Below are 115343 nucleotides of genomic sequence, written 5' to 3' on the forward strand. Positions count from 1 at the left end.
CCAATTAAGAAAAGCACAAGCGCCTTGCCTGCTGCCGTACTGCTCGAGCAGGAACTCTGCGCCAGACCATTCTCAAAGTTCAATGCTTCTTGCCAAATAAAAAATGCCTGCACTCCTTTTCAAAGGAATACAGGCATATGAAATGACAGTATAAAAATAAGCATACTGAAACTCAAAAACAATTGATCATAATTGTCCCGCCTATACTTCTCCCTCCGAAAAGCAAGTGTCGTTCAAATAAGCAGGTTTCCTGACTTAAGCTTCTTCTTACTCTTACACCTTCCCGATTTCTCAGTGGCATTGTAATTTCATCAGCTCTTACAGTAGCGGGGGCTGTACCAGACTTTCACTGGTTTCCCTTTTACCTCACGAAAAGTGAGCACTTATTCAAATTGATATATTAATTTTTTACTAATATAACATATAATGACCAATTTTGACATATTATTTTTTTCTTAATTTTTTAAATGCTATGTTAATGCCTTTGACTTTTAGATATAGGAATTGGTAAAAAGAACTTATATCTGCTATTCAGGAGTTAATTTTTGCTGGGATATAATTCACAAAGTTAGACCAAATAGATGTTGTTTAATTTATTTAAAATGACCGATTGTCCCTTTGACATTATTAAAATCATGCCGTTTATACTGGACCATAGATACAATGCCAAGAATCGGTCCAATCGCTAAACAGGCAAAGACCCAATCCCATCCTACTAACCTCTGAATAATAGGGATTAGATTTATAGAAAATATAGTGATCAGGAAACCAATACACATTTGAAAAGTCAGGGCTGTTCCTACATACTCAACTTCTGCAACTTCTGAAACTGCGGCAGAAAACTGTGCAGAATCAGCGATGACAGACATTCCCCAAATGATAGAAAGGAGTAGAGTTAACCAAATATATTGACCAAAAGTAAAGCCAATCAAGATACAGCAAATGGCACTGATACACATAGAAATAATCGTTAGATTTGCTCTTCCAATTTTATCTGAGACTAGCCCGCCTGCTACACAGCCAATCCCCCCTGCAATTCCGATAATAATAAAAGAGGACAATGCAATGAACCAGGGAGGAATCCCTGGAGAATAGCTTGTAAAACTAGCAGTCATAAAGATAGGAATCCACGTCCACATCGCATACAATTCCCACATATGCCCAAAATAACCGTAGTTCGCAAGCATTACTGGTTTATTCGAAACTACCTTTTTTATTAATTTAAAAGAGAAAGGTAGTTTTTTCGTTGTTACTGGAGCATCTGTTAAAACCCAATTGACAATTACAGCTGCCAGGAGAGCCAATATTGAACTGCAAATAATCACTAATTGCCAATTTAAAGAAGAAGAGAATATAACAATAAAATGTGGCAAAGAGGACCCTAGAGTTAATGCGGCTATTAAGATACCAACAGCAAGCCCGCGTTTTTTCGGAAACCATTGAGATAATATTTTAACAGCTGTCGGGTATACACCAGCGAGTGATACACCGGTTAATATCCTAAGCATAATACCGAAAAAAGCCTGATCTGCCAATAAAAGCAAGGCATTCAATAGCGCACCCAGAAACGCTGAAACGGCAAGAACCTTTCGGGGATTAAAACGATCTGCTATCCCAAAATATGAACTAACTAATGCACCCATTACAAAGCCAATTGGGACAGAAGCAGACAGCCATGCTTCTGAGCTGGAGCTAAGATTCCATACTTGAATCAGTTCAGGGGCTATTACAGAAGCACTAAACCACAAGCTTAATGCGCATAATTCAGCTAATCCAATCCATCCTAACGCTCTCCATGAACCTGGAATCATAATATCCCTCTTTCAAATAAAGCATAGTATTGGAGCTATATTGAAAATCTGAAACATAACTTTTTATCCTCTCAACAATATTAAACTGCGTTATACCTGCTCTGTATAGGACGTCACAAAGTCAGCATCTCTTAAATAAATCCATACATTGTCAACCTATTTTATGAATGTTTTTATATTTTCTTTCCCCCAATCGTACATCATTAAAATAACCGGCATTAAGCTTTGCCCTAATTCTGTTAATGAATATTCCACTCTAGGCGGGACTTCCGGGAAAACTTTCCGATGAACAATCCCATCTTCCTCTAATTCTCTAATCTGAGTTGTCAATACCTTGTGGGTGATTTTTGGAAACAGACGCTTAATTTCACTGAATCGTAAAGTCCCGTCAGTTCCTAAATAGTATATAATCGTTATTTTCCACTTGCCGCTAATAAGGGATAATGTCAATTCTTTTTCACAATTAAATTCTCTATTTTCAATTTTCTTCCTCACTTCGCTCCGCAAGTCATCCATAAAATCCCCTCCACTTCCCTGCAGTCTAAAAGTATCCTTTTAGTAACCTTCTCACAAAAAAGTGCGTTCTTCCATAAAAAAGGATTATTTTTTAGAATATATTTAAGATAGAGAAAATTGGGATTTTGGTTTTTTATAAAATTAGGGTGGAGCATCCTAAAAAACACTCTATCTATACGATAACCAAATCACTATTTAAATAGAATGGAGGATGCAAGAATGGCAGGAAACAGAGCAGTAATCTACAGGGGTGCAGGACGGGTAGCCGTGGAAGATATTAGCTATCCGGATTTGATTCTAAGAGACGGACCCGGAGTAAATCCTTTAAATGTCGGCCGTAAGTGTGAACATGGGGTAATTCTAAAAGTCATTACGACCAATATTTGCGGAAGCGATCAGCATATGGTTCGCGGCCGGACGACTGCTCCTGAGGGACTCGTTCTCGGCCATGAGATCACGGGTGAAGTCATTGAGGTTGGACGCGATGTTGAATTTATCAAAAAAGGAGATCTTGTATCCGTTCCATTTAATATTGCTTGTGGCCGCTGCCGCAGTTGTAAAGAACGCAACACGCATATTTGTGAGAACGTTAACCCGGATCGTCCCGGATCCGCTTATGGTTATGTAGATATGGGCGGATGGGTTGGAGGCCAATCCGAGTATGTAATGGTACCATATGCAGACTTCCAATTACTGAAATTTCCAGATAAAGAACAAGCCATGGAGAAAATTCTTGATTTAACCATGCTTTCCGATATCTTTCCAACTGGTTATCATGGTGCGGTAAGCGCTGGCGTGAAGCCCGGTTCTACAGTATATGTTGCTGGAGCTGGACCAGTCGGCTTGGCTGCTGCCCATTCTGCTCAACTTCTTGGTGCCTCTGTCGTTATCGTTGGTGACTTGAATAGCGAGCGACTTGCCCAAGCAAGAAGCTTTGGCTGTGAAACGGTTAACCTAAAAGAACATCCAAATCTGGGGGAACAAATTGAACAAATTTTAGGAATTCCAGAAGTGGATTGCGCAATTGACTGTGTAGGCTTTGAAGCCCACGGACATGGTGCTGGAGCAGGTGAAGCTCCAGCAGCTGTATTAAACTCGATAATGGAAGTAACACGTGCCGGAGGACGGCTGGGTATACCAGGTCTATATGTTACTGGTGATCCGGGGGCGATCGATAATGATGCGAAAAGCGGAACATTGAAGGTCCGTTTGGGGCTCGGCTGGGCAAAAGCACATACCTTTGTGACTGGTCAAACACCCGTTATGAACTATCACCGTGACTTAATGATGGCAATTCTAAACGAAAAAGCACAAATCGCCAAAGCTGTAAATGCAACGTTGATTTCATTAGACCAGGCACCAGCAGCATATACCGAATTTGATCAGGGTGCTTCCAAGAAATTTGTTATTGACCCCCACGGGATATTTAATAAATAAAGTCTGTCAGAAGCATTCACTAAAAAATATGAGTGAGCAAATTTTGAGGCAAAAAGTATTCTGTATGTGAACAAAACGCTTGAAAAAATATGATCCCGGTAATCTAACCATAAAAGATTAGGAGGTTCATTAAGATGAGCAAAATCACATTAGATTTAGCTAAGCAAATTATTGCAGGTGCTGAAGAAGAAGCAAAAAGAATTGGGGTTTCCATGGTTATCTCCGTAGTGGATGAGGGTGGAAATCTAATTGCTGTTCACCGAATGGATGATGCCTGGTTAGCCAGCATCGAAATTGCCCAAAATAAAGCCTGGACGTCAGTTGCCTTAAAAATGCCTTCTGCAAACTTAGCCGATGCAACGGTTCCTGCAGCTGAGCTTTATGGTTTGAATACAACTAACAATGGACGCCTTGTCGTTTTTGGCGGAGGAATCCCTCTGGTCAATGATGGAAAAGTGGCAGGCGCCGTGGGAGTCAGCGGCAGTACAGTTCCCCATGATATCCAGGTTGCAGAGGCTGCTGTTCAAGTATTTAGCAACAAGTTTTCTCAATAATAATTTTCTGGTTAATTGTTATTTCTGTTATCTTTTTGACAAATTAATTTCAAGCATTTAATGGGAATAAGTTATACCACATGTTTTTTAGCCAAATGAACATGTGGTATTTACTTTTTACAGCAAATTCTCATTATCAGATGAGTGCTATGAAATCAACTCGTTTGAAAGTAAGTGTTTATTCGAATAGGTAATTATGAAAACTACAATATCCCTCTATAATTCTAATAAACCGGACAGCCATCATGGTCATCCGGTTAATTCATTTAGTTACATAGAAACTTACAAATGTCTAAGATTGCCTTCACGCACCAATCTCATTATTGGAACGAACTTTATCTGTCTTTCGATTTTTGAAGTAATAGAATATATAGCTGACAAGCAGGAATCCTATTCCGATAAGCAGTCCTGCCAGCTGAGTTGGATCAAAGGCCAGGAATACCAGGATAGAGACACAGAATATAATACAAATCAGAGGGATGATTGGGTAGAATGGGACTTTGTATTTTAGATCCTCTGCCTTTCCGCCTGCTTGTATATACTTACGCCGGAACATGAATTGAGAGAGCGCGATTCCCATCCATGAGATGGTGACAGAAATACCAGCAATGGACATTAATAATACAAACACGGTTTCAGCAGCAAACACGCTTGTGAGTAATGATAAAAGTGAAAATATCATGGTGAATACCAGAGCAGTGAACGGCACCTTCCGTTTTGAGATTTTTCCAAAAACTCTTGGTGCCATTCCATCATGAGCCATCGCCCAAAGTAAGCGGGTCGAAGCATAAATACAAGAGTTTCCTACTGATAAAATAGCTGTTAAGATAACAAAATTCATGATATCAGGGGCAAATGGAATTCCAGCCAGGTCCATTAAGGTTACAAACGGGCTTTCTAATATTCCGAGCTCTTTTGTTGGGAAAATGGCGGATAATATAATAATAGAAGCAATATAAAAAATGATGATTCTAAATAGGACATTTCGAATCGCACGAGGAATATTCTTTTGAGGCTCCTCGCTCTCTCCGGCCGCAATCCCGATTAATTCAGATCCCTGATAGGAAAAAATAACATTCATCATCGTTACAAACACGATGGCGATTCCAGCAGGGAAAAGGCCTTTAGGAGCTAAATGTTCCATATATGGCGCCGGCCTGTCCGCCAGTGGTATGATGCCCAGGATGGCACTGAAGCCTATAATAATAAAGAAGATCACAGCTACAACTTTAATGCCTGAAAACCAATATTCCGCCTCAGCAAAGCCCCTTGTTGTTAAGGCATTGAGTGCGAATAAAAGAAGGATGAATATTGCACACCATACCCATACGGAGATATCCGGAAACCAGCGTTTCATCAAAATTCCGGCAGCCGTAAATTCTACTCCAGCTGTGGTTGCTGATCCAATGAAATACATCCAGCCTAATGAGAAACCAGCCGAAGGACTAATGAATTTACTGGCATAAGTCTGGAACGATCCCGTAACAGGCATGTACACAGCAAGCTCCCCCAGACAAACCATGACAAGATACAGAATGACCCCACCGAATAAATACCCGATTAAAGCCCCTCCTGCCCCTGCTTGATTGATCGTGTAGCCGGCGTTTAAAAACAATCCAGTCCCGATTACTCCACCCAAAGAAAGCATAAACAAATGACGGCGCTTCATCGACCGGTTTAATTGATTCTTCTGACCCTCTTGCTCTACCATCTAGATCACATCCCTTAATTAGATTGGCATCAGGCACATTAAGCTTGCGCGAATTGTCCACCTGCATGGACAAAATCGCCATTTTGTCAACTAGCTGCGCCTGAAACCATTAGGTGCTTTTTTGCCAGCATTTTGACCATCCCTTCTACAAGGGCAGGTACTTCTTCGAAGGCGCTTTTGATGTGGAGGCGTTCGGTTCGTTTGTGAGCGTCTTTTCCGAATGGGCCTACGTTTAGTACCGGTGCCTGAAGCTGTGTCATTTCATCGAATGGAATGCTGTAACTGCTGCCCCAAACCGGCGTGTTTTCTTTAAATACGATCCAGCCGTCACCCGTATCCTGATAATTGACATAGCTTAAATCGCTAATCCCATTAAAATAGTGTACTTGGTTAACAGGCAGTCCAAACTTTTCAAAGCCTTGTTGTTTTACATATTCGATGCATTCTGCGACCAGCTCATCCTCAGAGGAATTGACTGCCGGATAATAAGGCGGTGCATAAAGCAGAACAATTACAGGTGTTAGCTCCTGACACTTAATGATTAACTCATCAGCAATTCGGATAGATTTCTCCCGGTCATCCCATTCCGCTTTTCTCTGTACAAAGTCTTTGATGCCCGCAACATAATCTGTACCAAATTTTCGAATAGCATGCTTTTCCAGTTCTTCATAGCGCAGCACCCGCACCTCTCCGATGGGAGATGCATTCCGTTCTTTACAAATTTCCTTATAAGCTTCGCTGCAGGCTTGAGCTGCAGTTACCGCTACCCTTTCGAATATATCCATGATTTCCCCGGCATTCCGTTTCATTAAAAATACATTGTACAAAGCCGCTGAACGGTACGGTGTTTGCGCGGAATACTCCAGACGAAGATCCTTTTGCTGCAGTGTCACCGGAAGCGGAGTTTGCTCTCCCTTATCTGATTCCTGCAGTACTGTATTCCACTCCATTCTTTGTGTTAAAAACGAGGCAATATAAGGCGCTGTTATACCGCTGAGCGGTTCCCCCACATGCGTTTCTTTTCCATAAAAGAGTGCTGCCGGCATGATTTTACCAATAGAGCCTGAATACACATAATAGTTTCTGTCACCCGGTTCTTGCGTAAATACCGGTTCCCCGTTCAAGAAAAGCTTATAGGTGAGCTGATGTTTTTCCTTCAATTCTAAAAGTTTCTGAACTGCTGCACGCATTCCGGATGAGTTCACTTCTTCGTCTGGAACCGTCAGCAAAATAAGATTAATAGGCCAGCGTTCAACAGCAGCTTTTTCTAATAATCCCATATGCATGACAAGCCCCATTTTCATATCCATCGTGCCCCTGCCAAATAAGAACTCTCCCGAGAGAAGATCCTGCCTGGCTTCTTCCGGCAGCTCATCTGCCCTGGAGTGAAGCAATTTCGTCAATTCCTCCGGGAGATGCGCGTACTCCTGAAGATCGCCATATTCTTCGGTATTTACTGTATCAAAATGGCTGATTAACACGATCGTTTCCGTGGCATCCGGATGTTTATATAAAGCGGTAACAAATCGACGGCCTAAATCGGCATCATGGAGCCCCAAGTGATCAGGATTCTCCCGAAAATAGGTTAACTCCTTGAGCTTCGCTGTCACTTTAAAAGAAAAATTACGCTCTCCCTCCGTATGTGTCATGCTTTTCCAGCTTACTACTTCGCACAATAACCTGCGCAATGCATCTGGGGTTCCCCACCTTAGCTGTGTCATAACTAAACGCTCCTTCTATGCAAAATAAAACAACCCTTTTTAACTAGTCTTAAAAACGAAGTGACAAACAGCTTAATCCCCCATCAAGTTTACGGAACTCAGATGTATCAAGTTCAATCGTCTGGAAGCCGGCTTCATTAATTTTTTGCTTTGTTTGCGGGTATCCGGACGGGACGATGATATAGTCGTTGACGCGAATACAGTTTGCTGCATATTCCTCTTCCGGAGGAACAACAATTTTTTGATAGGAATTAAAATCCGGGTGGTCTACAAATTCTCCAGCAGCGACAATCGTTTGATTGCCTATATATGCTATTCCGGTTTTCAGGTGGAAGAATTTTTGTAATGGAACGATGGTTGCATTATAGCCTTCGGATTCTAAAATTTGCTTAAGCTGTTCGGCGCCTCCCTGGTTTGTCCGGGTAGAGATCCCAATGTAAAAATGATCTTCGATTTGTAAAATATCGCCGCCATCAAGTGTGCCAGGCGCTTTAATATAGTAGATCTTATCAAAGAAGGATTTGATTGCCGGCTCTATTTCGTGAATTTCGGCATTTCTTTTTTCCGCACCAGGGTTAGAAATAATGGCGAACTCTGCAGTTAAAACAGCTGTATCTTCTACAAAGGTAGAGTCCGGAAATTGATCATTGCTTTGAAGGACAGTTACTTCTGTACCGCAAGCTTTAAGTGCTTCAATATAGGCATCATGCTGCTCTAATGCTTTTTCTAAAATAGGTATTCCAAGGTCAGATGTTGTTAATCCATTGATAAAAGTTGAGCCGGGTCTTTTTACAATTGTGTTATGAAACATTTTTGCAGCTTTTGCTGATTTTGTTGCTGATTCTCTTAACATGTGTTATTCCTCCATCATTTTTCTGATTTGTAAGCTTCGGTTAAATACGTTCTACTGGGCATGTGAGGCATGTTGGTCCTCCAGTGCCTAAATATGAAATTTCATTACCTTCGTATTCATAGACGGTCGCCCCTGCATCCAATAGTCCCTGTTTGGTTTGAGGATTTCCGGAAACCATGACACAAATGCGCGGTGCAACAGCCAGTACATTACAGCCGAGCCGCCGGTATTCATCGTCCGGTACTTCAACCAACTGGAAGCCGCGTTCCAGAAGCATCTGTCTTAGAAATACCGGCATAAGCCGTGAATATATCACTGCAAGATTTTCATCCACGATGCTTATAAATGACATAAGGTGAAGACACTCCTCTTCTCCTTGATCGTGGGGGAGCTGGACAACTATACATTCATCAACTATATCCTTTGTCATTTCTTTAATTTGGCGAATCGCCTCATCGTTTGTTCGATAACCGCGTCCAATTAATAAAGTGCGGTCATCCAGCCAAACAAGATCTCCCCCGTCAGCTATAGCATCACCAGTTAATTCTCCCAGAATGGGGATATTTTTTTCCTGTAGAAATTCTTTATAAATTTCTGCTTCAGGCTGACGTAATTTTTTCCCTGATTTTAAAATCATTGCGCCTTTTTTCGTAAATTTAACGGGATCATGAGCATAAAGCGAATCCAGCCCCGCCTTTTCTGAAACTGGCAGAAATTTAATATGGCCGACATGCTTCTTGATTATGGATAGAAACTGTTCGTATTCCTGCTGGGCTTTCATATAATCCGGCTCACTGATGTAGTTAAACTTTTTCCACTCACTTCTTAAATGCTCCTGACTGATAAAGGCTTCTTTTGGATGCTTTACAATGACAGTGTTTAGCTTTTTGTACATTGAAGTCACCAATTGGCTTAACCTCCTTTTTCCACATATCGGAATAGGTTTCCTCTGACAGGAAAACTTATAATATGATATTATAGTGATAGATTCTTCATGTCAATATATTTTGAATTTACTGACTAATTTATTTCAATACACTTATGTAAATTAAAAGGAATGGAAGGATAAAAGATGCAGACAATCGATCGCGCCATGCAGGTAATCAAGGTTTTGTCTAAAAATGACACAAGAATGTGGATTTCCATTACAGATTTATCAAAGGAATGCGACCTGCCTGTCAGTACACTTCATCGCCTCCTGCAATCCATGAAGCAGTACGGGCTTATTCAGCAGGACCCAGATCTGAAATTGTATTCCATGGGTAACACCTGGTTAGAATATGGACTTAAAATGTATGACACCTTTGATTTTGTTGGACTGATTCGCCCAGAGATGGAAAAATTAATGCATGAGGTGGAGGAGAGTGTGTATTTCAGCAAGCCTATTGGATTAGAATCACTTGTAGTTGAAAGAATTGATTGTCTCAACAATCCGATTCGAATCAATGATCAGCTGGGGATTCGTATCCCGCTGAATATTGGGGCAGCCAACAAAGTGCTGTTAGCTAATATGCCAAACTCCGAGTCTGTTAAAGTTATTAATTCCTTAGTGCCATCTGAGGAAAGAGATTCGTTTATAAAACTATTGAGCAAAGTTAGAAGGCAGGGCTATGGGGAGAGTCATGGCGAACAAACGCCTGGAACCTCATCTGTCGCTGCGCCTATTTTCGATCACGCCAATGAACTCCTGGGAGCCATAAGCATCGGATATGTCAATTTCAATATCACAGAAGAAAGACAAAACTGCTTAATTGAAAAAGTAATCGAGTACGGTATGCGAATCTGCAATAAATTAGGCAGTAAAAACTAAGGTAATTAAAAAAGAGTGCATTTTAACAACAAGGATTAGGAAGAAAATTGTCCTTAAGTCTAAATAACAATAAAAAAAACGCAAGGTTAAAAATTGCCTTGCGTTTGAAATGTAAATTAACCAACAAATTAGTTACCTGTTCAACCCAAAAACACTTAAGAAAACCATTTCATAGATTCAGACTTTAAATCGTTAGAAATGAAAAAATGCATCCTTCACACTGTACCTTTCTAGTCTCTTGCATATATACTAGTATCCGTTCTGCTATTAAATCCTTTCTCTTTAGAATTCCTTCTAACTCGTACCCTAACTTTTACCTCCCTGCAATTAGTAATATATATACCATTCCATTGTATAAATAGTTTTTGATGCTACACGAAATGCTCCTTCATATCCTTTTTCCGTTTTACTTACCCTGGTCTTATGCATTTTTTGTAAAAAAGTATGGAAAAATATTTATTGTGTCTTCATTGACCCATGTAATGACAGTTTAATCCTTTCCTGATCAGACAAATTGGCTAAAAAATTTAATATTAATAAGTAATTGAGGTGACAGTACTTGCCAATGATAAATATGAACAGTGCCAGCCTGTATTATAATGTAAAAGGAAGCGGAACTCCGATTGTTTTTATCCACCCGCCTGTATTGACTTCAGTAAACTTCAAATATCAATTAGAAGAACTCTCAAAAAATTTTCAGATAATTACTTTTGATATACGCGGACACGGAAAAAGCCCATACTCCCCAGAACCAATAACCTATCCACTAATTATTGAGGATATCATTCGACTATTGGACCACCTTAATATAAATAAAGCATTTTTATGCGGATATTCTACTGGCGGATCTATTGTTTTAGAATTCATGCTGACGTTTCCTGAAAGAGCTTTGGGGGGAATTTCAATTGGGGCAATGCCCGATGTAAATGACGATTACTTGAGAAAGAAGATTTCTTTAGGAATCAAGCTTTCAAGCAAAGGGGCTATTAACTTATTAGCCTGGTCCATCTCCTGGAATAATTCAAATAATATCAAGCTTTTTAAAAATATGTTTTCAGAAGCAAAAAAAGGGGATTACCGCAACATTGAGCAATATTACCGCTATAGTCTAAAATACAATTGTGTCAATCAGCTTAATGAGATTAAATTGCCTACCTTATTGGTTTATGGTAAGAAGGATAAGCCCTTTCATTCCTATGCAAAGCAATTGCATGAGAAATTGCCACAAAACGAATTATACTTTATCGAGAATGTTGACCACCGTATCCCGACCAAGGCTGCAAAAGAACTTAACCGGCTAATTTTTCAATTTGTAAACACAAAATGACAGGTATCTATAGATACCTGTCACCATTAACTACTTATTGATAAATCATCTCGGGCTTCTCTTTATTTGGCTATCTTTTCATGAGCACGTTCAATAATTACTTCATCTTCCCCACTTCTGAATATATAACAACCAAACCCCCAATTGCAGGACTCCCATAAAAGGCTCTATTCCAACCATCATCTGTATTTATTTTGCTATTATCTATATCATCGTTCTCCTTATTCGTTAAATCCCTTCCACCTAGATATTTTCCTTTTTTAAACTAATATTCAACCTTGCTATCAATTATCCTTTTTCAACTCCCTCAATAAAAGAAGTGAAAACGGCTGCCCCGTTTGTAGAGTATGTAACGTGAGACAGACCCCATATATAAATATCTAGTTTCAAAACCAGATTACTTTCTACCCGTTTATGCAAAAGCAACATTTTCTTTTGGATGAATATGGTAAACTGTTATTAAAGGAGGATGGCATGAAGAAGTTTGCTTCTACCTTAATAATAGTTGCTGTGCTATTTGTATTTGATTTGATTGTAAAAAAAGATGATGTTCCCATTAACGAGGAAGATAAGAGCAGCCAGATCATGTCTGTTCTAGATTTAGTGAATGATGAATTTGGTTTATTTGGCTATTCAGTAAGTCATGAAGAATCAATTATTTATATTTTTATGGATGCAGCAAAGAGTGAAAAAGAACTAATGGAATATCTAACAAAGCAAGTTGCTAAAGAAGATCTGGCGCAATATAGTTATGACATCAAAAAAAAACCTCTGGAGAAAGTAGAGGCAGAGAATAACTTAGTTAATCTAGAAACTGTTCTATTTGAATATATAGAAAGAAAAAAATATAAAGATATTCAAAAAGTAATTAGTTTTATCGACCCAGAACCAACTGTACAAATTGATATAGCAGAAACGAGTGAAAGATCTATTGAGGAATTTGAAACTGAACTAAAAAATTTTTTAGCCTCTTATGATACCAATACTCCTAAAAATTTTAAATTTAGAATACAAATTAAAAAAGCAGATAATGTGAAAATCCTTCTTTCTAGACAGAAACAATAGCCCTTTTAGCTGCCGCAAGCCAAAATCCCTTTAGGGAAAATCTCTAACAAAGCCATACTTTAAGCACCGAATGATGCCCTTCCAGTTGAACAAAGTGTGCCGCCTTGTTATACACCATTCATTGTTAAATAGTATCCATAAACTGAACTTAGACAGTGAATTTAGCCTTCAGCCAGCTACTTAAAGGTGCCTAAGAAAGGTGCCTTTTACTATTGTGAGCGCATTTTTTAGAAATGCGCCATTTTACTGAACATGTAGTGAACTAATTTTTGCTGATGTTATTGAACTATATAACTCGTATATTTCATTGATGCCCCTTTTCATCCTCTAATCATCTTGCCTATACACGTATCCTTCGATTTACATACAATAAAATAGTTTACTAAGGAGGTGACCAATTTGGAGAAATTTATCGCAAAGCTCAGAGGTAAAAACGAAGTGCCTCCTGTAAAAACAGAAGCTTTTGGAGTGGCTAAATTTATCTCTAACAAGCATTGTACAAAAATTAAATTCCATCTAGAAGTAAATGATATTGAAAATTTCGTTCAAGCACATATTCACTTTGGTGCACGTGGTGTCAATGGACCCGTTCTCGTTTTCCTATTTGGGGCTGATTTAATGACTTTAGAAGAACAAAATGGGATAAGCACTCGCCGAGGAATAATTACTGGAATTATTACAGATAAGGATATCGTCGAAAATAATGTAGGTGTTGATGATGTCAATGACTTACTAAAACTTATGCAAAAAGAACAAACGTATGTAAACGCTCATACTGAACAAAATCCTGACGGAGAAATTAGGGGTCAAATTTTCCCTGTTACTTACTAACTGTATGTTTTTTTAGGCTTTTAATATATGTATTAAAGGTAATGAATATATTAGAAAAAAAGAAGATGATCATCCTGCCTAAAAGATGGATTATTCATCTTCTTTTCACTTTCAATTTTCTTATTGAGTATAATTTAAGAAAATTGTCCAAACATAAAATAGACCGAACATCTTTAGATAATCGCGCCCTAGTATTGAATAGTTAAGGTGCTACAAGTTCCTTCATTTGGATTAGGAGTATGAAAATATACTGCATCTGAACCAGCATCTTCATCATCTAAGTGAATTCAGGTTTGGTATGGTTTTTCGAAAATTTTAATGCCATCCTTAGCCGACGGTCCATCCTCTACTACTGTTTTCCAATAAAAATCTGCTAAATCTTCTATAACCCGGCGAAATATATGCAAAGACCAAGGTGTATCCCAATATCCAAAATACTGTTGTTAAAAGTCCGGTTATAACCTTCTTGTCCTTTATTACTAATAATTGTTTTTTCAGTGGAATTGAGTTTTCTGCTTCTAATTTGGGAACTAATCTGTTTAACAAGAGCAAATTTATAAGTGTTAATCCTGCAATAATGAGATAAATATAATGCCAGTCTATATACGCAGCAGTTAGAGTCCCAATAGGCACCCCAAATGATAGGGGAATATAAAACCTGTAGTAACTTTGGCCATCGCTTTACCTTTTTTGCCAGGACTTCAGGTTGCACATTAAGCTTTTTTAATGCTAATTCACTTGAATAAAAAAGCTGCCACAACGACAGCCCTGATCTTCAACTCTTGCACATTTTACGTGAAGTAATTTACTATACATGCAGAACAAACACTCTGCACATTTTATCCAAGTAATATTGCCTCATCCCCAACACTTACCTCACCACATTGTTCCACCTTTGCCCAAACACCAAACATTGCAGCATGATTAGTTACCAAGGTTTTCAATATTCGAGCATCCTGTTTTAGTTCCTCTTGAGGATTGTTGACCATAATGCACCTTTGAAGTGGGGCAACAATTTTCAGAGTGACACTTTTTCCTATTTGAATTTGTCGATCCACCCATTCATCCTCAAGACAGCCTGTTGCTTCTGTTTCGATTAACAAGTTTGCTCGGAATCGACGAGGGTCTACTATTTCTCCTAAATCCTTACTTAACATTTTTAACGCTGAGGTTGTGATGATACTTATTGGCCCTTCATCGAAATGTGATATTGACTCTTCCTTTGCCAATGTTACTGGAAACCCTAACAACTCACTTAATGCTTTGTTTATCCCATCCTGATCACCTCGATATTCTGTTCCATCGGGCATAGTTAATAGAGGAGTGTTCCCCTCATATCTTGCTTTATAGTTAAATAAACTTTCCATCTGTTGAAAGCGTCGTGTAGTCTTACCACTGCCAAATTTTCCATTCTCATTTTTTATTGCCCATAAACGGTCTCCAAGTACGCCTCGGCTATCAACTAGGGCAGAGGATAAAGACTCCCCCAAAATTGATTTCACAGGAAACCTATTGATTTCTTTGACTCTTCCTATACGATCTTTCTTTTGATTCAAAGTTTATCCCCCTATACTTGACCAAACTGCACGTTAGTATGATTAACTCTCCTGCATTTTATTTTGTATCTCCTTAAACTATTCCTTGTCCTTCACCAACTAACCTGCCCCGTTTGTTCATTGAAAAATGCTGCATCAGCAATACCTAAAAAAATTTCTTATATAACTCACGTCTAAGATGTCCACCCAGGTACGAAAGACTCTGGTGGTTTCACTTTTTTCGAGTCCCATTAACCAAATACTACATCGAGTATTAAAATACACTTCTCTTTCTTTTTTTCCTTTTCCAAACCCGATAACGGATTGTTCTGCCATATTAATTGAGTGCTTATCTAAGTTTACAACTTCTCCTATCCATTGAAACTTCAAATAATAGCCCCTTAAATTCCTTTGTTATCACGTAATTCCACGATCGTTCCTTCTAGTGCTTTTAACTTACATAAGTGACCATTTTCTATATAATTAATGAACTCGTCATTTTTCAAAACAAAATGGGTGTTCAATTCTTTTAATCGTTCAACCTCTTGCTGAAGGTTTTCTACCCATAAACAGAAATGAACAAGTCCTTCACTATTCCTCCACAATCTGGCCCTTAACATAAAGAAAAAGCACAATTCCTGCTTTAGAATCGCGCCTTTAAGGAAGATCGTTTTCCTGCTGTACTGGCAGCCACACTCACACCTGAAGTTAAACCTGTAGTATTTCTGCAGCAAAACCATCCGTTTTTTTCTGTCATCTCTTTTTCTAATAGAATTTACACGGCTGAATCGAAAAAGAGGTTGGCATAGGAAATAGAAGCCTTGCCTATCTTTTCTATTATTCTCCCTTATTGTAAATCCATTTTTCTTTTAATCGGCCAAATTCTCCATTGAGCTCCATCTCCTCCATCCATAGATTGACCCAGTTCTGAAATACCGCATCCCCGCGATGCATAAGGTAGCCTTTCTGGCTTTTCGTGAACGTATTGTCCGTCAGAGCCGCATACAGCCTGGAATCCTGGCTTGCGTAGTAGATGGCCTCAATGCTGTCGGTAATCATCACGTCTACTTTTCCCTCAGCAACCATGTTAGGAATATCCAGATTGTTTTCGATTACGACAACCTTCGCCTGTGTAATGTTGGCATCCACGAATTTTTGGTTGGTTCCCCCCGGGTTAACTCCGATGGTGACATCTGGCTGGTCAATTGCTTCCAAGCTTGTATATTTCTCTTTATCTTCCTGTCGGATTAAAGGAGCCTTTCCGTCATTAATATAAGGATGTGTTAAGTGTGCTGTTTTTTGCCGATCGGTATTGCGGCTTATCCCGCCAACCGCTAAATCAAACTTATTTTTATGGAGGTCCTCCATTAAGGTTGGCCAGGAAGTTTTAACGAAAGTGATCTTGACCCCAAGGTCTGCTGCCATTAATTTAGCCGCTTCGATATCATAGCCTTCAAACTCTTTTGTTTTCGGATTAAAGTACGTATATGGCTTATAGTCACCAGTTGTACCTACCCGAATCACACCTTTCTTTAAAATACGGTCGAGTCTTGAGCTAATGACGAATGTATTGGCCTTTTTATCTACATACCCTCCTGCAGCCTCGGCCACCTGTTTCACTGATACATAAGGTTTTTCATTTACAGTAACCGTGCTTAACGTCTTTCCGTTTAACTCAAGCTGCTCGGTTTGGCTGTCGGCAAGCGACAGGCTTGTCCCTCCGGTAATCAATAATGCAAAAAGTGCAAACACGATAAGTACTTTTTTTTGCAAACTGTTTCCCTCCTATTCAATTGGTTATGTCTATTATCTTTAGGAAGGTACATAAAGTAAATTTATTTTCTGAATTTTCGAGAAAACAGTTCGTTTATACGAGGAAAATAGCCCCTATATTTCTTAAACACAAACACGTTGAAGCCATTGATCCTTTCTTGCCTGTATCATGCTTATGTATTGAGCTCTCGTTCTTCGTTAGGTTAATCCTATTAAGGCCTTGCCGCGAAACTCCCAAGTAATTACACTGGTCATTATTGTCTCCTGCGACATTTCTCACAGTGGCCAGACCTGGATTTTCAGCAAGCTTTCGCTTCAACGATGGGACATCACCAGCTGGGATCGCCTTGACATCTTCGACTACTAGCTCCTCATCTTCAAAAATATAGTCCATGTCTAACTCCCCTCGCAAATAATAATATTAAACAGGATTGCTGGCTCTTAACATAAAGAAAGAGCACAATTCTTTTGCTGCAGAATTGCGCTCCTTTTCTGGTATAATCACAAAACGCTAACATTCAAAAAGAAAATATACATAATCCGTAGGTACGCCTCGTTCACCTTGCTGATGCAGCATCGCTGTCACATTTCCGCGATGGTAGGTTCCATGATTCACTACATGGTGAATGAGATCGGCAAGTATGAACTCACAGCGACCATATTTCGGGTGCTCTGTAATGATGATACGTTCTGGATCCTGATTCTCTGCAAAAAAATGGTAAAATTCATTTGAAAGCGAATCATAGAACACTTTAAGTTCATCTATAGACGCTCTTGATGCTTCTGTTTTTCGACGATCAACTTCCCTAACAGTATCGTGGAAGCTGCTTCCTTTCATCGTCTCCAACCAAGTAATGTCTGTTGCATATAGGTGAATCAGCACCTCTGATATCGATGAAAAAACACTATTAACTGTCTCGTTATAAATCCTATCAGGCAGCTGTTTCAAGTGCTGGATCAATTTTTGGTTAGCCCAGACGTGGTAATCGTACATTTTCTTTGCGCGATTATTTTCCATTAGCTCACTCCACCCTCTTCTTAAAATTGAAAATAGTTTTAGAACGATCAGAAAAAATTTAATTTGTTTTCTTTTGATCCGCTTGCTTCCAAATCTACATTACACAATATTCTATATATCCTGATTGAATCCACATTATAACGCCTGAGCAGGAAGTGTCATTTTTTTCACCGCTCCTGGAATCAGTGGCGTATTCAATTGGCTGATCCAGATACCCCAGTCTTAGGTGAGGCCCAGCTCAAGAGGGCACAATTCCAAACCAAGATGATTCGCCCTATTAAAAATCTGAATCGAAGTAGCCCCTTCTGGCAAGCCTAGGTCACGTACAGATAGATCAACGGTCTTCAAAGTAAACGGCATATTTATTGCACTATGTAGGTTTTCCCGTTAGCAGATTTATTTTGATTTATATGAAATAGAACATGTTTATTTAAAGGACTGTCTTTCTTAACTTTCGGGTGATTGAATGTTTTAATAAAATTCATTCCGATTTTTATCATTACGTTTTTCGAAGGCTTATTAACATCGGCAGTAAAACTAAAAACATCTCTAAAACCCAATTCGTTAAATCCATATTGTAAACAGGCTGACGCTCCCTCAGATGCGTATCCTTTTCCCCAAGCCTCTTTTTTCAGTCGCCAGCCAATTTCTATACACGGTGTAAAATCAGCTTTAAATGTTGCTCTATGAAATCCTATAAATCCTATAAACTCTTTATTTTCCTTTACTTCCACGGCATATAATCCAAATCCGCATTCTTTAAATTCAGATACAATTGATTTATAGAACACATTTGTTTCTTCGGCTGATAAGGTTTTAGGAAAATACTTCATAACCTTTTCATCTGCATTTAGTCGACTAAATGGCTCTATGTCTTCTTCCTCCCAGTCGCGTAATTGCAATCTCCATGTTTCTAAATATATCATTATACACCTCCCGAAAGTTTAATTGGTTTAGTTTATTAAATTAGTTGAACTATGCATTAAGAAACTTTTGTTCCAGTTCACACTTCTGACGCAAGTGATGGCGAAAATGCATTCCTACAAGATCGAACCACTCTCTCGCGTTCAGCCAGCCAAAACCTTCATGTTTAATTTTATAATTGAGATTTATAGTATCTACTTTAGATTCCCATTGTCTCAGCCTCTGCATTATCAGATCTAGCCTATTCGTAAGGTCTTCTTTACTATCTGAATTGCTTGGCGGGGTATTTAGTTCGTCCGGTAATTTGATTTTAATTGGCGGGAAATCTCCAATTTTATATAAATGCTCACCAAACTCCGTTTTCCCGAGCTTTTGCTCTTCCTTTGATGCCGCACATGTTTCCACATTGTCAAGATACTCCATAGCAACAAGAATCACATGGTCGTACATTTGACCAATGGACCAAACCCCTTCAGCTGTTATATATCTTAGTTGATCAAGTGAATAGTTTTGCAAATCGTGTTTGTATGTTTCAATTAGTTTTAAATTACTCATTTAATCACTCCTTTACCGCTGTGCTGCCATTAATGTTTTGAAAAAAAGCTTCATAAGCTTTTCGGGGATTCGCAAACCATTCTGCAACTTCATCTGCAATCTTTTGATTTTCTGCGCCCGCTAACAGGATTTGAACAACATGCTGAGGCAATGCCTGAGTCATGGCATTTGTCCATTCTGTTACTTCTTTTACAACTGTTTTTGTTCGATCCCAATATGTCTCGCCAATTCGGATGTCCCAGATTGAATTTTTATATTGAATCAACGTTTCGTACAACTGTTCAGCACAAAAAGAAGAAAGATTACATCCCTGACCAGTAATTGGGTCATTAAGAAAAACACTATCTCCACAACCAATTACTATTTTATTTTTAAAGATTACGTATGGTTTTCTAATTACAGGTTTAATGGCAACATTTAGGAAGGCTTTATCATCGGAAAGAGCAAAGATATCTTGCTGGATACGTTCGTGGATGTCTTGGAAATATTTTTGTGTAATATTTTTCATTTGATTTGTAAATTCTTTTACGTCCTTTATTTCTTTAAATACATCTAACTCTCCGCCTGGAACTGCCATAATGAACAATATGGTAACTGGCCCTTGTTCTGTCATTGCAGGAATCTCAAACATTTCACCTGTCTCAGGCAGAACGGTTACGCTTATACCTGAAGGATCATTTGGCTTTATCCCCAAAAAATAACCAACGATACATTTTCGTTGAGGCACTTGGATAGGAGAAAGCTGCTTTTCAATAGGAAATGGAAAGAGAGGGCCCGATTTTCCAGAACAATCAATCGTTAAATCAAACTCATCTGCCAAACTTTCTATCTGATCTTTATTTACTCTTAAAAGTCGAAAAGAGACACCCTGGTTTTCAAGATCCTTCAAACAGTGTGAAAAGCAGAAACGCTGGTCAACGGATAATGCTGGTTCTTTCAGCTTGCCAACAAATAGTTTTTGATTACCGATCGTCATGTGAATACTTTTAAGAAGAGTTTTATCCTCCCATTTTGGCATTTTAAAGCGATTTTCTCGGGTTCTCGTTGAACCAAAATGTACTTGGGTAGACATAATTCGTCCATTTCGGATCTTTTCCGAAGAATTTGAGTGAATAACAGTCACATCAAATTCTTCTTTCAGAGAATAAGCCAGCTGTAAACCTGCTGTGCCGCTGCCTATAATACAAATTTTCTTCCTCAAGGTTCTCTCCCCTTTGTTATCTGGTAGCCGCGAAGATATTATAATAACATTGGTAATTTTCCGCCTTTTCAGTCTAAAGAATACACATGGTGATGTAAATACGACGATTTATTTATTTTCCATATTATTGATGTCTAAGCAAGTCAAACGATCCCTTTTCCATAATCAGGTCATATTCACAAGGAAAGAGCATATTTCTTGCTCCTGATTGGCCCCAGATTATGGAATAACTCATTACAATAATGCTGATCTAAAAATTAAAAAAGAGCACTTCCTGTTCAAGGTAAGTGCCTGTTTCTTTCATATCTATAATTGAGAATTCTGCACATGATTCTGGTTGAACAAAGCCATTCATTTCCACATATATCCATCTGGGTCTTTTAAAAAAACCTGGATACCGTGATCACCGTTTCACTTTGTAAAACTGATGATGAAGCTGGCGAACTTGTTCCGCGAGCTCAGGAACAGGACCGTCAATTGTAGTATCACGAATGACTTCGTGGATCCGAAGGCTGCGAACGCGCGATGCAGCAACCCCCATCTCTTCCAGCCATTGACCTAGCTGTACAGAGGAACTTGCAAAAACGATCCGACCTAATCCAACCCATCCATGGGCCGCAGCACACATAGGGCAATGTTCGCCTGAGGTATATACTGTCGCCTTGCTTCTTTCTTCAGCTGACATGTTCTCGGCTGCCCAACGCGCCAGCGCAAATTCCGGATGTTGGGTATGGTCACCATTTGCAACATGGTTGTGGTCTTCTGCAAGAACCTCACCGCTGGCTGAGACAAGGACGGAGCCAAATGGCTCGTCGCCCTTTTCCAGAGCAATCCTTGCAAGTTCAATACAGCGTCGTAAATGCTTCAAGTCTGTTTCATTTAACATGATTGAATCCTCCTTGTATGCAGCGCAACTCTCCAGTTTTTTAATGTGAATATATGCTCCTGAATGGAAAAGAAGAGCACCCGTCATATTTGTGAGGGGGGCATTAGTCCTTATTCCATTTAAAAGTACACGACACTAATCCATTTCATAATAGCTCATCTCAGCAAGCATTTTCTTTTTAGCGAGAGCCCATGCCTTTTCGTTTTGCTCTGATTTGAAATAATACCGAAAAAGCTTAACTTCAAAGTGCTGGATTAGATCCTCGTTTCCGGACTGAATGAAATATGGAAGCACCTTATTTTCAACATAGCCATAATAGGAATCTTCCTCCCCGTTCAGTAATAAAACATGCAGATGAAAAAATAAATAACTTTGGTCGTTTCGTTTTTGGGCGAGGTGCAAACCTTTTTTTGCATCGGATAATAGGTCTTCTTTCGATTTTAAGTTTCCCTTATAACAAATGTCTATGTATAAATCTAACATGGTTAGATATAAGAAATCTTCTTCTTTCAGTAAGGTCAACCCTTTATCAAAATACTCTTTCGCCTCTCGGAAATGTTTTCTTCTAAACAGCTCTTGTCCAAGATTAAAATAGAGTTTAGTTAACCTATCTGCAGATTGAATCTTTTTTGCAGATTGGATTAATTTATCATAATAGCTGCGGGTCTCTTTTAGGCTAAATTGCGATTTGGCGTTTAATTGAAGGATAATAAGCGACTCTGTATCGAGTATGCGTGTGAAATTTAATGTTTCTTGAAAATAGCGCAAAGCTTTTTGAGCATAATAGTAAGCTAAAGTGTTGTCATGAACTGCATGATAGGAAATAGCCAGGTGGTAGTAATATTCTTCGCTCGAATAACTGGAATCAATTTTCTTTAGGACTTCAATTGAATCCTTGTAGTTTCCGATACTAAAATAACAGATTCCCTGGACATGTTTATATAGATTGCTCTCATAAGGTGAAAGGCTGATGTCCAGTTTCTTGATCTTTTGCATCACTTTATGACATTTTTCATTTTCATAAAGAATGAGATAATGACGGGCTAAAAGCAGTGAGTAGTGTACTTGAAAGTCGGGAAAATCCTTTAATAGATTAGCGTCAAGTTCTGCTTTTTTTACTTTCATGTTTTCGGTATCTAACATAACAATAGCATTTTTCCATTCTTCTAATGTTTCTTTAAACCTATTGAAATCCCTTACTTCGTCTTGAAAATTTTTGTTTAATTTTTTAGAAAGAAGTGTAATAATTTCCCCAGAATATTCTGTTATGCCTCGCTCAATTTTACTTAAATGAGTGACAGAACAAACCCCTCTTGAAAGCTGTTCCTGTGTGTATCCTTGTTTTTCTCTGTAGTATTTTAGAATTTTCCCTTCGATCATTTTTTCTCCCCCCTACTGATAGTATAAATAACGAACATAAAGGATGGAATAGTTTATAAGAGGATGAAGAAAGATGGTTATTAAGATCCTTATAATTCTTATAAAAAAAGTAGAGAGACTGAAAAATCAATCAAGTATTCGTCTCGATTTGCTTTCTCAATATTGCACCTAACAAAACAATAGTTTATTGTTGTATCCAGTAATATGGTTTATCAACTTAAACCATTAAACTGATAATGGAGGTATTTTACTCTAATGAATAAACAGGACCAGCTAAATATAATCAAAGAGGATTTTATTAACTGTCAAAAGGTACTAATGGCAATTGGTGATGAAACACGTCAATCGATCTTGTTAGTTCTAATGGGGACGGATTGTCAAACAGGATTACGTGTGGGTGAAATAACAGAACAAACACATCTTTCTCGACCAGCTGTGTCCCATCATCTTAAGGTTTTACGAGACGCAGGTGTTATTTTAATGCGTAAGGAAGGGACAAAAAACTTTTATTATATTAATGTACGTACAGAATTAGGTTTGTTAAGAACGCTTGTGTTGGATATTGATAAGTTCATGAAGAACTTTTATTGAATTGATGGAATTTATTTGGAGGTATAGGCTATGAGAGCAATGGTCATTGACAGATATGGGAAGGTTCCAATGCGTTTGGCAGAAATACCCGCACCTGAAATTGGTGAATATGAGGTACTCGCAGAAATTCATGCAGCAAGCATCAATCCTGTTGATTTTAAGATACGCGATGGGAAAGTGAAAATGTTAATAAAATATAAAATGCCACTTATCTTAGGGAATGACTTTTCTGGTGTCATTGCAAAGGTTGGCGCAAAAGTGACTCGTTTTAAAGCTGGTGACGAAATTTATGCACGACCACGTAAGAGTAAAATCGGTACTTTTGCTGAATATATCGCTATTCATGAAGATGACATCGCCTTAAAGCCAAAAAATTTAAGCTTTGAAGAAGCAGCATCGATCCCGCTGGTTGGGTTAACCTCCTATCAGGCACTGACAGACATTTTGCAATTACAAAGGGGACAAAAGATTTTAATTCAAGCTGGCGCTGGTGGTGTAGGTACATTTGCTATTCAACTGGCCAAATTAATGGGCGCCACTGTTGCAACGACTGCAAGTGCTGCTGGTGCAGATTTAGTGAAATCTCTTGGTGCAGATGAAATAATAAATTACAAGACAGAAAAGTTTGAAAAGATATTGAAAAACTATGATGCCGTCTTTGATACACTTGGGGGCGAGATACTCGAAAAATCATTCGAAGTGATAAAGAGCGGAGGAAAAATTGTTTCCGTTTCAGGATTACCGAATGCCCGTTTTGGTAAAGAATATGGTTCCGGTTTTTTTAAAACGCTGTTGTTTTCAGCAGCAAGTCATAAACTTACTGCGCTTGAAAAAAAACATAATGTTGAATATACGTTTTTGTTTATGAAGCCAAGTGGAGAGCAATTACGTATAATCGCAAACCTTATCGAGAATGGTAAAATTAAACCTATAATTGATAGAGTTTTTCCTTTTGAAGATGCTCAAAAAGCGATGGAATATGCGGAGTCAGGAAGGGCGAAAGGAAAAATAATTGTAAAAATCAGATAGTTGGAAAGCGAATTTCCTTTTTTCTTTATAATGACAGTGTAAAAGCTTATTGGCACATGCTATTATTGCTTGTGTAAATAAGCTCTTACACTGGATATTTTCACTTTTAAAAAACAAAACGACTTTCCAGGATCTAGCTTAAAAGTTGTTATTGAAATAGATTGATAAACTATTTGCTGGTAATTCAAAGAAAAAAAGAGCTGCCAATAATACACTAAAAAAGCTAATCGATTAACGCGGATTAGCTTTTTTTACTGATTGGCATTTCCCTTTTTGAAATATTTACATCCTTTTATACAGGGACCTCTAAAGCAGGTAAGTCCTCTTCCAATTCCTCCCTTTTCGATTCCAGCCAGGAAGGCAGCATAAGCCTGCTGCCAAGTTCCTTTAGTGGTTCGTCAACCGTAAATCCTGGAGGGTCTGTGGCGATTTCGAACAAAATGCCGCCTTCTTCATGAAAGTAAAGTGCTTTGAAGTAATTGCGGTCGAGAATTTCAGTTGGATAATAGCCCTTCTCCTGAAGAAGGTTTCTCCACCTCATATGATCCTCTTCATCTTTCGCTCTCCAGGCAATATGATGAACTGTACCTGCCCCCATCAATCCGCGAACAGAAGGGGTAAGTTTTATATCGATCGTATTTCCGAGTTCGGCTTCTGATTTAAATCTTAAGAATCCCTCTTCCTGGCCTAGGCATTCAAGCCCTAATATATTTTCAAGCACTTCAGCCGTTTTATTTGGCTTTGCCGAAATCAGGGTTGCTCCTCCAAATCCTTTAATAGCGGCTTCTGGAGGAACGTCTTTCAAAGCCCATGTGTTCAATGGCCCCTCAGACCGCTCAACCAGCTCGATTTCAAGGCCGTCCGGATCCTGGAATTGCAGGTAGGTTTCACCGTAGCGAACCGTTTGTATAAACTTAACGCCAAATTTACTCAGCCGTTTTTTCCAAAATTCAACTGAATGTTCAGGGATCACATAACTGGTCACCCCGACCTGGCCCGTTCCAATCCGTCCTTTTAGCTGCTTCTCCCACGGGAAGAAGGTCATAACCGTCCCAGGATCACCATTTTCATTTCCGAAATACAGATGATAGACTTCCGGCCGGTCAAAATTAATCGTTTTCTTTACCAGCCTAAGTCCCAGTACCCCTGCATAAAAGTCGATATTTCGCTGGGCATCGTTAACCATTGCCGTAATATGATGGATACCTGAAGTGATTTGCAAAATCATTCCCTCCACTTCTTTAAGAGTGACTTAATTCTACTTTGGTCTCTCGATGGAAAACATCTCGCCAACCTTTGCATAATTAATGCCCGCCAAACGGCTCACTGCAGCGAGTCCTCTTGGATCAATTCTTCCTTTTTCATAGATGTTTTCATCAATATGAAATTGAACAACTTTTCCAATGATTAGATCACAGCCAGGAGTATCCGTCCCCCCTAATGAAAGCGATTGTTCCAGGATACACTCCATACGGATTTTCGCTTCCATCACTCCAGGCACTGAAATTTTCGTACTTTCAGCTGGAGTTAATTGTGCTAATTCTATTTCACTTTGATCAGGAGGAAAAGTCGCTGCTGTCTTATTTATTGTTTCTACATTCTCCTCATCGACAATATGAACAACAAATTCCTTTGTGCTGATAATATTTCTGGCCGTATCCTTCTGTGTTCCTGCATTTCTTTGAATCGCCAAGGAAATCATTGGGGGATTTGATGTTACGATATTGAAATAACTGAATGGCGCCCCATTCAACACGCCTTCATTTGATATAGTGGTTACAAAAGCAATAGGCCTTGGTATGATGCTTCCTATTAAAAATTTATAATTTTCTCTTTCTCTATTGTCCGCTGGGTCAATTGAAAGCATAGCGGGTCATCACCTCTTTTAAATTTAATCCAATTCCCTGACTGTAAACGGAAGCAGAACACTTTCTATCTTATCCCGTTGCGGCTCATATTGTTCAGGCAGCATTAATTTCCCGCCCATTGTCTCCTGGGATTCATCACGGGCAAACCCCGGAGGATCAGTAGCAATCTCAAATAATATTTCCCCATGCTCCCTAAAATAGATCGCATTAAAGTAGTTTCGATCCCGAACTGGTGTAACCCCATATCCATTATCGGCAACATATTTTTGCCAATCTAATTGGTCCTGATCGTCAATAGCCCTCCAGGCAATATGATGGACGGTTCCCACACCCATTCGCCCCCGTCCAATTGGAGTTAATTTAAGATCGATGATGTTTCCAATATCAGCAGAAGAACGATATCGGATAAAATCTCCTTCCTGACCTAAAACTTCAAGTCCCATAATGTTTTCCAGCAGCTCAGCCGTCTTCTCTGGCTGAGCTGATAAGAGAGTTGCTCCACCGAAGCCTTTTATAGCTGCTTCAGGGGTAACCTCCCCGTAAGTCCAGGAATTTAGTTCCCCTTCTTCTCTTTCAACAATCTCCAAATGAAGTCCATGAGGATCATCAAATTCCAAATATCGCTCTCCGAACCGTTCCATTTTAGTAAAAGGCACCTTGAATTTTTCAAGCCTTTCTTCCCAAAACTTCATGGCACCTGCCGGAACGACATACGAAGTGACTCCAACCTGGCCATCGCCAATAACCCCTTGACGGGCACCTGCCCAAGGAAAGAAAGTAATGATTGTTCCTGGCTTGCCGCCCTCATTTCCAAAGTAAAGGTGATAGGTGCCTGGATCATCAAAATTGACCGTTTGCTTGACTAAACGCAAACCTAACACTCCAGCATAAAAATCTACATTCTCCTGAGGATGGCCAACAATTGCAGTTATATGATGAATCCCCATTGTTTTTTTACCCATATCTTCCACACTCCTTTTAAACTTGGATTTTAATTATATTCTGTAATTAGGACATGCCCTGCTATCAATTCAGTTAATCAATTTATATACAAGCTGGAAAGGAACAAAAATTGTCGAAAGCTTTATTTGAGGTATTTCTAATTCGGAATAGTTTAGAATAAAAATATATCCAATGCATATCGTCCAGGGCCAATTAATGCGATACCAATGGCAACAGAGATTAACGTTAAGTTATATTCATATCCATTAGATGTTGCCCATAAACCATTTGGACCATGCACCTTAACGATAGCCATGATCATAGTTCCTGCAATCATTAGTGCTGCGAGAGGAGTTAAAAATCCTAATGCAAACAAGATTCCCCCTATAAGTTCTGCTAACCCTGCAAAAAGAGCCATCATTACTCCCGGCTTCATCCCAATGGAATCAAACCAGCCTCCGGTTCCCTTTAATCCATGACCCCCAAACCATCCAAACAATTTTTGAGCTCCGTGACCAATGAATAATACGCCAATTACCAGCCTAATAATTAATAAACCTAAGTCCATCATTTTTATTTCCTCCTAATTTTAATTATCTTGAATTCGAGATATTATATAAAAAAATATTTGATTTTCTTCCCTTATGCCTCAGTTCCTCTGCATTTAATATTCTAACCGTAAATTAATGTTTTTTGTGGTTCCCTTTGTAACTGCTGCGCGCTTTCTGGATAATATATGATTTACCAAATGGGCTTAACTTTATGTCTTGCCTGGGCTCTCTTTAATTTTTCAGGAGTTACATCATCTCCTATTGGATCAACGATGGTTGTGTTTAATAGCAGCTCTTCCATTGATCCGCGAAATTCTTGAATATATTGACTGCGCAAATTGATTATTTCTGCATTTTCAATTTGTGTTAAGCCTTCCTTCCTTCTTTTTGCTGCGAGTTCATTAATTCTTTTTAGAATCTCATGCATAAGACTTACTCCTTTCAATTAATAATCGAAAGATATCTTGAAATCAAATATCTTGAATTAAAGATAATATATTTTATTAAATATGTCAACACTCTTCTCTTGATTATTCAGATGGAAATTTATCATCTTTGCGATATTTTGCGTGTATTTTAATTTAATCTAACGCACTCTTCAATGAGTGCTGATTTTTATCCCCTCATTTAATGCACATTTTAGGCGAACACTATGAACTTCCATGGTTCCCCGCCTTCCTGATTTGCGCACAATTCCTTCTGCATTAAATTCATTTAAAAGTGCTGTCACTGTTTCACGGATACTGCCCATCATCGATGCTAATTCTTGATGAGTTATGTAAATATTAAGTGCAACCCATTCTTCCGCACTGCCGCTTGACAATTTATCCCCAAACTTCTCTGTAAGTTTATTTAGCAGGAATAAAAGCCGTTTCCTTGTACTGCTATATGCCATATACTCCAGTAACTCTTCGACTTCCTTCAGACGGCTGGAAATTATTTCAAGAAGCTTTAAAGAAATACTTGGATTTTCACGTATTATTTTTTCAAACTGAACTCTATCTATTCTACAAATAACAGAATCCTCCCATGCCTCAGCATATAAATTTTCAGAACCGGTTGTAAAAGTACCAATCTCTCCAAACACATTCCCCGTTTCTAAAATATCAACTGTAAGCTCTTTTCCGCTCTCAGTTAATCTATACAAACGAACTTGACCCGATTTGATTAAATACAATAACTTTTGATCCATATGAGGAGAACAAAAAACCGTACCTTTCTCCACAACTTTCATAGGTGTGGCCGGTTCATATTTCTTTAATTCCTCCAAGTCCAGATCCTCAAAAATCTGTATTCTCGATAAATACTTCATTTTATCCATATGGCCCTCCCCAAATTCTGCCGAATGTAGTCCAGACTACATACTCACTAAACTAACAAGCCTAGAATGTATATATAGCAGCTACGTCTATTATACAAAAGGAGGAAACTGTGTGGATGTTGTAACTAGGATCATTCAAATTATTTTAATTTTTATTTTCGCCATATCCGTTTCAATGAAAGCAGCACGTACCAAGTCAATGGTTAAGCACTGGGGAGAATATCGCTACCCCCTATGGTTCATGCAATTTATTGCATTCCTGGAAATATTGAGCGCAGGCGGATTGATCATAGGATTTTGGCTTCCTGAATTTATCTTGCTTTCAGGATCCCTCATTACTATGCTTATGCTAGGTGCCCTGCACGCTCACTTCTTTCGAGCCAGACATAGACCCATAATGGCATTAAATGCCTTAACCATGCTCATTTTAGCTATTGTAATTACCTTTTTTCAAATTAATAAGTAGTCAAAAATAACCCAGTTTACATTGTCCGGTATCCAGTTTGAAGACTTGAGAACTTAGCACATACCGTTACCATTCCGGGAAGCCTGCTATCCCAAAAATCCATTCTTATAAAACTCCAAACACCGCTGCCCCCTTCTAATTCTAGACGGGGGTCATAAACCTTTAATAGGAATTTGTGGGGATAATCCTAATGTTCTTTTATAACCCTATAAGCAGAGGCATAGAAACTCCGCCAAAACTGCTGATCGGTCTTAGGATACTTTTTAGTAGCGGTTACATTCTTGCGGTTCAACTCAAGCTTTTGCTGCATTTTCGGCACCATGTATTTATTTCTGCAAAGGTTATCTTCTGTAAATTCACTCCGGAAAGGATTGAGGTAAAGATAAATCACCACTTGTTCATATACAAGTTAGTTCAGTGAGATTATCTTACTAACTAATTAGTAAGTTGAAACTACCCTCAGGAACACAGACAATTTTAATTAAAATTAACTATATGGGAAAACTGTAACCATTATTACTTTAGGAGTGATTACTGTGAATGCTTTATTGGCATTGAGTCCGTTTATAGATAAATTTCTATTATGGTTTTTACCGTTACCACTAGTATTGGGAGTCCTTTATGGTATGTTAAAATTAGTCTTTCGGAAGTCACTGTGACCTATCATATAGAAGCCTTATCAAATAGTTATTAATAAGAGCAAATTTCAATATTGCATTCATCCTAGCTCCCTCAATAAAAACCCCCTAGCGCTGTCCAAATATATCCTTTTGAATTAATATTACCACCCTTTAAATTATTTCCCTGCAGGTAAATAACTATGAATTTCTAAGAATAGACAAGCAATACGGCGTATTCTCTAATGCAGCCTGTATTGGCAATTTTTTAGAAGGCTCCTCGTTAATAGAATACAAGAATAGTTCGTTGACATTTGGTATTGTTAATCTTATACTACTATATGACTTGAATAATAAAACCTATTTAGGACGTGGATTTTTCTAGAGTAAGCTCTATTTTCGCCACACAACTGTCAACTGACAATTGTGTGGCTTTTTTATGTGAAGAAAGGGGTAGAATAAATGAAAACTTGGCAATATGCACTAATGGTTTTTTTAAGTGGATGCTGCTATGGGGTGTTGTCTACATTTGTTAAGCTTGCTTATGCAGCAGGTTATTCGGTAACAGAGGTAACTGGTGGCCAATATCTATTTGGGGCATTCCTTACCTGGGTGCTGGTTCTGTTTACAAAAAAGGAAAAAACAACTTTAAATCAAATTCTCAAACTACTATTATCCGGAATTCCGTTTGGTTTGACTGGTGTGTTTTATTATCAAGCGCTGCAGACGCTAAACGCTTCACTAGCAATCATTTTTTTATTTCAATTTGTATGGATTGGTACGCTTTTCGAGTGGGTCTTTAATAAGAAAAAACCATCGAAAGGGAAGATCACCTCTATTGGTATTCTGATTATCGGCTCGATCCTAGCTGCCGGCTCAATTACAAAGAGTGAAGCTGCTCTATCTTTTCAAGGGTCTGCGTGGGGACTGCTTTCGGCTTTGACGTTTACTACTTTCATATTTCTCAGCAGTTCTGTCGGAAAAGATACTCCCCCTGTCCTGAAAAGTGCTTTCTTATCTACCGGTGGATTAATTGTCGTACTTTTAGTATATCCGCCAATTTTCCTATTTGATTTGCCTGTCTTAATGGGGGTAGCACCGTATGGCTTATTACTCGGCTTGTTTGGTGTTGCTTTACCGCCACTTTTATTTTCAATTGGAATGCCCCATATCGGACCCGGGCTTGGCACGATCTTAACTGCTTCGGAGCTTCCAGTAGCTGTAACTTTATCTGCCCTTATCTTAGCTGAATTTGTAAGCTTTTCACAATGGGTGGGAGTTGTCATCATATTAATTGGAATTGCAGCGGGCAATTTAAAACCAAAAGATAAAATTGAATCCGTGTCTATACAAACCAAATCCGCTTCGTGATGGACAGTACCAGCAAGAAGTCTTGTTGGTACTGCCTTGGTTTTATCTTTAGAAAATCCTAGGCTAGACGACCTAGGGGTCCCCTATTCCTTCAGACCTTTCTTTTTTTTATTGCCTCCATTCATAAATTTTCCAAAAACCGGCGACAATAAGCGTAATGCCGAAGATAAACAAATGTGCACTTGGGGCTTACCTTATTAGCCACTTTAATTGATAAAAATATGATCCAGATGGTATTCTCTCATATCTTCTGGAAGGACGAATTCCAAGAATCGCGGACATTAAACAGCTTGTACCTGCTGAAAATGTGCAGATTTGTGATAACCCTTCATTAATCAAACAAAAAGTTTTAAATGGTTACTTCATGCTGACGATTGAGCCAGAACTTAAGCATCTATATCCACAGATATGAAAGATGTATTTAACAGGCTTCCATTACAAATGCAATCCAAGAGGCCACACTTTTTGTAAACTAAAAATCCTATCCCCTTTAGCAAGAAAAAAACACAAGAGACAAAGGAAATGAATAACGCGGGAGCAGGAACCCAGTTTTACAGCAGCCAGTTACCAACCGTGAAACGGAGGTGAATCAGATACAGGAGCAGCCAATACCAGACAGATTGAAGATATCCCCATTTCTAGTTTTTTATTTAATTATGTCCATGCAAATTGGCATTGGGGTTCTTGGCTATCAGAGAGTCATCGCAAAGGATGCAGGCTATGATGCCTGGATTTCCATCCTGCTTGCCGGGGGATGCATACATGTCATCATTTGGATGATTTATAAAATTTCCGAAACGGTTGATGGAGATTTTGTGACAGCCCATAAGTACCTTACAGGCAATTTGATCGGCAAGGCAATCAGCTTCCTTTTCATAGGCTACTTTTTTTTGTACGTCTTAGCTATAGTACGAACATTTATCGAGGTCATTCAAGTGTGGATGTTTCCGGAGCTTAGCACATTCTGGTTCTCCTTTGGATTCATGATTCTTTGTACTTATATCATTTTTGGAGGATTCAGAACGGTAGTCGGTACGGCCTTTTTCGGCCTGGTATTGCCGGCTTATCTCCTTCTGACATTTTGCTGGGCCATTAAGTTCTCAAATTTCTATAATCTCCTCCCTATTTGGGATCATTCAGTTAAGGAACTTCTCATCGGTTCCTACAATATGTCGCTTACCTTCATCGGTTTTGAGATTATTCCGTTCTTTTATCCTTTTATAAAAGAACCAAAGAAATCCAAAAAGTGGGCTCACCTTGCTGTTTTCACCACTACCTTGATATATACGATTTTAGCAGTCATTACGTTTGCCTATTATTCAGAAGATCTGCTTGCTAAACAGGTCTGGCCCACTTTGACCATGTGGAAAATTGTTGAAATGCCTTTTGTGGAACGTTTCGAATATATCGGAATTGCAAACTGGAACTTAATTATGCTTCCGAATGTGTGTATTGCCATTTGGATTTGTTCGAGACTTATCAAAAGAATCTTTAATATTAGACAAAAAATCGGAGTTTTTTTTATAGTGGGTGCTTTATTATTATTGATTAACTTTATTAATACGCGCGAAGAGATTAGTCAGCTTAATGAATATTTTGGGAAAGCAGGGTTTGCCTTTACATTCATTTATATCCCCTTGCTCTTTGCCGCCATCATGATTGCCAAGAGGGTAAAAAAGAAGGTAAAAAAGAAATGAAAAGGCTTATCTTAATATGTATGGTTCTGCTGCTTGCCGGATGTATTTTCTTTTGGCTTTAACCGGCAAGCATAATAAATAGCTGAATATATTTGTATTCCCTTAAGCACCTTACTTCTGCAAATATATTTAGTTATTTCGAAATAACAATAGATATTCTTAACTTTATACTTGTGCGTCAGGAAATTTATCCGAAACAAGATTCAAAATGATGTTATGCTCAAGAAGTGCTTTTAAGCCACACAGAACAATCGTAAAACCGCCAGTTGAATCTATCACTTGATTAATTATTTCATCTGGATTTCCTTTAAAACCTGCGTTAATAATGGTGACAAAAGTTCCTTCCGTCCGGGGTGTAAAAATCCACTCCACCGTAGTATCATCGTCAAATTTGATGAGAATTCTATTGTTTTGTTCCAATTCTATTACGTCAAGTTCAGCAGAAACTCCATACATCTCCCAATCCCAGCGGAGTCGTTTTCCCTTTTCTAATCTTCCGCTGCTTTTGGTAAACCAGAATTTAGTAGTAATCGAAGGATCAATAAAAGCATCGAATACCTCCTTAACAGGTTTTCTGATAAGCATTTCTACTTTTGAAATGGATACTTCTTTTAGGTTCGTCATTATGTATACTCCTTTCCAATTGTTCAAATATAAAAAAGTTTACCCAATCAAACCTCAATTTACAAGAAATCTTAAATAGGGGTAATGTTGATATGTTGACATGAGATAAACGAATCATAAAAAAACGGCTTTGATATTTTCGCAAAGCCGTTTTTCTCCTATATCGTATGTACTAACCTTGATGTCCTTCAGTATAAATTTGAAAGGTTACATCGAATTTATCTTTAATGACCCCGTAAGCAGGACTAAAACTTGTTTCGGATATCGGCATTAGAACTTGTCCGCCATCCTGTAAGGCTTCAGAAACTTGTCGCGCTTTGTCTGCATGGTCAAACGTAATACAAATGGTCACCAGGTTTCCCTCTTGAGCTGGCTGACCTGGGAATGTATCTGAAAACATAATAGCTGACTCTCCAACCCTTATCGTACCGTGTGCTACAAGGTCCTTTGCATCCTCTGGTAAAGGAAAATTCGGGTCAGCAGGCATTTCACCAAAAGTGATCACTCCTAAATTTTCGGCACCAAATACCTTTTCGTAAAATCCAATCGCTTCTCTTGCATTTCCGTTCAGCTGTAAATAAGGTATAAATTGCATGACTTCAGCTCCTCTAATTTTATTGGATATGCACTCCAAATATTATTATAACCAACAAGCTCGTGAATCACACTAAAATTCTGATAATTATAATTATTTAGCAACGTATATTTACAAAGTTTTGTTTCAAATAAGGCCAATCAAAAACATTTACTAAGCGAAAACTGAATAAATCTACACGTTTTACTTTTCCTAATTCAACCAAAATCTTTATCATTTTTTGTGCTACAATGAAGATAAAAATTTTTTGTACCAAACAAAGAATTAGACTCTAAGCGTCTTAATCCTTTAATCTCAGACATTTACTGTTTATTGAGGCTCCCATAAAAAAGCGGTTTGATGACCATGATAACGATAGTAAGTATAATTGATGATCAGCTTTTTCTTCTAGTGTAATTGAAGGAGCGTGGGCGGAAAACATGTACACTGTTCTTACCTATTTTGTTTCCCTTTTTGTCATTGTGATATCAGTATTTACTACACTTTTTATCAAAAATGAACTAGAGCGAATGTTCCGGGAAAAAAATAATATGATCCCTTTTCATATATGTAATGTGCTTCTCACCTTAATGGTTTCTTTTGCAGCACATGCTGTATTGACGATTTATATCATTGGAGATAAATTCAATTGGTTACTGCAATTGGTAATTCTCATATTCATTATCTTACCAATTTATATTTTAGGGCACTTGGCATTCGAAAAATATAAATCTGTGTATAAAAAATACATACCCGCTGAAAGCGGGAAGATTTTAGTACTTAATGAAAAGTACTTAAAGAAGAAAAAGTGGCCTTCAAAGTTCAAAAATTATAATGATTTCTCTAAGGAAAAATAAGTTAAGGAATTTTAAAAATAGGAGTCTTCATTGAGTTAAGTAAACTTAAGGAATTTTTTGGTATTTAATTATGCAGGGATTGGAGCATTTAAAATGAAGAATGAGCATTATTGGGTTTCAAAACTTGGATTAACTCCTCATCCAGAAGGAGGATATTATAAAAGAACGTTTCAATCAGAGGAATGTACTTCTGATCAAGAATTGTCTGTGAATTTTGTGGGAACACGTAATCTCTATACAAGCATTTATTTTTTATTAACGTCCAACGATGTGTCCCACTTTCATCGATTGAAATCAGATGAATTATGGTATTTTCACGCTGGAAGTCCATTAACCATACATATCATCAATGAAAATGGTGAATATGAAGAAATTAAATTAGGAATAAACCTTGATAATGGAGAAGTACCTCAAGCTTTAGTGCCGAAAAATTCAATCTTTGGTTCGTCTGTTATGGAGGCAGATACATTCTCACTAGTAGGCTGCATGGTTTCTCCGGGCTTTGATTTTCAGGATTTTGAACTGTTCTCACAAGCAGACCTTATATCCAAATACCCTCAATATAAGGAAATTATTTTAAAATTAGCATATGAAAAGATTCCTGAATAGAGAAATTTGTTTTCTTCCGGTTTACTGCTGCTTGTCTTAATCGGCCATGCTTCCCATTCTTATCAAGACAAGCTAACCAATTATTCTCGAAAATCACCATATTTACATAAAAAAAGAGGGGTAACTCCCCTATTATTAGTTTTCTTAATTGAGATCTATTTCGTTGTCCTCGTACACATCATTTCTAAGGATAATCAAATCCTGCATTGCTTATAGGAATTTAAATTTGCTTCTCTTCAAACTTTAAAAGGGCAATGGCTCTTTTGACAGAGCTCTATTTCAAGAAGTTTCTAATAAAACTTTCTCACCTTACCATGCAGAATGACTGAATTTGTCCGAATTATATGAGCATATTTTCCGAACTAAGAGAACATTTACTAAAGAAAAAGGACGCTTTCTATACTCAGGAAAAGCGCCCGCTTACTGAATTAGTATAAAGGATCTTAAAAGTCTCTAATGAAATGTTAGTTGCTGAATAGGCGGATTAAAAAACCATTTTCTTCAGCATGAGGCATAAAAAAGGTGATTCCATAACTTGAGGCTACAGCCATAATTACTGTCCAAAGAAATAAACTGGTCAGCATCCAGCCGGTTACCCTCTTTCTTGTCGAACCAAAGCTCATTCCCATAAAAGCGGAAATATGAGATCCAACGAAAAAAGGGCCAATAATCGCTAAGCCAGGTAAGCCATACTTATCAAAAAGTGCCCGTGCGCGTTTGCCTTTTTTCGACTCTTCCATACCTGCAGCATCAGCTTGCGTCGCCGCAACTTCTTCCACATGCATAATATCTTGCATACGTTTTTTTTGTTTTTGCTTTCTCATCCATTTCTTCACTTGATCCACAAAAACAATTAGCAGAACCACTGTCAGAGCATTCCCTAAAAAGGCAAATATCGCTGTCAGTACTGGAGATAGACCTCCGATGATAGCCAATGGAATCACAGCAACAAGTTCAAATAACGGAATCGCTGCCAGAAGAAATACAAATAGATACGATAAAAGCATATCCTTCATCCTCCCCTTTATTCATATAGTTTTTTTACTTCCGACCAAAAAATAAAATACTGCCCAATGCCAAGTACAGTCAAAGCGATGACAGGGAGCAACTCGACTTCTCTAAACAGTGCAACCGCAACAATGGCTGCCGGAATGGCAAAGTAGTAGTAAATATATACTTTTCGACAAGCACGATACGTAATATATTGATGCCCTTCATCTTCTTCTTTGAGCTCATAAGGGATGAAGGTAAGAATACGAATCTTCCGGTCTGGGTATTTACGGTTAAAACAAACCATTGTTCCGAAATAGATGATGACAAAAATAGCATAAGCAATAAAAATAATAGTCGTCATGTCATTCCGCTGCTCCAATACGATACTCACCGAATAAATTACCGCAAGCCCAATAAGAAACACACTCATTGTAAAAGGTGAACGCAAAAACCTTTCCATGTTCACTCATCCTCTCCTTCTATCCAAAACACTTCCTCTAAATTGACACGTAATGCTTTAGCAATTTTCAATGCTAACAGCACAGACGGAGCATAGTCACCTTTTTCAATCATGCCAATGGTTTGGCGAGTGGCTCCAACCAATTTACCTAAATCAGATTGAGTAAAATTATGCCTCGCTCTTAATTCCTTCACTTTATTTCTCAGCATATTTAACATCCCCTATTACCGTTTCCTGCTTCTTCATTGTAAAGAATATTTAACATTAGGTCAAGAATATTTGTCATTTTGCCAAGAATTCATACCATTTAACTTAGTTGCTCATAATCCAAAGCCTGTGGTTATGATAGATTCTCAAAAAATTGAGGACTTAAATGTGATTTTCGATGCTATTGGCTTCGTGGATTCTCGACAACATTTTCATTAATCTCCTTTAACCAAACGAAATGATCCATGAAAAGCAAAAAAAAGAACCTCCAAATTTGTAATGGAAGCCCTCTTGCTCATGATTGTGTTTAAAGTTTCTGTGGAATATAAGGTTTTTAATTCGATGACTTCGCCAACTTGCAACTGTCGGTACATGTTTTCATCAATTATTTATTGAGGCTTATCTAAATATAGGCAGCAAACTGATTAAAGATGTTCGACATGTGATAAGGGATTATTTTTGCTTCTCACCTATTGGTAATTAAACAATAAATTAACGATCCTATTCTTATGCTATTTCTTTTACTGCCTTCGATGCTTCTATCACTTCTGTGCCGGTCCAACTATCGGTAAAGGTTCTCTTTCCTTTTGAAAGAAGGAACATGATCCCATCCATACATTGATAGATTATGTAAATAAAAATAGGTAAATAGAGGTTCTTGTAGTCCATGTCATTTGCTATATGATAAGCAAATAAGAATATAAATAGACCTGCTATTCCGTTTCTTATAAACCACCATATAAACAATTTAAATTTATTGCTATTTTTTACTATTAAACCGTTAAATCTGTAGCCCCATGGTAAGGTCATTTGGAAATTAGATCCTAGTGATGTGATCATAAACACCAAAACACCCAACAGCAGTATGCCATTCATTATTCGAGTCAGCAATGGATTCCATGTATCTCCGTCACTTGCAACGAAAGGCAAAAAGAGTAAAGCGATGATTGCTGCAATAATAAAAGTTAGGATTGAAAGAATTATAGGGATAATGATTGAAAGAAATAAATCAATTACATACCCAAGTAGCCGTTTTCTTATCTTCACTTTTTCACCTCCCTTTCATATTTTACGATAAGACTCTTTTAAATAAAAAACTTTTCTTTTGTTATTCAACAATATGGCCCGATTGTTGGACAATAGTCAAGACGATTATCCCATTCACCCTTAGATTCTTAACGTTAATTATGATATAGAAAAAAGTGCCTAACCCCTTATATACCAAGAGATTAGACACATTTAAAACAGGTTTATAAAAGCGTTAATTCGCATTATGCGAACATTCGTTCCTTCTAACTCTGAAGCAGAAATAGTCCTCGATTGATCAATCATCTTCAAATAATTTTTCTCCTCGGTGGAGGCGCATGGCAATTTGTGCTGTATGCGGCATTTCTCTAGCAGTTGGGGTATTGCCTGCCAGATAACGTGTTAATGCGAGGATCAATGTTTCCTGAGCATATCCAGCGTTGGTTCTTACCAACTCCTTTATTTTGGCTGTCAGGGGACGTATTCTTATTCAACAAAAGCACCCATTACTTTAAGTACAGGATTTCACAATCATTTTTTACACCCTCGTACATGCAAAAAGACGCCTTCTTATTTAAGAAAAGCGCCCGACTGTTGAACAATGAAATATGCGAAAGATCGCTCTGCAAATACGTTCAAATTTATTTGACTAACACACCCGTTCTGCCATCAGGAAAACACCCGCTTCACCATAGAGAATGAAAAGGGCTTCACACCGTCAATACTGCTTCTGCGGCTGGGCGTGGAAGTCACTGAATTATGGTTCTTTAGGACCAATCAACGCCACCCCAAGAGGATTGCAGCTTTCGCAAGAGAACAATTTGGCCGATATGATACGTATCGTGCATCATGATATTACTGAGTAAACGCTCAATAGAGTACCTGTTAGCTGCATACGGAGCTTTTAACTTTTCATCGTCAAGGTCCGCAATGACCGTCTTTAATTTATTCATAACTTCATTAAGACGCTCTACTGTCTGGGCCCACCCAATTTCGTCTTCTGGATCCCCCGGATTTCCAAAGGTTTCTTCATTGTCTTCTGCCTTATGCGGATTCTGTGTGCCCTTAATTCGATGGATTACGTCTTCATTCCAAAATATCAAGTGGTTGACAATCTGCCAAATCGAATTGCTGATTCCCGAACTTGTCCATGCTGCCTCAGCTGCGATGACTCCATGAAGTGCCTGATCCATGGATGCAAACCAATCATTCTCATGGCAATGCATGTCGAGCTGTTCTAAAAGCATTTTGGTTACAACCTGCATACAACCAATCTCCTCACTGTTTAGTTTTGAGAATAAATCAATACCATGACTTATTCGGCTCATCCAGCTTTTATTCCTTCATCATGACAAATATGCTACCCTATAGCGTACCTTTTATTTTTCTGGTTGACCCTGTTGACTAACCCTCTAGAATAAATTTCTGTACTCCTCGAAATCATCTGCAAAATGTACCTCATTATATAATTCGAGTGAATTTTAAGGTGGAAAGAAGCTATTTAGTTATATGTGTGCTTTACCTTACATTAAGTTATTATTAACGAACATTCCTAAAAGCCAACCAACGACTCCGCTTATTATACCTAAAATAATCATTGCTGACCCTTGCTTATCCCCCTGGTAATCTCGCCTTATTACAACTCCTATGGATATAGGAAAAAACAAGAGCATAGGCGGAATTAAATTAAAAGATAATAAAACAACAGATAACCACCCGATTGTTAGGAGTATAGCTTTACCATTTTTTTGTTCATCTTTCATCAACATACCTTATTTCACATCCTGAATTTTACATTTATACCGAATTCCATCATATAGATAGCTTAATAATTATTGTTCTTTGTTTACTTTATTACCTTCTGGAATTAAGAAGTTTTTAATATCCGTTCTTTATTTGCTTCCAAATGACTGATAATTTCTTGAATTTGAGGATCATAGCTGCGAATAGTTTCTTCATTCGATGTGAGGTTTTTCTGAACAAATTCTTTCCATTCCATTTCAAGCTGCTCTACTTTTTTCCCATAGATCTTATCTATTTCATCAGTCAAATTGGGGCGATCATATATTTTCAGAAATTCTCCAATACCATATTGATTAATAAGATAGTTTGAGAATGAAGCAGATTCTATATACCCCAGCCACCTTAAAGAATAGGAGTCTTTATTTAAATTTGAATGGGTGAAAATTTTATCCTTACTCAGCAGCGTTTCCAGAGGAATACTGATTTCTTGGGTCATTAAATATTTCATAATATCGTGAACATCTCCCTGATAATTGGGAAACACTCTTCTATCCGAATAGAAATCCTGCATAAAGATTGCAAGACCTTCCAGTGTGGCATGCCCTTCAGTAGAGCCAAAAAAAACATGGGTAAGTTCGTGAATAAGAGGATAATTTCCTTCTTTTACCCAGTAAAGTGGATGGTGTTACCGTTCGTATAGCTTACCTTCTTATCATCATACAGGTGTAAATATATTATAGAAGGAGAAGACATTGGTGCATTTTCTTTTTGAAGAGCATTGTAAAAACTAAGAGTTTCCTCTTTAATTTGCTTTATGGTAGCTTCAGAAAAACTGCCATTATTGAAAATATTTATTTCAATTTCCCCATCTTGCGTTTTAAATTTCCGAAAATCATTCTCTTGTGAAGAAAGTTCTTTATCGGATACTGGTGAATCTGTTTTATGGCCGCTGCAGCCAGCAAGAACTAACAATATCAAAAATACAAAAGAACCAAGTGTAATATACCTGCTCAACATTCTCCCACCTTCTTTAGAAAAGATAGTTATATGAAATTTCAATCCTAATAATCCCTTATGTAAAAATTTTTTTGTAACTATTTAAACGAACCCTCTTTATTACTTATATTACGGTTTAACTGTTAAATGGTTTCAATATTCCCATAATTCAATTTATTCTTTACCTGCATTCACCCTTTTTACCTGCCCCTTGAGTACATTCCTTCGTAAAGAAGAAAAAGCCGATTATCCTACTTAGTAAAAGGAAAATCGGCTTTTTCTTAATAAAATAAATCTTATTGTAAAACTTGATAATCGCCTTGGCGAGCCTGGCCGGAGGCAGCCTTTTTGATAATCTGGGCATTCTGAACAGCCTATTTCTTGGCCATGCAAATTAGTCATCTTCAAATAATTTTTCTCCTCGGTGGAGGCGCATGGCAATTTGTGCTGTATGCGGCATTTCTCTAGCAGTTGGGGCATGGCCTGCCAGATAACGTGTTAATGCGAGGATCAATGTTTCCTGCGCATATCCAGCAAACTCGGAATCCTCTTTTTCCCAATGATCATGTTCGACCATTGCTGCTTCATACATTTGAAATGAATGAAACTCTGCATCTTCTCTTAGTAAAGCATGCCCGAGCGTATTGAAGAGTTCACTTTTATCACCGCCGCGTGCCAGGTAATTTACTACCCATCTTGCTGATTCTGCAACCTGTTGTTGTTGATTCATCATCTCCAATAATTCTGAAGGATTCTGCGGTTCAGTTTCCACATCCTTTGGTTGCGGTCTTCTTGCAGACGGTGTATTGAGAAAACGATCAAGATACATACTCATTGCACCATGGAAAACAGCTCGGGTCAATTCAGGTGTAGTAGAGCGGCGTAACGATTCATGTACCGCATGTGCATGTGTAAAAGTATGAAGTACAGTAATCCAATCCCTGAAATCATTTTGTACATGGAAACGGGAAATCCGGTCAGCAGCCGCTAAAGCTACGAGCTGGGCCAAACGGGAAGGAGTGACGCCATTTTTAAGTGCATCCAACATCGTATTTATCGTTTTTATAGGGTCATCTGATAAAATTTGTTCAACCAATACTGTTTCATCGATATCAGCATCGCTTCGTGATGAGACATTAGCAAGGATATCAGGTAATTTCCGGAACGCCTCCATTAATGGTTTGACCAAGTTCACAGGTGATTGCCAGCTATGGGATTCTTCACTGCGGGATATATCACCGATACCAGGTAACAATGATGACAATACATAAGGTCGATGCTCAAAACCGATCTGATTTAAGATCTCGAATGCTTTATTATGAAAATCAAGAGTATGACCTGTATTTACATAAAAATGATCGGTGACCGCTGTCATCATCATGTCAGCAAGCTGTTCGTTCGAGAATCCCAATTCGATCGCGGTCAATAGCACCCGCTCAGCTCCCTGTGAATCCCGCACCTCCACACAATGACGATACCATTCTGATAATTGTTCGAATGATTGGGTATTCTTTTCATTTGATACAGGCAGGGATCCAATTAAAAAACGTGTTCCCATTCCGGAACTTTCCCTTGCAACGTGAACCAGGCCTTGGAACAGCGCTAAAACCTGCCCAGTTTTATCCAATTTCGGCAATACATTTGTCATGGCTGTTAAAATCGTTAATCCCGATCCCCATCCACTCCTCCGATGTGTTGTTCCGAATTCGACGCCGATTTTTGCAATCTCAGTCGCTGGAAAACCCGCTTCCATCAATCCGACAACCGATTTTGCTATGACAAGACTAATATTTTGCTCAAGGCCGTCACGTAATCGCTGCCTCAATTTTTCGATTGTCACCTTATTAAAAGGAACCGGGTGAACCCAAACCCCATCTTCCTTAATCTCGACAGGATAAGTAGGAACATCATCTGCCCATGGATCCAGGGTTCCTCCGCTTTTTATATCAAAGCGGGCATGATGCCAGTGACACGTCAATATCCCATCACATAGGCTTCCTGTATGGAGGGGAAAGCCCATATGCGGACAACGGTTATCCACCGCATAAACTTGTTTTTCGTAAACAAATACGGCAATTGCATGACTTCCACCTTTAATTACCTTTGCACCTTCATCTTCAAGCGTCTTTAATGAACCTGCATAAATCAATTCTGACAATGGTATCACTCTCCCTAATGAATTCATAGAGGATTAACAATAATTGTTATCTATTATTTTATATTATTGATGGAATACAGGAATCCTTCATAGGTGTGGACTTTTTTCATCCAAAAGTCTGAGAATCGACCCAAAGACAAAGGTCTAACTTCGATATGCTCTCGCTTCCAATAGCCATTCATGTATTGATAATCTTATGAATCTGAATCGCTTCCATGTTATTTCAGCTGTTCCCTATTTTGAGGAAGGGATAAATTTTTGATTTGCCTCCTCTCACAACGACTATGACTGGTAACCTTCAATTCTGAATTTATTACACAGATTATAAGCAATTGTGTAATCTGATATTTTCTTAAAGTAACCTGCCCCGTTAGCTAAAGAAGAGAATTACTTTACTTCTATGGCAAATGCATAATTAGCATCTCCATTAGATGTGTTCTCTTTCTTTTCATCCATCCACCATGCGCCATATGAATAGTAATAAATCCCTTTTTGTGCAGGCGCTGTGAAATGATTGTTACTTATTTTAACTTCCGATTCTTCAGCGTTGCTTATTTGCAGAACATGAATTTTATTTGGTTTTGGTTCATATTCCATAATAAAAGTTACAATATCACCAGGACTTACTTCAATTGGTTCACTGCCTTCCAAAAGCTCGATTGGTCCAGCTTTATCCACACATTCAGCTTGACCTTTCGACGACCAGCAATAAGTTCCAAGTATAGTTTCGAACCTTTCGTTATCCACCTCTATAAAGGCTTTAGGTGGCTTAGGCTCTTCTTGAGTCACACCTTTATTTGTACACCCAGTGATGATTAAACCCAAGAGAACTATAATAAGGTACCTTTTCTTCATGATTGTCTCCTCCTAAAAAAAGAATGCACCAATATCTAAGCAGGCATCTGTTTATCTATTTAGACGATGTTCGTTATGTATTGTTGCATCCAAAACGAATGAATATATAAAAACGCAAACTAAAAGGGCAATTATCCTTTTGAGGACCAATGCCCAATTATCATAATATGATTGTTTTGTTGGACAAACCTGCCCTTTCGTATTATAAGGTCAACTAGAAATGAAAATATTTCTGGTTGACCATTTTTTATATCGATATATGATCTAACGGCTCCGTTAACCAGAAAAAGTAAAGTGGGGACATAATAAAATAAAAATTATATAAAATTTTGAGCCACTCTTATTGGGAAAAATAGCCATTAATAATATAACCAATTTTCCACATCCTATTTAAATAACAAATATTTGGAGGTATTATCATGGCACAATTAAAAGATATCATGACATCAAATGTTGTTACAGTGAACGAAACACAGAGCGTACAAGAAGCTGCGGCATTAATGAGCCAATATAATATCGGAGCTATCCCTGTAGTAAATAACAGCAAGCAAATAGTTGGGATTGTAACAGATCGTGATATTACCCTTCGTACGACTGCTCAAGGAGAAAATCCTCATACACCGGTCTCTCAAGTTATGACTGCACAGCAAATCGTACAAGGGACACCTGATATGGATGTTCATCAAGCATCAAATTTAATGGCACAGCAGCAAATTCGCCGATTGCCGGTAGTTGAAAATGGACAAATAGTGGGGATGGTAGCTTTAGGGGATTTAGCCGTACAAAATCAATATGCAAACGAAGCAGAACAGGCGTTGCAAAGCATTTCAACTCCTTCTGCACCACAAGAATAGTAAGGAGTTCGTTTGATTTTACGAAATAATATAGCACAGACCTCCACTAGGTCTGTGCTATTAGGTTATATTCAAAACAAAACAAAGAAACTGAGAACTTCCGATAACAGCCGACATCTTCGTTAAGCGCAGGGCCGAGTTATCTTCCCCTTTAAAGAGGAGAAATTATTAACATCTACTTGTAAAATATTGTTTTTATCTACTTCTAGACGTGAATTTCCGTAAATAGTTACCTTTTATACGGACAACGGCATCATGAAAAATTTGGTCATTATACCTAAAATTAAAAACTAATTTAACCATAGTTTTAACAGTTTCAGTTCTATAAGTATTCTGAATCCTCAATTAACAGGAGTATAATACATCGCTTCCTCTGCCTTTCCGTCTTGGAAAAATTAAAAGCGGTGTACCTTTGAAATTTTTATCCACCATGATTAACCTTTATAACTGATATATCCAGTTTCAACTAGTTCTTTAAGTCCCATAAACATTAAGTTCCAACCATGTTCAGACTGATCATGATACTCGCCTAGAACCCTTTCAAGATCTGCTTTTGTCCAGCTTTCTTCTGGAGCAACGTGGATGAGCTGGGTAAAAGTCATTTCACAACCTGTAGGAATTTCTTTTATCTCAACAGTAATTATATCTTCTAACTCACTAAATTGAGGCATCTTAAAAGTAAATACCAATTTTTTTGGAGGATCAATTGCAAGATACTCTCCTACTGCTCGGTAGTCATTTCCCCCTCTATGGTCCACGATCTCCCAACCCCCTCCTACTTTGGGTTCATTTTGTGTGACCTTGTTCGTCCCTTCTAACGTAAATAACCACTTTTTCATCATTAAGGGATTCAACCATGCGTCAAAAACTCTTTCAGGTTTTACATTAAATTCTCTTTTCATTGTTAAAGTTTTAGTTGAGATGTTATTCATAAAATTCTCCTTACTTTGGTTTAGTGTTCTTTCTTTTTTATTAGTCAAGATCGTTCTTCAATACCAAGAGCATCTATCTAAGATTGCAGGTGAAATAGATGCCCTCGCTAAAAAAATTGAAGAATATCATATACTCCAGTCTATCCCTGGAATTGGAGAGAAAATCGCCGCCAAGATTATTTCCGAAATTGGTGAGATAGATCGGTTCAATGATGCCAAAAAACTCGTTGCATTCGCTGGAGTAGATCCAAGTGTTTTCTCTTCTGGTAAGTTTACCGCATCTGTAAATCGAATTACCAAACGAGGTTCTAGCAGGCTTCGACATGCCTTGTATATGGCAGTTCAAAGTGGTATTCGTGATGCTCGTAAAAAGAAAACGACTGATGAAATCATCGCACGCAATAAAAGATTAAGAGAGTTTTACGAAAAAAACGTGAAGAAGGAAAACCCTTCAGAGTAGCAGTTATTGCATGTGTTAATAAGCTCTTACATTGGATTTTTGCCTTACTAAAAAGCAGAACTATTTTCCAAGATACAGTTTAAAAACTATATCTAACTAAATACAACAAAACCTTCCAAATGAAAAAGGAAGGTTATTTGGCATGAACATTTTTAGTATATCATGACGTTATTATTCTTTTTATTGAAAAATGTTGACAAACTATTAGCTGGTTTAATTTAAAGTACATTCTTTCACAAAGTTGGCACAAAAAGATATTTTAAGACTGTTAAGTGTATTTTACATTTTGAATCATACTTACTCACTCTCTGTTCCTATATGATAAATATTCTAAAAACTTTTTGGACGCAATGGAAAGTGATTTATGCTCCCTCGTTGCTATACCAATATTTCTAAAAGCAGGAGTTTCAAGCTCTTTCGCTAAAATTTTGTGAGGAATACGCTTCAGTATCAATTCTGGTAATATACTGATTCCAAGTCCATTTTCCACCATAGACATAATGGCATAATCATCCCATGTTGTAAAATTAACTTGCGGTGAAATATGATGCATCTCAAAAATTTCAGAGATTTCTGCTTTTGCTCCCTTTTCCAATAGCATAAACGGACTATTTAGTAAGTCATTTATTGGAAACTTTTCGCAATCAGCAAGAGGATGATTTTGCGGAATTACTACCAGCAGACGGTCTTGTTCTAAAAAGATTGTTTCAAGTTCTGGCTTTGACGGTAACCGCACAAAGCCGAAGTCAACACGCCCATTTAGAATCCAGCTTTCAATTTCTGTATAATCACCAAGCAGAAGTTCAAAATCTATCTTTGGGTAATCCCTTTTAAAAATTCTAATAATGTTAGGGAGCCAGTGAGATGCTACGCTGGAAAATGTCCCAATACGAATCATTCCAGACTCCATATTGTGTAGGTCTTCGATTTGCATCAATAAATTTTCATACTCATTACAAATTCGCTTTAATTGGGGCATTAACTTTAAACCATCCGTGGTTAAATTGATACCAGTCCGTCCTCTTTCGAATAGGAAAACTCCCCACTCCGTTTCTAAATCGTTAATCATACGGCTAATCCCAGACTGTGTATAGTCCAATACTTCGGCAGCTTTTGTAAAGCTGCCAAATTCTGCAGCTTTGACAAATGCCTTATATTTTTGGATATTCATATCTCTTCCCCCCACCCCATCTGATTTTATCATATATACCATGAGAAACATTCGTTTTTGTAATGTATGTGAGTATGATAAATTATTACTATTAATTAATCAAGTCTGGAAAGGAAATGGTATTTAACGATGTTTTTTGTGAGTGAAATTATGGAAAAAGCACCAAACAGCTTTAAGTCTCATTTGCAAGAAATGGTCTACAAATCATTGACAAAGTTACAGATTTCATTTGAACGAGTGAATACAGATGTAGCAATTTCAATGGAGGACTGTATTGAGATCAATCAAAAATTGAATATGAAGATGGTAAAAACGCTGTTTCTCTGCAATAGTAAAAGGACAGAATTTTATTTATTTATAACTACCTCAGATAAACCATTCAAAGCAAAGGATTTCAGCAATGCACTCGGCATTTCACGCGTATCCTTTGCACCTGTGGAGATGATGGAAAAGATTCTTGGCGTAAAAATCGGAGCTGCTACTGTATTTTGTGTTTTAATGGACAAGGAAAATCTTGTGCAGGTTGTTTTTGATACGGATGTGCTTTTGGAAGAGTGGTATGGATGTAGCGATGGAACGACAACTGGATATTTGAAGATCAAAACTAAGCTAATCGTCAATAACTTCCTAACCTACGCAAAGCACATTCCGAAATTAATCGAAATGTAAAATTCGGAAAAAGAATGGTGATTAATTATTTTATTTTAAAAACAGGTAATAATCTGCGAAATATGAGCAGTTTCGCAGATTATTAGGAATAGACGATGAAAACTAAAAGGTACAAAGGAGGAAAGTTTGTGTATCAAAAGCGATTATTACTAATTTATGGTTTAGTATTTTTTGTCACAGCTATATGGGGACTTAATATGGTTATAATTAAAGTATTAGTAGAGTATTTACCCCCACAAACAATGACGTCATTTCGTATTATGATGGCTGGGATTACGGCATTAATCATAATTGTTCTTGGAAAATCCTTTCGTCGTTTATCGAAAAGGGAATGGATTTATACACTACTCGGAATGTTATTTGGTGTCATTCTACATCACTCGCTTATAGCAATAGGCTTAACAATGATTGATGCTTCGAATGCTTCTTTAATTCTCTCATTAGTACCGCTTACAACAGCAATACTTGCCGTCCTCTTTTTAGGTGAACAATTAACAAAATTGCGAATCATAGGATTTATCCTCGCATTAACTGGTGTCTTTTTTATTCAAGGTGGTTCATTCAGTAATCTACAATTGACTCAAGGAGAATTGTTTTTATTTATTGCTATGTTCGTCCAAGCAATTAGTTTTATTTTTGTAAAAAAGGCAACAGCAACACTTGATTCAAAACAGGTAACTACAATAATGTACTTATTAGGTTCAGTAGGTTTGTTGATCATTAGTTTTATAACTGAACCTAAAGGATTCAATGAAATGACTTCAGCCCCTTTATTTATTTACTTTTTATTTATTGTGTCAGGGGTAGTGGCAACAGGTGTGGGATATATAGTTTTTAATGCAGCGATTCAGCAGATAGGAGCAGGGAAAACAGCAATATTTAATAATTTTGTTCCTTTTTTTGGTCTTGTGTTCTCCGCGCTTTTCTTAAAAGAAGCCATTACATCTTCACAATTGATTGGATTTTTGTTTATTGTAGCTGGAGTTCTATTTGGAACAGGTTATATCGAAAAGCTATGGACGAAAAAGCATAATCGGATTAATAATACAAAACAGAGTGTAGGATAATATTCACTATTTTCCTAGTATTAACAATTCACCTGCCCCTTTAGCTCAATCGAGTAGAGGGAAAATAAATTAAAATTATTTCCGCCCCTCTCACAGCACCGTACGTACGGTTCTCGTATACGGCGCTTCAATTTACATTACAGTGTGTACTTTTAGATAGTGTTCTAAAGCAGAGGGGAGTCCCCTCTGCTTTAGTCTGTTGTTTGAGATGGCTCTTTGGACGACACTCGATAATCCAATGTACGGGTAACCCTTTCGGCAGAAGGTTAATCCTTTCGCTTCTTCTTCGGGTATCCCTAGTTGAATGAGCGATTTGATTTGTTTTCTTGGAACCTTCTATTGCTTACAGATAATTACCCGTATTCTTGAGCGTAATTTCCCATCTATCTGAGCCATTACTTTTCTCATGTTTGTGATTCTAAAGTAATTTACCCAACCGAAAATGACTTGTTTAAGCTTAAGAATTCTGAAATCTAGAGAGACGCTCCCATTTCGTTTTGTAAGCTGTCTTAGCTTTCTTTGAAATTTCTGTACTGATTTTGGGTGAGGTTTCACTTGGTATCTCTCAGTTTTAAAGTCATAGTAGTATCCAAATCCTAAGAACTTTAACTCTTTTGGGCGAGAAACTTTACTCTTTTCTGCATTGACTATCAACCCTAATTTTCCTTCTATAAATCTCACGATTGTCTTCATCACTCTGTTTGCTGCTTTCTCGTTCTTCACAAAGATGAGAGCGTCATCAGCGTATCTCACGAATCGTAACCCTCTTCTTTCAAGCTCCTTATCGAGCTCATTCAACATGATATTGCTCAGTAGTGGACTGAGGTTTCCTCCTTGCGGAGTCCCAACGGGAGTTTCTTCATAATTACCATTTACCATAACTCCACTGACTAAGTATTTTCTGATTAGAGAGATGACATCTCCATCATTTATTGTATTTGCTATGATTCGCATGAGTTTATCGTGGTGGACTGTATCGAAGAATCTTTCAAGGTCAATGTCCACTATCCAATCGTGCCCATCGTTCAGAAATTCCAAGCTTTTTATAATAGCCATCTCACAACTTCTTTTTGGTCTAAAGCCATAACTGAATTCACTGAACTGCTTTTCAAATATCGGACTGAGTACTTGATGAATGACTTGTTGAACTACTCTATCCACTACTGTTGGTATTCCCAACTTGCGCACCTTGCCATTTTCTTTTGGGATCTCCACTCTTAAGGCAGCTTGTGGTTGGTATTTTCTTGTTCTAATGCACTGACGAAGCTCATCCTTGTTCTCTTTTAGATATTGTTTTAGTTCATTGACTGTTACTCCATCGACCCCGCTTGCGCCTTTATTTTTATAGACACGCAAATAAGCTTCATTCATATTTTGGTTACTTAGAATCTGTTCTAAAAGTTCCACACTCGTTTCTCCTTTCCTCTCACGTAGTAAGTGACAGCTACCATTTTGGTTATCCTTCGAGGTACGCTCATACTTTCCCATTAACACATTCGGAGTACGTCACTTACGCATTCGTGGCGTTGAAACACTATAAATTGTTCAGCTCTTCATGATTTTTTTTTCACTACTATGGCTTCTGCTGACTTCTTGCGATTAACCTTTTTTGACTGTACTACTGTACATCCGCAAGACCTCCCAGGGTAAGACAACTATCTTTCCTCTTTTACTCGCCTGATTTACTCTATAAAGTTACGCACATCTTTTTGGACTTTGACTTGCTATGGAGTCTCATCCCTTTATAAAGCCTTAGTATCAGATTTCTGTTCGTCGACCCAAGATTTTATTTCACGCTTCCTCCAGCCCTTACCTCACGATAAGTACCTTTCGCTTCCTTAGTGGTTGGTCGATGTGTACCCCCCCACAGTGGACTTTCACCACCTAGATAGTTGCCATGCCTGGCACACATAAGAAAAAGCTGCCTGATTAGCAGCTGATCTTGAACATAAGAATCCGTTAGCTTAACAACAAATTATATTTTCCAACCTATTCGCATTGTTGTAAAAAAGGCACGCATAGAATTGTGTTTGCCTTTTTTAGTTAATTAAAACTCCTTCATACTGATTTATGGAATTCATAACACTTACTAAATTGGTAAATAATATCCAAGAGGTGATATTGTGGATGAAAACAAATTAAGACTCACATCTTCCGAGATAGGCACATTATGGGGAGAGTATGTGAACGGAACAATGACAGATGTGGTAAATCGATATATGATCTCTATTATTGAAGACGAGGCAATAAAATCGATTTTTAAGGATGCTATTAAGACGTTCGGAAAACAAAAACAACAGATTGTAGCATTTATGGAGAACGAGGGATTTCCAATTCCAATTGGTTTTAATGATTCTGACCTCTTTAAAGGTAAACCGAGATTGTTCACGGATATATTTTGCCTAAATTATTTACATATCATGGCATTACATGGCTTGCTAGGACACAGTACTGCATTAGGTGTTTCTGTTAGAAAAGACTTAAGGGATTTTTATGATTCATGTGATAACGATGCGAAAAAGATGTATCATAAGACAATTGAATTATTGCTTGAGAAAGGAAATTTTCAAAGAGACCCTTTATTTTATCCAGCTAAAAACCCTGAATATGTTTCTGGCAAGGATTTCACTGATGGCTTTTTCGGAAAGGGTAGAAAATTAGCAGCGACAGAAATCATTAGTATTTCTTTCAACCTTAAAAAAAGCATTATGGCTAAAACCCTTTCTATCGCATTTAGTCAAGTCGCTCAAACAAAAGAGGTTAGAAAGTTTTTAACCGATACCGAGAAAACATCTGATGGTCAAATAAAATCATTTTCAAAAATCATGCAAGCGGATAACTTACCCATTCCAAAATCTTGGGAAACAGAAGTTACAACATCAACGGACTCTCCTTTCTCCGATAAGTTAATGTTGTATCATATTGGATTCTTGTTTCAAGCTGCACAAAACTATCATGGGGCAGGTTTAGCATCAGCCATGCGAACAGACCTTGTGACCGCTTATGAGAGTACAATTCTAAAAAACCTTATGGTAACAAAGAAATGGTTTAATATTATGGTACAGAATAAATGGTTAGAACAACCACCACTCGCACCTAATAGAAAAGAAATAGCAAAAGAAGTGTAGAAAAACAATTTGGGGTTTATTGAGTGAATAAAAGCATATTTGAAAAACTAATTTGTAGCATTGCACTTCCTGGATTCGGTCAGTATTTAAACGGAAAATATTTTAAAGGCACAGTATTTTTAGTACTTGAATTTCTGATTAATATACAATCCAATTTTAATCAGGTCATACTCCTAAGTTTTCATGGAGAAATTAGTGATGCCATAAAACACGCGGAGTATCAATGGTTGATGTTTTATCCATGTTTATACTTTTTTTCTATGTGGGGTGCCGTGAAAGATGCAGGCGAAGGAAAACCCTTATTCCTTTTTCCAGTATGTATTCACTGCGTTTTTTGAGACTGTTGGTGTGATTTTTTCAACAAACTTAAAGATACTTGGAGAATTATTTGATCCTGTCTGGCTCCCGATATTGTTTGTTATTCCTGGAGTAATAATCGGAAGTATTATTAGAAAAGTCATAAATAACATTTATTGAAGCCATCCTCTATTTTTATTTAAGAGGATGGCTTTTAATGCTGAATAGACAGCAGAGTTTATTCAACTAAACTGCCTCGTTTGTTTAATTAAAGAAAACCACATAAAAAGGTAACCTTGATCACCGGAAGGACCTGACTTAAGGGTGAATTAACAGGTTATTAAAAAATTCAAATAAAGACAGCGGATTGACAGAAAAATCCATTTAACTTGTTTACAAACAAGCGTTAATTCAAAAAACAAGCGTTAATCCTTCTAGGATTAACGCCATGTTAATTCATAAATTTTCAGCAAAACTTGCCTTCTGTATGTTAAATTTCGTTATTTGATCTCGTTCAAGTGTTCTTCCAGACGATTCCAAGTATCTGTAATGCCCTGCAGCATACCCATTTCCATTACGGACTGGAGCGCCTCTGCGGATACATATTCTCCACGGTTAATTAATTTTGTTTTGCCGTCGACATCCACAAATTCCAGAGTCACTTCTGTAGATGGCATTTCCTCATTAATAGTCCCTTCAGCATCGGAAAAATAGTCGGTATAGCTGATGCTCTCCGGCTCGCTAATTTCTTTGTATATCCCCTTGCCCCAGGATTCCATGCCATAGAATTGGCCCTGATTCCGGTCAACACACTTCATGCAATAATGCCATACTCCACCAGGTCTGAAGTCAACGCTGCAAACTGGGAGCTCCCAGCCTCTCGGACCCCACCAATGTTTCAGGTGTTCCGGCTCTTTAAACATTTTAAAGACAAGCTCGCGCGGTGCATCGAATACGCGCTCCAATACCAGCACTCGTTCATCTTCAACTCTTGAAAGCATTGCATTATTTGACATTGTTACTCCTCCATTAGAAGCCGTATTTTTAAAACCATCTGTAACTTAAGAGACAGATCTTGTTGAGCTTACTCCATTTTTATGTCATCAATTCAAAGGTTTTTTGCCCTGCAATACGTTAAGGTAATCATCCAGCCTATCCATCCTGCCTTCCCATAATCGACGATAGGAATCAAGCCACCTATCCAGTTCTTGAAACGGTTCAGGCCTGATTTTATAAATCCTGCGGTTGGCGATCGGCTGAACCTCCACAAGGCCAGCGTCACAAAGGACGCGAAGATGCTTGGAAGTTTGGGGCTGGTTCAACTCAAGTTTTTTTGCGATATCCCCCACCGGAAGCGCTCCTTCCAGCAGCAGGTCAATGATATCCAGGCGGTTGGGCTCAGCCAGTGCACTGAAAATTTGCCCGTTCATGTTGAATCATCTCCCAGTGTGATTGTGTTCACTTTTTCCATTTCAATAGTAGATCCCACCCCCGCTTCCTTATTGTAACTTTCCTTAAGAATAATATACACCATCAGGAATATTCCTGTAAAGGAATATTATAAAAAATTTTAAAAATAGGCTATATTGACCCGCCTTCTTCATCAGCAAAAAAAACAATCAGAAAAGCAGGATTATAGTCTTGAATATTTCTTCCTGGAATAGTATGAATAGACATCTTAAATGGTATTCATGTGTTACCTGAATAGTTAGGAGGGATTCTTTCTGAAAGCAATCGTGTATCAAAAATACGGGTCTCCAGAAAATCTTAGATTGACAGATATAGAAACACCGGTACCCAAGGATCAAGAGGTACTCGTCAAGGTTCACGCATCATCTGTGAATTATGGAAACCTTGTCCTTTTAAAAGGAAAACCATTCCTGGCACGCTTTGCCTACGGTCTTCTAAAACCAAAGCACACGATACCAGGTGGTGACATTGCAGGACAAGTGGAAGCAGTGGGCAAAGAAGTCACACAGTTTCATCCAGGCGATAAAGTGTTCGGAGATCTCTCAGGCTGCGGGTGGGGCGGTTTTGCTGAATATGTATCTGTCCCTGAAAAGGCCCTTGCTTTAAAACCAGCTAATATTTCCTTTGAGGAAGCAGCCGCAGTACCTATGGCGGGAGTCACGGCACTACAGGCCCTAAGGGATAAAGGAAATATTCAGGCAGGCCAGAAGGTCTTGATTTATGGGGCCTCAGGCGGTGTGGGAACTTTCGCAGTACAAATTGCCAAATCATTTGGTGCAGAGGTTACCGGCTTATGCAGTACAAGAAATTTAGACATTTTACATACGCTTGGAGCGGACCATGCCATCGATTATAAAAAGGAGGATTTCACCAAAAGGACAGAGAAATATGACCTGATTCTGGCTGTTAACGGCTATCAGCCGATTTCTGTTTATAAGCGGGCTTTAAGATCTAATGGAACTTATGTGCTTGCCGGAGGTTCAGGAGCACAATTTACACAGGCAATGGTCCTGGGTCCGTGGATTTCATTAATAGGAAATAAAAAAATGAGCAGCATGCTGCAGAGGCAAAACCAGAAAGACCTGATTTATATGAAAGAACTTATTGAAGCCGGCAAAGTAAAGCCAGTCATTGATCGATCTTTTAAATTAGGTGAAGCGGATAAAGCTTTCAAATACTTTGAAGAAGGTCACGCTCAAGGAAAAGTGATCATTACGATTGCAGAAGCCTAATTGAGAATAATGGCGGGCAAGCTTTATATTTCATTTTTTGAGGCTAACTCCTCTAAAGCTTAAAAGTCAAAAATAGCTGCACCCTCTAAAAACCATTCCTGCTTTCCCCATTTTAGATAGTGTGAATAAATGAAAAAAGATGCTTTAAACCTTTCTACCCCGGACTGAAGCACTTGTTTGAGAAAATATTCCCACATATAAATTCCAAATAATAAACAAAATAAATAAATCCCAAATAAAAACAGACATTATTCAATCGAAATGGGGTCTGACATTATGGAGATGGAGCATCTGATCCTTGCAGCCATGTGGATTTTTGGCTTTTTAGGCTTCATTATGTTTATTCCGCGAAAAAACTTGCGCCATGGATTGTTGGCATATTTGATGTTTCAAGCGATCATCTGGCTTTGTGATATGCCTGCTTTTGAATTTGGTTTATTAAGTGCGCCAATTCGGGAGTTCCCAAAAGCAACAGATCTCGCTATTACAATCAATTACTTTTTTTATCCTGTACTGTTCTCCATCTACTACGTTAATAAAAGAGTAAATGGTTCCATCGGGTACCGAGTTTCATACTTTTTGATTTGGGTTTCAGCGGTTACTTTGTACGACATGATCATCGAGTCATATACAGACCTATTAGCATACGGTTCCTTGACCTGGTATGGGATGTGGATGTATATTGCTTTCCTCTTTTTTATAAGTGAAGTTTGCTGTAATTGGTTCTATAAAGACAAAGCTGTGTTTCAGGCAGAACGGCGGGAAACCTCATGAGGATTGAATGGTGGATCTTAGTAATGGTTTATATGGCAGCGACTGCCATTCTCTTCTACATTCCGAAAAACAAAATTCGGCTTGCGGTTATGGCTGCCTTATTTAAGCAGTTTATTACGTTTCTGGCAGGTCTGGCTGTCGTGGAGATGGGAATGCTTGAATATCCGATTCGGCTATTCCCTTCCATCAGCCGGACAAGCTTTACGTATGAGTATTATGCGTTTCCGGTTATTTGTGCCGCATTTAATGTATGGTATCCGAATGAACGGAGCCATGTTCTTCAATTCAGTTATTTTGCAGGTTTTGCATCTGTATTGACCTTTATTGAAGTCCTGATCGAAAAATACACCGATCTCATTAACTATATACATTGGGAATGGTATATTACCTGGTTTTCATTATGTCTTTCCTTCTATATCAGCCGCTTATTTTGTAATTGGTTTTTTCAAAAAGCGAATGCTTAATATTTTTGTCTTTCTGGCTTACAAAATGGTTATTGAGGGGCTTGTTATGTTATGCAAACATCGTTTGTTGTCTTTTTCATCATCGTTAGCTTATTGTTTGGTGCCTGGAAACGGCTGAATGAATTTTATCCCACCTTATTATTTTGGATTATAGGCGACCTGCTATATGCTTCGCTGCTTCATGACTTCAGGGTTTGGGAATTCCGTCCTGTATGGATTGATCACTATATACTTCCCACACACACCATTATTGCAACAGCCATAGCATTTCTAATCTATCCATCTGTTATTGTGGTGTACTTGGGAAGATTTCCTAAAACCATTTTCAGAAGAATAGGCTGGGTTGTTTTCTGGGCTCTGATTTTCGAGGGTATCGAATTAATTGCTTATTTTAATAAAAGCATCATTCATCAGTATGGATGGACACTTGCCTATTCCTTTCTTTTTAACCTTGTGACTTTTTCCTTGCTGCCCATCCATAAATGGAAGCCATGGGCTGCCTGGGTGTTAGCCTTTATAAGCATTCTTCTTTTATGGATAATCTTCGATCCCCCGCTTCCTCACTAAATGAATCCGGCCCGCTGCCCCGGACACATAGGTCGCGGGTCCGGATTAAAAGGATGGCGGAGTCACAGAGAAAAGGATAGCAGCTTTTCCATCAAAATTATTTTCCCACTTATGCTTCATATAAGCTGGTATTTTGACACTGTCACCCGCTTCTAATATGTATTCAGCTTCATCCAGGTACACCTTGATTTTCCCTTCCAATACATAAGCAACCTCTTCCCCTTTATGCTCCAAAAGCTTCTCCGATGAGGAGGTTCCTGGTGGGATATTCATGATCGCGGTTGCCAGTGTTCCGGTAAAATCAGGCGACAATAATTCATAGGAAATGTTTTCAACCACCATATGTTTACGTTCATTGACTCGCACGACTAAATCCTCCGTATTCGTCTCTTCGAGTAAAAAACTGAAGGTCGGAACATCAAGAGCTTTGGCTAAAACCTTCAGGGTTTGAATGGAAGGATTCGCGATCCCCCGTTCAATCTGGCTTAACATGGAAGGTGTAATGTCAGCTATTCTGGCTAATTCTCTGCTGCTATAGCCCTTCTCCTTCCTGAATTTCTCCACTTTTTTGCCAATATCTATATTTTCCATAACCCCGCTCCTCAATTTTTTAAAATATTTGAACAAAAAATCCTCATCGTGTGTTAAATTATATTTAACATTTGTTAAATTGTATTTTAACACATTAGCAGGGAGTGAAGAAAATGAATGATTTCTTTACGTTTTTGGTTCTTTCATTGTTTGTGGTAATGAGTCCAGGGATCGATACAGCCCTTATTACCAAAAGGACGATTGCAGACGGAAGGACAGATGGCTATAAAATGGGACTTGGGATTACAGCCGGCTCTTTAGTGCATACCTTTACGGCTGCTTTTGGACTATCAGCCATCTTAATGCAATCTGCTGCTGCATTTGAAATCATTAAATATGCAGGGGCTGTTTATTTGATTTATCTCGGGTTATCTTCATTCATCTCGATGAAAAGGAAGAAAGATGCTGGCATTGAAACTGAGGTTAATTCCGATATGAAAAAGTCTGCTTTTAAACAGGGACTCCTTTCAAATGTTCTCAATCCCAAGGTTGCGATGTTCTTCCTAACCTTTCTGCCGCAATTTGTGAAGACAGGCGAAAATGCATCACAGCAGCTGATCATCATGGGATTTATTTACACACTGCTGAGCATAACCTGGTTTTTCATTTATGTCTATTTTATCAATTACATGCGGGAATGGCTTATGTCCCCGAAAGTTCAAAGGTTTATGGATAAAGCAACAGGGCTTGTTCTAATTGGATTTGGATTAAAGTTAGCGCTGGATAAACAGCATTAAATTGTAAAAAACATTGGATAAGCCCAATGTTTTTTTTACTCTCACGCTGAAGCACCCCAGAAAAAAAGTGGACCACATACAGATGAACCTTCATATTAGAGAGGAAATGGTAATGGCGAAAGAGCAGCAATGCTTCGGCAATCAATGATAAATTCTCTTTCTGCCGGAACAGCTCCCGGCTGCTGGGAGAAGGTAAATATTGCGCAGCACGATTCTTCTTTAAATCGGACAAAAGAAAACTCAGTAGCCTGAGGGCTTTGACCAGGACCTAAAGCTAAAAATTCCGCAGTACCTTTCAGCATAATCAAAAACTCCTGCCCTTCTCTCGCATTCCTTAGAATACTGCAGGCACATCCCTCACAAGCCAATGGCAGCAGTTCACACCACCAGCATTTTCCTAAACCAAACATACTATCACCTCCTATATAACCATCATATTTCTGAAAATTTATTTGGACAGACCATAGTCCCGATGTTATAAAAATGAATACATTGCCCACCTGAGCCTGGATTTCAAATGGAAGTGTTTGGCCTGCACATCTGCTTATCCAAGCAGTACCAGATTTATTGACAAAAAAACTGAAAAGAAGCAGTTGATTATTGTCACGTCCATACTGTATGATACATAGTATAAACCATATAGTGTATGTCATATAGTATATCAAGCGAGGTGAGTAAATGAGTACGCTGCTGAATTCGTTAACAACAGAGCTTCGGAGAGGAACACTGACGCTAGCGGTTCTGAGCCAGCTGCGGACACCGCAATACGGGTATTCGCTGGTTCAGTTATTGGAGGACTCCGGCATAAATATTGATCAGAGCACGTTATATCCCTTGCTGCGGCGTCTGGAAAAACAGGAGCTGGTGACCAGCAGCTGGGATCATACTGAGAGCAGACCGCGTAAGTATTATGTATTGAGTGATCTGGGACTGGAGACTTTTCTGAAATTAAGAGAGGAATGGATCAACAATTCCAAACAGCTATTCGGGCTGTTGAAAGGGGATGAGGAAGATGAATTTAATTGAGGTATATATACAGGAAGTGACCAGGAGGCTGCCTGAAAAGATCCGTGCGGACATCGCACTCGAGCTGCAGTCAACGATTGGGGATATGCTTCCGGATGATTACAATGAGGAGGATGTTAAGGAGGTCCTCGGTAAATTGGGAAGCCCTGCCGCTTTAGCAGCCGGATACCGGGATCAGCCGATGCATCTCATCGGGCCGCGCTATTTTGATGTTTATGTGTCATTATTAAAAATGATCCTGCCGATTGCCGCAGCGATTTCATTGATTTCCGCTGCTGCCGAGTTTATTTTTGACTTTAACCGCGATGATACCATCATCAATGCGGTGCTCGGTTTCATGGGCTATGGAATCTGGAGACTGATTGAAGTGGCGGTTCAGGTATTCTTCTGGCTGACGATTGTGTTCGCGGTTATTGAGAGGATGGATAAAGGAAAAGAGCAGCATCCGTTGTCGCCAAGCTTAAAACCGTGGACTCCGGAAGATTTGAAAAGCATCACGTATATTCCGAAGAAGAAAGCCATTTCTAAGTTTGAGGTTTTTGGAAGCTTAATGTGGACTGCCATTTGGGCAACCCTGTACTTTTATGCAGACCGGCTAATGGGAATCTATAGAGGCGGCGGTGAAGGACTGGAGTTCCAGATTGCCGCAGTAAACCAGGATGTTCTGCTCGGATACTGGCCAATTGTTGTGGTCATCATTGCGCTCGAGGTGGGATTGGCACTCTACAAATTAATCATTGGCCAATGGACGAAAAGGATGGCGATCTTCAATACCGTCCTTGAATTGTTTGCTACCATCGTGTTCATCTTCATTTTACTGAACCCGAATTTGCTCCAGCCTGAATTCACAGCATACATGACCGATTTATTCTCAATCTCAGCCGCACAATTTAAAAACTGGCTGCTTGGCGGCATCATGATTGTATTTATCTTTTATGCTGGAATGAGTATCTTTGATGGGATACGCAAATCAAGAATTCAATAATGTGAAGTCCACAATCAAAATGCCTGTTCTCAAAAAATTGAGAACAGGCATTATTGAATAGATTATAGAATTTTAACATTACCAGAAGAATATGAGTCTGGCTCGCTGCTAATCTCGGTAAAGTGATCAGGTGCCACTCTTGCTTTGATTTTCATGGCAATGATATAAACAAGTGCTGAAGCAATGATGGACTGGACAGCTGGGAGGCCAAAAGAATGTACATATTGAGTATAATAGCCGACAAAAGTTCCTGCTATTAATGCGATGGTCGCCATCCAATTCCATCCTTTATTATCGGTCCATTGCTGTTTTCTGATAAAAAAGAAATCTGCCATCATAACACCGCCAATGGCTGGATAAATTAAAGCCGTCATATAAAGAAAATCCATAAAATAATCGAGTATGCCTGCTAAAGCAATGACAATGGAAATAATCGTACCAGCCAAAGTCAGCAAGGCTCTCCCTTTATTCGAGTTAACATTCAGCATATTAGCCAATGCCAGACCCATACTATAGTTATTGACCAATTGACTGGTCCAAGTGGCTAACCATAAGATGAGGAATCCCCATACCGGAAATCCTAAGTTCATCATGACATTTACAATATCCGCATCGCCAACCCCTATGGACATGATGGCGCCTACATAGAATAGCGGAAAACCAACGGCAATTATGCCCAAGGGAATTAGTACGTTGTCTTTTACTGCAGGCTTCGCATAGCGTGTATAATCTGAGGCAATGACCCATTGTGAAACATTTATGCCAATTACTAAACTGACGGCAGCAAGAAAAGTCATTTGTGGTTCAGGGTTCCAGGATGCTATCTTTTCCCAGCCGATATTTTTTAAAGCATAGAAAATGCCGCCTGCAATTAATAATAATCCAGCAGGGACAGCTAAATAATCTGTCCACTTCATGGAGGAGTATCCAATAATAGATGGAAGGGCAAATAGAAGGCCGGCAATGATGGTTACAATGGCCCAAAGGAACCACTCAGTCTGATAATCTATTCCAAACATCGCTGCTATGGCATTTCCTGCCACAGCTGTCTGGAGTGCCCACCACCCCATTGAAACGATAAATATAGTCAATCCTACAATAAATCGTGCCTGATTGGACCCAAAGCTTGTTCTGGCAATTACTGACGATGAGCGGCCAGTTTTTGCACCGATGTATCCTGCAAGGGCATTACCGATCCATTGAAAAATAAACAAAGCTGCTGCCAGGATCCAGAATAGCTTCCCGAGACCAAAGCTTGCTGTCAATGTTGCACCAACCATTAAAACTGGAATTGTAAATTCAAGTCCCCCAAAAATGATGGCAGGTGATATCCAGTGCTGCCTTTCATTTATAGGCACAGAAGCAAGAGCTTCATCTTTTCCTCCGCTTTTTCTTAAAGACACATCCTCCATCCCTGTCCAACTCCTTATGATTTTATATCGGAATATTCTGTAAAATTTCCTTATAATAAAGACCTTGCCCATGCAAGGTCTTTATGGGGAAAATGGTTAACCAACCAATACCCACACAATTTCACAATCTTCATCACTGTCATTATAGGCAATATGTTCTTGCCCTGCAGGAATAAAGGTTGCATCTCCGCTTGAAACCCGATAGGTTCTTCCCTTCGTTTCTGTTACAATTGAACCTTTTACTATAATCGAATATTCATTTTCTTTATGATTCGAAACTCCTGTTAAAGGGACTCTCTTTCCTGGAGGAATGACAACCGTTCCAACTTTCAAGTCTCCAGCTAATGCTTTTTGTGAGAATACTGTTTTAAGAGGAACTGCGGCATTTGAATCAATCTGGATATTCTCTATATTTAATACGTCCACTTTATTCACCTCTTGTCTGACGTTCTTCTGTTAAACCTTCGACAGCATATGTTTTCTCGTTTACTTTTACCCCAAAGTCCGCTTCTGCCTGCGATGCAGTGATATAGCCATTTTTCACATCTTTGGCTACTTTTTCTGCAGGGCGCTTGAAAGGTTCTCCATATCCGCCGCCTGTGGCAGTGACTAATTTTACGACATCACCTTTATTCAGCGGGTACCTGGGATAGATCCCAAATGGGCCATCGGTTTCACCATTTGCTTTTTCAATATAAACCTTGTTAGCTGAACCTTCTTTGCCCTCATTCATGCCCCAAGGAACAAACTTATTTCGTCCAAATGTTACAGAAACCATTTGATTGTCAGTTAAGGCTTTATATGAACGAATAACACCTGAACCGCCAATAGACTCTCCTGCTCCTGCTCCATCCGTATGCAAGCTGTACTCATCTACCATAATTCCATACCTTGTTTCAGCCACTTCAACTGGGACATTATATGTTTCACCATCACCAATGCAGAATTGCCCTCTTGCACCATCCTGACCTTCAGATGCACCCCAGCCGCCAACTGAAGGTTCAACAATTAAAAATGGTTCATCTGTATCCTGATGCAATCCTGATAATACGACCGAACAAACTGATAAAAGGTGACCGGCATTAAGCCTATGTGGAATCACAGGAGCAAGAGCCTTCCAGATCAAATCAGCTCCCGCAAGCATGCTCTCCCAATAGATTGAAACAGGAGCTGGCCGTTCTGCTGAAAGAACTGAACCTTTATCCGTAATAACCTCCAATGGGCGAAACACTCCATCGTTCGCATCTTGAGATGGGTTCGTAATGGCAAGGAAAATCGTTCTTACTGCCGAGACAAGTGCAGTATAAGAACAGTTTACAGGTCCTGGAACCTGAGGATGGCTGCCCCTAAAATCAGCAACAAATTTATCATCAGAGATGGTTACTTTAACTTTGATCTTGAATGGCCCATTTCCAAAGCCATCATCATCAATAAATCCTTCTGCATGAAAAGTGCCCTTTGGCAGTTTGGTTAATTCCTGACGCGCAAGCTGTTCGCCGTGGTCAAGGAGATAATCTACTGATGATAAAAATAATGGCTTCCCATGCTTTTCACATAATTCCTTAACCCGTTTTTCACCTGTTTTAAGGGCTGCAACCTGAGCCCACATATCTCCCAGCGACAATTCCGGGAATCGGACATTCGCTTCAATGATATCGACAATAGCCTGATTGATTTCGCCTTCATTGAAAAGCTTTACACTTGGAAATTGCAAGCCTTCCTGAAATATATCTGTAGCATCGTTGCTGAAGGAACCTGGATCTTTTCCTCCCACCTCAGTCCAATGGGCCTTATTGGCAGAGAAAGCAACAATTTCTCCTTTATAAAATATCGGCATCACCAGTCCCACATCCGAAAGATGGGAACCGCCTCCGCCATATGAATCATTAATGATGATAATATCGCCCTCTTTTAGCTTTCCATCCCCGAATTTCTTGAGTGTTTGCTTTACCATATCTGAAAGCATCCCAATAAATCCTGTAACACCATTCCCTTGTGTCAAAAGCTGGCCCTTCGCATCGGTAAGACCGCTCGCATAATCCAGGACTTCATAAATAATAGGGCTCATTGATGTTTTGGCAAGGGCAATAAACATCTCATCTCCGATGGCAACAAGTGAATCTTTCACAATCTCAAGTGTAAATGGATCTACTTTACTGCGGACAATTTGCGTCATTTATTCCACCCCTGTTTCAATGATTAGATTTCCGTACTCATCTACAGTCAAGGACTGACCTGGATAAATAACCGTAGAAGCAGACTGTTCCTCTACAATGGCTGGCCCGGAAATTTGCATGCCTTTCCCAAATAAACTCCGGTAATATACTTTTGTTTCAACCCAGCCTTCCTCTTCAAAATAGACCGGCCGTGTTTCTTTGTATGCTTCTTGTATGTCGCTGCTTATAGAACTAATTTTTTTCATCTGAGGTTTTAGTACTTTCCCAAAAGCTGTTAAATGCAGATTTACAATTTCTGCTGGTGTACCTTCAAGCTTAAAGGTATAGTGCTGTTCATGAAGATCGCCAAAGCGCTTAACTACTTCTGAGAGGGTTTCCTTAGACCATTTCCCATTCGGAACAGGAACCTTTACAGTATGCTCCTGCCCAAGATATCGAATATCTGCAAATCTCGTAAATAAGACCTTTTCTTCCGAAACGCCCTCTTCCTGATATTGGTTAAGTGCTTGAGCTTCAATTGAATTCCATTCGTTATTCAGCTCAGCAGGATCGAGTTCATTTATTCTTCTGATATATGTCTGGATGTAGTCATGCCTTAAGTCAGTCATGAGCATTCCCCATGCAGAGAACACGGAAGAGGCGACTGGAACAATCACTTTTTTCACACCCAGCTCTTTAGCCAATGCAGGTGCATGCATCGATCCGCCGCCGCCAAAAGCGACCAATGAAAATTCACGGGGATTATGACCTTTTCTTACTGAAATAAGCTTCAATGCATTCAGCATATTGGAGTTTGCAATTCGAATAATCCCTAATGCAGCTTCTTCAACCGTCATTTCAAAATGATCAGCAACCTTCTCTTTAATGGCCGCCTTTACTTTCTCCAAATCTACTTCATAATCGAAATTCTCCGGAGAAAGCCTGCCAGTGAGCAAGTTGGCATCTGTGGTTGTTGGTTCTGTTCCGCCTTGACCATACGCCACAGGACCAGGCAGCGCGCCTGCAGATTGCGGACCAACCTTTAAAGAACCAGCTCCATCGATCCATGCGATTGAACCCCCGCCGTTGCCGATTTCAACGATATCAACAACAGGTACTTTTATTGGATAACCAGCACTCCGCTCATTTTTTTCAATAAAGTAATCCGTTGAAACCTTTACCTCCCCCTGATTAATCAGAGAACATTTCGCTGTAGTCCCGCCGATATCAAAAGCAATGATATTTTTCTCATTCAATATTTCACCAAGAACTGCAGCACCATAAATCCCTGCTACAGGTCCGGACTCTACCATATTAATAGGGGTTTGTTTTGCACTATTGAAGGTTGTTGTACCTCCGTTTGACTGCATTATGTAATTTTGGCTGTCAGTCTTGTTTTCTACTAATTTATTATGCAGACGGTTTACATAGGTAGCCGCAATGGGCTTAACATATGAATTAAGAACCGTAGTACTGGTCCGTTCATACTCCCGCCATTCCTTAGTCACTTCATACGATGCTGTAACGGCTGCTTCAGGCCATAGCTTTTTTATTAATTCCACTGTCTCGATTTCATGAACAGGATTAACATAAGAGTGTAAGTAGGCGACAGCAATAGCTTCTACTTTTTGTTCCTTGAAATAGGTAATAACAGCTGTTAACTGTTCCTTGTTTAACGGAGAAAGTACCTCACCTTTATAATTCAGGCGCTCCTCTACTTCCTGGCGTAAATAGCGCTCAACAAAAGGCACCGGCTTTTCGTATCGAACATTAAACAAGTCCGGTCGGTTTCCTCTTGCAATTTCAAGAACATCCCGGAATCCCTTTGTAGTAATTAAACCAGTCTTTACGCCTTTTCGTTCTGTAAGTGCATTGATAATGACCGTGGTACCATGGATAAAAGTCTTGATGGCTGTCTGATCGATTTCACTTTTTTCAATAACGTCGATCACTCCCTTTTCAAAATTGGGAGGTGTGGTATGGCTTTTAGCAACCCCAATTTCACCTTCATCATTGACATAAACCAGGTCAGTAAATGTCCCGCCAATATCTGTAGCTACACGCATGATACTCCACCTTTCGTTAAATAAGATATTTATAATCAGCCAATTAAAAAATAACTGGCGTCAAAACGCAAAGTAATCTTGATTCTTCATTTATGGGATTTTCCATCGTGTGAGGGTAAGTGGATGGAAAGTGAATGGAATCACCTTCCCTGACAACATATTCCTTCCCATCTACATGAAAAATAACAAATCCCTTTAATACGTAATAATATTCCTCACCTGGGTGGCCAAATTGCTGTATCTGTTTTTGGTTCGGGGCTAATGTAACCAAGAGCGGTTCAAGGTTTCTGCCTGGAAATTCACCATTTACTCGAACATAAGTAAACTCCGAGCCCTTGATATTAAACGGCTTATGTTCACTGGCCTTCACCATAAAATTCTGATTTGGTTTCTCATCTTCGAAAAACTCAGAAATCTTAACATTAAGTGCATCCGCTATTTTCTTTAAAGAGGTAATAGCTAATGAAGTTGCCCCTCTCTCTACTTGAGAAAGGAAGCTGATTGACAAATCAGTTCGTTCACTTAATTCCTTTAGGGTATAACCATGCTGAAGTCTTAAATCTTTAATTTTCTTATAAATTTCTTCCATAATGAACTCCTTTGAAGCAGAACTGAAAAATTATAGTGTAGATGTAATTTATTTTAGTAATACTGTAATTAATCGTATAATATCATAAAATATTTTAAATTAAAAGAAAATTTAAAATAAATAAAAGGCTTTTAGAAATGAACACCTGCTCTTTGCATCCTGAAAGCTAAAGCTGCAAACCTGAAATGAAGAATAAAAAAATCCGGCTTTCATATATGAGAACCGGAATAGATTAACTTTAATATGAACCCTCATTGTTGAACAAGCTGCCTATTACCCTCTGATACATCTTCTCTTTGCCTGCTGGCTTTGGACCATTGCCAGCAAAAGATGAATATGAGTATAATGTCAATCGCGTCCCCGCCATAATACATGATCATCCCTCCTATTTCCGCCTGATCAGCGGATACACCAGCAGGCGGATGAGCATAAATGTACTTTGAAAGGATCCCATGCCCTGCCAAAGCAAAAACGAATACAAGTGCACGGTACAGAAAAGGAATCCGGTGAGGGATCGGATCAAAATAAATCATTGACACAGTAAATAAATATCCTGCCAGGAATACATGGAAATGAACAATGAGATGAATAAGAATGCTCTCGTGCATAAGCGAGTAAAGAGAGGTTGTATATAATAACCAAAGCCCTCCTATATTAAGGAAGGATGCCATAATGGGATGGGTAAACATCCGCGAAATCCAGCTCTTCAGAACCCTTGAAAGCCTTCTTGCTAAAGGAACACTTAGCGTTCGCAGCAAAAGCGTCATGGGCGACGCAAGTGTCATGAGCAACGGTCCAAGCATGCCTAAAAACAAATGACTGAACATATGTGCCGAAAAATCTGAATGGGCACGGTCAGCAAGGGGTCCTATTACGGCTGCGACAGCGAAAAAAACGCCAAAAATCCAGCAGACAGTCCGGTATACCGGCCATGGCTTATGATTCCTGCTGGAGACGAACACAGCAAGGATGTATATGAATAAACCCAGCACAAACGGCAATGCCGCGAGTAATTGAGGGATTAAATCAGCTGCAGGAGTTCCGTCAATATAATGAATATGATTATTGTTCATATGGGACAGCCTTTTCAGCTTGTTGTTTCTTGTTTGTACGAATAACAAGGATAAGACCGATTATGATCATGAATGCAGCAATTGCATTCCATATAAGATCGTAGATAAATACATTCTCTACATAACGAATTTGATGTATCCGCATTAATTTGTGCTGGATGGTACCATCATATAACTGGAAACCGCCCGCACCAACCAGCTTCCCACCCCACCACCTCTTCAAGCACAATGCATTTCGCCGACGAATATCAGCAAAAATAAACAAGCCTCCAATTGTCGCAAACCAACTGAAAGCATGAAAAAGCCCGTCGGAGATAAGTCCAATATCCGTAGTGGATTTGTCATAAAAATGATGCCAGTGCAGCAGCTGATGAAAAATTGTCTCATCTATAAAGGCAGCAAACCCAATGCCAAACAGCACACCAGACCACAGATTGCGGGCTGAGCTGGCAGGATGGTTTGATTTAGCTGAACGATTATGTTCAGTAGCCATAACCTTATTCCTCCATTCGTATCCTGACGATATCCCGAGTACACCCATCATTCTATCCAGAATGAGCAAACATTACTCGAATTTATCACCTTCAAAGAGCTATCTGTTTGATAATAAATACCCCCTTTTAAAGTGAAATATCAAACTGTCAGGATTTTGTTGTAAATTGAAATAATCTTTTTCCTCTTTCAGACTTATTTCCTTATTGGAATCCAAACAAAAGAATAACAGCAGAACATTTTTTCTATGGAGTGACTCATTTTAAATAAGATGACTCTTAAGATTTAAATTACCTAACCAATTCGTACACAGCTCATTTTTTAATTCTAAACTGTTTAAATTTTTAGAAAATAATGCTATAATTAAAAAACAAAACATAGTTTTATATATAAAACACAAAAGTGTTTTTTATATAAATATTTCTAGGAGGGATTACATGTTTATCAAGAAAAGTGGAGCTGTGCTCCTATTAGTTTTAGCCTTATTTTTAGCAGGATGTTCTGGTGGCGGAAACGCTCCAGCAACAAACGAAGCCGGGAAGAAATTGACCGAGATTACTTTTTCTGAACCAGCTAGAATTCTCTCTTTGGCACCTTTTTATGTAGCAGTTGAAAAAGGCTTTTTGAAAGAAGAAGGAATTAAAGCTGAAATTGCCTCTGGTGGCGGTGGTTCACAAGTTATTGCTTCTGTTTTATCAGGACAAGCTCAATTTGCCATCTCTGGACCCAGAAGTATGTTTGTACCATTGGAAAAAGGTGAAGATCTTGTAGCAATTCAATCTTTAAATTCAGCGCTCACCTTTGAAATTGCCCTATCTAATGAATACATAGAAGAAAAGAAAATAAATATGGATGCTCCCCTTAAAGACCGTGTTGCTGCATTAGAAGGTGCAAGCATCGGAACAAATGTAGTAGGCGATTCAGGGGACATTTATACGAGATATTTAATGCAATTACATGGCATTGATCCATCGTCAGTTAAAATTGTCAAATTAGCCGGCACTGGACCTAAAATTGGCGGTATGAAGGAAGGCGTTGTTTCAGGCGGGATCAGTTCACCTCCATTTGCCGCACAAGTCAAGGATGAAGGTGTAGGAGAACTAGTGATTAAAGCGAGTGAAGAGCCCACATATGCGAACATGGTTTGGGAAGTTGTATTTGCAGATCGGGAATATCTTGAAGAAAACCCTGACATAGCAGCTAAAGTAGTGCGGGCTATTGGAAAAGGAATCGAGTTTACCCGTGAAAATCCAAAGGATGCTGCAGAGTCCATAGCTTCCTATTTCGAAGGAACTGACCTTAAGGTTTTGGAAAATTCATTAATAGACTTAAAAGATACCTTCCAGGGTTATGGAGAAATGACTAAAGAATCTTGGGATAATGCTCAAGTTCCTTTGGTTGAATTTGGAGATTTAACTGGAATTACCAAGGAACAGAATACAGAACCTGGGGGTATTTGGACAAACGAATATATAGAGGAAGCATTTCCTAAATAATTCTTAATGAAAAGTGGTGAATATAGTGAGCGGAGCAGCGATTGGACAGGGTTATAAACTATCATCAAATGATCTTGACGTAACTTATGTGAACAATAAAACGGGTGCAGAAGTCATTGCGCTTCAAGATATTAATTTGAATATTAAGGAAGGCGAATTTATTTGTATCGTTGGACCCAGTGGATGTGGTAAAACAACCTTTTTAAATACAGTGGCCGGTCTAATAAAACCAAGCAGAGGTTCCATTTTACTCGATGAAAAAAAAATAAATGGACCGGGCATTGATCGATCTGTTGTCTTTCAAACTCCAAGTCTCTTTCCTTGGCGTACTGTTATTCAGAACGTGCTATATGGCGTGGAGATTCAAAAACGAGTGTCCAGGGAAACTAAGATAAAGGCAAAAGAGTATATTGAGATGGTTGGGCTGAAAGGATTCGAAAATCATTATCCTCATGAGTTATCTGGAGGTATGCAGCAGCGTGTCAATCTTGCAAGAGCATTGACAGTAGAGCCTTCTCTTTTATTACTGGATGAACCATTCTCTGCGCTTGATGCTCAAACACGGGAATTTATGCAGAAAGAGTTACTTCGAATTTGGAATGAAACTAAGAAAACAAGCTTGTTTATTACCCACCAAATAGATGAAGCCGTATATTTGGCAGATCGGGTATTCGTATTTGGAGCAAGACCAGGCAGAGTTGTCGATATAGTGGATGTTACAATTCCAAGACCACGGGATTTAAATATAAAACGCGATCCTGAATTTTTAAAGCAAATAGATTATATTTGGTCTTTGATAGAAAAAGAATCTACTAAACAAGGTTTTCATTAAAGGGAAAGGAGCGGGCCATGGCAAACACTGAAATTACTCAGGAAACAAGGAAGCTCATAAAGGAAAAGCCAAAAGTTTTAAGAAAGAAAGACTTTACTATCGTGATAAGTGTCTTCTCGGTTGCTTTATTTATATTAGGGTGGGAATTAGTTTCGAAAAAAGAATGGATTGATCCACTGTTTGTCAGTTCTCCTTCCGAGATATTTCAAGCTGCTGTTGTAATGGTGCAGGAACCTGCATTTTGGAGCAATATGGGCGTAAGCGGCTATGAGTTTGCAATAGGCTTTGTTTTCGCCGTCCTTATCGGGATACCTATTGGTGTACTTTCGGGCTGGAATAAAATTTTTAATGCCATTGTAAACCCTTTTATTTCCGGATTATACGTTACACCAAAAGTAGCTTTATTACCTGTAATCGTTATTGCATTAGGAATTGGGGTTGAATCCAAAATGCTGATTGTCTTTTTGATGGCATTCTTCCCAATTGTTTTAAATGCACAAAAAGCAATGCAAACACTGGATCAAAACTTGATAAAAGCCGCTCGCACCTTTACAGCCAGCGAGTTTCAAGTTTTTAAAACGATTGCTTTGCCTTCGACTGTTCCGTTTTTATTAGCAGGTATCCGTTTGGGTATTGGTCAAGGTTTGATCGGGGTAGTAGTCGGTGAATTATTTGCTTCATCTGCAGGTATTGGTTTTCAATTAACCATTGATGGCCAGAATTTACAAACAGCCAGAATGTTCGTTGGGATATTTGTTATTACGATAACTGGTCTTATCCTTTCTGGATTAGTTGGATTATTAGAGAAACATTTTTCTTCATGGCGGCCGCAAAATGATTAACTCTGAGTTATAAACTATGCCCCTCTCAAATTTGAGAAGGGCTTTTTAGTGACTTAATTACAATATAAATCTACTATATCCGCAGCTTGATGCTTTTACAAATCAAAAATAATCCCCATCATTGAGTAAATAATAACCGTCGAAAACAGGACTGTCATATGAACAAGCTAAAAGATAAACAGTGATTTTGCCCATTTTTCCGGGTCCATCCGTTTATAGCCGTACACACTGAGCGCCAGCCAGGCAATTCCCAAAAGCAGGGCCACCAGCATAAGGCCAATGCTTAAGGAGCCTAACAGGAAACTGATTCCGATCAAAACATTCAATCTGGATATAGGGTCTCTTATCCCCTTTTGCATATTGGTTTGTTAGGAATAATCCTGACTGACCAAATATATAAATGAAGTAAATATATTATTATTGGTGGGATAATAAAATGAGGTATGTTTTTGACCAGGGGGAAATTCTAGATGAATCTAAGGTTTCAGTTAGCATAAGAAATAAAGGTCTAAATTATGGATTAGGATGCTTCGAGGGAATTAGGGCTTACTGGAATGAATATCAAAAACAATTATTCATTTTTCGAATTTGGGATCATTATAAACGCTTAAATGAATCTGGAAATTCTCTACATATACAAGTTCCTTATACACCAATACAATTAATTAAATGGACAATCCAGTTATTAAGACAAAATAATGTCCGGGAGGATGTATATATACGGCCTATGTGCTTTAAGGGGGCAAATACACTGCGTCCTGATTTAACAGATCCTTTTAATAGGGTTACAATTTATTGCACAGCATTTGAATATAAACCTAAGCCGGCCTTAAAGGTTTGTGTTTCTTCATGGAGCCGTACAGGTAATAATATGATTCCGCCTCAGGCAAAATCAACGGGAAATTATTTGAATTCTGGATTGGCAACTACGGATGCACTTTTAAATGGTTTTGATGAAGCTATATTTTTAACGGATGAAGGAAATGTAAGTGAGGGGCCAGGAGAAAATATTTTCATCGTGAAAAATAACAGGTTAATTACCCCGCCAATATCCGATAATATACTCGCAGGGATTACGCGGGATACTGTCATTCAAATTGCTAAAAATCACTTATTTCTCTCAGTTTCTGAACACAGTCTGTCAAGAACGGAACTATACTCTGCTGATGAAGTGTTTTTCACTGGCACAGCAATAGAAATCAAACCTATAATTAATATTGATCATAGGAAAATAGGAAAAGGGATTGAAGGGGATTTGACTAAAAAAATTCGCTTTCATTATGAAAATATTGTGAGAGGAAACAATCCCCATTATTTAAGCTATTGTACACCGGTGTATTAACACTTAAAATCTTTAGTATTTCGCTTAATTTTATTAGAATATCATTTAAGTAATGGATATTTTGGAAGTTCCCTTCTCGTCAAAATAAGGGTGCAAACCTTTCTTAAGCTTGATTCATTAGATAGTCCTGTTTTATAAGTCACCCTTTCTACCCTGATAAAACCACAAGAAAAAGCGTTAATCTTAACGATTAACGCTTTTCAATAATCTAAATCCATTCAATTGACAACCTTTTCTATGGAGTCTATAGCCATTATTCCCCATAAAAATCTAAAAGTTATAAATCAAAAATAATCCCCATAATCGAGTAAATAATAACCGTTGAAAACAGGACTGTCATATGAACAAGCGAAAAGATAAACAGTGATTTTGCCCATTTTTCCGGGTCCATCCGTTTATAGCCGTACACACTGAGCGCCAGCCAGGCAATTCCCAAAAGCAGGGCAACCAGCATAAGGCCAATACTTAAGGAGCCTAACAGAAAACTGATTCCGATCAAAATGATTAAATATATATTCGTCTGGATATATGTTCTTCTGACACCCTTTACAACTGGCAGCATCGGAACGTTTGCCGCTTTATATTCATCATGCTTCCGAATGGCAATCGCATAGAAGTGCGGCATTTGCCAAATGACAGTGATGATAAATAGGCCAAGGATCGCAGGATGCGTGATATCCGGATGGATGGCAGCCCAGCCAATCAGCGGCGGCATCGCACCGGAAATGCTTCCGATCTCCGTATTGTAAATGGTTCTTCGCTTGCTCCACATCGTATATGGGACCACATAAAAAAATAGCCCCAAAAACCCGAGGAAGCCCGCTAAAGGAGTCGTGAAGGCAAGAGCGAGAATTCCAAAAACAGACATGAAGGCACCAAGCCACAAAACCTGTTTTGGCTTGATTTCCCCTGTGACAGTTGGTCTGCTTTGGGTCCGCTTCATAATCGAATCGATGTCACGGTCATATAAATTATTAAAAGCCCCGGCTGCCCCCATTACCAGGCTTGAGCCAATAAAGGCCAGTAAAATCTCAGGCAGCTTCTCCAGAAGGCCGAAGTCGTAGGTATATAAGGCCAATGTTAATCCTGCAAACATCGGGATCAGGTTAGATTTGATAATCCCTGTCTTGACTGTCAGTGCGAGGATCTTTGATAATGGCCGTCCCTGCATTTTCAGGGTTGCTTCCTCTTTCATGATCGATCTATTCCCCTTTTACTAATTATCTCTCATCTCTATCTAAAAAAATACTAATTAGATTAACAGTATACACTTATTATAACAGGAGTTGCCACATAATGATTTCTGAAAAATCACTGTGCTGAAATGCTGATGGCAAATTGAAAAGAGAACCTTGCTCAGATGCATAGTTCTCTTTGTCCATTCTACCATTATTCACATTGTAAAGGGGATTATAATCGTGACAGCTTTGTATCACTTTACTGGATACGCAGTCTAAAAAATAATTCCCCCCTCGCCTGCTGCAATTTCTTCACGTTCTGCCTTCTGCATATAACTTTCTTTTTCAAAGGTATGGATATACCTGCTTAATTTATAATAGCCAATATCATTGACAGTATAGAAAACAACTGTAGGTTTTCCATTTTGATAGAAGAAATGAGGATGCAGGATATCGGGAATTTCATTCAGTTCATCCCATGGGTGAATGAAATTCAAGTAATCTTCTATGCTGGAATCTGTATCTGCATCGTCTATTTCAGAAAGCATTTCTTCCTTGTAATCATCCGTAAACGGCAATATCCGATCCTGACCCCAGGAACAGCCATGCCACATTGCACCAAATTCATGAAGCTCATGCCATGCAATCGCCGCCTGCAGATAAGATAATGGAGACCTGTCACCATCAATCGCACCCATAAAATCATCCAGGGCTATTTCAGGCTTAGGCGGACTAAGAAACATTTCATCTAAACGGTCACAGTTGTCAGGATGAGGAAATTTCTCTGAAGCTGGGATCGCCCAGACAATGCCATTGCCATTTCCTCCGCTGAAATATTGATAGCCTCTTAGTTTGTATTCTTTCTTTATCTTTAATTGAGAGAAGCCATGAATAATATCTTCTGGATTTTCAGCCGAAATGCTCCAGCCGTCTGTTGGTTCAATTCGGTCATCTGCAGAATTCACAAGCAGATTAGGTCTAGCCGCTGAAGCTGTGAAAATGGTCAGGTTTTTCATGTATGATTATCTCCCTTTAATTTGTCTATCTTTGTTTATCATTATAAAATATAGGCCTATTAAATTTTCGGATGGGTGGAACAGGAAAACTAAAACACCTGCCCTTTTGTCCTGTACGGTACATGAAGGTCAGGTGTTTATTTTGGAAAAAATTATTTTTGATGAAGAAGCGAAGAAGAATTTATGGAGAGCTTCATTGATTGTTCAATTTATAAATCTGCCTGGAGTGTTCAGAAATCTTTTGGTCATAATATGCAAGGTCATGCTTCGTAGCCACGGATGCATTAATATCAGTAATCTGTTCAATTGCCTGGTCAGCCTTTGCATCAATAACAGACAATTTTTCATTCGCTTCGGTTATGTTCACATTTGCAGCAGCTACACTGCGAATCAATTGCTGTATTAGGTCTTCATGCCTTTTAAGGTCTGCTGTAAGCCTTTTGTCCATAGAAATAACTTTATTATCTAATGATTCAAGCTTATTCAGGATTAAATTAAGCGTTTTATCCAATTCTATCACCTCCCTTAAGACAAATTATATCAGGTTTACTGGAAATGTGTCGAAGCTTCGCATGAATACCTGAATCTAAATTAGTGTCTCCTGGATTATAAATGGGGAGGTGATATGCTGACTGGGTACAAATAATCGTATTCATTATTTAAAAATTAGTGGAAGCATATAATTCGGATGACCGCGCAGAGGTTAGCAGGAAATACTCGTAATCTTCAACCTTAAGCTCTTCCCTGTTAATCCTGGTTTCTTCCTTCACCTTTCCCTCTCCAGCAGACTCCATACCCGGCCTTATAAATCTGTCTGTCAAGAAGAGGGTGCTGAGAAGGGCAAAAATGATCAGCAAATTTTTTTTCATAATTGTTTAGACTCCTTGCAATGTTAAATTTTTACTTTTGATTAATTCGCACATCCCTTTAAAACAGCCATCCGGCAGTTAAAGAAATTGAAGGATTGCTAAAGCTCTAAAAAACCCCTCTTAATTTACTAAGAAGGGTTTTTTAACAGTTCCATTGGGTTATTCAATTCACTTTTCCAAGGGTTTTCACAGAGTATTGGTCCAAATTTTGTTTTTACCAGCATGGCGGCCGAACCATTTGCATATTCCAATAAAGAAAACGAACCTGCGGGCGTTTCAGCCTGTATATCAACTCTTGAAGGGCAGCTCTTCATTGCATCCATTATTTCTGCTGCTGTATGAATAGGGATCGGATCAGGAGCACGCAGGATAATATCAAGATCGCTCTCCGCTGTTACAGTCACATTTCCGGTGGCCAGTTCAAACCCGGCACTTCCCCCTGGCCCCCATACCAGTTTATGTTTTGCCAATATCTCACTTGCTATTGTAAGAGATACGAATACAGGTGATGGCTTCTTATCCCAAAGAGTGCTTTCAATTAAATCCTCAGGCTTGATTTGGTAAATAAACGCATCATCTGGTATAAAGGCACCGAATCTTTCATTCCTTGCCCTCCCCCTAATCCCAACAGCGATCTGCTCTTTCGGAGCATGCGCCCTCCGGACAACCACATATGGTGCCACGTTCAGTGCTTGAATCGCCCAGTCCGGTATTGGTGAGTGGCTTATGAGATGCTTTGCGTCAATCTTCAATAAGTCATGCGGCTCGATCACCATTGGTCCGCCAGCATCTTTCTGACTAAAATGGAAGCGGATCTTCCTCCTTCTTTGGCATAATCCGAGGAAAGCCTGCCGCTCAAATCACGCGGACTATTTTTTATATCCTCAATGGCTGCCTGAATCCTGTTAAAGATTACATCACGGTCAGCTTCCCCTGGTGCGTCAGCATTTAAATCGGAAATTAGTCCATGGAGCGCACCCAATTTTTCAAATGACCGGATATCATAAGCCATTGACGGCACTTTTTTTGTTGCTTCTTCAAGCTCTTCAATGGTTCTCTGCGTGATTCTTGCAGCTGATTTCTTGGACATAACATGGACATTGACGCCTTCATCACCCAAGGCGATTAATCGGTTCGCCTGCAATCCATGAGATAAAAAGGCACCTGAAATAGCCTTTCCTGGAATAAAAGCAATGACCGGATGGCCTGCCAATCTTGCTGTTGCATAGGCATCAACAGCTGCAGCACATGCCTGATGGATTCCCAAAAGCTCTTCACGGTACCCATAGGCCTGGCTTGGAACATCAACGACCGCTACTATTGCGCGTTTTTCTTCTTTATATTGATCTTCTTCGATCGCGTCACGGACATGCTTGGCGATCATCCATCCCTGCTCCAGGCCAAATTCACCAGAGCGGGCTCGAGGGAATCGGCTTGATTCATCCGGGACAACGGCCAGGAAACGAACTGATTCATTGTTGATTTTTGAATCGGAACATAAAACCGAAGGAACTGCACTGATGTTTTTGCTGCCGGCTGACAAAAGGTTAAACCATCTATGTCCCCTGCTTTTAATTTTTACAACATGATTCTTATTTTCTCTATCCATCTCCTCTGAATGATAATAGTCAGATTCTGCCCACAAATCCTGCACTTTCTGAGGAGTGAGCACGGCTGAAGTATTGATAGAGCGAAGAAAAGAAAGATATTTTTCAACCTGTGAGCTTCTTGGCTTTTCCACAGGTCCCCGCAGGATCGCAGACAATATTGCTTTTCTGAAAGAGGCGATATTATCCTCGGCCTCAATATCGGCAAATCCGGAAGCCACCCTTTGTCTGCCTCCAATCGTACTCCAAATCTGCTGGCGGTCAGTTGAATCAAACTCCTGTATCCCTGCTTCCTGCTCGATTACCTCTGGCCCATTTAATCCAAGCCGTCCTTCACGGGTAATGATTAACGTGCTGCATAATCCTGCGTTAATGGACATCCCGCCAAATGCGCCAATTTTCCCGGGAATGACTCCAATAACAGGCACGTATTCCCTTAATGCCACGATCGCCGCGCCTATTTCGGCAATGGATAAGAGTCCGTAGTTGGCTTCCTGGAGTCTGACACCCCCTGTATCAAAGATAAAAATGGGGTAGATGGTATGGCCGGACTTATTTTCATCAAGTGCCCTTTCTAAAGCACCAGCTATCTTCGCACCGGAAACTTCTCCAATACCGCCTCCCTGAAAGCTGCTTTCTATGGAAATGACGAGTGCTGGCTTTCCCTCAATCTTACCTTTGCCGATCACAACCCCATCATCACTTTGGGGAACAATTCCCTGAGGTTCCAGATGTGGGGATTCAAGACCTTCAAATGGTCCCACTAGCTCCCTGAATGTGCCTTCATCCATAAGCACTCTTGCCCGCTCTCTGCCTCCGCACTCTACAAAGCTATTTTTTAATGTATCCAGCATTTCTGCCCACCTCCAATGCCTGTGAGAGCCTCAATGAGACAACGCCCGGAGTTGCCCCAAAATCATTGATTTTAATGTTTGCTGAAATATCATGATGGCTGAAAAACCGTTCTAATACCTTTTCCCATATTTGATTGAAGCCGGTTGTACCAGTCCGGACTGTTACATCTGCATATCCCTGGTCGGATGGCTCCATTAAAATCTCCAGGTCGCCTGATCCTACAACTCCCACATGGGCATTTGATTCAAGCATTTGAGTTGCAGGAAAGCGAAAGTTCAATTTCTCCATTCGGCAGCTCTCCTTCTGCTAAATTTGTAAAGCTTCTAATCTCTCAGACTCGCTTTTCGCATTCTGATCCAGGTAATCCAGGAAAATGGCAGCGGCAAGCAAATCAGCGCTTCCGCCCGGTGATACATTCATGCTGCATAACAATTGATCCAATTGTTCTAACAGCTGCCATCCTTTGTCGGCAGAAACTCCTCCTGCCCTGACGATTTCCTTTGCATGAGCCTTTGTGATTTCGAGGGCTTCCGCGCCTCCCCTATGCAAAATACATGTGTCATTTAGCTCTGCCATCAGTGCGATCAGTACATTTAGCCTGCAATAATCCTCACTCAGACCTCTTTCTCTTGATTCATTAAGAACTGGCAGCGCTATCTGTCTTATGTGGGGAAAGCCTTGCTCGGCCTCTCCTCTTGCTCCATCCACTCCAAACCTTGCTTTAACCCGGCTGCCATTTGTTTTATCAGGTAGCAGGTTACGATCTTCATATAGAGCAATCTTTCCTGCCTGAACAGCTACCTCTTTGCCTGGGCTTTCTCCCAGGTCCATTGCAGCACTTGAAACCAGGAGGCCTAATGCCCATATTGCTCCTTTATGGGTATTTACGCCACCCGTGGCCTGGAACATCTCCTGTTCACCCCGCCTGCCAATCATGGCGATCTCTTCGCGCAGCTCCTGAGAAGGGGTCCGATTAAAGCTTGTTTCAGCTATTTTCCTGAATGTATCTTCAAGTGCAATAGCTGACCGGATCAATGTGCTTAAAGACATATCTCTATGCGAGCCTGAGCTTTTCTTATCAACCAGTCCTGGTTTTGGCGTGAGCTCAGCCTCTTCAATGAGTGATTGTATGGCCAGCTTTCCAAGATATAGGCTGTAAGATTCTAAGTCTTTCATTGTTCCCTTCTGCCTCCTTTTACCAGCTTCTGAATTTGGCAGGCGGTTCATATAACCCTTCCGACCATTCCACAAGCTCCTCTACATTTTTGGCAGCCAGCAGGGATCGTTTTGCATCGGTTCTTCTAATGCCGAGATCCTCAGGAAGAGCGATTAACCCTTCTCTTCTTAATTTTTCCGTCGCCTTTATATCATGCTTCAGGCCAATTGGGGTCACACCGGCAATGGCTGAGATGGCCTGTCTCCGCTCCTCCATGCTGTCCGTTTTATATAGATAGGCAATGCCCTCTTCGGTGACTATATGTGTCACATCCTGCCCATAAATCATGACAGGTGCTGTTTCAAGGCCTATATCTGCTTTAGCGCCAACAGCATCCAGCGATTCAACAAATACAGGTTTATTTCCGTTTTGGAAGGTTTCTACTACCTGAACAACCAATTTTCTTCCGCGTGCAAGCGGGTCATTGTCCGTCATCATGTCAAGCCATGCCTGAGAAGAATGGCGCCTTCCTCCCGGATCATGTCCCATGTTCGGCGCTCCCCCAAATCCGGCGAGGCGCCCTCTCGTTACGGTTGAAGAATTCCCTGCTTCGTCAATCTGCAGGCTGGAGCCTACAAATAGATCAACTGCATACTGTCCTGCAAGCTGGCAAAGTGTCCTGTTTGAGCGCAAGCTTCCATCATGCCCGGTAAAAAACACATCACGCCGGGCAGCAACGTATTTTTCCATGCCTACTTCTCCGCCAAAACAATGGACACTGTCTACCCATCCGCTTTCAATAGCAGGGATGAGTGTAGGATGAGGATTCAATGCCCAGTGCCTGCAAATTTTCCCCTTCAGGCCTAAGGATTCACCGTAGGTAGGGAGAAGCAGTTCAATCGCGGCAGTATTATAGCCAATCCCGTGATTCAGAGATTTTACTCCGTGCTTTTCATAGATTCCCCTTATGACCATCATGGCCTGCAGAATCTGAATATCAGTAATATGGCGAGGGTCCCGTGTAAATAGCGGCTCAAGCTGATAAGGCTTGTCAGCAACAACGACAAAATCAATCCAGGAGCCTGGAATGTCTACGCGAGGCAATTCATCAGTCAGTTCATTCACCTGTGCAATGACAATTCCGCTGCTGAAGCCTGCTGCTTCAACAAGAGTCGGTGTTTCCTCAGTATTGGGACCTGTATATAAGTTGCCTTCTGAATCAGCTTTATCCGCAGCGACTAAAGCCACTGAAGGAATCAAATCAATGAAGAGCCTTCCATATAACTCTACATATGTATGAATCTCTCCCATTGTCAGCTTCCCATCTTCAAGCATTTGCGCCATCCTGAGACTTTGCGGGCCGGCATATGAGAAGTCCACTTTGCTGGCAATGCCGTACTCAAATATATCGAGATGTTCAGGTCGGGAAATGCTGGACATGATCATATGCAAATCGAATAATTTTTTCGGGTCAGCCTGAGCAAGAGCAGCTGAAAGGAAGGATGCCTGTTTTTGATTGTTTCCTTCAAGCACCACCCGATCCCCCGGCATAATCAGTGTTTCGAGAGCCTCGACAATTTGGCTGGTTGGAATAATTCGATTGCTGGTGATGCCCTTCATTCCCTCTAATCGTTTTTGCTTGGCTTCAAGACGTGTATTCCACGATCGCTGTTTGGCAGCCTGCATGATAAATTCCCCTCTCTATAAAAATATTTTAAGAACAAAATCTCTTTGCCAGGAAAAGACAATTATCTAACCCGTTTTCATCCACTGAGACTGATCGGGCACCAGGCAGTGTTCTTTTATTTAAAGTGGTCAGGACATTCCCTGGAGACATTTCAATTAAAAGCCTTGTGCCATGCTCACAAAGCAAGGAGCTGATTTCATACCAGCGGACTGGATTCGAAACATTATAAGCGAGGTCTTCTCGAATTTGCTCCGAATCCCGTAATAGCCTTGCTGTCCGATTTGCGGCATATGGGATAAACGGGGCCCGGATATGGACAGAAGCAAGCTTGTCATATAAGGAATCACCGACTGAATTCAGCAAAGGACAATGTGATGGCACAGTTACATTCAGAAGCTCGGCTGTTCTTGCACCGCGTTGACCGGCTTGATCAAGAACCTTTTTGATGGCTGGAATGGAGCCGGAAATGGTTACTTGATCTGCTGCATTAATATTCGAGGGATATACCGGGTTCTCTACTGAAGAAATGGCTGCAGCGATTTCCTTTACAGTAATGGCATCAAAACCTGTAATCACTCCCATCCCATAGCCCGATGGAAAAGCATGTTCCATCAGCTCTCCTCTCAGCTTTACAATCTCCAAAGCATCGGTAAAATCCATCGCCCCGCAAATAACGGCAGCTCCAAAGGCTCCGGCTGAATGGCCTGCAGCAAAATCCGGCTTCACCCCTTCTGCTTTAAATGCTTTTGATACAGCCACTGACGCAATAAGCAAAGACAATTGAACTGAAACAGTGGACTTTAAGGCTTTGGCAGTATCAAGATCCAAAACATTTTCTCCGATTACTTCTCTTGCTTGCTGCAGTACTTCAAGAGCGGCTGGATGTTCCGGCAGGCTGTGCAGCATACCTTTTTTTTGGGAGCCCTGGCCGGGAAATACGAATGCAAGCTTCATTTCATTTCCTCCCGCTTGCCCATCTTTCGTTTCATGCTGGCTATTACATCCTGATTATGCCTTGTCAGCAAATCTGCTGCCTCTTCTAATTTCTCCTCCTTTAAAAGACCAATTAACAATTCATGTTCACGCACTGACTTTTCAATATTCCCCTGGCTGGCAAATGAAAGGCTCTGTATTCTCAGTAATGGCCATCCAAGCCGGGAATACATGGTCTTAATCGTTTCACTTTGACTCATTTCTACAAGAGCAGTATGAAACGAGTGGTTCAGCTGCGTGTATTGATGAACATTCGTAACATCGGCCATCTGGTCAAAAAGTTCTTTCATTTTTTTCAGCCTATCCTGATCGATTCCGTTTCTGCTGATTCTATCCATAGCCATTGACTCCAGCATGATCCGAATTTCCAGCAAATCATAAATTTCGTTTTCCGTATAATCCTTAACAATGGCTCCTTTTCGGGGTATCCTTTCCACAAGCCCTTCAATCGAAAGCAAGTAAATGGCCTCTCTAACTGGTGCACGGCTTGTTCCATACTCTTCAGCATAAATATGCTCAATCAATTTATCACCAGGAACCAGCTCTCCCTTTATAATTTGGTCGGTGATATGCTCTGCTATATGATTTGATAATGCATTTTGATTAAATTTATCCGCTTTCATGACACTGTCTCCTTCAGTGTAAAAATGTTTGGTCGACTGTCGATTTTAATTATAACGTTACATTTTCAATAATTCAATATTTTAAGAAAATTGTAAAAATTAATTGACTTATTCTTTTCATTCGTTTTATTATGAGTTCTAGGAATACAGTCGACTGTAGATTACAAAAATGCAAACGCTTTCTTTATTTCAAACAATTTATACGACCCCTAAGTCCAGTCATATTATTGGTCTCATTTGCCGTTCTGTTCCTTAGCCCAAAGCAAAAAATTAAAAGGAGAGATGAAATGGTTATTTACGGGGTTGCTTTGTTATCTATCTGCTTATTATCCGGTGTATTTTTCGGAGATCTTCTTGGAGATTTTCTTGGGATCGACGCCAATGTCGGCGGTGTAGGCATTGCTATGCTGATGTTAATACTTCTGGTTGAATACTTAAAAAAGAAAGATAGATTAAAGACTCCGACCCAGGAAGGGGTATCTTTCTGGAGTGCCATGTATATTCCCATCGTTATCGCAATGTCGGCACAGCAAAATGTGGTCGCAGCTCTGGATGGAGGACCTCTTGCCCTAACCGCGGGAGTAGCTGCAGTCGTCATCAGCTGGGCTGTTGTACCTCTTTTAAGTAAAGGCGGCAATGCAAACGAAACGCTGGAAAGTGAAATGACTGGAGGGGATCAGCGTGTTAGAAACATTAGGTAATGCTCTTACAGACAATGGTCTCATCGTTGCTTTTACTGTCGTAGGGCTGACAATGCTAGTTTCTTATTACCTCTCTGATAAACTAACAAAAGGCAGAATACACGGTTCAGCAATCGCCATAGCTCTTGGATTGGTGCTCGCCTATATTGGCGGAGTGGTAACCGGCGGTGAAAAAGGCCTTTCGGACATCGGCATTTTCGCTGGAATCGGATTGATGGGCGGAGGCATGCTCCGTGACTTTGCCATTGTGGCCACTGCCTTTGGCGCCAATTTCAGTGAAATCAAAAAAGCCGGTGTAAATGGCGTTGTTTCCCTCTTTTTGGGTGTTGTCCTCTCCTTTGTAATCGGTGTCGGAATTGCCCTGGCATTTGGATATACTGACGCGGTCAGCCTTACAACAATTGGTGCCGGAACTGCAACGTACATAGTTGGGCCAGTAACAGGAACGGCGATTGGAGCCAGCTCTGAAGTGATCACTCTCAGTATCGCAGCGGGTTTAGTAAAATCCATTCTTACGATGATCGGAACTCCTTTCGTCGCAAAGTATATTGGCCTTAATAACCCTCGCACGGCCATGGTTTACGGAGGTCTAATGGGAACGACAAGCGGAGTAGCCGGCGGATTGGCTGCAACTGATCCAAAACTGGTGCCTTATGGAGCGGTTACGGCAACCTTTTACACGGGACTGGGATGTCTGATGGCACCATCTGTTTTATTTTTAATGACAAAAGCTGTGTTCGGTTAAGTTGCATCAAATCAGAAAAAGCGGCATTGTGCCGCTTTTTCTGCTGTTATGGGCGCCTGCCCTCAGTTTATCGGAACAGGCTCCTGCTTCTACTAATCTTTCTTCCTTGTGATAATATAATTCCGCTTTCCTTTCTCAACCGAGTAGGTATCCCTGGTCCTTTCCATAATAAAACTGAAGGTGTTTACCCTGCGCTTGGATATTCTTGATTCCAGCTTCTCTGTCCGATCATATTTGTAAGAAAGATCCTTTTCAGCAGCGTTCAGCTTAAAACAATGTCCGCCGCTTACATAAACGTTAGAAAGATCCTTATCTTCAGGCATGATAGCTTCTACATGATGGAGAGCAAACCACACACACTCCTCCTGCCCCGGCGAAGTATGTGGAAACCAATACATGTCGACCTCTCCTGGAATTCGTACAGGCACAGCCTTACATTGGCCAAGTATGGCTCTCGAACCGCTGATGGCACCATTGAGGTCAAAACCATAATATTTAATGCTTTCATCAATAATCTCGATTGGTTTCACATCTACCTTAAACGTATAGTCACCCTCCAAAATCAGACTGTGGCATTCCCCATTATCATTAAACTCCGCTCTGATCGATTTCGTTTCAGGAACAATAATATAACTGCATATTTGTGTTGCTTCCATCGTTAGTAACAGCCTCCCTTTAATTTAACTATTTAAAAAATGAAATTTAAGGAGTATACTAACTTATGAGTTGGTATACTCCTTCTCACTGAGACTCTCAGGCTATCGTCTTCCCGGACCCGCCTGAGGTTTTTTTTTTGCTTACAAATTACTCACCTCCTTTGAGACTCCAGCCAATTTGCCATTTCGGTTATATTTCTTTTATTATTTTCCAGGTAAAAGAATTCCCCTCTTACAGTTCCTTCAAATTTCCGCCACTCCGGATTCCTGCTGCTCCAATTCATTCCCTTTATACTATCCATTCTCTGAGTTAGGCTTTGTTTTTTGGCAGCAATTGATTGATTCTCCAGGTCTTTAATTGCGTATAGAGCTATGGCCTGAATAAGGGGAAAGCTCGCCAGCATGGTTTCATGATAGTTTCCGATTTGATTAGGGTGATGAAAGGTGAAGAGTTTTTCGAGCCATAGATTCACAAAATCCATATTTGCTTCATCTTCTGCCCCTCCCTTCTCCTTCCATTCTTCCGATCTGCTTAACAGCTTCCCTGCCAGAAAAGTAGCCACAAGCAAGCGGAGCTGAGATAGTGAAAGGAACTTTTTATTCGCTGGCCGGATGACAGCCCTTTTTTCCGTTTCCACTCCTGCTTCATTTAACTGGGCATTGGATCTAAGAATTCGATTGGTAATCCCATTTAAGATATTTCTGGAATCATAGGAGATTCGCTTGGACAATGCCACCTGTTTCCCTTTAGTGTTTAAATCTATAAAAAGCTGATTCTCCTCATCTTTAGAGAGTCCTTCAAGAACCTGAATAGCTAAATCTGTTTTCTCCAATAAATTTTGAAGGTGATAAGCATTCCTGACTTCATCATCCTTCTCACTTTTCATGCTCATAAAAATTTGATCTTCCAGCTGCAGCAAAGCTTTCATCCGGTGTGAACCATCTACAATGTTAAGTTTGTTAGGAATTTGTTTTTCTACCATTCCTGCTTCCACTGTCGCAACAAGCGGCGGCAGATATATTTCTCCCCCGGCTGCATTCAAGAAGATATACTTTTTAATCCGTCTGACTTGAAGCTGGTTCGTATCTCTCAGAATAAGCCGTCCACCTTTATGCATTTTGAACAGTTCAGAAACACGCAGTGTTATAAAAGTTTGCCTCTTTGTAAAGATGTCATTAACAATCACGGCATTATCCCTCCCTGTTCAATTTTCTTTTTGAACTCCAATGAGGTTTGCTGAATTTTTCTTGATGAAGAGTGCCCTTTAATTCTGGAAGTCCCGGATTCGAACAGATGCCGGAACATCTGATCATTGTGCTTCCAGCTGCACTCATATTTTAGGTTTTTCAGCTGTTGTATGGCTTCTTTGTAGGATATGTTATGAGTTCTGGTCAGCTGGTTGGCACAATAGGCAAGAGCAATTTGTATCCCTGAGTAACCGCTTACAAACCTAACCCTGTTAGCGCTTTTCTTAGGGAAAATTTGCTGCCATGTTCGAAAAAATTCTATCGCGATCTCTTCTGCTTCCATAGGGTTGCATCTATAATAAGGGGAACCTTTTTTTACAGTTAAAATACCTTCAAATAAGGCTATGATGCACCTCTTCATGGTGGCTAATGATGTAAGTGCCGAGTTGTGAATGGATATTCTGGATAGGTTTTGTTCAATTTCAAAGATAGTCTGCAGCTGACTTGCTACGTTTCTTGTCAGTTCAGTGTATTGATCCCGCTGGTCATAAAGCATGATTTGCCCTATATGAGCTTCTCTTCTTTCTGTATTGATATCAGTAAATAATTGCCTCTCCTCAGACGTTGTCAAATCCAGGAATACCTGCATGGCAACGGGATATTCTTTCAGTTTTTCAATATATGTCTGAAGCAGTACTGCTTCATCAAGCCTGCCTGTTTCTTCAGCTGATTCTTTCCTGGATTTCAGATGGCTAATAGCAGATGAAAAACTGGCGCTCCGATGCTGTCCATCAATGATGTAAAGCTTGCTGCCGGGAGTCAGTTCCCATCCATCATCAGCTTCTTTAATCGCACCTCTGGCAGAAAAAACAAATGGTGAAAAGTAAAAATCCTTGCCTTCTTCCAGCGATTGGATAATAAACTCTCTTATCTCTACCCGCCTTTTTGGATCCAGCTTTCTCTGAACTTCTTCGTCCACTTCGAAAATCGCTTCCAAAGTCGCATACCTCAACTGAGTGACCAGTACCTTTTTACCAAACTGAACGCACGAGGATCCCATTATTCTGGTTAATACGCCAATATTTGTCATATATCTCACCCCGAGGTCTATTATAGGCTTATTGTCTGATTATTGTAAATTCCATTTTCCTCGTTATCTTGGTGTTGTTGCTTCTTAGGCTTGATTTTCTAGACTCAGCCTGATTTCATACTATTGACAGAGGCTTTAAGAGAAAATATAATATGTTTTTCAAATTATTAAACTGAAAAGAGGTCTAATTTTTGTGATTTATGTCACAAACAACACCTCAGCTCCTCCTTTTCATCCGTTGTCAGAAAAGTCATTCATAAAAAACAGAAAATATTCTCTTAATTTCGAACATTTTGTGACTGTTCCCTTTGAGACTGTTACAGAATGAAAAAGAAACAGGTTTGTCTGTTTCAAGGTATAAATGATATGTTAAATTCAAAAAAAATGCGTGCCTATCTTTTAACCAGGCACACCATTTCATCTACTATTAGGAGTCTTCCCCGTTTCTATCAGCCACCATATTGCCAGTTGAGTCAGTGATTGTTATAAATTTGTTATTGCAGTTAAATGCAAATGTATTCTGTACTCCCTATCTGGTCATTGGCATTCGGCTGTTCGATCCATTTTTCGGAAAACAACTGACTGCTATTCGATAAACCCGGATCGGTAACAGTGATGTACTGTCCAATTTGGAATCCCCCATGGTTAAATATACAAATCAATCTCCCTGCAAATCCCTTTAACTTCCTGTACAAAACGATTTCGCTGCCGAACAAAATAAGTACAAGCAAATAAAAATATTTCTGGTGTGGTATTTTTATGATAAACTCCTTTAACTTTTGCCAAACCCGGATAGGGATGAAAAGGGAAGGTGTTGTCATATTCATATCTGCTAGAGTATGAAAACATCAACCGATTTAACGTACCAGATACCTTTTTCAGCAATTCATTTAACCGTTTTTCATTATGATTCTCCTTTTCATGTAGTTTCTCCACCTTGCTCATTAACACTTCTAGAGACCCATAAATTGGGGCGAAATCAAATTCTTTGTCGCTCAGTGAATCAATTTGCTCCAGGATATTTACGCTTGAACTCAAAAATTCATCAAGCCGGATTGGCAATACTCCACAGTTTGAAAGTTTATTAACAAGACTGCTATGAATTTTCGTATCCCGTACAAGCAAGTCAAGGTCAACTTTGTCAAACAAATCTTTCTCTGTATGCCACCACCAATTCCCCCCTGGTGTTTGATAGATTTTATTCTCACTGGCAGGTTCATACTTAAACATAATGTGAATGGGGATATTAGGTCCCCAAAAGGACTGGTCTGCACCACGCGGAAGGTAGGTTAATTGTTCTGGTTTTTTCCCTGTATAAGTTTTGATAATTTCTTTAAGCAGGTGCTTATCTTCCATGGAAGTGGATCTTGGAAAAATCGCCTCATTTCCTTTTGAACCTGGAAAGTCCACATTAATATGAGCAACACACCTTTCATTTAGGTCCTCCCAGAAATGATCACAGTACCATGCCGATCCAGCATATCTGCCATTGGAGTGACCAGGCCACCAGGCAAATTTTATTCCTCTCTTTAACCTGGAATTACTAATACTGAACAGTCTGGCAAGTTCGAGTAATAAGGCATTTCCTACAGCATTATCAGTGGCTCCTTTATGCCAGGAATCATAATGGCTAGAAATTAAAAGAAACTCTTCCTCTTCGCCCTTTATGGTGCCAACTGGTAAACTAACAGTCTTAATACCTTCTTTTAAACCTGTTTTTATGGTTACGTTAATTTCTTTGTCAGCCAATTCCTCTAAGAGCCTAATACCGTCATGATAATTGACTCCGACAACAGGAAGCTTTGTTAGTTGGTCCATATTTTCAATCGTGGGAGTCCCCCAAATGGTCCCTACGGTTTCTTCATGAATGGCCTCTTCTTCTGATGGCCAAATATGTATTAAACCTAAAGCTCCAGCCTTTTCAATTTGCATAACATAATCCTCAAGGTAGTTCCAGCTAATAACTATTTTTCCTTTGAAATCTACAATACATGATTCCCCTTTTCTATCACTTGATTTATCATACACAAGCTTAGAAGTTATGCCATTAGGGCAATTCCTGCTAAAGGATCTGGCCTTGGCCCTTAATGTATAAGGAATTTGCGAATTCACCAATACTTCACCATAATGTGGATCACTGAAATATCCATCAAACTGATAACGTTCATAGGAGACTCCATATTGTTTAAGTTGATTGATAATGTAGGTAACCGCTTCTTCTGCCTCGGGTTCACCGGAAAGCCGTTCCAGCTCAGAAAGGAATTTTACATGTTTCTCCAATTCACTTTTATCAACTAGATGAGATACATTCATACCCGGTTTTTCCAATCTTCTCACTCCTGCCCATTCAGTAATAAAAACAACAAAACTCCTGCAAAGCTATGTTTTCGCAGGAGGAATATAAAGTCTTGATAGGTAACTTGAATTCTAGGGATTAGGAAGCTGCACGTGAATATTAAACAGACAATTGTAACTTAAACATTCTACTGCTAAGATGTCGATTGCCTGATACCAATCCGTGCCTTTAATAACTTATTCCATGAGCAATTAATACAAATACAGCTCCGATGGAAAACCAGATTAGGAAAAGCGGCCACATGAATCGGATCCAGCGGTTATATTTGATTTTTGAGACCGCCAAGCTTCCCATTAACATGGCAGATGTCGGCAGCATGATATTGGATAGTCCATCACCCAGTTGAAAGATAAGGACCGTTGTTTGTCTTGTAATATTGATAAGGTCTGATAAAGGAACTAAGACAGGCATGGTTGTAGCCGCTTGACCTGTTCCTGAGGTAATAAAAATATTTAAAATATTTTGAAATGTGTACATCCCAAGAACTTGAACAGAGGCTGGCAGCTGACCAATCGTTGAGGCAAGTCCGTTCACCACAGAATCAATGACATAACCTTGCTCTAAAACAACGACAACCCCTTTTGCGATACCTACAATAAACGCACCGAATGTAATGGCACTTGCACCTTTAACAAACTCTCCTGCAATTTTACTAGGTCCGTATTTTGAAAGAAAACCAACAATAATTCCTAGACTCAAGAAGAATGCTGCTAATTCTTCCATCCACCATCCCTGGCTGGAAACACCCCAAATTAGAACACCAAACCCTGCTATTACTGAGAGTATTGTTAAAATATGAGTCACTTTTACTGATGGTAAAGCTGATAAATCTATTTCACCGCGATTTTCCTCTATTTCTAAATCATAAACAAGACTTGTAGTCGGATCCTTTTTAACCTTTTTTGCATAACGAATGATATACAAACTCGTTGAAAATAACAATGCCACTAATAGAATGGCACGAAGCCACATACCCGAAAACATAGGAAGTTCCGCAATGGCTTGGGCTATCCCTACATTAAATGGATTCAATAATCCTGCTGTAAAACCTGAAGCAGCTCCTAGCATAACCATCGCTGTTCCAGTAATGGCATCATATCCCAGCGATCTAGCAATTACAATTCCGATCGGTACAAAAGCCATAACCTCCGCAGACATCCCCATTGTAAATCCACCAACAGAGAAAAGAATAAGGAATATTGGAATAATAATTAGACCTTTATTCACAAAAGCCTTTCCTACCCGAGCTGCGACAGCTTCTATCGTTCCTGTTGAATTAATAATTTGAAATACCCCGCCAATTATAAAAATAAAGAATACAACATCTGCAGCACCCACTAAACCATGAACAATAGCTAAGGGTATATCTAAGATACTAACCGGGCTTTGCTCAACAGATTTAAAGGTATTTTCAACAACAAGCGTTTGACCAGTTGCTTCATCCTTGACCCGCTCAAATTCCCCAGCTGGCAGCAGGTATGTTAATAAGGCTGCAAAGAATATGAAGAAAATAATGATGACAAACGTGTGAGGCATTTTAAAAAAATTCCTTTTTTTCACTTGATTAGTTTCCATTCCAGGAGTAGGCTTCATTTATCAAATCCCCTTTCTTTTAATTTTAGATAATTTAGCATCCTTATTCTTTTTCCATTTATCAAATTCGTTTCTGATTTCTTGTAATTTTGCAGGATTAAGACAAATATCATACGCTGTCATAGCTAACGCTTTTGCTGCCTTATTTAAGCCGGACATCCCATATTCTGATGCTGCGGCTTCCACAAATTCAGGAGTGTGTGTTGCAGCAGTATCCGTTATTTTTATATATGGATGAATCGTTGCGGTTACTTGTCCAACATTACCAATGTCAGAGGAGCCAATTCCTCCCTTTTCAGGAGGATCGCTTACCAATTCACCTAGCTCTTCAAGATTTTTCTTAAAAATAGAAGCTAATGCCTTGTTGTTATTTCTTTCTGCATAAATTAAACCCTCAGAAATCTCTAATCTAGCCCCAACAGCTTCGGTTGAATATCGTGCAGCTGCACAAACCTTTTCTCTAACAACATGTAACGACTCGACGTTTTCAGCTCTTAATAAAAACTCTGCTTCACAATACGCTGGCACAACATTTGTTGCTTCACCTCCCTTGGTAATAATTCCATGTATTCTAACGTCATCCTTAAAAAATTGACGTAAGGAATTAACCGCAACAAAGGTATGGATAACTGCATCCAGTGCACTGATCCCTTTTTCAGGAGAAGCAGAGGCGTGTGCTGCTTTCCCATAGAATTTAAAAGTAACGTCAACACATGCGAGTCCCCCTCGTAATACCATTGTCTTACCGTGAGGGTGGCACATCATCGCTACATCGACATCATCAAATACCCCATGTTCGACCATTAGAATTTTCCCCCCTCCTTCTTCTTCAGCAGGTGTTCCGATGACAATAATTTTCCCTTTAAGATTTGGGTGTGCGTCCTTTAGGGCTAACGCAGCCCCCACTGCAGCAGTACCAATAATATTATGGCCGCATCCATGTCCCAGCCCGGCTAATGCATCATATTCTGCTAAAATAGCAATGGTTGGTCCTCCTTTTTGCCCCTCCCATGTTGCTCGAAAGGAAGTTTCCAAGTTGGCAAGTCCTCTTTCAATAGAAAAACCCGATTTTTCCAGTGGTTCAACTAACCAATTCATTGCTTTATATTCTTGAAAACTAGTTTCTGGATTTGAATGAATTTTTAATGATAATTCCCGAAGCTCTGTGTCTCTCTTATCTATTGCATGCATGATTGCATTCTTACCTTTGACCGAAATATCATTCATAAAGTACACCCCTCGATTTTTTCAGAATATTATAACTTATATTTTTTAATGTTACACACAGACATACTATAAGTAAAATTAATCTTTTTTTAGATTACCCAAAAAAAATTTTTGGATAGTAGTGAGTACTGTATACCTTATTTCAAAAAGAAAAGACTAGAAGAGCAACACTAGCTGTGCCTTCTAGTCTTTTTTGATATAATATAAGGCTTTAATGGATTCAACAAATTTGAAGATAGCCGCTAGCTGCAGAGAGGATTCACGGTACAAAAGCCAGGTTCGTTTCTTCATCTTTTGCCCATTTTTATAAGCTAAATCATAACAGAAGAGATGATCATGATCATGATTATGAATAAATGCTTGAGGAACAATGGAAAAGCCCAGCCCCATCTTAACCATTTCTTTACATGTCTCATAGCTATCTACCAGCATAGTAGTATTTGGAGATGTTTCATACCGTTCATTCCACCAGCTCGATATATTTTCCACATCAGACAGTTCCTTGGAATTCTTGTACTTAATTAATACGAAAGGTTCTTTTCGGTTGATAAATGGAAGTGAGGGAAGGTCCTCTATATTGATTTCCTGCTTTGTTATTAAACAAATACTTTCTTCATCTAAAAGATAAGACTTATCAGACCAATTATAGTCTCCCCTAACAATCGCAACATCGATTTCACCATCATTCAGTAAGCCCATCATCTCTTTACTGAATCCTGAATCAACGTTTAAATGAACATTCGGATAATTCGCTGTATATTCTTTTAAAATGGGCGGCAAGTTATATTGGCAAAAATGACTGCTGACTCCAATTCTCAAATTACCTTTTACTTCATCCCCCATATTCAATAAGTAATCTTTTGCCTCTCTAAAGTCCGAAAGATATTTATTTGCATAGGAAACTAAATACTCCCCTGCCGGTGTGAATTTTACCCTTTTTCCATTTTTGGATATTATCTCTACCTGGAATTCCCTCTCCAACTGTCTTAATCGATACGTAAGAGCAGGCTGTGTCATATATACTCGCTCTGCTGCCTTTGTCAGATTTAATTCTTCATAAAGATATTGTAATATTAGACAATCCTTTTCTTGCATTTCCTCCCCCTCTTTAATAAACATAAGATTCTTTTTTCATTTATACTTTTTTGGATAATCGACATAAATAAATTCACTTGCTTAAGAGCTAAATATCGTTAGAAACATTATAAACTATTATTATACTAACCAGTAGTTCCCGCACCCACAATCCATACAGCTGCCTCCGGATTTTCCGCACACTAGTCACCTGGATTACTAGTCATTATACAGCTGTGGGGTGCACCTCCTATTTAAGAACAATCAATCGATGTTCACCGAATGAAATACCCCACAAGAATCGAACCGGCACTATATACCAGCAGCAAAGCCATTATCACATTAAACTGACTTCTATACTTCGCCAGGAAGGATTGAAAAATCGATCCAAAAACACTCCAGCAAAAGGTGCTTAGGAAACCAACAAATGCAAGGAAAATGGAAAAGAATATCAGGCTCGTATGTGAGGTATAGTATGGAAGGATAAAGGTTGATATAACTGTAACCCCATATAAGATCCCCTTTGGATTAATGAATTGTAAAAGCATCCCGATTAAAAAGCCGTTTTGCTTTCCATCATTATTGTTTTGATTTTCCGATTTACTGGTCATGATTTTAAGGGCCAAAAACAGCATATAAATGACTCCAATGATGGTCATGATCAATTCAATCTTTGGAATGAATTGATGAAGCAATAGATTAAAATAGCTGCTAAGTATCATAATGACAAAGAACCCCGCGCTTACCCCCAAACAAAATCGTATCGTATTTCTTAAACCGAACCGGTTAGCGAATACCATGGCCATAATATTGTTTGGACCTGGCGTAAAGCTGGTAACAAAAACATATAAGAAAAAAGATAATAAAGACACAGCTGCCTTCCTCCTTTGCGTGTATGTTATAATGTACAAAAAGACAATATAACGATTTACTACATATTGTATATTATGGACGTTATATTGTACAGATGAAAGGAATGCATGTATGGAAGAAATTCATTTAATTCTTGCTAAAAACTTAAAAGCATATCGAGAAAATAAAAAATTAAGTTTAGAGAAGGTGGCCGAATTAACGGGAGTTAGTAAAACGATGATCGGCCAAATTGAACGGGGCGAATCAAGCCCGACCATCACAACCATCTGGAAGATTGCAAATGGTCTAAAGATCTCTTTTACCTCACTGATTAATCATCCTCAGCCGGATACTCAAGTTGTTTTAAAGAAGGAAATTCAGACATTATCAGAGGATCATGGCAGGTATCGGGTATATCCTTACTTTCCTTTCGAAAACGATAAACGATTTGAAGTGTACACTGTCGAAATCGACAAAGGAGGATACCTGAGTGCTGAAGCTCATATCGAGGGAACCGAAGAGCTGATTGTTGTCTTTGATGGGGAAATAACCATACGGGTTAATAACGATGAATATACATTGGAAAGCGGTGACTCCATCAGATTCAAAGCTGATCGGCCCCATACCTATCATAATTCAGGGAAATCTTTGGCACGTGTCAGTATGATTTTATTTTACCCGGCAGAATAAAGGCATTGCTATGATTGGCGTAAATTTAACTGAAATCTTAAATTGACAGACCCTTCCGCACAAAAAGCAGCCTCCCGGGGCTGCTTTTCCTCGGTTAATGTTCCCCACAGCATAACATCAACCGGTTTGATAAAGAAAAGCTTACGGTTTGCTTAAGGTTGTGTAAGTGACATTATAATTGGTTGGATGTAAGGTCCTGCCATTTACAAAATATAAATTTATTAATTTCAAACTAAACCTTCTCCGTATATAAAAGAAAACAATAATCCATTTTTCAGTCCATTGACACTCTTAATCTTTCCGGATTTTTGGTATATTAACAGATGAGAATATTTGGAAGGGGAGAAAAGAATGAATGAACTAGTGTTTAAACAGTTTGAGAAGACAAGAGGTTATTTTATTAAAAAGATCGAGTCAGTATCAAAGGATGTAGCAAGGGTACAGCCAGACGGTTTTAACAACACGATCCATTGGCATATTGGCCATGTATTAACGGTCTGTGAACAGTTTATGTTCGGCTTTCCCCGCAAAACGACCCATATCCCTGCAAACTATATTGAATTATTTGGGAACGGTACAAAGCCGGCTGATTGGAAAGGTGATATACCTGAAACAGATGAGCTCATTATACAGCTGAAGGATCAATTGGTCCGAATCCAGCAAATTCCAGCTGAACGGTTAAATGAAAAGCTGGCTAAACCATTTTTGGGACTTGAAACCTTTGGTGAATTAGCCGAATTTGCGTTGTTTCATGAGGCAAACCATTTGGGGCATATTCAAGCGATGGAACGGGTTATTAATCATACAGGTGTAAAGAACTAAAAAAGGGAAGATCTTTTTAATTTTAGTCTTAAAAGTTACAAAGGGTGCCCATTGATATTACGAACAGCACCATTGGGCATCCTTTCTTATCTAAATCTAGTCCCTCGTCCCCAGAACATCTGTATTTGGCGGTTCATACCCCAACTGGCGGGCCATCGCCATAATCTGTCCTTTGTGATGGTATTCGTGAGTGACAGTATGCATGAACAGTTTTCGAGGAGTCATTGAAATCTCCTCAGTTGATTCTCTCCAAGGAATAGGCTGCACGATTGACTCATCCATTTTTTGAGAAAATGACTCAAGAACTTCATACACATAAGCATCTGCTTGTTCAAAAAGTGTCCTGATTTCCTCGATGCCGATTGTCGGAATGTTTTCTCTAGGTGTGATAGGCTTCTTCGTTTTTAATAAAACAAATGATCCTAGCCAGCCATGATAACAATTCGCTACATGAACAAGTGTGTCACGCACACTCTGCCAGCCGAATCCCATTTCACACGTAAAATCATTTGGATCCATTTTACTGCAAAAGTCCAAAAGCACTTCCCGATTCTCTTTGACCCATTCGTATTCCTTCCGCTCCATTGTATCCGTCCTCTTTTCTTTCTACTCTTTACTTTTCCTGGAACCCTGGACTTTTCGAATATAGATGATCTGTCCAATTTGATAAGTGTTATGTCTGCACAAATTTGATAACGCCCCCCCTGAGGGACAGGCACTCATTACCGCTCCTTTTCCTTAAAAAACAATTGTTTTGTTTTCATGAACAATAATCCGGTCTTCTAAATGCCATTTAACCGCTCTGGCAAGAACACTCCGTTCAATAGAACGTCCGCTCTTTTTTAGATCATCTATATGATCCCGGTGGTCAACACGCTTGATATCTTGTTCAATGATTGGTCCTTCGTCAAGATCGTTTGTAACATAATGAGACGTTGCCCCAATTATTTTTACCCCGCGCTGATGGGCTCGATCATATGGCCTCGCACCAACAAATGCAGGAAGGAAAGAGTGATGAATATTAATGATCTTGAATGGATGAGCCCCAACAAAGGCTGGAGTCAAAATTTGCATATATCTTGCTAAGATGATTAAGTCAATATCAAATTCTTTTAAAAGCTTGAGCTGTCTTTCTTCGACTTCCTCTCTATTTTCTTTACTTGCTGGTATGTAAAAGAATGGAATATGCAAGGATTCTGCAATTTGTCTTGCTTCCTCGTGATTGCTCACAATAAGAGCGATGTCGGTAAGCAAATCACCACTTTGCCATTCCCATAACAGCTCACGTAAACAATGAAGTTCTTTTGATACGAAAATAGCTGTCTTCTTCAATTCATAAACAAATGCTAATTTCCATTCCATTGAAAAGGTTTCTGCGATTTCCTTAAATTGACTTTTCAACTCATCTTCCTTCGACTGTAAACCAGGACATTCAAACTCGATTCGTATAAAAAAGGTTCCACCCTCTGGATTTGTCGAATATTGACTCGATTCAATAATATTAGCATCATGCTGGAACAGAAACTTGGATACAGCAGCCACAATGCCCGGCTGATCAGGACAATTGATAAGCAGCCGCCCCCTGTTTTTTTGACTTTCTCTAAATACTTGAAGTTGATCTTGAATAGATGAATTCATATGAATCTCCTTTTTTAATTTTAATAACTATAATAGACTTATTGTTCTGGATTTAAAAGCATATTTTTTTATAAAGTTATTTATTTGGGTTTATGGGATAGTAAACATGGAGTAATGCTGAAATCTAGGTGCCAGCTCTTAGTGAAGGAAATTTCCATCATACAGATACATGTCAAAAACGGTTCCCTTACTTTCTTCCCGAAAGCAAAAAAACCGTCAATAGTTTCTCATAATCACATTCCAGACTTCTTCAGTCTTATATAAATACTTCGTTGTACAACACGTTTAAAGAAAATTGGTAAATGCGAAGAGATTTTCCAAACAGAAGAACTCGGCCTGTTTCTTACCTCCTGCTTCTTTCCCCAAGATTTATTCCAATCCCCATATAAATAACTGCAATTAACAGCATTAATGAAACCGGAAGCATGATCTCACTCCAGCCAGCACCAAAAAGGGCTGCATCCATCATAGCCTCAATCGCATAACCCATAGGGAACAGGTCAGCAATAAAATTGAAAACCGGATTATCCATTACACCAGGCGGCACATACACACCGCTGATAATCGGGATAATCGGAATAACAGATGGATAAACCATATTAAACTTTTCCGGTGTCTTGGTAAAGCCGGCAACCAGCATAGCCAGGCTTACACTGCTTAATGTAAACACGGCGGCTATCGTCAGAATAAGGGAAAGCGGTCCTATTTCATAGTTCATGACATATTCGAATATCAGAAAAACAACGGCCATTTGAAAAAATCCAATGAAAAAGCTATACAGTAAATGACCGGTATACATATTGGTTTTACTTACTGGCGAAAGGTTCAGACGGTTCCATACCCCGCTGACTTTATCCGCATTTATGCCATTAACCTTAAATCCAATGGTGAACATGGCAATAAACAGGGTAAAGCCAAACAGCAGCTGGGTCCCCATATTATGGCTGGTCAATTCTCCGCCATTCACGCTTTTGGTGTTAACGGTCAGGGGCGGTTTTTCCAGGTAGCGATCGATTTCGTCTCTTAATTCAGCTGTATCAGCTGAGCCTGTGATCGCCTGAAGCTGTGCTTCCTCCGTAAATACTTTATGAACATCCTGCTCGATCAGCTGGATGTTTGGCATATCAGATGCGGTTATTAAGCGATAATCCTGTTCCAATAATAGAATGGCAACATCCCTTTTTCCCTCTCTAACCTGTTCACGTGCTTCCCCTTCTTCTGAAATAACATATTCGGTATTTTCATTATCCTTATTTAATAACTTTACCCATTTTTGTTCAATCTCCTCGGCATTTGGCCCGGAGGCAAACACAGAAACAGTGGTACTCGTCTGCCAGGCCGAGTTTCCGAAAATGAGAGTAGCTAAGATGCTCAGGCCAATAAATGTCAGGATTAGGAGCGGCTTTCGTTTGTCCTTTAGGAATTGAGCGTAAAACACTGGATACATCAGCTTCGCCCCCTTTTTGGAAAGATTGACACACTGATGGCAAAACAAATGATAAATACACCCATTAGAAAAATAATCGGGAATAGCAAGTCATTGAAATGACTATATTGAACCCATTCAATAAGGGCTGTCTGTGTCAGGCCATTCGGTGTCCATTCGCCGATTTTTTGAATAGGCTCCGGAAGTCCTTCCAGTGGAAAGAAGCTGCCGCCCAAAACACCAAACCCCATAATGACAAGGGTCGATATACCACTTGCTGCGTTGGTGTCGCTTAAATGGAGGGTAAGAGCCGTAAATAAAGCGGAAAGTCCCCCTACCGTTAAGGCAAATGCGATCAGGACAACCATTAACCCAACCCAAAACGTGAATGATTTATCCGGGAATACATTTAACAGCAATTGAACAACCGTCAGGGTAATCGCGAATTGCAGAATGGAGAGAATAAAAGCGGATACCGTTTTCCCAATTAAGAAGGACAACGGATGGCTATTCGTTAATAAAATCCGATTGAACACCTGCTCCCGCTTTTCTGTCATCGTTTTTAACGAAACCGTTTGAGCCATAAATAAGGCAAAAAGGGTGCCAATTGCGATCGTGAAATATTGAGAAATGGTATACGCATCCGCACCATCATCCCCTTCAACCACTTCCTTGCCTCCCTTTGGCAAAATGGGTTCTGCCGTGGCCTTGATTCCTTTACTCCCAAGGGCAAACTGCGTATTTACCGTATTTACAAAGGTATGGACGACCTCTTGAAGGGTGCTGACCTCTGCCGATTCCTCCTTGGCTAAAATCGTTACGGACCCTTGAGATGTTTCCCCTAATAGAACACCGGATAACGATTCAAACGTAAACCCTTCTGGAATTTTAATAATCGCATCCAGTTCCCCGCTTTTCACCTGTTCCGCTGCTTCCTGTTCACTGAAGTCCTTGACAGTCACCCATTCCTTTAAATCAGAGCTGTTCAGAAAATCATGAATAAGCTTTACAGGATCAAGGTTATCTGCTTCTGCAAGTAGTACACTTTTTTCTTCGGAGGATAATCCCTTCGCTTCCACAGCAGCAGCAAATTGCTCCTTCCCCTTCTTCACATCATCCTCCTGCAACACTGAAATATCTATTTGCATCGCTTTTTCATCCTTAAAAAGGCCTGAAAAGGCAAAATTCAAGATCACAATGATCAGGATGGGAAGCATTAAAGCCATTAAGATCTCTTTGCGGTCTCTCCAGAAAACCAGGAGATCTTTTTTAATAAAAGCGCCCATTTTTCACCTCTCCTTAATCCCGCAATGTTTTACCTGTCAGGTGCAGAAAGACGTCCTCCAGGCTTGGAATTTCTACTTGATAGTTCATGATTTGAATGCCTTCTTTTTCAGCAGCATGCACAAGGCTGCTTAAAAGATGATGATTCTTCTTCGCCAGAATGCGAAGCCCTTCATTAGTTTGTTCCACCTGAAGGACATCTGGCAGCGTTTTAATCTTATCCGTGAATGCTTCACTTCTCTTGCTGAGCTGAACCCCGATGGTATCTTCACTGGATAAAATACTCAGCAATTCTTCCTTGCTGCCAGTTGCGATGATTTTTCCATGATCCATAATATAGACCCGATTGCATAATTGCTCGACTTCCTCCATGTAATGGCTCGTATACAGGACGGTAGTGCCCTGGGTTTGATTTAATTCCCGAACGGTTTCTAATATATGGTTTCGTGACTGGGGGTCAATGCCGACAGTCGGTTCATCGAGTATGAGGATTTTCGGATTATGCAGGACGTAGCCGCGATGTTGATTCTTCGTTTCATTCCGCCTGAAAAGGTTTTAATCAGCTCCTTTTGGCGGTCCTTTAAGCCGACCATGTCCAGCACTTCCTGAATACGGACTTCCAGGGTTTCTTTTTCAACACGATAGGCTTTTCCGAAAAACTTCAGGTTTTCATAGGCTGATAGCTCTTCGTATAACGCGATTTCCTGTGGCACTACTCCAAGTACTTTTCGAAGGTCTGAAGGATTTTGAATCGTGCTTTTCCCGTCAAGCTTTACATCCCCGGAAGTCGGCTTAATGAGGGATGCAATCATGGAAATCGTTGTTGATTTACCGGCGCCATTCGGTCCAAGCAGGCCGACTGATTCACCTGTATGCAAGTAAAGGTTGATTTCATCCACCACTTTTTTTTCTTTAAAGCTTTTCGTCAGTTTTACCGTTTCGAGCATGGTTCCACACTCCTTTATTTAGTTGATACGTTCAGCATATAAAAAAGGAAACAGCATCACTACTGTCTCCCGTCACGAGTTATGTATTTCACCATTACTTTTATCATTTTATCTGAATTAGACAAGGTTATGGCGGATGGCATAGATGGCGAGCTGTGTCCGGTCTCTTAAATCCAGCTTCGTCAAAATCTGGCTTGTGTTATTTTTTACGGTGCCTATGGAAATGGCAAGCCGTTCTGCGATTTCGTTATTGCTGAGCCCATCCCCAATGCATTTCAGGATGGCCCGTTCCCTGGGTGTTAGGGAAGGATCCGGTTCCTTGGTGTCCTGCTGTTTCATTAATTGAGGAACGACTTTTGCAGCTACTCCTTCTTCTATTGATAAACCGCCTTTTAGTGCACTTCGGATCGAACGGAGCAGTGAATCCGTGTCACCGTTTTTTAGAATATAGCCGCTAACGCCTATCCGAAGCGCCTCCATGACATAATCATCGTCATCGAAGGTTGTCAGCATTAAGATCTTTGTTTGCGGCCAGCGGGATTGGATGATTTTTGCCGCTTTTAGTCCATCCATTACAGGCATGCGGATATCAAGAATGGCAATGTCAAATTGCATTTTTTCACAAAGGCTGATGGCTTCTTTGCCGTTATCTGTTTCGCCTGTGACTTTGAATTCAGGTTCGGTTTCAATCATCATTTTTAAGCCCTGTCTGACCATTACCTGATCTTCTGCCAGGAGTATTCGAATCATGGTATCACCTCTATTCTCATAGATTGTCTTTGAATTTTGCCCGTTGATTTCCGCTGCAGGTACTCGCTTTCCACGGGGCGGGCGCTGAGCCTCCTCGACGCTCTGCGTCTGCGGGGTCTCAGCTGTCCCGCTGCTCCCGTAGGAGTCTCGCACCTTCCGCTCCAATCAACTCAGTGATAATTATTAAATAAGCACTCAAAAGCCTTTACGAGAATTACCTTATTTTAATGAATCCGTTAACTATGAAGTGTCTTTCAATTTGGTACACCTTCAAACCACCATTTTGCTTCTCTAAACGCTGCCTCATTTGGCTTAGTCCGAAGCCTTCGTGATAGCCATCCGTTCCAGTGGATGGGTTCCGAATTTCGAATCGGAATATGCTGCCGCCTGGTGCTTCGAAGGTGATTTCTGCTTCTTTTGCATCACTGTGCTTCATGATATTGGTTAAGGCTTCCTGGACTGATCTGTAGATCACAAAGGATTGTTCACCAGTCAACGGGGCAGAAAAGGCACCGTATTTGACGGAGAAATGAATGTGCATCATATTTTCCAATTCGAGCCTGCGAATTAACCGCAGGATAGCTGGAAGTCCGCCGGTGTCATTGGCCTTAAGCGATTTAACGGCCCTTCGTGTTTCGTTGAGGCTTTCGTTAGCTAGTTCCTTTAATGATTCCACTCTTTCCTGTTCTTGCTCAGAGGCTTGCAGACGAAACATTTCCAGCTGCATGATAAGGGCGGTCAGCTTATGGCCAACTGAATCATGGATTTCATGGGCAATCAGCACCCGCTCCTCCTGCCTGGCAAGCTCCTCCTCTGAGACAGCTCTCCGTTTTAAATCGCGAAATTCACTGAAAATAGCTTCGTGGCGTGCTTCCAGATCCATAAGATGATCCTTGGTGCTTTTATAATGGATGAGAGCTATCAAAAGGAATAGGATATATACAGTTATACAAGTCTGAAGGAACCAGCCCAGATTACTATGTAAAGTGGTGAATCCTAATGCGAATGCACCAATTCCCCCATTCGCTACACTGTATCGAAACGGCAGCCGATAAAAGCCCTCAGCGATTAGAAGGGAAAGGATGAGAATAAGAAAGGGATTAAATTGATCATTGTAGGGAAATAGGGTTGCTCCTGCAATAACCGTATTAATACCTAATATGCAAAATAAAACAAGGGGCTTTTTCTCGATCAATGGAACGAGAAAAAATAGAAGGAAGTAAAATGCTACACCAAATATGTAAACTGCCAATTGATTTATAGGGAGGTTAAGATAAGCAATAGCAAAAGGCCAAACAACCATATTTAATAGGATCCAAAGCCAGTAGGACTTCATGAAATGCCCCCTTTTCTTAAGGGTTTACAACTGTAAATTTTATCATTTAATAACCAAATTAACCATATTTTGTTCTTATAAGCAACGTGGCTCAGATATAATATATATATAGTCCAAGCCTTATAGTAAATTCACCTGTATTTGAAAAAGTCGTCCTTCATTTACTGCTATAAATATACTAGAATGCGGTATTTCAACTCCACAGCCGTTTATAGTTTGTAAAAAAGCAAACTCTTCCTAAGCCATCACATAATAAATACCACGAGTTATGTTCAATTTCAGGAGCACCTCTGCTATTTGTCACAAAAACTCTCCTTACCTCGTTTTATTTTAGCAGCCTTTGCTTTGAATCAGCATTTGGCCGAATAAGATTGGAAGTGAAATGATGCAAGAAATGTACATGCAATATAAAGGATTGCTGTTTAAGCTCGCCTATCAGTTGATAGGATCTGCCTCTGATGCAGAGGATGTTGTGCATGATGTGTTTTTAAAATTATATGATGTTCCTAAAGAGAAGCTATCTGAGCCTAAAGCTTATCTTTGTAAAATGGTCACGAATCGATGTTTTGATTTACAAAAATCCGCGCGCAAAAAACGAGAGCAGTATTTTGGGGAGTGGCTTCCAGAGCCTCTGTTTCATTCAAGTTCGAATGATGATTCCATCGAATCAGTCGAGCAGGGTGATTTATTGTCGTATGCGATGATCGTACTGCTTGAAAGGCTTACACCAGCGGAGCGTGTTGTTTTTGTCCTGCGTGAGGCACTGGGCTTTGACTATGAGGAAATTGCAGAGCTCATGGAAAAAAGCACGGTGAATTGCCGTAAACTATTCAGTCGTGCACGTGCAAAAATGGGTATTACCTCTGAAGAGCTTGTTCATACTGAAACAGCCCCAAATGAACTGATTACTGACTTTCTGGCAGCACTCAAACAGGGGAACATGAAGCGAATGATATCTATGCTTGATCCTAATGTTATACTGGTCTCTGATGGAGGAGGAAAAGCAAAGGCTGCTATTTTTCCAATTAAAACGAGTGATCGCGTTGTTCGCTTTCTTCTCGGCGTTTTACGCAAAGCATCAATGGTTGAGGGAACTCTGCAAATGGAAATCAGTCAAATTAACGAACAACCTGCTTATATCTTAAGAACCCATGACAGCATTCATACAGTGGGAATCATTCATGCAGAGGGAAATTTGATCCGCAACATATACATTATCCGAAACCCCGATAAACTGAAGCATACTACAGGAGTATTAAGGTAGCATTCGGGTTCTATTTATACAGGGACCGGTTAGATGGTTAATTCCATCTTACCGGTCCCTTTTGTTTGACTCAATCTATAAAAGCCCATCATAATCTCAGGTTTATACCACTCATAGACCAGCTTTAGTCAATCCAAAAGCTGTGTCAGCAGAACCCGGCACTGTTTTGAACGCTATGCTGATACGGTTCCAGGCATTGATTGCCATGATGGAGAAGGTAAGATCTGATAGTTCTTTTTCTGATAGCTGCTCACGAACATTGTCATAAATATCATCAGGAACACCGTGTGCAGGCAGCTTAGTCAAAATCTCAGTCCATTCAAGCGCTGCTCGTTCACGTGGGCTAAACAGAGTGGATTCGCGCCAAATCGGGATATGATAAAGGCGAAGCTCACCCTCTCCATGGATCTTTGCCTGCTTGATATGCATATCCACGCAAAATGCACATCCATTCATTTGTGAAGCTCTAATGTGAACGAGATGAATGATTTTCTCCTCAATTGAACTTTCCTTCTCAGTATTGCTTAGTTCCATCATCTTGTTAACAAATTCCGGAGATTGCTGCATGTAATTAATACGTTGTGTCATATTGTTGTGCCCCTTTTCATTTATAATTTAATTTTCTTATACATGTAATCTAAGACTATAACTTTTTGGACGGTCTCAAATAAAAGCTTATCTAATGTTTCTAGCTGTCATCGTTTATGTTTATCATTTTCCCTTGATTTGTTTCACCACCCTCCCTTAATCCCGCTCATAAATATAACGATGTTAGGATTCTTTTTGTGACATTTTCGATTGTAATAAAGTAATTTGAGTGCATAGCTATGCGAGGAGTAATGGGGACAGGTGTATGAAGGACCATTTATAGAAAAACCACATCCGGCAATTAGATTGTACGCAGGTTCACTGCCAACAAGTTACGGCTAAAACAGGTCCACATTGGAGTTATGCCAACACGAAAAAAAATAGTCAATTATTATATCGACTATTCTTTAGTTAGAATTAGTGTGTTTCCCTTAGTTCTTAAAATTGACTAATAGGATGTTCCCACATCAATTGGCTGAATATAAGAAAAAAATAGCAAGATTGACTTTTTTGGGTTTAACGAGGTGATAATACAGCTAGACGTAAGATATTTCTCCAAATTGTAAGCGATTTGTAGGAAGGTTGAGCTAGGAGAGCGCTAACTGCCAAACTGTCATTTCGAATTGGGTCCATAAACATGAAAAGATCAGTTTCTTTTTTAGAAATTAAGTCCGTAAATTAACCTGATACTTTTTCCATCATTTTTTTTATTTTCTAAACAATACTGGTTTTGTAATTTTTGATATAGATGCTAGACTAACCGTTTTTGTGTAATCCCCAAGAGTCATATTTTTCGGATTTATCCAAATTTTACTCGATAATTTATTTCTCACCCCAGTTATCTTTGGCTTTTTGGGGCATAAACATCAGTATCGAGCAGCAGAAAAGAGGGGAAAGCCTTGTTCTTAATTGGATTTAAACTAATATCAAAGGAGCTGATCATTTGTAGTAATAACTAAGAATTACTTTCCTACTATATTGCAATCACTGGCACCCGGGCTTTTTCCATTCTCATTAAAATTTTAACTATGCCTTTGTAAAATTCCACTTACTGCATGCGACCATTGTAATTTGCATGCGAAAAGTATTTGTGAATAACCATGAACAATATCTTTAACCACAAGTTTTGCAAAGAAAGCATTTATCAGAAATACCCCAAAGAAAAAATCATGATTCTACATAACACATACCATTAATTAAATAACACTTCTCTGCTTTTAATATAGGATTATTGTTTCCAACGGTAACAAATGTGTCAGTAATATATGGATTATAATAAATTAACTGATGATCTGCCATATTGCTAACGTCGTGACCAATATAATCACCAATCACATAGGCATGTACATTTTTTTGTCTCTCTCTTCTAACTCTCTCCTGACCAGCTTTACTTACTTTAAATTCAACGTTAGTTAACACCAAGGTATCCTTATATCCAATCAAAAGACGAGTTTTTTTATCCAACACTGAAAATAATTTTTTGCGAAGATTTCGATATACTTTAACCCGCTGATTGATGTGTAATGCCCTTTTATTTAAAAACGGATTTGTCATACAGCATTCCCCTAAATAATTTATTTGCAAAAGCGTTTATTACATTAAGATTATTATGTACACCGTTCTTCCAAATAATTACTGGATTAGAAAACAAAAATCAAAGGCAGCCAAAATTCTATGGCTGCCTTTGATTTTTAATTTTGAATCATTGTTGCATTAAGTAAAAATTAATTCTGATATATACCTTCTTAAAACTTTACAAAATTAAACTTCATCTAAGTGCAGTATGTCTGCTAAAAAAACGAGAATTATATCCTTTAAAGAAATTACTATTAAATAGAAATAGCAACTTTCCCCTTCGGCTAATATTTATAATTAAATATAGCCATCAACATTAAAGATAATGGTTGATGGCTAACTGTATTTCTTTTAGGAAAAAGTACATACACATGGAATATGACTGTCTTCCTTTTTCAACAATTCATGGAATTCGACTTGCTTATCATCATCATTTAATTTCTCTAAAATCTGTTCTCTATATTCTTTTAAAGTATATGGTTTACTGTCTCTTTTTAGGATCGATACATTCTTCTCGAAATGTTTTCGGAAACGCTCTTCCATTTCTTCTTGTTTTTGGTATTGTTGTGGCCAAACTTGATATAAATGTTTATAATGCTCATACCCGCCTCGAACACATCGTCCAGCACAATTGGCATGCGAAAATCCTAAATCGTACATTCTAGGTAGTGTTATTCCCCATTCGTTTTCTATAATAGACTTTACATCAAGGTCAGACTTAAATGTTTCAATCATTGGAAATCTAGTCTCAATTGGCTCAATTGGATTGTGTGCATAAAACTCTTTTAAATTGTCTGCCCGATGTGACTCGTGAGGGCCTATTCCAAAATAAAGAATTGGTTCAAGATTATGGATATCTCTTAACTCTTCTAGAAAAATAATTGTTTGATATACTTTAAGCTCTTCTGAACATTTGGCCAGCCTTGAATTACCTAAAAACCGATAATCATAAAACACTTCTTCTGGTGTACGCCCATCCATTCGTTCTGTAATTTCCAAACCAATATACTCCGCTACTTCGTCCATGAATCGGTAATTATCCTCATCTTCCCAAAGTGTATTGGTGAAAAAAAGAATACTATTTTCCTTTCCGTGTGCTTGTACCATATTGTAAGCCACATAAGCACTTGATGCTCCTCCACTAAACATTGCAACATGTACTTGTTTCCGTTCCATGCATTAAAACCCCTTTCTAATCTAAGGCTTCTTTCAACAACTTCCAAATTAGGTATTCTACCTCTTCTTTTGGAACTGTCCTTCCTGCATTTTTTAAAAGCCTTCGCGCATTTTGATAAATTGATTGAGATTTCTCTGACAACTGAATCTCATTAATGATTTTTGTTTCCCCATTTACCTGAATCTCTACGAAATTTTCATATTCCACTTGTTTTTCATTTAGCTTTTTACATTCATTAGTTAATTGAGTAGTAAACATTTGGTTTGTCGTATCTGACCAATTCTGTCTCTCAACGCCTACTAAACAGTAAGCTACATTATCAACCCAATTTTCATTATTGGAAGAAAGTATAGTTTTAACTAAAAGATTGTTTTTCTTAGTAGCAGCATCTAACTTATTCGTAGTCTCCAGCAACTCTTTAAATCCATTCGTTTTGAAGTGTTGCAAAATTACGCTTCCTAAATCCCTAAAGTGTAACTCATTATAATGTTCCAATTCTTGCTTTACACGTTCAAATATACCTGAATCATTTTTATGCAAATCATATATCTGTTCAAGCATTACTTGTGGGTCTACCTCTCCTAGCTTAATGAGAGCTTTTATTTTCTGAGCCTCTGAAGAGATATTTGAGGTCATTTGAGTAATTCTAGGCAAACTTCTTAACCATTTAAGCAACTGACTACTAATAATAATCTGCTTAGGTTGGTAATCCTTAATGACCTCACAATTTGTAAAAAGTCGTTGAATTTCATCATACATTTCGTTAAAGCAATCGTTCACTTGTACATATTTATACTGATATAAATGTGCATTTTCAAAAATTTTATATATCGCTTCCCCATTTACTTCAGATACATACATATTGTTACGATAAAACAATAACTTGTCCCATTCATCTCTTAATAAACTTAAAAACAATAAGGGTACCAAGGGTGGACGAATACCAAACGGACTATTAACTAAGATACTGACTAAATCAATCAATGATCCTTCATTTGACTTATTTAAAGCTATAAGTAATCTTTCACGTAACAAACGATAATGACTGTTTTCAATATTGGTTAGATTATTTATATTTAGGTTATTATTCTTAAATGTAGTAGCGTAAATTAAGTAATCTGGACCATATCCAGTTAACCCTATATTATCTTTCTTAAAATCAGTTAATAAATGATCAAGAACTTTAATTTCCGCTTTTCTTTGTACACTGTTAATAAACCGTCGATTAAATGAATCATTTCTTATCTCAGGGGTTTCAGGATATAGTTCAAACATTAGATTAGAAAGATAATTAGATAACTTATACTCATCGAGAATTTCCCTTTTTTCCCCTTTATGGAACCATTTAAGATCTTTACTGAATTGACTGAATGTTTGCAGGCTTCTATTAATATTATTTTCAATTTCACTCTTCTTTATTAAAAGCTCATCTTTTAATAATGGATCTGTCATTAAGACATCAGGATTACTTATTAAGTTATCAATAATATGATTGTTAACTAGGTGTTGATCTATATCACTTACTTTCACGCTTGACAGGCAAAACAGTGTCTGTTCGAGGTTACATTCCTTAATAATTTGTTCAATTTCTTGGATATTAGCTTCATCTTCTAAAACAATATTTATTATATGAGCATCAGCTTGACTGTTTTTTATGAGATTATCAAGGTCAATTTCTCTATCCATTAATTGAAAGCTATATAATGGATATACTTTTGCAAATCTAGTTAAACTTTTTTCATTATTATACTCATTGGAATAATAATATTTATTAGGTAACAACTGTTCAATTAAATCGAGCTTTTCCTTTAGAGAGAGTGTTGTTTCAGTTTTTTTCTTATTAATTAATTTATCAATATTAACAGAGCTGCCTTCAAATAATTCCCATTGTTCTAAAACCCCATTATATCTAATAACTTTTAATTTTTGCAGTACTTTTAAAACACTTTTTACTTTCTCATGGTCCCAATTAAATGAAAAGGCGATAAACTCTTCTGTCATCTTAAACTTGGTTTGTAACCTAGTAATATTCCAAAGTGTCATAAATTGAACTAACTTTAAACATAAACCTTCGTCACCAACACCAGAAGTTCTCAAAACAATTCTTTTATATAAAGCGATATGTTTTTCATCTACTTCATTTAAGGAATGCTTACTTAGATTGGGATAAAAAAAGTCAAATAACTTATAAGCAAAGTACCATTCTCGAGACTTTTGAAAGTGGTATTGCAATCCACCTTTTTCTTTGCTCTCTAAAAATGTAAACAGTGTTCTTTCGTTTTGTGCAAGTAGGTTTGATAATCTCGGTAATAAGTATAAAGTTACCGGATGCATTGGATAGGATCCATAGACTACTAAATTATCTGTCTCAGTAGCATTCATTTTAGGAAAAAGAGGAAACTTCAATAAGCCATTTTTTATTGTGTTTATATCTATTATTGAATTTGTATTTTCCATTTGATACTGTGCAACAACAGTTTGACTCAATCTAACAAATGTGTCCTCATCACTCTGTATATAATAAATTGCATATCGTTTTTCAATTCTCTGAAGCTCTTTTTGGAGTTCATCTCCCAGCTTAAAAGCATATTGTCGCATGTTACGATGGGTAATTAATAATACGTGTAAAGAATTTTGATAATGGTTTGATAATTCCGCTAAATCCTGTAAATCCTGCATTGTTTGATTCAATTGACTAGTCTCGAGCGTCTGCAAAAAACGCCCAAACTCATCGTAAACAATGAAGATTCCTTTGTTGCGTTTTTCAAGTTGTGCAACTATATATTGTATTTGTTCAACAAAATCATCACGATAGTTTGCAACAAACTCGGACCCGGAAGTCAATAAAGGATAAGTCTCAATAAACCATTGAATCGTTTGCTGATCATAGCTCATTAGATCAGTCATCCACAAATCAAATTGTTTACCAGCAGTTTCTAAATTATCAAGAAATGTATAATAAGTTTGTTTATATGTTTCTTTCCACATCCTGATTGTATTAGCAATTTGATTAACTACTCCTGGAAGTACAACATCATTAATATTATTGTCTTTTAATGCTTTTGATAAAGCCGAAATAATTGACATTCTAAATGAACCCTCATTACCATTTAGAATAACTGGAATATATTCTTTATCTAAAGTACGAACTTTTTTTAATGATTTGTATATTTCATCATCAACGTAGGTATATTTTTCTACTAATTCTTCAGTGGTACGTTGGCTTAATTGTTTTGAAACTAACCCAGCAACAATAGTCCCTAATAAAGATTTTCCCGTTCCATAAGGACCGATGACCATGTGTGCCTTAGGTGAGTTACTTTTGACAAATCCATTAAGAAGACCTTTTAAGGAGTCTGCATGGGAGGCAGTTGGTAAGTAACGTCTGAAAATATCTGATTTCCCAAAATCAAATTTGATATTTATACTTGTTTTAAATGTATTATCAGTGTGAATCATACTTACCCCATCTTTCTCATTAGTTCAAATTCTAAGTAGTCAAGGTGAGAAACTTCTGGTAACCAAATAGTATCTAGCTGATTTGTACGAATAAATTTTATTGGATATTTAGGATGATCAATTAACTTTTCTAACGAATTAACAATCATAGTTCGGTCAAGGTTAAATACTCTTCCCCATAAACTAGCTTTTGTTTCGATCTCCTCAATTGTTACAGAGGCAACATCATTATCAAAAGCGTAACATAGCAAAGTATACATTAATGCGGTTGGATGAATATTTTTTGATGTATGTTTATAATAATAATCGTCATTCTCGACTAATAATCTTAAGAAATCAAATGGACTTCGAATTACTTCTTCTGGATCTGAAACATTAGGGTCAGCGGTATAAAGCTTCAGTAAACAATCAATATCCTTTTTTAAGCTTTTTTCTGAAACAGATTTGTTTTCTTCCTGATCAACCCACTTAACAAAGCAATCTAGTAAGTAATCTTTTGTAAAAACTTTTTCATTGAAATGATTAAAAAACCAATACCATGCTGTCGCAGGCTCTTTCCTTGTTACTAAATAATAATGAAGTATTGTAATTGTTTCTTCAAACTGGACAAATCTATCATATTTAGAGATCACTGAACCAAATTCTGTTAATAAATGAACCTTTTTACGATTTTCATTAAATTTTTCTTCCACAACATTGGTTGCAATTACCCAGAACCTCAATGATTGCACCATATTTTTTCCTAAACCTATCTTTTCAAATGCCTCTTTATCGTAAAAAAACCGTTCATTTTCTAAAAGCTGTTTCAAGGCTTTATTCAACCAACGATCACGCAGATAAAAACTTTGATGCTGCCCATATGCCATAATATACTTCCTTTCAATACAACTATTACTGGAACTGATTCTCCAGTAGTCATACAATGGTGAAAGAATACACCTAGCAAGAACTAGATGCATTCATAAGTTTTTAATTTAATGATTACCAACATACCTTATTCTTTTAGAACGATTCGGCTGATCAACAATTAGTTCATTTACTTCTAATTCAACAACCCAATTCAACAAATTATTAAGCAATTGTTTAATATCTTTTCTAAATGGTCGGGGATCGTTAATTAATGAATTATGCAGTTCAGCGGAGAGCTCTCCAAAATATATGATTTCATTACGTTTAACAACACCAAGTAACCATCTGTAAACCTTAGAATCTATAAATTTAGCTTTTACCAACTCTATCGATAACCCATTAAAAGGAATTTGGTCGAGACCAAGTAGTTCAGCATCTCCTAGATCAATACGATAAGGTGTTTCACTAAATAACATTTCAGAAACCCATAGTAATGTTGATTCACCTTTAAAATGGGACATAATACTCGAGTTCCATTGTGACCCATTATATATGTTTTTATTTTCAACACATTGGATTTGAGCTCTCATCTCTTGCATAATAGAGGGTATTAACTTTGTAGAATGCGCAAAATAATGTTGTATTTTTTCATTTTCAATTAATGATAATTTTCCTGCTGCCATACTCTCTAAATTTGCCTTATCACCAATACCCAAACCAGACATGGTTACATTTGCACTGCCTAACAAAAAATTCACTTGATCAAATGTGAAAATTTTAGAATGCAAGTCAAAATTCACATATATATCCCAACCATTACTACAACAAAAATCATAAATTTCTATATCAGTACTTCGGTTAAGTAAATCTCCCATCCGAAATCTAACTAGTAACTTTTTACTAGCTATATCGCTCGACACGTTAGATTCTATCCACTTTAGAGCTTCTAACTTAACATAAGCAGAAATAATTGTAAGATTTTTTTTAGTATTAAATAAATTGTACTTTAGTTGTTCCTTTATTTCTTCAGAATGTATTATTTTCACACTCATTGTTTAACAATCCGCTTCTCGCAGGAACCTTTTTGAGATCCGTCCCCAATCTTGTCTAGTTTCTCGTGCAAACTCTTTAGACCCCGCAGGTAATTCATCTTCATAGCGTGCCCAAGCCATTAGCAGCAGGCGCAAACCATCTGATGCTTTTTCAAGCCGCTCCTTTAATTTACTTGGTTCACTTTCATCAAATTCGTTTTTTTCTAAAACTTCAAGTAAATGTGTATATGCTTCGTGACGTGTATTTAATACAATATTAATATTACCTCCACGCGGTGTAACGCTAAAGAACGCATCACTCTCAAATGGTGATTTAGCAAATGTATATTTAAGGTTATTAGAAACTGTACGCACAGCTAGACGTTCTGCTACTTCAGGTTCTACCCCAAATTCTATTAAATCGGTTTTTATATCTTCCTGCCTTTCCTCCGCAGGCTTCGTATCTCCACGATCGCTTTCCCCAGAAAAACCTCGTTCCTTACGTTCAATCGTAATCTCGGTAGCCTTCTTTTCTGGACTACGATCTATTTCTATATGTCGCTTTGATTCTTCTTTTGTTCTTATACCTTTTGTTTGTTGATTTAACAATTCTCTTATAGTTGTTAATTGTCTATCAATGAATACACCTATTTCAAGAAGTGGTGCCCTCGGATCACTTTCTTCTTCTAACTCCGTTTTAATTTCATCAAATGTTTTTTTAGAACGCTTCATCATCTCTTCAACATTTCTAGATATATCTAATATCTCTGAAAAGTTTCTTGCGGACTGTTTATTATTTGTAACTCCCATGGCTTCATCTAGAGAAGGTGGAAATTCTACTTCGATACCCCACCAACGTTCAGTAGGATCGTATTGGAGTACAAGAGTTTGATCCATCTCTAATTCTCTTTCTGCCCTAACTACTGATACCCCTATATTCTTTTGAGCATGTTTACCATGTGGTAAGGCCCCTGCATTATTAGAAATACGCGCAGCATCTTTCGCATACGACATACGAATAAAGATATCATGCAGTTGTCCACCATATTCAACAGTATATTTTGCTTCGTAACTTTCCCAGCCACCTAATGGTTGGAACATGGCTTCCTTATCAAATGGCTCTGGACAGCTAGTTTTATCAATTAAATAACAGGGATCATTTGGTAAGGCTAACTTGTCAATTGAAAATCCGCTAGAAAATGTTTTTTCAATATCGAATACAGCTAGGCGAATTTTGAGTGCTTCCTTACTCAGGAACTTACGATACATACGACCAATAAGTAATTCAGAATTATCAATAATGGTTTTACCTTTACTCCACATAAGTCTATCCAGATTGCTCCATACAACGAGAGTTCCAGAATTCCTAAATACTTTTCCTGTATCCCTCCATATTTGCGGAACAGGAGTAGAATCAGGTGTTGGCATTATACTGCTTTTTCCAGACTTTATTTCTTCTACATCCAGGTAAATGTGCATTGCATTTTCTACACCATTCGTCCAGCTCCACACGTCTACTCTCTTACATTGTGATATTGACGATGCAGGCAATCCCATTCCAAATCTACCAATGCCTGTTCTTTTATCACGGGAAAGTCTTGTACCATTTCCAAATTGGAGAGACATTTTTAATACCTCTTCTGTCATGCCGACACCATCATCAAGGATTGCAATTTCTTCTACACGCATCGCCCTTCTCGTTGAATGCTGGACTTCCTTTTCTGCGCATAATAGCTCCACATTTCTAGCATCAGCTTGAATGGAATTATCAATTAATTCAGCTATTGCAAAGGCTGTATTTCTATAACCATTATCTCTCATAGCCTCTATAGCTAAATGTGGAGGTACATAGGA

At 38.9% G+C, this 115343-nt stretch carries 112 protein-coding genes, 4 pseudogenes and 1 riboswitch (1 of these 117 only partly in view); of the genes and pseudogenes, 35 read left to right on the forward strand and 81 right to left on the reverse strand.

Annotated features, from left to right (window positions below; all coding sequences use genetic code 11):
- Nucleotides 1-223 precede the first annotated feature (223 nt).
- Nucleotides 224-402: riboswitch (cobalamin riboswitch) on the reverse strand.
- Between the two features lie 191 nt (nucleotides 403-593).
- Together ACXAD1_RS12975 and ACXAD1_RS12980 are read right to left on the reverse strand one after the other, a co-directional pair.
- Entirely contained in the window at nucleotides 594-1811 is a 1218-nt protein-coding gene (locus ACXAD1_RS12975; protein WP_474910237.1) for an MFS transporter, read from the reverse strand.
- 156 nt (nucleotides 1812-1967) lie between these two features.
- Nucleotides 1968-2327 (reverse strand): winged helix-turn-helix transcriptional regulator, encoded by a 360-nt coding sequence (locus ACXAD1_RS12980; RefSeq protein WP_009334102.1) that lies wholly within the window; start codon nucleotides 2325-2327, stop codon nucleotides 1968-1970.
- Nucleotides 2328-2546: 219 nt separating this feature from the next.
- Between ACXAD1_RS12980 and fdhA the strand changes: the two genes are divergently transcribed.
- The gene (gene fdhA / locus ACXAD1_RS12985; protein ID WP_252244972.1) at nucleotides 2547-3764 is read left to right on the forward strand and encodes a formaldehyde dehydrogenase, glutathione-independent; all 1218 of its coding nucleotides are present in this window, start codon (nucleotides 2547-2549) and stop codon (nucleotides 3762-3764) included.
- A gap of 134 nt (nucleotides 3765-3898) precedes the next feature.
- Nucleotides 3899-4318, forward strand: coding sequence for a GlcG/HbpS family heme-binding protein (locus ACXAD1_RS12990; RefSeq protein ID WP_474910238.1), 420 nt, complete (start codon nucleotides 3899-3901; stop codon nucleotides 4316-4318).
- 304 nt (nucleotides 4319-4622) lie between these two features.
- Here the strand turns inward: ACXAD1_RS12990 and ACXAD1_RS12995 are convergent, their stop codons facing one another.
- The 4 genes from ACXAD1_RS12995 to ACXAD1_RS13010 form a co-directional block, all read right to left on the reverse strand.
- Nucleotides 4623-6029, reverse strand: a complete 1407-nt coding sequence (locus ACXAD1_RS12995) for an amino acid permease (protein WP_474910239.1) — start codon at nucleotides 6027-6029, stop codon at nucleotides 4623-4625.
- An 86-nt stretch (nucleotides 6030-6115) separates the two neighbouring features.
- Complete coding sequence (locus ACXAD1_RS13000) at nucleotides 6116-7750, reverse strand: M20 family metallopeptidase (RefSeq protein WP_474910240.1); 1635 nt, start codon at nucleotides 7748-7750, stop codon at nucleotides 6116-6118.
- A gap of 49 nt (nucleotides 7751-7799) precedes the next feature.
- Nucleotides 7800-8603, reverse strand: a complete 804-nt coding sequence (locus ACXAD1_RS13005) for a dimethylarginine dimethylaminohydrolase family protein (RefSeq protein ID WP_474910241.1) — start codon at nucleotides 8601-8603, stop codon at nucleotides 7800-7802.
- A 40-nt stretch (nucleotides 8604-8643) separates the two neighbouring features.
- The gene (locus tag ACXAD1_RS13010; protein ID WP_474911307.1) at nucleotides 8644-9498 is read right to left on the reverse strand and encodes a dimethylarginine dimethylaminohydrolase family protein; all 855 of its coding nucleotides are present in this window, start codon (nucleotides 9496-9498) and stop codon (nucleotides 8644-8646) included.
- 177 nt (nucleotides 9499-9675) lie between these two features.
- Between ACXAD1_RS13010 and ACXAD1_RS13015 the strand changes: the two genes are divergently transcribed.
- The 4 genes from ACXAD1_RS13015 (at nucleotide 9676) to ACXAD1_RS13030 (ending at nucleotide 13636) form a co-directional block, all read left to right on the forward strand.
- Nucleotides 9676-10413, forward strand: coding sequence for an IclR family transcriptional regulator (locus ACXAD1_RS13015; protein WP_474910242.1), 738 nt, complete (start codon nucleotides 9676-9678; stop codon nucleotides 10411-10413).
- Between the two features lie 559 nt (nucleotides 10414-10972).
- Entirely contained in the window at nucleotides 10973-11740 is a 768-nt protein-coding gene (locus ACXAD1_RS13020) for an alpha/beta fold hydrolase (RefSeq protein WP_474910243.1), read from the forward strand.
- Between the two features lie 474 nt (nucleotides 11741-12214).
- Nucleotides 12215-12805, forward strand: a complete 591-nt coding sequence (locus ACXAD1_RS13025) for a YolC/YozM family protein (RefSeq protein ID WP_474910244.1) — start codon at nucleotides 12215-12217, stop codon at nucleotides 12803-12805.
- A gap of 390 nt (nucleotides 12806-13195) precedes the next feature.
- A complete protein-coding gene (locus ACXAD1_RS13030; protein ID WP_248347699.1) occupies nucleotides 13196-13636 on the forward strand; it encodes a CHRD domain-containing protein in 441 nt (146 codons plus the stop codon).
- Nucleotides 13637-14475: 839 nt separating this feature from the next.
- Here ACXAD1_RS13030 and ACXAD1_RS13035 read toward each other — a convergent pair.
- The 9 genes from ACXAD1_RS13035 to ACXAD1_RS13075 form a co-directional block, all read right to left on the reverse strand.
- A complete protein-coding gene (locus ACXAD1_RS13035; protein WP_474910245.1) occupies nucleotides 14476-15192 on the reverse strand; it encodes an MOSC domain-containing protein in 717 nt (238 codons plus the stop codon).
- Nucleotides 15193-16008: 816 nt separating this feature from the next.
- Nucleotides 16009-16944 carry a transporter substrate-binding domain-containing protein gene (locus tag ACXAD1_RS13040; protein WP_474910246.1) on the reverse strand — a complete coding sequence of 312 codons (936 nt, stop codon included), beginning with the start codon at nucleotides 16942-16944 and terminating at the stop codon, nucleotides 16009-16011.
- Nucleotides 16945-17038: 94 nt separating this feature from the next.
- The gene (locus tag ACXAD1_RS13045) at nucleotides 17039-17338 is read right to left on the reverse strand and encodes a hypothetical protein (RefSeq protein WP_474910247.1); all 300 of its coding nucleotides are present in this window, start codon (nucleotides 17336-17338) and stop codon (nucleotides 17039-17041) included.
- A 117-nt stretch (nucleotides 17339-17455) separates the two neighbouring features.
- Complete coding sequence (locus tag ACXAD1_RS13050; protein ID WP_206844300.1) at nucleotides 17456-17962, reverse strand: DinB family protein; 507 nt, start codon at nucleotides 17960-17962, stop codon at nucleotides 17456-17458.
- 362 nt (nucleotides 17963-18324) lie between these two features.
- Nucleotides 18325-18888: a GNAT family N-acetyltransferase gene (locus ACXAD1_RS13055; protein WP_370222405.1), complete on the reverse strand. Its 564-nt coding sequence runs from the start codon at nucleotides 18886-18888 to the stop codon at nucleotides 18325-18327.
- Nucleotides 18889-18937: 49 nt separating this feature from the next.
- The gene (locus ACXAD1_RS13060; RefSeq protein ID WP_206844293.1) at nucleotides 18938-19441 is read right to left on the reverse strand and encodes a DinB family protein; all 504 of its coding nucleotides are present in this window, start codon (nucleotides 19439-19441) and stop codon (nucleotides 18938-18940) included.
- Nucleotides 19442-19445: 4 nt separating this feature from the next.
- Nucleotides 19446-20642 (reverse strand): styrene monooxygenase/indole monooxygenase family protein, encoded by a 1197-nt coding sequence (locus ACXAD1_RS13065; protein ID WP_474910248.1) that lies wholly within the window; start codon nucleotides 20640-20642, stop codon nucleotides 19446-19448.
- 403 nt (nucleotides 20643-21045) lie between these two features.
- Nucleotides 21046-21528: a nucleoside deaminase gene (locus ACXAD1_RS13070; RefSeq protein ID WP_206844289.1), complete on the reverse strand. Its 483-nt coding sequence runs from the start codon at nucleotides 21526-21528 to the stop codon at nucleotides 21046-21048.
- Nucleotides 21529-21663: 135 nt separating this feature from the next.
- A complete protein-coding gene (locus tag ACXAD1_RS13075) occupies nucleotides 21664-22908 on the reverse strand; it encodes a helix-turn-helix domain-containing protein (protein ID WP_474910249.1) in 1245 nt (414 codons plus the stop codon).
- Between the two features lie 255 nt (nucleotides 22909-23163).
- Between ACXAD1_RS13075 and ACXAD1_RS13080 the strand changes: the two genes are divergently transcribed.
- Both ACXAD1_RS13080 and ACXAD1_RS13085 read left to right on the forward strand, forming a co-directional pair.
- The gene (locus ACXAD1_RS13080) at nucleotides 23164-23499 is read left to right on the forward strand and encodes an ArsR/SmtB family transcription factor (RefSeq protein ID WP_206844283.1); all 336 of its coding nucleotides are present in this window, start codon (nucleotides 23164-23166) and stop codon (nucleotides 23497-23499) included.
- Between the two features lie 30 nt (nucleotides 23500-23529).
- Nucleotides 23530-24528: an NADP-dependent oxidoreductase gene (locus ACXAD1_RS13085; RefSeq protein ID WP_206844279.1), complete on the forward strand. Its 999-nt coding sequence runs from the start codon at nucleotides 23530-23532 to the stop codon at nucleotides 24526-24528.
- 292 nt (nucleotides 24529-24820) lie between these two features.
- On the opposite strand, the gene ACXAD1_RS13090 is transcribed toward ACXAD1_RS13085, so the two are convergent.
- The 6 genes from ACXAD1_RS13090 to ACXAD1_RS13115 form a co-directional block, all read right to left on the reverse strand.
- Nucleotides 24821-25756 (reverse strand): ring-cleaving dioxygenase, encoded by a 936-nt coding sequence (locus ACXAD1_RS13090; protein ID WP_206844275.1) that lies wholly within the window; start codon nucleotides 25754-25756, stop codon nucleotides 24821-24823.
- Nucleotides 25757-25786: 30 nt separating this feature from the next.
- A complete protein-coding gene (locus ACXAD1_RS13095; RefSeq protein WP_474910250.1) occupies nucleotides 25787-26395 on the reverse strand; it encodes a flavin reductase family protein in 609 nt (202 codons plus the stop codon).
- Between the two features lie 24 nt (nucleotides 26396-26419).
- Nucleotides 26420-27358: a ring-cleaving dioxygenase gene (locus ACXAD1_RS13100; protein WP_206844269.1), complete on the reverse strand. Its 939-nt coding sequence runs from the start codon at nucleotides 27356-27358 to the stop codon at nucleotides 26420-26422.
- Between the two features lie 152 nt (nucleotides 27359-27510).
- Nucleotides 27511-27909, reverse strand: coding sequence for a DoxX family protein (locus tag ACXAD1_RS13105; RefSeq protein WP_206844266.1), 399 nt, complete (start codon nucleotides 27907-27909; stop codon nucleotides 27511-27513).
- A gap of 170 nt (nucleotides 27910-28079) precedes the next feature.
- Nucleotides 28080-28316: a DUF896 domain-containing protein gene (locus tag ACXAD1_RS13110; protein ID WP_474910251.1), complete on the reverse strand. Its 237-nt coding sequence runs from the start codon at nucleotides 28314-28316 to the stop codon at nucleotides 28080-28082.
- 171 nt (nucleotides 28317-28487) lie between these two features.
- The gene (locus ACXAD1_RS13115) at nucleotides 28488-29210 is read right to left on the reverse strand and encodes a Crp/Fnr family transcriptional regulator (RefSeq protein ID WP_474910252.1); all 723 of its coding nucleotides are present in this window, start codon (nucleotides 29208-29210) and stop codon (nucleotides 28488-28490) included.
- Nucleotides 29211-29322: 112 nt separating this feature from the next.
- Here ACXAD1_RS13115 and ACXAD1_RS13120 point away from each other — a divergent pair, with 112 nt between their 5' ends.
- The 3 genes from ACXAD1_RS13120 (at nucleotide 29323) to ACXAD1_RS13130 (ending at nucleotide 33361) form a co-directional block, all read left to right on the forward strand.
- Nucleotides 29323-29676 carry a DoxX family protein gene (locus ACXAD1_RS13120; RefSeq protein WP_474910253.1) on the forward strand — a complete coding sequence of 118 codons (354 nt, stop codon included), beginning with the start codon at nucleotides 29323-29325 and terminating at the stop codon, nucleotides 29674-29676.
- A gap of 1079 nt (nucleotides 29677-30755) precedes the next feature.
- On the forward strand, nucleotides 30756-31664 hold the full coding sequence (locus ACXAD1_RS13125) for an EamA family transporter (RefSeq protein WP_474910254.1): 909 nt from the start codon (nucleotides 30756-30758) through the stop codon (nucleotides 31662-31664).
- A 593-nt stretch (nucleotides 31665-32257) separates the two neighbouring features.
- Nucleotides 32258-33361, forward strand: a complete 1104-nt coding sequence (locus ACXAD1_RS13130; protein WP_474911308.1) for a GerAB/ArcD/ProY family transporter — start codon at nucleotides 32258-32260, stop codon at nucleotides 33359-33361.
- A gap of 165 nt (nucleotides 33362-33526) precedes the next feature.
- On the opposite strand, the gene ACXAD1_RS13135 is transcribed toward ACXAD1_RS13130, so the two are convergent.
- Both ACXAD1_RS13135 and ACXAD1_RS13140 read right to left on the reverse strand, forming a co-directional pair.
- Entirely contained in the window at nucleotides 33527-33985 is a 459-nt protein-coding gene (locus tag ACXAD1_RS13135) for an SRPBCC family protein (RefSeq protein ID WP_474910255.1), read from the reverse strand.
- A gap of 172 nt (nucleotides 33986-34157) precedes the next feature.
- The gene (locus tag ACXAD1_RS13140) at nucleotides 34158-34580 is read right to left on the reverse strand and encodes a VOC family protein (protein WP_474910256.1); all 423 of its coding nucleotides are present in this window, start codon (nucleotides 34578-34580) and stop codon (nucleotides 34158-34160) included.
- A gap of 419 nt (nucleotides 34581-34999) precedes the next feature.
- Between ACXAD1_RS13140 and ACXAD1_RS13145 the strand changes: the two genes are divergently transcribed.
- Nucleotides 35000-35416 carry a hypothetical protein gene (locus ACXAD1_RS13145; protein ID WP_474910257.1) on the forward strand — a complete coding sequence of 139 codons (417 nt, stop codon included), beginning with the start codon at nucleotides 35000-35002 and terminating at the stop codon, nucleotides 35414-35416.
- 93 nt (nucleotides 35417-35509) lie between these two features.
- Nucleotides 35510-36025, forward strand: coding sequence for a cupin domain-containing protein (locus ACXAD1_RS13150; protein WP_474910258.1), 516 nt, complete (start codon nucleotides 35510-35512; stop codon nucleotides 36023-36025).
- Between the two features lie 464 nt (nucleotides 36026-36489).
- Here the strand turns inward: ACXAD1_RS13150 and ACXAD1_RS13155 are convergent, their stop codons facing one another.
- From ACXAD1_RS13155 to ACXAD1_RS13200, 10 genes are all read right to left on the reverse strand, one after another.
- Entirely contained in the window at nucleotides 36490-37032 is a 543-nt protein-coding gene (locus tag ACXAD1_RS13155) for a small multi-drug export protein (protein WP_474910259.1), read from the reverse strand.
- Nucleotides 37033-37049: 17 nt separating this feature from the next.
- The gene (locus ACXAD1_RS13160; RefSeq protein ID WP_206844240.1) at nucleotides 37050-37478 is read right to left on the reverse strand and encodes a hypothetical protein; all 429 of its coding nucleotides are present in this window, start codon (nucleotides 37476-37478) and stop codon (nucleotides 37050-37052) included.
- A gap of 2 nt (nucleotides 37479-37480) precedes the next feature.
- Nucleotides 37481-37687 (reverse strand): helix-turn-helix transcriptional regulator, encoded by a 207-nt coding sequence (locus ACXAD1_RS13165; RefSeq protein WP_206844237.1) that lies wholly within the window; start codon nucleotides 37685-37687, stop codon nucleotides 37481-37483.
- Nucleotides 37688-38192: 505 nt separating this feature from the next.
- Nucleotides 38193-38732 (reverse strand): hypothetical protein, encoded by a 540-nt coding sequence (locus ACXAD1_RS13170; RefSeq protein ID WP_474910260.1) that lies wholly within the window; start codon nucleotides 38730-38732, stop codon nucleotides 38193-38195.
- A gap of 746 nt (nucleotides 38733-39478) precedes the next feature.
- Nucleotides 39479-39976 carry a DinB family protein gene (locus ACXAD1_RS13175; protein WP_206844233.1) on the reverse strand — a complete coding sequence of 166 codons (498 nt, stop codon included), beginning with the start codon at nucleotides 39974-39976 and terminating at the stop codon, nucleotides 39479-39481.
- Nucleotides 39977-40234: 258 nt separating this feature from the next.
- A complete protein-coding gene (locus tag ACXAD1_RS13180) occupies nucleotides 40235-40480 on the reverse strand; it encodes a hypothetical protein (RefSeq protein WP_474910261.1) in 246 nt (81 codons plus the stop codon).
- Between the two features lie 98 nt (nucleotides 40481-40578).
- A complete protein-coding gene (locus ACXAD1_RS13185) occupies nucleotides 40579-40962 on the reverse strand; it encodes a hypothetical protein (RefSeq protein ID WP_474910262.1) in 384 nt (127 codons plus the stop codon).
- Nucleotides 40963-41117: 155 nt separating this feature from the next.
- Nucleotides 41118-41513 (reverse strand): hypothetical protein, encoded by a 396-nt coding sequence (locus tag ACXAD1_RS13190; protein WP_474910263.1) that lies wholly within the window; start codon nucleotides 41511-41513, stop codon nucleotides 41118-41120.
- A 331-nt stretch (nucleotides 41514-41844) separates the two neighbouring features.
- On the reverse strand, nucleotides 41845-43608 hold the full coding sequence (locus ACXAD1_RS13195) for a Rieske (2Fe-2S) protein (protein WP_474911309.1): 1764 nt from the start codon (nucleotides 43606-43608) through the stop codon (nucleotides 41845-41847).
- A gap of 387 nt (nucleotides 43609-43995) precedes the next feature.
- Entirely contained in the window at nucleotides 43996-44463 is a 468-nt protein-coding gene (locus ACXAD1_RS13200) for a hypothetical protein (protein ID WP_370222362.1), read from the reverse strand.
- A gap of 419 nt (nucleotides 44464-44882) precedes the next feature.
- Here ACXAD1_RS13200 and ACXAD1_RS13205 point away from each other — a divergent pair, with 419 nt between their 5' ends.
- Nucleotides 44883-45317 carry a CBS domain-containing protein gene (locus ACXAD1_RS13205; RefSeq protein WP_206844211.1) on the forward strand — a complete coding sequence of 145 codons (435 nt, stop codon included), beginning with the start codon at nucleotides 44883-44885 and terminating at the stop codon, nucleotides 45315-45317.
- A gap of 434 nt (nucleotides 45318-45751) precedes the next feature.
- On the opposite strand, the gene ACXAD1_RS13210 is transcribed toward ACXAD1_RS13205, so the two are convergent.
- The gene (locus ACXAD1_RS13210; protein ID WP_474910264.1) at nucleotides 45752-46249 is read right to left on the reverse strand and encodes an SRPBCC family protein; all 498 of its coding nucleotides are present in this window, start codon (nucleotides 46247-46249) and stop codon (nucleotides 45752-45754) included.
- 52 nt (nucleotides 46250-46301) lie between these two features.
- Between ACXAD1_RS13210 and ACXAD1_RS13215 the strand changes: the two are divergent.
- Nucleotides 46302-46792, forward strand: a pseudogene (locus ACXAD1_RS13215) (transposase); the annotation flags it as partial.
- Nucleotides 46793-47010: 218 nt separating this feature from the next.
- On the opposite strand, the gene ACXAD1_RS13220 reads toward ACXAD1_RS13215, so the two are convergent.
- A complete protein-coding gene (locus ACXAD1_RS13220; protein WP_474910265.1) occupies nucleotides 47011-47880 on the reverse strand; it encodes a LysR family transcriptional regulator in 870 nt (289 codons plus the stop codon).
- A gap of 150 nt (nucleotides 47881-48030) precedes the next feature.
- On the opposite strand from ACXAD1_RS13220, the gene ACXAD1_RS13225 reads away from it, so the two are divergent.
- Both ACXAD1_RS13225 and ACXAD1_RS13230 read left to right on the forward strand, forming a co-directional pair.
- Complete coding sequence (locus ACXAD1_RS13225) at nucleotides 48031-48549, forward strand: prolyl-tRNA synthetase associated domain-containing protein (protein ID WP_474910266.1); 519 nt, start codon at nucleotides 48031-48033, stop codon at nucleotides 48547-48549.
- Nucleotides 48550-48677: 128 nt separating this feature from the next.
- Entirely contained in the window at nucleotides 48678-49616 is a 939-nt protein-coding gene (locus tag ACXAD1_RS13230; protein ID WP_474910267.1) for a DMT family transporter, read from the forward strand.
- A 336-nt stretch (nucleotides 49617-49952) separates the two neighbouring features.
- Here the strand turns inward: ACXAD1_RS13230 and ltrA are convergent, their stop codons facing one another.
- Nucleotides 49953-51023 carry a group II intron reverse transcriptase/maturase gene (gene ltrA / locus ACXAD1_RS13235; protein WP_474910268.1) on the reverse strand — a complete coding sequence of 357 codons (1071 nt, stop codon included), beginning with the start codon at nucleotides 51021-51023 and terminating at the stop codon, nucleotides 49953-49955.
- A gap of 716 nt (nucleotides 51024-51739) precedes the next feature.
- Here ltrA and ACXAD1_RS13240 point away from each other — a divergent pair.
- The gene (locus ACXAD1_RS13240; protein WP_474910269.1) at nucleotides 51740-52744 is read left to right on the forward strand and encodes a DUF3231 family protein; all 1005 of its coding nucleotides are present in this window, start codon (nucleotides 51740-51742) and stop codon (nucleotides 52742-52744) included.
- A 23-nt stretch (nucleotides 52745-52767) separates the two neighbouring features.
- Nucleotides 52768-53221: pseudogene (locus ACXAD1_RS13245) on the forward strand (hypothetical protein).
- Between the two features lie 320 nt (nucleotides 53222-53541).
- Here ACXAD1_RS13245 and ACXAD1_RS13250 read toward each other — a convergent pair.
- Together ACXAD1_RS13250 and ACXAD1_RS13255 are read right to left on the reverse strand one after the other, a co-directional pair.
- Nucleotides 53542-54057 (reverse strand): SRPBCC domain-containing protein, encoded by a 516-nt coding sequence (locus ACXAD1_RS13250; protein ID WP_019382113.1) that lies wholly within the window; start codon nucleotides 54055-54057, stop codon nucleotides 53542-53544.
- 87 nt (nucleotides 54058-54144) lie between these two features.
- Entirely contained in the window at nucleotides 54145-54471 is a 327-nt protein-coding gene (locus tag ACXAD1_RS13255) for an ArsR/SmtB family transcription factor (protein ID WP_048008571.1), read from the reverse strand.
- Between the two features lie 294 nt (nucleotides 54472-54765).
- On the opposite strand from ACXAD1_RS13255, the gene ACXAD1_RS13260 reads away from it, so the two are divergent.
- The 4 genes from ACXAD1_RS13260 (at nucleotide 54766) to ACXAD1_RS13275 (ending at nucleotide 57548) form a co-directional block, all read left to right on the forward strand.
- On the forward strand, nucleotides 54766-55743 hold the full coding sequence (locus ACXAD1_RS13260; RefSeq protein WP_474911310.1) for an NAD(P)-dependent alcohol dehydrogenase: 978 nt from the start codon (nucleotides 54766-54768) through the stop codon (nucleotides 55741-55743).
- 276 nt (nucleotides 55744-56019) lie between these two features.
- On the forward strand, nucleotides 56020-56517 hold the full coding sequence (locus ACXAD1_RS13265) for a CBO0543 family protein (protein ID WP_474910270.1): 498 nt from the start codon (nucleotides 56020-56022) through the stop codon (nucleotides 56515-56517).
- Nucleotides 56514-56981 (forward strand): CBO0543 family protein, encoded by a 468-nt coding sequence (locus ACXAD1_RS13270; protein ID WP_474910271.1) that lies wholly within the window; start codon nucleotides 56514-56516, stop codon nucleotides 56979-56981. The genes ACXAD1_RS13265 and ACXAD1_RS13270 overlap by 4 nt, the downstream gene beginning before the upstream one ends.
- Nucleotides 56982-57032: 51 nt before the next feature.
- Nucleotides 57033-57548 carry a CBO0543 family protein gene (locus ACXAD1_RS13275; RefSeq protein ID WP_206844134.1) on the forward strand — a complete coding sequence of 172 codons (516 nt, stop codon included), beginning with the start codon at nucleotides 57033-57035 and terminating at the stop codon, nucleotides 57546-57548.
- 45 nt (nucleotides 57549-57593) lie between these two features.
- On the opposite strand, the gene ACXAD1_RS13280 is transcribed toward ACXAD1_RS13275, so the two are convergent.
- Nucleotides 57594-58139, reverse strand: a complete 546-nt coding sequence (locus tag ACXAD1_RS13280; RefSeq protein ID WP_206844132.1) for a cupin domain-containing protein — start codon at nucleotides 58137-58139, stop codon at nucleotides 57594-57596.
- A 113-nt stretch (nucleotides 58140-58252) separates the two neighbouring features.
- Between ACXAD1_RS13280 and ACXAD1_RS13285 the strand changes: the two genes are divergently transcribed.
- The gene (locus tag ACXAD1_RS13285) at nucleotides 58253-58876 is read left to right on the forward strand and encodes a LysE family translocator (RefSeq protein WP_474910272.1); all 624 of its coding nucleotides are present in this window, start codon (nucleotides 58253-58255) and stop codon (nucleotides 58874-58876) included.
- 95 nt (nucleotides 58877-58971) lie between these two features.
- Here ACXAD1_RS13285 and ACXAD1_RS13290 read toward each other — a convergent pair whose 3' ends face one another.
- A complete protein-coding gene (locus ACXAD1_RS13290; RefSeq protein WP_370222351.1) occupies nucleotides 58972-59286 on the reverse strand; it encodes a hypothetical protein in 315 nt (104 codons plus the stop codon).
- A 268-nt stretch (nucleotides 59287-59554) separates the two neighbouring features.
- Between ACXAD1_RS13290 and ACXAD1_RS13295 the strand changes: the two genes are divergently transcribed.
- Together ACXAD1_RS13295 and ACXAD1_RS13300 are read left to right on the forward strand one after the other, a co-directional pair.
- Entirely contained in the window at nucleotides 59555-59902 is a 348-nt protein-coding gene (locus tag ACXAD1_RS13295; protein ID WP_206844125.1) for a PadR family transcriptional regulator, read from the forward strand.
- Nucleotides 59889-60887 (forward strand): hypothetical protein, encoded by a 999-nt coding sequence (locus tag ACXAD1_RS13300; RefSeq protein WP_474910273.1) that lies wholly within the window; start codon nucleotides 59889-59891, stop codon nucleotides 60885-60887. The genes ACXAD1_RS13295 and ACXAD1_RS13300 overlap by 14 nt, the downstream gene beginning before the upstream one ends.
- Nucleotides 60888-60949: 62 nt before the next feature.
- Here the strand turns inward: ACXAD1_RS13300 and ACXAD1_RS13305 are convergent, their stop codons facing one another.
- The 7 genes from ACXAD1_RS13305 to ACXAD1_RS13335 all read right to left on the reverse strand — a co-directional run bounded on the left by ACXAD1_RS13305 (nucleotide 60950) and on the right by ACXAD1_RS13335 (nucleotide 68676).
- A complete protein-coding gene (locus ACXAD1_RS13305) occupies nucleotides 60950-62299 on the reverse strand; it encodes a purine-cytosine permease family protein (RefSeq protein WP_474910274.1) in 1350 nt (449 codons plus the stop codon).
- Nucleotides 62300-62395: 96 nt separating this feature from the next.
- Nucleotides 62396-62725 (reverse strand): cupin domain-containing protein, encoded by a 330-nt coding sequence (locus ACXAD1_RS13310; RefSeq protein WP_312886280.1) that lies wholly within the window; start codon nucleotides 62723-62725, stop codon nucleotides 62396-62398.
- A gap of 1 nt (nucleotide 62726) precedes the next feature.
- Nucleotides 62727-64475, reverse strand: coding sequence for a hydantoinase B/oxoprolinase family protein (locus ACXAD1_RS13315; protein ID WP_474910275.1), 1749 nt, complete (start codon nucleotides 64473-64475; stop codon nucleotides 62727-62729).
- Nucleotides 64476-66521, reverse strand: coding sequence for a hydantoinase/oxoprolinase family protein (locus ACXAD1_RS13320; RefSeq protein WP_474910276.1), 2046 nt, complete (start codon nucleotides 66519-66521; stop codon nucleotides 64476-64478).
- 43 nt (nucleotides 66522-66564) lie between these two features.
- Nucleotides 66565-67110, reverse strand: a complete 546-nt coding sequence (locus ACXAD1_RS13325; protein ID WP_370222343.1) for a helix-turn-helix domain-containing protein — start codon at nucleotides 67108-67110, stop codon at nucleotides 66565-66567.
- Nucleotides 67111-67361: 251 nt separating this feature from the next.
- Nucleotides 67362-68183 carry a cytochrome c oxidase assembly protein gene (locus ACXAD1_RS13330; protein WP_474910277.1) on the reverse strand — a complete coding sequence of 274 codons (822 nt, stop codon included), beginning with the start codon at nucleotides 68181-68183 and terminating at the stop codon, nucleotides 67362-67364.
- Nucleotides 68173-68676, reverse strand: coding sequence for a DUF2243 domain-containing protein (locus tag ACXAD1_RS13335; RefSeq protein WP_474910278.1), 504 nt, complete (start codon nucleotides 68674-68676; stop codon nucleotides 68173-68175). Before ACXAD1_RS13335 ends, ACXAD1_RS13330 begins: the two co-directional genes overlap by 11 nt.
- Nucleotides 68677-69112: 436 nt before the next feature.
- Here ACXAD1_RS13335 and ACXAD1_RS13340 point away from each other — a divergent pair, with 436 nt between their 5' ends.
- The 3 genes from ACXAD1_RS13340 to ACXAD1_RS13350 are packed head-to-tail and all read left to right on the forward strand — an operon-like array spanning nucleotide 69113 to nucleotide 71845.
- Nucleotides 69113-70171 (forward strand): ABC transporter substrate-binding protein, encoded by a 1059-nt coding sequence (locus ACXAD1_RS13340; RefSeq protein WP_474910279.1) that lies wholly within the window; start codon nucleotides 69113-69115, stop codon nucleotides 70169-70171.
- 25 nt (nucleotides 70172-70196) lie between these two features.
- Nucleotides 70197-71003 (forward strand): ABC transporter ATP-binding protein, encoded by an 807-nt coding sequence (locus tag ACXAD1_RS13345; RefSeq protein ID WP_206844099.1) that lies wholly within the window; start codon nucleotides 70197-70199, stop codon nucleotides 71001-71003.
- Nucleotides 71004-71020: 17 nt separating this feature from the next.
- The gene (locus tag ACXAD1_RS13350) at nucleotides 71021-71845 is read left to right on the forward strand and encodes an ABC transporter permease (protein ID WP_370222338.1); all 825 of its coding nucleotides are present in this window, start codon (nucleotides 71021-71023) and stop codon (nucleotides 71843-71845) included.
- A gap of 95 nt (nucleotides 71846-71940) precedes the next feature.
- Here the strand turns inward: ACXAD1_RS13350 and ACXAD1_RS13355 are convergent.
- Nucleotides 71941-72171 (reverse strand): annotated as a pseudogene (locus ACXAD1_RS13355) (protoheme IX farnesyltransferase); the annotation flags it as partial.
- Between the two features lie 110 nt (nucleotides 72172-72281).
- On the opposite strand from ACXAD1_RS13355, the gene ACXAD1_RS13360 reads away from it, so the two are divergent.
- Nucleotides 72282-73187: a branched-chain amino acid transaminase gene (locus ACXAD1_RS13360; RefSeq protein WP_206844543.1), complete on the forward strand. Its 906-nt coding sequence runs from the start codon at nucleotides 72282-72284 to the stop codon at nucleotides 73185-73187.
- A gap of 277 nt (nucleotides 73188-73464) precedes the next feature.
- On the opposite strand, the gene cyoE is transcribed toward ACXAD1_RS13360, so the two are convergent.
- From cyoE to ACXAD1_RS13415, 11 genes are all read right to left on the reverse strand, one after another.
- The gene (gene cyoE / locus ACXAD1_RS13365; RefSeq protein WP_206844094.1) at nucleotides 73465-74382 is read right to left on the reverse strand and encodes a heme o synthase; all 918 of its coding nucleotides are present in this window, start codon (nucleotides 74380-74382) and stop codon (nucleotides 73465-73467) included.
- Between the two features lie 258 nt (nucleotides 74383-74640).
- Complete coding sequence (locus ACXAD1_RS13370; RefSeq protein WP_474910280.1) at nucleotides 74641-75381, reverse strand: hypothetical protein; 741 nt, start codon at nucleotides 75379-75381, stop codon at nucleotides 74641-74643.
- 193 nt (nucleotides 75382-75574) lie between these two features.
- Complete coding sequence (locus ACXAD1_RS13375) at nucleotides 75575-75892, reverse strand: hypothetical protein (protein ID WP_474910281.1); 318 nt, start codon at nucleotides 75890-75892, stop codon at nucleotides 75575-75577.
- A 148-nt stretch (nucleotides 75893-76040) separates the two neighbouring features.
- Entirely contained in the window at nucleotides 76041-76250 is a 210-nt protein-coding gene (locus tag ACXAD1_RS13380) for a hypothetical protein (protein ID WP_474910282.1), read from the reverse strand.
- 128 nt (nucleotides 76251-76378) lie between these two features.
- The gene (locus ACXAD1_RS13385) at nucleotides 76379-77026 is read right to left on the reverse strand and encodes a malonate decarboxylase holo-ACP synthase (RefSeq protein ID WP_474910283.1); all 648 of its coding nucleotides are present in this window, start codon (nucleotides 77024-77026) and stop codon (nucleotides 76379-76381) included.
- A complete protein-coding gene (mdcD, locus tag ACXAD1_RS13390; protein ID WP_474910284.1) occupies nucleotides 77020-78711 on the reverse strand; it encodes a biotin-independent malonate decarboxylase subunit beta in 1692 nt (563 codons plus the stop codon). The genes ACXAD1_RS13385 and mdcD overlap by 7 nt, the downstream gene beginning before the upstream one ends.
- On the reverse strand, nucleotides 78689-79000 hold the full coding sequence (locus ACXAD1_RS13395; protein WP_474910285.1) for a malonate decarboxylase subunit delta: 312 nt from the start codon (nucleotides 78998-79000) through the stop codon (nucleotides 78689-78691). Before ACXAD1_RS13395 ends, mdcD begins: the two co-directional genes overlap by 23 nt.
- Before the next feature lie 18 nt (nucleotides 79001-79018).
- Nucleotides 79019-79888, reverse strand: a complete 870-nt coding sequence (locus ACXAD1_RS13400) for a triphosphoribosyl-dephospho-CoA synthase (protein WP_474910286.1) — start codon at nucleotides 79886-79888, stop codon at nucleotides 79019-79021.
- 19 nt (nucleotides 79889-79907) lie between these two features.
- Nucleotides 79908-81554 carry a malonate decarboxylase subunit alpha gene (mdcA, locus tag ACXAD1_RS13405; RefSeq protein WP_474910287.1) on the reverse strand — a complete coding sequence of 549 codons (1647 nt, stop codon included), beginning with the start codon at nucleotides 81552-81554 and terminating at the stop codon, nucleotides 79908-79910.
- Between the two features lie 28 nt (nucleotides 81555-81582).
- Complete coding sequence (gene mdcH / locus ACXAD1_RS13410; RefSeq protein WP_474910288.1) at nucleotides 81583-82509, reverse strand: malonate decarboxylase subunit epsilon; 927 nt, start codon at nucleotides 82507-82509, stop codon at nucleotides 81583-81585.
- Nucleotides 82506-83171, reverse strand: a complete 666-nt coding sequence (locus ACXAD1_RS13415) for a GntR family transcriptional regulator (protein WP_370222326.1) — start codon at nucleotides 83169-83171, stop codon at nucleotides 82506-82508. The genes mdcH and ACXAD1_RS13415 overlap by 4 nt, the downstream gene beginning before the upstream one ends.
- 287 nt (nucleotides 83172-83458) lie before the next feature.
- Between ACXAD1_RS13415 and madL the strand changes: the two genes are divergently transcribed.
- Together madL and madM are read left to right on the forward strand one after the other, a co-directional pair.
- Complete coding sequence (madL, locus tag ACXAD1_RS13420; protein WP_474910289.1) at nucleotides 83459-83872, forward strand: malonate transporter subunit MadL; 414 nt, start codon at nucleotides 83459-83461, stop codon at nucleotides 83870-83872.
- Complete coding sequence (gene madM / locus ACXAD1_RS13425) at nucleotides 83853-84617, forward strand: malonate transporter subunit MadM (protein WP_206844071.1); 765 nt, start codon at nucleotides 83853-83855, stop codon at nucleotides 84615-84617. Before madL ends, madM begins: the two co-directional genes overlap by 20 nt.
- 92 nt (nucleotides 84618-84709) lie before the next feature.
- Here madM and ACXAD1_RS13430 read toward each other — a convergent pair whose 3' ends face one another.
- The 8 genes from ACXAD1_RS13430 to ACXAD1_RS13465 all read right to left on the reverse strand — a co-directional run bounded on the left by ACXAD1_RS13430 (nucleotide 84710) and on the right by ACXAD1_RS13465 (nucleotide 94673).
- Nucleotides 84710-85273 carry a competence protein ComK gene (locus ACXAD1_RS13430; RefSeq protein WP_206844069.1) on the reverse strand — a complete coding sequence of 188 codons (564 nt, stop codon included), beginning with the start codon at nucleotides 85271-85273 and terminating at the stop codon, nucleotides 84710-84712.
- A 152-nt stretch (nucleotides 85274-85425) separates the two neighbouring features.
- Nucleotides 85426-86460, reverse strand: coding sequence for a DNA sulfur modification protein DndB (locus ACXAD1_RS13435; RefSeq protein ID WP_474910290.1), 1035 nt, complete (start codon nucleotides 86458-86460; stop codon nucleotides 85426-85428).
- Complete coding sequence (locus tag ACXAD1_RS13440; RefSeq protein WP_474910291.1) at nucleotides 86457-87551, reverse strand: DNA sulfur modification protein DndB; 1095 nt, start codon at nucleotides 87549-87551, stop codon at nucleotides 86457-86459. Before ACXAD1_RS13440 ends, ACXAD1_RS13435 begins: the two co-directional genes overlap by 4 nt.
- Before the next feature lie 645 nt (nucleotides 87552-88196).
- The gene (locus ACXAD1_RS13445; RefSeq protein ID WP_474910292.1) at nucleotides 88197-89879 is read right to left on the reverse strand and encodes a M28 family peptidase; all 1683 of its coding nucleotides are present in this window, start codon (nucleotides 89877-89879) and stop codon (nucleotides 88197-88199) included.
- A gap of 196 nt (nucleotides 89880-90075) precedes the next feature.
- On the reverse strand, nucleotides 90076-91500 hold the full coding sequence (locus ACXAD1_RS13450; RefSeq protein WP_474910293.1) for a YfcC family protein: 1425 nt from the start codon (nucleotides 91498-91500) through the stop codon (nucleotides 90076-90078).
- Nucleotides 91501-91503: 3 nt separating this feature from the next.
- Nucleotides 91504-92727: a M20 family metallopeptidase gene (locus ACXAD1_RS13455; protein WP_474910294.1), complete on the reverse strand. Its 1224-nt coding sequence runs from the start codon at nucleotides 92725-92727 to the stop codon at nucleotides 91504-91506.
- A 183-nt stretch (nucleotides 92728-92910) separates the two neighbouring features.
- Nucleotides 92911-93822: a LysR family transcriptional regulator gene (locus ACXAD1_RS13460; protein ID WP_144539257.1), complete on the reverse strand. Its 912-nt coding sequence runs from the start codon at nucleotides 93820-93822 to the stop codon at nucleotides 92911-92913.
- A gap of 254 nt (nucleotides 93823-94076) precedes the next feature.
- Nucleotides 94077-94673, reverse strand: a complete 597-nt coding sequence (locus ACXAD1_RS13465; protein WP_474910295.1) for a LysE family transporter — start codon at nucleotides 94671-94673, stop codon at nucleotides 94077-94079.
- Nucleotides 94674-94785: 112 nt separating this feature from the next.
- Here ACXAD1_RS13465 and ACXAD1_RS13470 point away from each other — a divergent pair, with 112 nt between their 5' ends.
- Both ACXAD1_RS13470 and ACXAD1_RS13475 read left to right on the forward strand, forming a co-directional pair.
- A complete protein-coding gene (locus ACXAD1_RS13470) occupies nucleotides 94786-95343 on the forward strand; it encodes a helix-turn-helix domain-containing protein (RefSeq protein WP_206844026.1) in 558 nt (185 codons plus the stop codon).
- A gap of 351 nt (nucleotides 95344-95694) precedes the next feature.
- The gene (locus ACXAD1_RS13475; RefSeq protein ID WP_474910296.1) at nucleotides 95695-96165 is read left to right on the forward strand and encodes a DinB family protein; all 471 of its coding nucleotides are present in this window, start codon (nucleotides 95695-95697) and stop codon (nucleotides 96163-96165) included.
- A gap of 96 nt (nucleotides 96166-96261) precedes the next feature.
- On the opposite strand, the gene ACXAD1_RS13480 is transcribed toward ACXAD1_RS13475, so the two are convergent.
- The 7 genes and pseudogenes from ACXAD1_RS13480 to ACXAD1_RS13510 all read right to left on the reverse strand — a co-directional run bounded on the left by ACXAD1_RS13480 (nucleotide 96262) and on the right by ACXAD1_RS13510 (nucleotide 103546).
- The gene (locus ACXAD1_RS13480; protein ID WP_474910297.1) at nucleotides 96262-96750 is read right to left on the reverse strand and encodes a DinB family protein; all 489 of its coding nucleotides are present in this window, start codon (nucleotides 96748-96750) and stop codon (nucleotides 96262-96264) included.
- 153 nt (nucleotides 96751-96903) lie between these two features.
- Nucleotides 96904-97803 (reverse strand): formyltetrahydrofolate deformylase, encoded by a 900-nt coding sequence (gene purU / locus ACXAD1_RS13485; protein ID WP_474910298.1) that lies wholly within the window; start codon nucleotides 97801-97803, stop codon nucleotides 96904-96906.
- A gap of 343 nt (nucleotides 97804-98146) precedes the next feature.
- Entirely contained in the window at nucleotides 98147-99250 is a 1104-nt protein-coding gene (locus ACXAD1_RS13490) for an ABC transporter permease (protein ID WP_474910299.1), read from the reverse strand.
- Nucleotides 99250-100515, reverse strand: coding sequence for an ABC transporter permease (locus ACXAD1_RS13495; protein ID WP_474910300.1), 1266 nt, complete (start codon nucleotides 100513-100515; stop codon nucleotides 99250-99252). Before ACXAD1_RS13495 ends, ACXAD1_RS13490 begins: the two co-directional genes overlap by 1 nt.
- Nucleotides 100516-100528: 13 nt before the next feature.
- Nucleotides 100529-101460, reverse strand: a pseudogene (locus tag ACXAD1_RS13500) (ABC transporter ATP-binding protein).
- 117 nt (nucleotides 101461-101577) lie between these two features.
- Nucleotides 101578-102210: a response regulator gene (locus tag ACXAD1_RS13505; protein ID WP_474910301.1), complete on the reverse strand. Its 633-nt coding sequence runs from the start codon at nucleotides 102208-102210 to the stop codon at nucleotides 101578-101580.
- A 214-nt stretch (nucleotides 102211-102424) separates the two neighbouring features.
- The gene (locus ACXAD1_RS13510; protein ID WP_474910302.1) at nucleotides 102425-103546 is read right to left on the reverse strand and encodes a sensor histidine kinase; all 1122 of its coding nucleotides are present in this window, start codon (nucleotides 103544-103546) and stop codon (nucleotides 102425-102427) included.
- 385 nt (nucleotides 103547-103931) lie between these two features.
- On the opposite strand from ACXAD1_RS13510, the gene sigJ reads away from it, so the two are divergent.
- Nucleotides 103932-104810 carry an RNA polymerase sigma factor SigJ gene (sigJ, locus tag ACXAD1_RS13515; RefSeq protein ID WP_474911311.1) on the forward strand — a complete coding sequence of 293 codons (879 nt, stop codon included), beginning with the start codon at nucleotides 103932-103934 and terminating at the stop codon, nucleotides 104808-104810.
- A gap of 111 nt (nucleotides 104811-104921) precedes the next feature.
- On the opposite strand, the gene ACXAD1_RS13520 is transcribed toward sigJ, so the two are convergent.
- The 7 genes from ACXAD1_RS13520 to ACXAD1_RS13550 form a co-directional block, all read right to left on the reverse strand.
- A complete protein-coding gene (locus ACXAD1_RS13520) occupies nucleotides 104922-105398 on the reverse strand; it encodes a carboxymuconolactone decarboxylase family protein (protein WP_474910303.1) in 477 nt (158 codons plus the stop codon).
- A 1167-nt stretch (nucleotides 105399-106565) separates the two neighbouring features.
- Nucleotides 106566-106952 (reverse strand): hypothetical protein, encoded by a 387-nt coding sequence (locus tag ACXAD1_RS13525; RefSeq protein ID WP_474910304.1) that lies wholly within the window; start codon nucleotides 106950-106952, stop codon nucleotides 106566-106568.
- Between the two features lie 372 nt (nucleotides 106953-107324).
- Complete coding sequence (locus ACXAD1_RS13530) at nucleotides 107325-108149, reverse strand: hypothetical protein (protein ID WP_474910305.1); 825 nt, start codon at nucleotides 108147-108149, stop codon at nucleotides 107325-107327.
- A 16-nt stretch (nucleotides 108150-108165) separates the two neighbouring features.
- The gene (locus ACXAD1_RS13535) at nucleotides 108166-111609 is read right to left on the reverse strand and encodes a hypothetical protein (protein ID WP_474910306.1); all 3444 of its coding nucleotides are present in this window, start codon (nucleotides 111607-111609) and stop codon (nucleotides 108166-108168) included.
- A gap of 2 nt (nucleotides 111610-111611) precedes the next feature.
- Nucleotides 111612-112475 (reverse strand): DUF4007 family protein, encoded by an 864-nt coding sequence (locus ACXAD1_RS13540; RefSeq protein WP_474910307.1) that lies wholly within the window; start codon nucleotides 112473-112475, stop codon nucleotides 111612-111614.
- Nucleotides 112476-112583: 108 nt separating this feature from the next.
- Nucleotides 112584-113510, reverse strand: coding sequence for a phospholipase D-like domain-containing protein (locus ACXAD1_RS13545; protein WP_474910308.1), 927 nt, complete (start codon nucleotides 113508-113510; stop codon nucleotides 112584-112586).
- 3 nt (nucleotides 113511-113513) lie between these two features.
- Nucleotides 113514-115343, reverse strand: partial view of an ATP-binding protein gene (locus ACXAD1_RS13550; protein ID WP_474910309.1) — the 3' portion only. The gene runs 57 nt beyond the window's last position; the window shows 1830 of its 1887 coding nt (coding positions 58-1887); its start codon lies beyond the right edge, outside the window — the gene reads right to left on this strand; its stop codon occupies nucleotides 113514-113516.

Source organism: Cytobacillus sp. ABV4_503, assembly GCF_056158445.1.

What these genes read in the sequence shown, in the direction of transcription:
- ACXAD1_RS12975 (WP_474910237.1), bottom strand. Translation starts at nt 1,811, where the DNA reads ATGATTCCAGGTTCATGGAGAGCGTTAGGATGGATTGGATTAGCTGAA.
- ACXAD1_RS12980 (WP_009334102.1), bottom strand. Translation starts at nt 2,327, where the DNA reads ATGGATGACTTGCGGAGCGAAGTGAGGAAGAAAATTGAAAATAGAGAA.
- fdhA (WP_252244972.1), top strand. Translation starts at nt 2,547, where the DNA reads ATGGCAGGAAACAGAGCAGTAATCTACAGGGGTGCAGGACGGGTAGCC.
- ACXAD1_RS12990 (WP_474910238.1), top strand. Translation starts at nt 3,899, where the DNA reads ATGAGCAAAATCACATTAGATTTAGCTAAGCAAATTATTGCAGGTGCT.
- ACXAD1_RS12995 (WP_474910239.1), bottom strand. Translation starts at nt 6,029, where the DNA reads ATGGTAGAGCAAGAGGGTCAGAAGAATCAATTAAACCGGTCGATGAAG.
- ACXAD1_RS13000 (WP_474910240.1), bottom strand. Translation starts at nt 7,750, where the DNA reads ATGACACAGCTAAGGTGGGGAACCCCAGATGCATTGCGCAGGTTATTG.
- ACXAD1_RS13005 (WP_474910241.1), bottom strand. Translation starts at nt 8,603, where the DNA reads ATGTTAAGAGAATCAGCAACAAAATCAGCAAAAGCTGCAAAAATGTTT.
- ACXAD1_RS13010 (WP_474911307.1), bottom strand. Translation starts at nt 9,498, where the DNA reads ATGTACAAAAAGCTAAACACTGTCATTGTAAAGCATCCAAAAGAAGCC.
- ACXAD1_RS13015 (WP_474910242.1), top strand. Translation starts at nt 9,676, where the DNA reads ATGCAGACAATCGATCGCGCCATGCAGGTAATCAAGGTTTTGTCTAAA.
- ACXAD1_RS13025 (WP_474910244.1), top strand. Translation starts at nt 12,215, where the DNA reads ATGAAGAAGTTTGCTTCTACCTTAATAATAGTTGCTGTGCTATTTGTA.
- ACXAD1_RS13045 (WP_474910247.1), bottom strand. Translation starts at nt 17,338, where the DNA reads ATGGACTATATTTTTGAAGATGAGGAGCTAGTAGTCGAAGATGTCAAG.
- ACXAD1_RS13050 (WP_206844300.1), bottom strand. Translation starts at nt 17,962, where the DNA reads ATGGAAAATAATCGCGCAAAGAAAATGTACGATTACCACGTCTGGGCT.
- ACXAD1_RS13055 (WP_370222405.1), bottom strand. Translation starts at nt 18,888, where the DNA reads ATGATATATTTAGAAACATGGAGATTGCAATTACGCGACTGGGAGGAA.
- ACXAD1_RS13060 (WP_206844293.1), bottom strand. Translation starts at nt 19,441, where the DNA reads ATGAGTAATTTAAAACTAATTGAAACATACAAACACGATTTGCAAAAC.
- ACXAD1_RS13070 (WP_206844289.1), bottom strand. Translation starts at nt 21,528, where the DNA reads ATGTTAAATGAAACAGACTTGAAGCATTTACGACGCTGTATTGAACTT.
- ACXAD1_RS13075 (WP_474910249.1), bottom strand. Translation starts at nt 22,908, where the DNA reads ATGATCGAAGGGAAAATTCTAAAATACTACAGAGAAAAACAAGGATAC.
- ACXAD1_RS13080 (WP_206844283.1), top strand. Translation starts at nt 23,164, where the DNA reads ATGAATAAACAGGACCAGCTAAATATAATCAAAGAGGATTTTATTAAC.
- ACXAD1_RS13085 (WP_206844279.1), top strand. Translation starts at nt 23,530, where the DNA reads ATGAGAGCAATGGTCATTGACAGATATGGGAAGGTTCCAATGCGTTTG.
- ACXAD1_RS13090 (WP_206844275.1), bottom strand. Translation starts at nt 25,756, where the DNA reads ATGATTTTGCAAATCACTTCAGGTATCCATCATATTACGGCAATGGTT.
- ACXAD1_RS13095 (WP_474910250.1), bottom strand. Translation starts at nt 26,395, where the DNA reads ATGCTTTCAATTGACCCAGCGGACAATAGAGAAAGAGAAAATTATAAA.
- ACXAD1_RS13100 (WP_206844269.1), bottom strand. Translation starts at nt 27,358, where the DNA reads ATGGGTAAAAAAACAATGGGGATTCATCATATAACTGCAATTGTTGGC.
- ACXAD1_RS13105 (WP_206844266.1), bottom strand. Translation starts at nt 27,909, where the DNA reads ATGATGGACTTAGGTTTATTAATTATTAGGCTGGTAATTGGCGTATTA.
- ACXAD1_RS13110 (WP_474910251.1), bottom strand. Translation starts at nt 28,316, where the DNA reads ATGCATGAGATTCTAAAAAGAATTAATGAACTCGCAGCAAAAAGAAGG.
- ACXAD1_RS13115 (WP_474910252.1), bottom strand. Translation starts at nt 29,210, where the DNA reads ATGGATAAAATGAAGTATTTATCGAGAATACAGATTTTTGAGGATCTG.
- ACXAD1_RS13125 (WP_474910254.1), top strand. Translation starts at nt 30,756, where the DNA reads ATGAAAACTTGGCAATATGCACTAATGGTTTTTTTAAGTGGATGCTGC.
- ACXAD1_RS13135 (WP_474910255.1), bottom strand. Translation starts at nt 33,985, where the DNA reads ATGACGAACCTAAAAGAAGTATCCATTTCAAAAGTAGAAATGCTTATC.
- ACXAD1_RS13140 (WP_474910256.1), bottom strand. Translation starts at nt 34,580, where the DNA reads ATGCAATTTATACCTTATTTACAGCTGAACGGAAATGCAAGAGAAGCG.
- ACXAD1_RS13145 (WP_474910257.1), top strand. Translation starts at nt 35,000, where the DNA reads ATGTACACTGTTCTTACCTATTTTGTTTCCCTTTTTGTCATTGTGATA.
- ACXAD1_RS13150 (WP_474910258.1), top strand. Translation starts at nt 35,510, where the DNA reads ATGAAGAATGAGCATTATTGGGTTTCAAAACTTGGATTAACTCCTCAT.
- ACXAD1_RS13155 (WP_474910259.1), bottom strand. Translation starts at nt 37,032, where the DNA reads ATGCTTTTATCGTATCTATTTGTATTTCTTCTGGCAGCGATTCCGTTA.
- ACXAD1_RS13160 (WP_206844240.1), bottom strand. Translation starts at nt 37,478, where the DNA reads ATGGAAAGGTTTTTGCGTTCACCTTTTACAATGAGTGTGTTTCTTATT.
- ACXAD1_RS13165 (WP_206844237.1), bottom strand. Translation starts at nt 37,687, where the DNA reads ATGCTGAGAAATAAAGTGAAGGAATTAAGAGCGAGGCATAATTTTACT.
- ACXAD1_RS13175 (WP_206844233.1), bottom strand. Translation starts at nt 39,976, where the DNA reads ATGCAGGTTGTAACCAAAATGCTTTTAGAACAGCTCGACATGCATTGC.
- ACXAD1_RS13180 (WP_474910261.1), bottom strand. Translation starts at nt 40,480, where the DNA reads ATGTTGATGAAAGATGAACAAAAAAATGGTAAAGCTATACTCCTAACA.
- ACXAD1_RS13185 (WP_474910262.1), bottom strand. Translation starts at nt 40,962, where the DNA reads ATGAAATATTTAATGACCCAAGAAATCAGTATTCCTCTGGAAACGCTG.
- ACXAD1_RS13200 (WP_370222362.1), bottom strand. Translation starts at nt 44,463, where the DNA reads ATGAAGAAAAGGTACCTTATTATAGTTCTCTTGGGTTTAATCATCACT.
- ACXAD1_RS13205 (WP_206844211.1), top strand. Translation starts at nt 44,883, where the DNA reads ATGGCACAATTAAAAGATATCATGACATCAAATGTTGTTACAGTGAAC.
- ACXAD1_RS13210 (WP_474910264.1), bottom strand. Translation starts at nt 46,249, where the DNA reads ATGAATAACATCTCAACTAAAACTTTAACAATGAAAAGAGAATTTAAT.
- ACXAD1_RS13220 (WP_474910265.1), bottom strand. Translation starts at nt 47,880, where the DNA reads ATGAATATCCAAAAATATAAGGCATTTGTCAAAGCTGCAGAATTTGGC.
- ACXAD1_RS13225 (WP_474910266.1), top strand. Translation starts at nt 48,031, where the DNA reads ATGGAAAAAGCACCAAACAGCTTTAAGTCTCATTTGCAAGAAATGGTC.
- ACXAD1_RS13250 (WP_019382113.1), bottom strand. Translation starts at nt 54,057, where the DNA reads ATGTCAAATAATGCAATGCTTTCAAGAGTTGAAGATGAACGAGTGCTG.
- ACXAD1_RS13255 (WP_048008571.1), bottom strand. Translation starts at nt 54,471, where the DNA reads ATGAACGGGCAAATTTTCAGTGCACTGGCTGAGCCCAACCGCCTGGAT.
- ACXAD1_RS13265 (WP_474910270.1), top strand. Translation starts at nt 56,020, where the DNA reads ATGGAGATGGAGCATCTGATCCTTGCAGCCATGTGGATTTTTGGCTTT.
- ACXAD1_RS13270 (WP_474910271.1), top strand. Translation starts at nt 56,514, where the DNA reads ATGAGGATTGAATGGTGGATCTTAGTAATGGTTTATATGGCAGCGACT.
- ACXAD1_RS13275 (WP_206844134.1), top strand. Translation starts at nt 57,033, where the DNA reads ATGCAAACATCGTTTGTTGTCTTTTTCATCATCGTTAGCTTATTGTTT.
- ACXAD1_RS13280 (WP_206844132.1), bottom strand. Translation starts at nt 58,139, where the DNA reads ATGGAAAATATAGATATTGGCAAAAAAGTGGAGAAATTCAGGAAGGAG.
- ACXAD1_RS13285 (WP_474910272.1), top strand. Translation starts at nt 58,253, where the DNA reads ATGAATGATTTCTTTACGTTTTTGGTTCTTTCATTGTTTGTGGTAATG.
- ACXAD1_RS13290 (WP_370222351.1), bottom strand. Translation starts at nt 59,286, where the DNA reads ATGTTTGGTTTAGGAAAATGCTGGTGGTGTGAACTGCTGCCATTGGCT.
- ACXAD1_RS13295 (WP_206844125.1), top strand. Translation starts at nt 59,555, where the DNA reads ATGAGTACGCTGCTGAATTCGTTAACAACAGAGCTTCGGAGAGGAACA.
- ACXAD1_RS13300 (WP_474910273.1), top strand. Translation starts at nt 59,889, where the DNA reads ATGAATTTAATTGAGGTATATATACAGGAAGTGACCAGGAGGCTGCCT.
- ACXAD1_RS13305 (WP_474910274.1), bottom strand. Translation starts at nt 62,299, where the DNA reads ATGGAGGATGTGTCTTTAAGAAAAAGCGGAGGAAAAGATGAAGCTCTT.
- ACXAD1_RS13315 (WP_474910275.1), bottom strand. Translation starts at nt 64,475, where the DNA reads ATGACGCAAATTGTCCGCAGTAAAGTAGATCCATTTACACTTGAGATT.
- ACXAD1_RS13320 (WP_474910276.1), bottom strand. Translation starts at nt 66,521, where the DNA reads ATGCGTGTAGCTACAGATATTGGCGGGACATTTACTGACCTGGTTTAT.
- ACXAD1_RS13325 (WP_370222343.1), bottom strand. Translation starts at nt 67,110, where the DNA reads ATGGAAGAAATTTATAAGAAAATTAAAGATTTAAGACTTCAGCATGGT.
- ACXAD1_RS13330 (WP_474910277.1), bottom strand. Translation starts at nt 68,183, where the DNA reads ATGAACAATAATCATATTCATTATATTGACGGAACTCCTGCAGCTGAT.
- ACXAD1_RS13335 (WP_474910278.1), bottom strand. Translation starts at nt 68,676, where the DNA reads ATGGCTACTGAACATAATCGTTCAGCTAAATCAAACCATCCTGCCAGC.
- ACXAD1_RS13340 (WP_474910279.1), top strand. Translation starts at nt 69,113, where the DNA reads ATGTTTATCAAGAAAAGTGGAGCTGTGCTCCTATTAGTTTTAGCCTTA.
- ACXAD1_RS13350 (WP_370222338.1), top strand. Translation starts at nt 71,021, where the DNA reads ATGGCAAACACTGAAATTACTCAGGAAACAAGGAAGCTCATAAAGGAA.
- ACXAD1_RS13360 (WP_206844543.1), top strand. Translation starts at nt 72,282, where the DNA reads ATGAGGTATGTTTTTGACCAGGGGGAAATTCTAGATGAATCTAAGGTT.
- cyoE (WP_206844094.1), bottom strand. Translation starts at nt 74,382, where the DNA reads ATGAAAGAGGAAGCAACCCTGAAAATGCAGGGACGGCCATTATCAAAG.
- ACXAD1_RS13370 (WP_474910280.1), bottom strand. Translation starts at nt 75,381, where the DNA reads ATGAAAAACCTGACCATTTTCACAGCTTCAGCGGCTAGACCTAATCTG.
- ACXAD1_RS13380 (WP_474910282.1), bottom strand. Translation starts at nt 76,250, where the DNA reads ATGAAAAAAAATTTGCTGATCATTTTTGCCCTTCTCAGCACCCTCTTC.
- ACXAD1_RS13385 (WP_474910283.1), bottom strand. Translation starts at nt 77,026, where the DNA reads ATGGTGATCGAGCCGCATGACTTATTGAAGATTGACGCAAAGCATCTC.
- mdcD (WP_474910284.1), bottom strand. Translation starts at nt 78,711, where the DNA reads ATGCTGGATACATTAAAAAATAGCTTTGTAGAGTGCGGAGGCAGAGAG.
- ACXAD1_RS13395 (WP_474910285.1), bottom strand. Translation starts at nt 79,000, where the DNA reads ATGGAGAAATTGAACTTTCGCTTTCCTGCAACTCAAATGCTTGAATCA.
- ACXAD1_RS13400 (WP_474910286.1), bottom strand. Translation starts at nt 79,888, where the DNA reads ATGAAAGACTTAGAATCTTACAGCCTATATCTTGGAAAGCTGGCCATA.
- mdcA (WP_474910287.1), bottom strand. Translation starts at nt 81,554, where the DNA reads ATGCAGGCTGCCAAACAGCGATCGTGGAATACACGTCTTGAAGCCAAG.
- mdcH (WP_474910288.1), bottom strand. Translation starts at nt 82,509, where the DNA reads ATGAAGCTTGCATTCGTATTTCCCGGCCAGGGCTCCCAAAAAAAAGGT.
- ACXAD1_RS13415 (WP_370222326.1), bottom strand. Translation starts at nt 83,171, where the DNA reads ATGAAAGCGGATAAATTTAATCAAAATGCATTATCAAATCATATAGCA.
- madL (WP_474910289.1), top strand. Translation starts at nt 83,459, where the DNA reads ATGGTTATTTACGGGGTTGCTTTGTTATCTATCTGCTTATTATCCGGT.
- ACXAD1_RS13430 (WP_206844069.1), bottom strand. Translation starts at nt 85,273, where the DNA reads ATGGAAGCAACACAAATATGCAGTTATATTATTGTTCCTGAAACGAAA.
- ACXAD1_RS13440 (WP_474910291.1), bottom strand. Translation starts at nt 87,551, where the DNA reads ATGACAAATATTGGCGTATTAACCAGAATAATGGGATCCTCGTGCGTT.
- ACXAD1_RS13450 (WP_474910293.1), bottom strand. Translation starts at nt 91,500, where the DNA reads ATGAAGCCTACTCCTGGAATGGAAACTAATCAAGTGAAAAAAAGGAAT.
- ACXAD1_RS13455 (WP_474910294.1), bottom strand. Translation starts at nt 92,727, where the DNA reads ATGAATGATATTTCGGTCAAAGGTAAGAATGCAATCATGCATGCAATA.
- ACXAD1_RS13460 (WP_144539257.1), bottom strand. Translation starts at nt 93,822, where the DNA reads ATGCAAGAAAAGGATTGTCTAATATTACAATATCTTTATGAAGAATTA.
- ACXAD1_RS13470 (WP_206844026.1), top strand. Translation starts at nt 94,786, where the DNA reads ATGGAAGAAATTCATTTAATTCTTGCTAAAAACTTAAAAGCATATCGA.
- ACXAD1_RS13475 (WP_474910296.1), top strand. Translation starts at nt 95,695, where the DNA reads ATGAATGAACTAGTGTTTAAACAGTTTGAGAAGACAAGAGGTTATTTT.
- ACXAD1_RS13480 (WP_474910297.1), bottom strand. Translation starts at nt 96,750, where the DNA reads ATGGAGCGGAAGGAATACGAATGGGTCAAAGAGAATCGGGAAGTGCTT.
- purU (WP_474910298.1), bottom strand. Translation starts at nt 97,803, where the DNA reads ATGAATTCATCTATTCAAGATCAACTTCAAGTATTTAGAGAAAGTCAA.
- ACXAD1_RS13490 (WP_474910299.1), bottom strand. Translation starts at nt 99,250, where the DNA reads ATGTATCCAGTGTTTTACGCTCAATTCCTAAAGGACAAACGAAAGCCG.
- ACXAD1_RS13495 (WP_474910300.1), bottom strand. Translation starts at nt 100,515, where the DNA reads ATGGGCGCTTTTATTAAAAAAGATCTCCTGGTTTTCTGGAGAGACCGC.
- ACXAD1_RS13505 (WP_474910301.1), bottom strand. Translation starts at nt 102,210, where the DNA reads ATGATTCGAATACTCCTGGCAGAAGATCAGGTAATGGTCAGACAGGGC.
- ACXAD1_RS13510 (WP_474910302.1), bottom strand. Translation starts at nt 103,546, where the DNA reads ATGAAGTCCTACTGGCTTTGGATCCTATTAAATATGGTTGTTTGGCCT.
- sigJ (WP_474911311.1), top strand. Translation starts at nt 103,932, where the DNA reads ATGCAAGAAATGTACATGCAATATAAAGGATTGCTGTTTAAGCTCGCC.
- ACXAD1_RS13520 (WP_474910303.1), bottom strand. Translation starts at nt 105,398, where the DNA reads ATGACACAACGTATTAATTACATGCAGCAATCTCCGGAATTTGTTAAC.
- ACXAD1_RS13525 (WP_474910304.1), bottom strand. Translation starts at nt 106,952, where the DNA reads ATGACAAATCCGTTTTTAAATAAAAGGGCATTACACATCAATCAGCGG.
- ACXAD1_RS13530 (WP_474910305.1), bottom strand. Translation starts at nt 108,149, where the DNA reads ATGGAACGGAAACAAGTACATGTTGCAATGTTTAGTGGAGGAGCATCA.
- ACXAD1_RS13535 (WP_474910306.1), bottom strand. Translation starts at nt 111,609, where the DNA reads ATGATTCACACTGATAATACATTTAAAACAAGTATAAATATCAAATTT.
- ACXAD1_RS13540 (WP_474910307.1), bottom strand. Translation starts at nt 112,475, where the DNA reads ATGGCATATGGGCAGCATCAAAGTTTTTATCTGCGTGATCGTTGGTTG.
- ACXAD1_RS13545 (WP_474910308.1), bottom strand. Translation starts at nt 113,510, where the DNA reads ATGAGTGTGAAAATAATACATTCTGAAGAAATAAAGGAACAACTAAAG.